The sequence below is a fragment of the Rhodohalobacter sp. 614A genome, assembly GCF_021462415.1.
In the GTDB taxonomy this organism is placed as follows: Bacteria; Bacteroidota; Rhodothermia; order Balneolales; family Balneolaceae; genus Rhodohalobacter.
Genome location: NZ_JAKEDS010000001.1, coordinates 1,200,685 through 1,316,027 on the forward strand (window position 1 = coordinate 1,200,685; position 115,343 = coordinate 1,316,027).

100 protein-coding genes (2 of these 100 only partly in view) are annotated in these 115,343 nt (G+C 43.1%); 54 read left to right on the forward strand and 46 right to left on the reverse strand.

Annotation, left to right across the window (positions count from 1 at the left end; translation table 11 throughout):
• The 4 genes from L0B18_RS04715 to L0B18_RS04730 form a co-directional block, all read right to left on the reverse strand.
• Positions 1-738, reverse strand: the 5' portion of a protein-coding gene (locus L0B18_RS04715; RefSeq protein WP_234568341.1) for an AI-2E family transporter. 300 nt of this gene lie to the left of the window's left edge; only the first 738 of its 1,038 coding nucleotides appear in the window; its start codon is at positions 736-738; its stop codon lies off the left edge, out of view.
• Positions 739-932: 194 nt separating this feature from the next.
• A complete protein-coding gene (locus L0B18_RS04720) occupies positions 933-2,543 on the reverse strand; it encodes a hypothetical protein (protein WP_234568343.1) in 1,611 nt (536 codons plus the stop codon).
• A 386-nt stretch (positions 2,544-2,929) separates the two neighbouring features.
• A complete protein-coding gene (locus tag L0B18_RS04725) occupies positions 2,930-3,304 on the reverse strand; it encodes a DUF423 domain-containing protein (protein ID WP_234568345.1) in 375 nt (124 codons plus the stop codon).
• A 129-nt stretch (positions 3,305-3,433) separates the two neighbouring features.
• Entirely contained in the window at positions 3,434-4,090 is a 657-nt protein-coding gene (locus L0B18_RS04730; protein ID WP_234568347.1) for a CDGSH iron-sulfur domain-containing protein, read from the reverse strand.
• A 493-nt stretch (positions 4,091-4,583) separates the two neighbouring features.
• Between L0B18_RS04730 and L0B18_RS04735 the strand changes: the two genes are divergently transcribed.
• The 6 genes from L0B18_RS04735 (at position 4,584) to L0B18_RS04760 (ending at position 11,975) form a co-directional block, all read left to right on the forward strand.
• A complete protein-coding gene (locus L0B18_RS04735; RefSeq protein ID WP_234568349.1) occupies positions 4,584-4,850 on the forward strand; it encodes a hypothetical protein in 267 nt (88 codons plus the stop codon).
• Positions 4,847-5,014 carry a hypothetical protein gene (locus tag L0B18_RS04740; RefSeq protein ID WP_234568351.1) on the forward strand — a complete coding sequence of 56 codons (168 nt, stop codon included), beginning with the start codon at positions 4,847-4,849 and terminating at the stop codon, positions 5,012-5,014. The genes L0B18_RS04735 and L0B18_RS04740 overlap by 4 nt, the downstream gene beginning before the upstream one ends.
• A gap of 123 nt (positions 5,015-5,137) precedes the next feature.
• Positions 5,138-6,511 carry a TolC family protein gene (locus L0B18_RS04745; RefSeq protein WP_234568352.1) on the forward strand — a complete coding sequence of 458 codons (1,374 nt, stop codon included), beginning with the start codon at positions 5,138-5,140 and terminating at the stop codon, positions 6,509-6,511.
• A gap of 26 nt (positions 6,512-6,537) precedes the next feature.
• A complete protein-coding gene (locus L0B18_RS04750; RefSeq protein ID WP_234568356.1) occupies positions 6,538-7,779 on the forward strand; it encodes an efflux RND transporter periplasmic adaptor subunit in 1,242 nt (413 codons plus the stop codon).
• A 118-nt stretch (positions 7,780-7,897) separates the two neighbouring features.
• Positions 7,898-11,008, forward strand: a complete 3,111-nt coding sequence (locus L0B18_RS04755) for an efflux RND transporter permease subunit (protein ID WP_234568358.1) — start codon at positions 7,898-7,900, stop codon at positions 11,006-11,008.
• 67 nt (positions 11,009-11,075) lie between these two features.
• Positions 11,076-11,975, forward strand: a complete 900-nt coding sequence (locus L0B18_RS04760) for a cation diffusion facilitator family transporter (protein ID WP_234568360.1) — start codon at positions 11,076-11,078, stop codon at positions 11,973-11,975.
• Positions 11,976-12,115: 140 nt separating this feature from the next.
• Here L0B18_RS04760 and L0B18_RS04765 read toward each other — a convergent pair whose 3' ends face one another.
• Positions 12,116-12,502, reverse strand: a complete 387-nt coding sequence (locus L0B18_RS04765; protein ID WP_234568362.1) for a DUF302 domain-containing protein — start codon at positions 12,500-12,502, stop codon at positions 12,116-12,118.
• Positions 12,503-12,660: 158 nt separating this feature from the next.
• On the opposite strand from L0B18_RS04765, the gene L0B18_RS04770 reads away from it, so the two are divergent.
• Complete coding sequence (locus tag L0B18_RS04770) at positions 12,661-13,323, forward strand: hypothetical protein (RefSeq protein ID WP_234568364.1); 663 nt, start codon at positions 12,661-12,663, stop codon at positions 13,321-13,323.
• A 55-nt stretch (positions 13,324-13,378) separates the two neighbouring features.
• On the opposite strand, the gene L0B18_RS04775 is transcribed toward L0B18_RS04770, so the two are convergent.
• From L0B18_RS04775 to L0B18_RS04820, 10 genes are all read right to left on the reverse strand, one after another.
• Positions 13,379-13,912 (reverse strand): DUF305 domain-containing protein, encoded by a 534-nt coding sequence (locus L0B18_RS04775; protein WP_234568366.1) that lies wholly within the window; start codon positions 13,910-13,912, stop codon positions 13,379-13,381.
• A 96-nt stretch (positions 13,913-14,008) separates the two neighbouring features.
• Complete coding sequence (locus tag L0B18_RS04780) at positions 14,009-14,512, reverse strand: DUF411 domain-containing protein (RefSeq protein WP_234568369.1); 504 nt, start codon at positions 14,510-14,512, stop codon at positions 14,009-14,011.
• Between the two features lie 72 nt (positions 14,513-14,584).
• On the reverse strand, positions 14,585-16,633 hold the full coding sequence (locus L0B18_RS04785) for a copper-translocating P-type ATPase (protein WP_234568371.1): 2,049 nt from the start codon (positions 16,631-16,633) through the stop codon (positions 14,585-14,587).
• Between the two features lie 34 nt (positions 16,634-16,667).
• On the reverse strand, positions 16,668-18,386 hold the full coding sequence (locus L0B18_RS04790; protein ID WP_234568373.1) for an efflux RND transporter periplasmic adaptor subunit: 1,719 nt from the start codon (positions 18,384-18,386) through the stop codon (positions 16,668-16,670).
• A gap of 90 nt (positions 18,387-18,476) precedes the next feature.
• Positions 18,477-19,706: a TolC family protein gene (locus L0B18_RS04795; protein WP_234568375.1), complete on the reverse strand. Its 1,230-nt coding sequence runs from the start codon at positions 19,704-19,706 to the stop codon at positions 18,477-18,479.
• 167 nt (positions 19,707-19,873) lie between these two features.
• Positions 19,874-23,632, reverse strand: coding sequence for an efflux RND transporter permease subunit (locus L0B18_RS04800; protein ID WP_234568377.1), 3,759 nt, complete (start codon positions 23,630-23,632; stop codon positions 19,874-19,876).
• A gap of 285 nt (positions 23,633-23,917) precedes the next feature.
• Positions 23,918-24,346 (reverse strand): hypothetical protein, encoded by a 429-nt coding sequence (locus L0B18_RS04805; RefSeq protein ID WP_234568379.1) that lies wholly within the window; start codon positions 24,344-24,346, stop codon positions 23,918-23,920.
• Between the two features lie 57 nt (positions 24,347-24,403).
• Complete coding sequence (locus tag L0B18_RS04810) at positions 24,404-24,583, reverse strand: hypothetical protein (RefSeq protein ID WP_234568382.1); 180 nt, start codon at positions 24,581-24,583, stop codon at positions 24,404-24,406.
• A gap of 184 nt (positions 24,584-24,767) precedes the next feature.
• Positions 24,768-25,535 carry a GDSL-type esterase/lipase family protein gene (locus L0B18_RS04815; RefSeq protein WP_234568384.1) on the reverse strand — a complete coding sequence of 256 codons (768 nt, stop codon included), beginning with the start codon at positions 25,533-25,535 and terminating at the stop codon, positions 24,768-24,770.
• 229 nt (positions 25,536-25,764) lie between these two features.
• A complete protein-coding gene (locus L0B18_RS04820) occupies positions 25,765-26,439 on the reverse strand; it encodes an OmpA family protein (RefSeq protein ID WP_234568386.1) in 675 nt (224 codons plus the stop codon).
• Between the two features lie 187 nt (positions 26,440-26,626).
• Between L0B18_RS04820 and L0B18_RS04825 the strand changes: the two genes are divergently transcribed.
• Positions 26,627-26,944, forward strand: coding sequence for a hypothetical protein (locus tag L0B18_RS04825; protein WP_234568387.1), 318 nt, complete (start codon positions 26,627-26,629; stop codon positions 26,942-26,944).
• A 16-nt stretch (positions 26,945-26,960) separates the two neighbouring features.
• Here the strand turns inward: L0B18_RS04825 and L0B18_RS04830 are convergent, their stop codons facing one another.
• On the reverse strand, positions 26,961-27,341 hold the full coding sequence (locus L0B18_RS04830; RefSeq protein ID WP_234568398.1) for a fluoride efflux transporter FluC: 381 nt from the start codon (positions 27,339-27,341) through the stop codon (positions 26,961-26,963).
• Between the two features lie 364 nt (positions 27,342-27,705).
• Here L0B18_RS04830 and L0B18_RS04835 point away from each other — a divergent pair, with 364 nt between their 5' ends.
• The 3 genes from L0B18_RS04835 (at position 27,706) to L0B18_RS04845 (ending at position 31,110) form a co-directional block, all read left to right on the forward strand.
• Complete coding sequence (locus L0B18_RS04835; RefSeq protein WP_234568400.1) at positions 27,706-28,887, forward strand: DUF3095 family protein; 1,182 nt, start codon at positions 27,706-27,708, stop codon at positions 28,885-28,887.
• Between the two features lie 79 nt (positions 28,888-28,966).
• Positions 28,967-30,139 carry a histidine kinase dimerization/phosphoacceptor domain -containing protein gene (locus tag L0B18_RS04840; RefSeq protein ID WP_234568402.1) on the forward strand — a complete coding sequence of 391 codons (1,173 nt, stop codon included), beginning with the start codon at positions 28,967-28,969 and terminating at the stop codon, positions 30,137-30,139.
• 359 nt (positions 30,140-30,498) lie between these two features.
• The gene (locus L0B18_RS04845) at positions 30,499-31,110 is read left to right on the forward strand and encodes a DUF4159 domain-containing protein (RefSeq protein WP_234568404.1); all 612 of its coding nucleotides are present in this window, start codon (positions 30,499-30,501) and stop codon (positions 31,108-31,110) included.
• A gap of 102 nt (positions 31,111-31,212) precedes the next feature.
• Here the strand turns inward: L0B18_RS04845 and L0B18_RS04850 are convergent, their stop codons facing one another.
• The gene (locus tag L0B18_RS04850) at positions 31,213-32,778 is read right to left on the reverse strand and encodes a Na+/H+ antiporter NhaC family protein (RefSeq protein ID WP_234568406.1); all 1,566 of its coding nucleotides are present in this window, start codon (positions 32,776-32,778) and stop codon (positions 31,213-31,215) included.
• Positions 32,779-33,036: 258 nt separating this feature from the next.
• Between L0B18_RS04850 and L0B18_RS04855 the strand changes: the two genes are divergently transcribed.
• From L0B18_RS04855 to L0B18_RS04865, 3 genes are all read left to right on the forward strand, one after another.
• Positions 33,037-35,385 (forward strand): amino acid permease, encoded by a 2,349-nt coding sequence (locus L0B18_RS04855; RefSeq protein ID WP_234568472.1) that lies wholly within the window; start codon positions 33,037-33,039, stop codon positions 35,383-35,385.
• A 208-nt stretch (positions 35,386-35,593) separates the two neighbouring features.
• A complete protein-coding gene (locus L0B18_RS04860) occupies positions 35,594-36,322 on the forward strand; it encodes a hypothetical protein (RefSeq protein ID WP_234568478.1) in 729 nt (242 codons plus the stop codon).
• 222 nt (positions 36,323-36,544) lie between these two features.
• Positions 36,545-37,999: an HTTM domain-containing protein gene (locus L0B18_RS04865; protein WP_234568487.1), complete on the forward strand. Its 1,455-nt coding sequence runs from the start codon at positions 36,545-36,547 to the stop codon at positions 37,997-37,999.
• Here L0B18_RS04865 and L0B18_RS04870 read toward each other — a convergent pair.
• From L0B18_RS04870 to meaB, 3 genes are all read right to left on the reverse strand, one after another.
• Positions 37,996-38,811: a DUF1206 domain-containing protein gene (locus L0B18_RS04870; RefSeq protein ID WP_234568489.1), complete on the reverse strand. Its 816-nt coding sequence runs from the start codon at positions 38,809-38,811 to the stop codon at positions 37,996-37,998. The genes L0B18_RS04865 and L0B18_RS04870 overlap by 4 nt on opposite strands.
• Positions 38,812-38,915: 104 nt before the next feature.
• A complete protein-coding gene (locus L0B18_RS04875) occupies positions 38,916-39,542 on the reverse strand; it encodes a class I SAM-dependent methyltransferase (protein ID WP_370647528.1) in 627 nt (208 codons plus the stop codon).
• A gap of 74 nt (positions 39,543-39,616) precedes the next feature.
• Complete coding sequence (meaB, locus tag L0B18_RS04880; RefSeq protein ID WP_234568498.1) at positions 39,617-40,669, reverse strand: methylmalonyl Co-A mutase-associated GTPase MeaB; 1,053 nt, start codon at positions 40,667-40,669, stop codon at positions 39,617-39,619.
• Positions 40,670-40,808: 139 nt separating this feature from the next.
• On the opposite strand from meaB, the gene L0B18_RS04885 reads away from it, so the two are divergent.
• The 3 genes from L0B18_RS04885 to L0B18_RS04895 are packed head-to-tail and all read left to right on the forward strand — an operon-like array spanning position 40,809 to position 42,952.
• On the forward strand, positions 40,809-41,282 hold the full coding sequence (locus tag L0B18_RS04885; RefSeq protein WP_234568507.1) for an SRPBCC family protein: 474 nt from the start codon (positions 40,809-40,811) through the stop codon (positions 41,280-41,282).
• Entirely contained in the window at positions 41,279-41,884 is a 606-nt protein-coding gene (locus L0B18_RS04890; protein ID WP_234568509.1) for a hypothetical protein, read from the forward strand. Before L0B18_RS04885 ends, L0B18_RS04890 begins: the two co-directional genes overlap by 4 nt.
• An 18-nt stretch (positions 41,885-41,902) precedes the next feature.
• Positions 41,903-42,952: a phosphatase domain-containing protein gene (locus L0B18_RS04895; protein WP_234568511.1), complete on the forward strand. Its 1,050-nt coding sequence runs from the start codon at positions 41,903-41,905 to the stop codon at positions 42,950-42,952.
• Positions 42,953-43,087: 135 nt separating this feature from the next.
• Here the strand turns inward: L0B18_RS04895 and L0B18_RS04900 are convergent, their stop codons facing one another.
• From L0B18_RS04900 to L0B18_RS04910, 3 genes are all read right to left on the reverse strand, one after another.
• Positions 43,088-43,846, reverse strand: a complete 759-nt coding sequence (locus L0B18_RS04900; RefSeq protein ID WP_234568513.1) for a TerC family protein — start codon at positions 43,844-43,846, stop codon at positions 43,088-43,090.
• Positions 43,847-44,046: 200 nt separating this feature from the next.
• On the reverse strand, positions 44,047-46,191 hold the full coding sequence (gene scpA, locus L0B18_RS04905) for a methylmalonyl-CoA mutase (protein WP_234568522.1): 2,145 nt from the start codon (positions 46,189-46,191) through the stop codon (positions 44,047-44,049).
• Positions 46,178-48,166 carry a methylmalonyl-CoA mutase family protein gene (locus tag L0B18_RS04910; protein ID WP_234568524.1) on the reverse strand — a complete coding sequence of 663 codons (1,989 nt, stop codon included), beginning with the start codon at positions 48,164-48,166 and terminating at the stop codon, positions 46,178-46,180. Before L0B18_RS04910 ends, scpA begins: the two co-directional genes overlap by 14 nt.
• Positions 48,167-48,524: 358 nt before the next feature.
• Here L0B18_RS04910 and L0B18_RS04915 point away from each other — a divergent pair, with 358 nt between their 5' ends.
• The 7 genes from L0B18_RS04915 (at position 48,525) to L0B18_RS04945 (ending at position 55,035) form a co-directional block, all read left to right on the forward strand.
• A complete protein-coding gene (locus L0B18_RS04915; RefSeq protein WP_234568526.1) occupies positions 48,525-49,691 on the forward strand; it encodes an acyl-CoA dehydrogenase in 1,167 nt (388 codons plus the stop codon).
• Between the two features lie 136 nt (positions 49,692-49,827).
• Entirely contained in the window at positions 49,828-51,093 is a 1,266-nt protein-coding gene (locus L0B18_RS04920; protein ID WP_234568537.1) for a PAS domain-containing protein, read from the forward strand.
• Positions 51,094-51,144: 51 nt separating this feature from the next.
• Positions 51,145-51,579, forward strand: coding sequence for a SufE family protein (locus tag L0B18_RS04925; protein WP_234568547.1), 435 nt, complete (start codon positions 51,145-51,147; stop codon positions 51,577-51,579).
• A gap of 92 nt (positions 51,580-51,671) precedes the next feature.
• Positions 51,672-52,295, forward strand: a complete 624-nt coding sequence (locus L0B18_RS04930; protein ID WP_234568549.1) for a DsbA family protein — start codon at positions 51,672-51,674, stop codon at positions 52,293-52,295.
• A gap of 121 nt (positions 52,296-52,416) precedes the next feature.
• Positions 52,417-52,965, forward strand: a complete 549-nt coding sequence (locus L0B18_RS04935; protein ID WP_234568551.1) for a gamma carbonic anhydrase family protein — start codon at positions 52,417-52,419, stop codon at positions 52,963-52,965.
• A 154-nt stretch (positions 52,966-53,119) separates the two neighbouring features.
• Positions 53,120-54,262 (forward strand): radical SAM family heme chaperone HemW, encoded by a 1,143-nt coding sequence (gene hemW / locus L0B18_RS04940; RefSeq protein ID WP_370647499.1) that lies wholly within the window; start codon positions 53,120-53,122, stop codon positions 54,260-54,262.
• A gap of 137 nt (positions 54,263-54,399) precedes the next feature.
• The gene (locus L0B18_RS04945) at positions 54,400-55,035 is read left to right on the forward strand and encodes a hypothetical protein (protein ID WP_234568572.1); all 636 of its coding nucleotides are present in this window, start codon (positions 54,400-54,402) and stop codon (positions 55,033-55,035) included.
• Here the strand turns inward: L0B18_RS04945 and L0B18_RS04950 are convergent, their stop codons facing one another.
• Positions 55,036-56,853 (reverse strand): T9SS type A sorting domain-containing protein, encoded by a 1,818-nt coding sequence (locus tag L0B18_RS04950; RefSeq protein ID WP_234568574.1) that lies wholly within the window; start codon positions 56,851-56,853, stop codon positions 55,036-55,038.
• 104 nt (positions 56,854-56,957) lie between these two features.
• On the opposite strand from L0B18_RS04950, the gene trhO reads away from it, so the two are divergent.
• Both trhO and L0B18_RS04960 read left to right on the forward strand, forming a co-directional pair.
• Positions 56,958-57,920, forward strand: a complete 963-nt coding sequence (gene trhO / locus L0B18_RS04955; RefSeq protein WP_234568577.1) for an oxygen-dependent tRNA uridine(34) hydroxylase TrhO — start codon at positions 56,958-56,960, stop codon at positions 57,918-57,920.
• A gap of 21 nt (positions 57,921-57,941) precedes the next feature.
• Entirely contained in the window at positions 57,942-58,601 is a 660-nt protein-coding gene (locus L0B18_RS04960) for a hypothetical protein (RefSeq protein WP_234568578.1), read from the forward strand.
• A 138-nt stretch (positions 58,602-58,739) separates the two neighbouring features.
• On the opposite strand, the gene mdh is transcribed toward L0B18_RS04960, so the two are convergent.
• The 7 genes from mdh to L0B18_RS04995 form a co-directional block, all read right to left on the reverse strand.
• Positions 58,740-59,699 carry a malate dehydrogenase gene (gene mdh / locus L0B18_RS04965; RefSeq protein WP_234568580.1) on the reverse strand — a complete coding sequence of 320 codons (960 nt, stop codon included), beginning with the start codon at positions 59,697-59,699 and terminating at the stop codon, positions 58,740-58,742.
• Between the two features lie 99 nt (positions 59,700-59,798).
• Positions 59,799-60,668 (reverse strand): NAD(+)/NADH kinase, encoded by an 870-nt coding sequence (locus L0B18_RS04970; protein WP_234568597.1) that lies wholly within the window; start codon positions 60,666-60,668, stop codon positions 59,799-59,801.
• Positions 60,665-62,155 (reverse strand): ABC transporter substrate-binding protein, encoded by a 1,491-nt coding sequence (locus L0B18_RS04975; RefSeq protein WP_234568599.1) that lies wholly within the window; start codon positions 62,153-62,155, stop codon positions 60,665-60,667. Before L0B18_RS04975 ends, L0B18_RS04970 begins: the two co-directional genes overlap by 4 nt.
• On the reverse strand, positions 62,156-63,340 hold the full coding sequence (locus L0B18_RS04980) for a D-alanine--D-alanine ligase family protein (protein WP_234568601.1): 1,185 nt from the start codon (positions 63,338-63,340) through the stop codon (positions 62,156-62,158).
• Positions 63,341-63,527: 187 nt separating this feature from the next.
• On the reverse strand, positions 63,528-64,676 hold the full coding sequence (locus tag L0B18_RS04985) for a DmpA family aminopeptidase (protein ID WP_234568609.1): 1,149 nt from the start codon (positions 64,674-64,676) through the stop codon (positions 63,528-63,530).
• Between the two features lie 321 nt (positions 64,677-64,997).
• The gene (locus tag L0B18_RS04990; RefSeq protein WP_234568611.1) at positions 64,998-65,891 is read right to left on the reverse strand and encodes an MBL fold metallo-hydrolase; all 894 of its coding nucleotides are present in this window, start codon (positions 65,889-65,891) and stop codon (positions 64,998-65,000) included.
• Between the two features lie 13 nt (positions 65,892-65,904).
• Positions 65,905-66,282, reverse strand: coding sequence for a co-chaperone GroES (locus tag L0B18_RS04995; protein WP_234568617.1), 378 nt, complete (start codon positions 66,280-66,282; stop codon positions 65,905-65,907).
• A gap of 154 nt (positions 66,283-66,436) precedes the next feature.
• On the opposite strand from L0B18_RS04995, the gene ggt reads away from it, so the two are divergent.
• Complete coding sequence (gene ggt / locus L0B18_RS05000; protein ID WP_234568619.1) at positions 66,437-68,176, forward strand: gamma-glutamyltransferase; 1,740 nt, start codon at positions 66,437-66,439, stop codon at positions 68,174-68,176.
• Positions 68,177-68,326: 150 nt separating this feature from the next.
• On the opposite strand, the gene L0B18_RS05005 is transcribed toward ggt, so the two are convergent.
• Positions 68,327-68,725: a DUF4405 domain-containing protein gene (locus L0B18_RS05005; protein WP_234568629.1), complete on the reverse strand. Its 399-nt coding sequence runs from the start codon at positions 68,723-68,725 to the stop codon at positions 68,327-68,329.
• A 106-nt stretch (positions 68,726-68,831) separates the two neighbouring features.
• A complete protein-coding gene (gene bshA, locus L0B18_RS05010) occupies positions 68,832-69,962 on the reverse strand; it encodes an N-acetyl-alpha-D-glucosaminyl L-malate synthase BshA (protein ID WP_234568631.1) in 1,131 nt (376 codons plus the stop codon).
• A gap of 290 nt (positions 69,963-70,252) precedes the next feature.
• On the opposite strand from bshA, the gene L0B18_RS05015 reads away from it, so the two are divergent.
• The 4 genes from L0B18_RS05015 to L0B18_RS05030 are packed head-to-tail and all read left to right on the forward strand — an operon-like array spanning position 70,253 to position 74,332.
• The gene (locus L0B18_RS05015) at positions 70,253-71,011 is read left to right on the forward strand and encodes a YebC/PmpR family DNA-binding transcriptional regulator (protein WP_234568641.1); all 759 of its coding nucleotides are present in this window, start codon (positions 70,253-70,255) and stop codon (positions 71,009-71,011) included.
• 60 nt (positions 71,012-71,071) lie between these two features.
• A complete protein-coding gene (locus L0B18_RS05020; RefSeq protein ID WP_234568643.1) occupies positions 71,072-71,800 on the forward strand; it encodes a tetratricopeptide repeat protein in 729 nt (242 codons plus the stop codon).
• Positions 71,784-73,571, forward strand: a complete 1,788-nt coding sequence (locus L0B18_RS05025) for a BatD family protein (RefSeq protein ID WP_234568654.1) — start codon at positions 71,784-71,786, stop codon at positions 73,569-73,571. The genes L0B18_RS05020 and L0B18_RS05025 overlap by 17 nt, the downstream gene beginning before the upstream one ends.
• A complete protein-coding gene (locus L0B18_RS05030) occupies positions 73,568-74,332 on the forward strand; it encodes an SH3 domain-containing protein (protein WP_234568656.1) in 765 nt (254 codons plus the stop codon). Before L0B18_RS05025 ends, L0B18_RS05030 begins: the two co-directional genes overlap by 4 nt.
• Positions 74,333-74,388: 56 nt before the next feature.
• On the opposite strand, the gene L0B18_RS05035 is transcribed toward L0B18_RS05030, so the two are convergent.
• A complete protein-coding gene (locus L0B18_RS05035) occupies positions 74,389-76,437 on the reverse strand; it encodes a GWxTD domain-containing protein (RefSeq protein WP_234568658.1) in 2,049 nt (682 codons plus the stop codon).
• Between the two features lie 169 nt (positions 76,438-76,606).
• Between L0B18_RS05035 and dnaX the strand changes: the two genes are divergently transcribed.
• The 4 genes from dnaX to L0B18_RS05055 all read left to right on the forward strand — a co-directional run bounded on the left by dnaX (position 76,607) and on the right by L0B18_RS05055 (position 81,473).
• Complete coding sequence (gene dnaX, locus L0B18_RS05040; RefSeq protein ID WP_234568660.1) at positions 76,607-78,442, forward strand: DNA polymerase III subunit gamma/tau; 1,836 nt, start codon at positions 76,607-76,609, stop codon at positions 78,440-78,442.
• Between the two features lie 77 nt (positions 78,443-78,519).
• Positions 78,520-78,867: a YbaB/EbfC family nucleoid-associated protein gene (locus L0B18_RS05045; RefSeq protein WP_234568678.1), complete on the forward strand. Its 348-nt coding sequence runs from the start codon at positions 78,520-78,522 to the stop codon at positions 78,865-78,867.
• A gap of 48 nt (positions 78,868-78,915) precedes the next feature.
• Positions 78,916-79,521: a recombination mediator RecR gene (gene recR, locus L0B18_RS05050; protein ID WP_234568680.1), complete on the forward strand. Its 606-nt coding sequence runs from the start codon at positions 78,916-78,918 to the stop codon at positions 79,519-79,521.
• A gap of 23 nt (positions 79,522-79,544) precedes the next feature.
• The gene (locus tag L0B18_RS05055; protein WP_234568682.1) at positions 79,545-81,473 is read left to right on the forward strand and encodes a M1 family metallopeptidase; all 1,929 of its coding nucleotides are present in this window, start codon (positions 79,545-79,547) and stop codon (positions 81,471-81,473) included.
• A gap of 77 nt (positions 81,474-81,550) precedes the next feature.
• Here L0B18_RS05055 and L0B18_RS05060 read toward each other — a convergent pair whose 3' ends face one another.
• Positions 81,551-82,402, reverse strand: coding sequence for a proline dehydrogenase family protein (locus L0B18_RS05060; RefSeq protein ID WP_234568691.1), 852 nt, complete (start codon positions 82,400-82,402; stop codon positions 81,551-81,553).
• Positions 82,403-82,615: 213 nt separating this feature from the next.
• Between L0B18_RS05060 and L0B18_RS05065 the strand changes: the two genes are divergently transcribed.
• Both L0B18_RS05065 and L0B18_RS05070 read left to right on the forward strand, forming a co-directional pair.
• Complete coding sequence (locus L0B18_RS05065) at positions 82,616-83,548, forward strand: DUF4097 family beta strand repeat-containing protein (RefSeq protein WP_234568693.1); 933 nt, start codon at positions 82,616-82,618, stop codon at positions 83,546-83,548.
• 555 nt (positions 83,549-84,103) lie between these two features.
• Positions 84,104-84,688: a plastocyanin/azurin family copper-binding protein gene (locus tag L0B18_RS05070; RefSeq protein WP_234568695.1), complete on the forward strand. Its 585-nt coding sequence runs from the start codon at positions 84,104-84,106 to the stop codon at positions 84,686-84,688.
• Between the two features lie 75 nt (positions 84,689-84,763).
• Here L0B18_RS05070 and L0B18_RS05075 read toward each other — a convergent pair whose 3' ends face one another.
• Positions 84,764-85,189 carry a Bor family protein gene (locus L0B18_RS05075; RefSeq protein WP_234568696.1) on the reverse strand — a complete coding sequence of 142 codons (426 nt, stop codon included), beginning with the start codon at positions 85,187-85,189 and terminating at the stop codon, positions 84,764-84,766.
• A 219-nt stretch (positions 85,190-85,408) separates the two neighbouring features.
• Here L0B18_RS05075 and L0B18_RS05080 point away from each other — a divergent pair, with 219 nt between their 5' ends.
• The gene (locus L0B18_RS05080; RefSeq protein ID WP_234568705.1) at positions 85,409-85,876 is read left to right on the forward strand and encodes a GNAT family N-acetyltransferase; all 468 of its coding nucleotides are present in this window, start codon (positions 85,409-85,411) and stop codon (positions 85,874-85,876) included.
• 133 nt (positions 85,877-86,009) lie between these two features.
• Complete coding sequence (locus L0B18_RS05085; RefSeq protein WP_234568722.1) at positions 86,010-86,705, forward strand: hypothetical protein; 696 nt, start codon at positions 86,010-86,012, stop codon at positions 86,703-86,705.
• Positions 86,706-86,771: 66 nt separating this feature from the next.
• Here L0B18_RS05085 and ppdK read toward each other — a convergent pair whose 3' ends face one another.
• On the reverse strand, positions 86,772-89,423 hold the full coding sequence (gene ppdK, locus L0B18_RS05090) for a pyruvate, phosphate dikinase (protein ID WP_234568724.1): 2,652 nt from the start codon (positions 89,421-89,423) through the stop codon (positions 86,772-86,774).
• Between the two features lie 357 nt (positions 89,424-89,780).
• On the opposite strand from ppdK, the gene L0B18_RS05095 reads away from it, so the two are divergent.
• Positions 89,781-90,254, forward strand: coding sequence for a DUF456 domain-containing protein (locus L0B18_RS05095; RefSeq protein WP_234568745.1), 474 nt, complete (start codon positions 89,781-89,783; stop codon positions 90,252-90,254).
• A gap of 77 nt (positions 90,255-90,331) precedes the next feature.
• Here L0B18_RS05095 and L0B18_RS05100 read toward each other — a convergent pair whose 3' ends face one another.
• The gene (locus L0B18_RS05100; protein WP_234568748.1) at positions 90,332-91,543 is read right to left on the reverse strand and encodes a 6-phosphofructokinase; all 1,212 of its coding nucleotides are present in this window, start codon (positions 91,541-91,543) and stop codon (positions 90,332-90,334) included.
• Positions 91,544-91,726: 183 nt separating this feature from the next.
• Here L0B18_RS05100 and hutH point away from each other — a divergent pair, with 183 nt between their 5' ends.
• From hutH to lptB, 7 genes are all read left to right on the forward strand, one after another.
• Positions 91,727-93,241, forward strand: a complete 1,515-nt coding sequence (hutH, locus tag L0B18_RS05105; protein ID WP_234568751.1) for a histidine ammonia-lyase — start codon at positions 91,727-91,729, stop codon at positions 93,239-93,241.
• Between the two features lie 69 nt (positions 93,242-93,310).
• Entirely contained in the window at positions 93,311-94,237 is a 927-nt protein-coding gene (gene miaA / locus L0B18_RS05110; RefSeq protein WP_234568754.1) for a tRNA (adenosine(37)-N6)-dimethylallyltransferase MiaA, read from the forward strand.
• 103 nt (positions 94,238-94,340) lie between these two features.
• A complete protein-coding gene (locus L0B18_RS05115; RefSeq protein WP_234568758.1) occupies positions 94,341-94,829 on the forward strand; it encodes a hypothetical protein in 489 nt (162 codons plus the stop codon).
• Positions 94,830-94,912: 83 nt separating this feature from the next.
• The gene (gene purS, locus L0B18_RS05120) at positions 94,913-95,158 is read left to right on the forward strand and encodes a phosphoribosylformylglycinamidine synthase subunit PurS (RefSeq protein ID WP_234568787.1); all 246 of its coding nucleotides are present in this window, start codon (positions 94,913-94,915) and stop codon (positions 95,156-95,158) included.
• Between the two features lie 13 nt (positions 95,159-95,171).
• A complete protein-coding gene (locus L0B18_RS05125) occupies positions 95,172-95,516 on the forward strand; it encodes an ATP-dependent Clp protease adaptor ClpS (protein WP_234568790.1) in 345 nt (114 codons plus the stop codon).
• Between the two features lie 5 nt (positions 95,517-95,521).
• Positions 95,522-96,223 (forward strand): phosphoribosylformylglycinamidine synthase subunit PurQ, encoded by a 702-nt coding sequence (gene purQ, locus L0B18_RS05130; RefSeq protein WP_370647500.1) that lies wholly within the window; start codon positions 95,522-95,524, stop codon positions 96,221-96,223.
• A 28-nt stretch (positions 96,224-96,251) separates the two neighbouring features.
• Positions 96,252-97,007, forward strand: coding sequence for an LPS export ABC transporter ATP-binding protein (gene lptB, locus L0B18_RS05135; protein WP_234568796.1), 756 nt, complete (start codon positions 96,252-96,254; stop codon positions 97,005-97,007).
• A gap of 12 nt (positions 97,008-97,019) precedes the next feature.
• On the opposite strand, the gene rho is transcribed toward lptB, so the two are convergent.
• The 8 genes from rho to glgB form a co-directional block, all read right to left on the reverse strand.
• Positions 97,020-98,228, reverse strand: a complete 1,209-nt coding sequence (gene rho, locus L0B18_RS05140; protein ID WP_234568799.1) for a transcription termination factor Rho — start codon at positions 98,226-98,228, stop codon at positions 97,020-97,022.
• 177 nt (positions 98,229-98,405) lie between these two features.
• Positions 98,406-99,722: a tetratricopeptide repeat protein gene (locus tag L0B18_RS05145; RefSeq protein WP_234568815.1), complete on the reverse strand. Its 1,317-nt coding sequence runs from the start codon at positions 99,720-99,722 to the stop codon at positions 98,406-98,408.
• 50 nt (positions 99,723-99,772) lie between these two features.
• Positions 99,773-101,089, reverse strand: a complete 1,317-nt coding sequence (locus tag L0B18_RS05150) for a hypothetical protein (RefSeq protein WP_234568819.1) — start codon at positions 101,087-101,089, stop codon at positions 99,773-99,775.
• 1 nt (position 101,090) lies between these two features.
• The gene (locus tag L0B18_RS05155) at positions 101,091-102,299 is read right to left on the reverse strand and encodes a DUF4270 family protein (protein WP_234568834.1); all 1,209 of its coding nucleotides are present in this window, start codon (positions 102,297-102,299) and stop codon (positions 101,091-101,093) included.
• A gap of 94 nt (positions 102,300-102,393) precedes the next feature.
• Complete coding sequence (locus L0B18_RS05160) at positions 102,394-103,200, reverse strand: glycogen/starch synthase (protein ID WP_234568837.1); 807 nt, start codon at positions 103,198-103,200, stop codon at positions 102,394-102,396.
• Positions 103,201-103,222: 22 nt separating this feature from the next.
• Complete coding sequence (locus L0B18_RS05165) at positions 103,223-104,050, reverse strand: phosphosulfolactate synthase (RefSeq protein WP_234568849.1); 828 nt, start codon at positions 104,048-104,050, stop codon at positions 103,223-103,225.
• A 76-nt stretch (positions 104,051-104,126) separates the two neighbouring features.
• Positions 104,127-105,635, reverse strand: coding sequence for a 4-alpha-glucanotransferase (malQ, locus tag L0B18_RS05170; RefSeq protein ID WP_234568852.1), 1,509 nt, complete (start codon positions 105,633-105,635; stop codon positions 104,127-104,129).
• 27 nt (positions 105,636-105,662) lie between these two features.
• Entirely contained in the window at positions 105,663-107,858 is a 2,196-nt protein-coding gene (gene glgB, locus L0B18_RS05175) for a 1,4-alpha-glucan branching protein GlgB (RefSeq protein WP_234568855.1), read from the reverse strand.
• 107 nt (positions 107,859-107,965) lie between these two features.
• On the opposite strand from glgB, the gene L0B18_RS05180 reads away from it, so the two are divergent.
• From L0B18_RS05180 to L0B18_RS05210, 7 genes are all read left to right on the forward strand, one after another.
• Entirely contained in the window at positions 107,966-109,192 is a 1,227-nt protein-coding gene (locus tag L0B18_RS05180; protein WP_234568871.1) for an ABC transporter permease, read from the forward strand.
• Between the two features lie 298 nt (positions 109,193-109,490).
• Positions 109,491-110,063, forward strand: coding sequence for an RNA polymerase sigma factor (locus L0B18_RS05185; protein ID WP_234568887.1), 573 nt, complete (start codon positions 109,491-109,493; stop codon positions 110,061-110,063).
• Entirely contained in the window at positions 110,056-110,766 is a 711-nt protein-coding gene (locus tag L0B18_RS05190; RefSeq protein ID WP_234568890.1) for an anti-sigma factor family protein, read from the forward strand. Before L0B18_RS05185 ends, L0B18_RS05190 begins: the two co-directional genes overlap by 8 nt.
• On the forward strand, positions 110,763-112,052 hold the full coding sequence (locus L0B18_RS05195; protein WP_234568893.1) for a hypothetical protein: 1,290 nt from the start codon (positions 110,763-110,765) through the stop codon (positions 112,050-112,052). The genes L0B18_RS05190 and L0B18_RS05195 overlap by 4 nt, the downstream gene beginning before the upstream one ends.
• A gap of 371 nt (positions 112,053-112,423) precedes the next feature.
• Positions 112,424-113,758 carry an efflux RND transporter periplasmic adaptor subunit gene (locus L0B18_RS05200; RefSeq protein ID WP_234568897.1) on the forward strand — a complete coding sequence of 445 codons (1,335 nt, stop codon included), beginning with the start codon at positions 112,424-112,426 and terminating at the stop codon, positions 113,756-113,758.
• A gap of 176 nt (positions 113,759-113,934) precedes the next feature.
• Positions 113,935-115,284: an ABC transporter permease gene (locus tag L0B18_RS05205; RefSeq protein ID WP_234568900.1), complete on the forward strand. Its 1,350-nt coding sequence runs from the start codon at positions 113,935-113,937 to the stop codon at positions 115,282-115,284.
• 52 nt (positions 115,285-115,336) lie between these two features.
• On the forward strand, positions 115,337-115,343 hold the 5' end (the start) of the coding sequence (locus L0B18_RS05210; RefSeq protein WP_234568903.1) for a TolC family protein. 1,487 nt of this gene lie beyond the right edge of the window; 7 of the gene's 1,494 nt are visible here — the first part of the coding sequence; the start codon lies at positions 115,337-115,339; its stop codon lies beyond the right edge, outside the window.

Genomic DNA, 115,343 nt, shown 5'->3' on the forward strand with positions numbered 1-115,343 from the left:
AGTACTTGGGGATTGAGTGGCCAGCACAAAAATAAACGCCAGTCCGTAGCCAAGTACAGTTCCCAGGTATGGAATCAAATTGAAAATGGCGGCAAGAATTCCAAAAAGAATGGCATATTTCACCCCGATCAAATAAAACCCAAGAGAGTTAAGAGCCATCAATATGAAACAAACCACAAAAAGCCCCTTCATATATTTTGGAACAACTTCCGATGCCTGGGTAATAATATTTTCTGCAATGCTCTCTTCATCAGCCGGTACCAAAAGCCGTAGAAATTTTTTGAACTTATCTCTGTAGAAAAGCAGTAGAAATGTGTAAACCGGGATGAGGCCGATTGCTAAAATTGAGTTTGCCGTAGCCGTAAAAAGGGTTTTGAAAAATTGCCCGGTATTCCCCAGGGCACTGTTGATCATGCTATCCTGCTGACTCTCCGGCACTCCAATCCAACTGCTTATTGTTCCTTGAACCCGGTCTATATTTCGTCGGAATTGTTCATGTATTTCAGGAAGATCACCCGTGAAGGTGGTTATTAAAACAGCCATTCCATATACCGTTCCGGCCACAAAAGCTGCCGTGCCGAGTATGATGATAAAATTCGTTGCTATCCGTGGCACTCCTTTATCTTCAAGCTTGTCTGCTGCAGGATACAGGAGATAAGCTAAAAGCACGGCGAATCCCAGTGGAACGAGCAGGGTTTTGGTGAAAATGAGGGCAGCTATAATCAGAAAAGTGAGCATTAACCGAATTAAAACTCTTACTACAAGAGGATAATCATCTGTGGTGTGTGGCGTCGTGATAGTGTTCTCCTTTTTAGAATGTATTGGCAACTATATTTATATGATTTTTATAGAGTTATGTTCCTGTATAATTCCTGTTTCGCGGACCTGTAATATGCAAAACAAGCTGTTTTACAGGCTGTCGATTACTCTCGTTAGATCCCCACACTCTCTTTTAATCCGGTTGAAAGGGATTTCCACCAATAACTGAATATGGATTTTTGTTCATCTCGTTCAAAAGAAACTTCCCCTCTGCGGTAGGGCACTTCGTTATTACTTCCTTTGATTTTTAAAATGTTGGCGAGAAAGGTTTTTAGCCGGTTTCTTCCTCCGTCATCTACATCGTCAGAATTAAGAACCTGTATTCTCAAATCACTGTAAATAAGTTGCACCCAACCTGTGGCTTCGTCATCCCCCAAATCCATCAGGAATTGAAGAGAATGGAGGGTTCCCCTGCTTGCACGGACTAATCCAACCGGTTCAAGGATAGGATTGAGATCCTCTGCCTGCATACTTTGTAATGTTCCCCGAGTCATGTGGCTTCCATCAAGGTGCATGGGAAATTCAAAATGGGCATCCAGCGTTGCTTCGCCCATCACTTCGGATGTTACATCCAGAACAATGGTGTGCTCCCGGCTGATGACGGTTGAATCGTTGGTTACATCGGTAAAGGTTGCATTGGTATTTAAAAATGAAACGGTGCCCGGTCGGGATACTTCTGCGAGGTGTTCTGTATAACGAATATCCGCCTGATGAATGGCAAGTGTATCTATCGTTATGGGAAACGGCAGATTTTTGAAAGCTATATGAGGGTATGTCTTGTTACTTTTCGGCCCCGGAGGCATCATTTTTGCGTGAAATACTTCAAGATCAGCATTTTGAATCGTAAATTTTTTAGCGTCAATTTCCCCGAAATTGAGTTTCTCAATATCAGTATTCTCAAGCAGAAGTCGTTCAACCGTTAAAGTGATTCGGTCTAATTGATGGCCTTTGTGTTGGGCAAACTCATACTTTGGATACTGTGGAAGCAACTTTAGCGAGTCGACGGAGAAGGCCCCTTCGGATGTTGAAAAATCAATTCCGTTGCTTTCCATGGCATAAAAATCACTCATTTCATATCGAATCTTACCAGATCGGGTTTGGATCGCACTAAAGTTGAAAAAGGGTGGTTTGGCCAGGGTGGTGGAATCCACACGAATGTTCAGGATTTCAAGATTAAAATCGTGAAGTTCGCCGAGGCTGTCGCTTTGTTCCTGATTCAGAAGAGCAAAAACCCCTTCATTGATTTCAAACCGATCCACTTCAATATCCGGCGGATTTTTATTGGATGAGGATGACGATCTGTCTGAGGATTGAAGAAAATTCAGGGAATCCGGACTATTTTTTGTGAGGGTAACCACAGGTTTGGAAAACCGAACCTGGCCTGTATAAATATTTCCCCCAAAGAGGTATGGCAGAAACTGTATGCCGGAAATGGAAAGTTGATCCATCTGGATACGCGGAGCTGTAGATGCTGTGTCTGTCGGACTCAGCCGAAGGCTGTCAATCTGAAACTCTTTTCCCCAAACTCTCAGATCAAGAGCGCTCATCTCAAGTTGGTATTGTCCAAGGGTTTGCTCAGAAACGGCAGTTTTGAGTCGTTTCTCAACATAACTGTCCAGGTAGAAGCTCAAGAAAAGCTGGATCCCTGTAAGCACCACAAAAATGATTACAAGGACAATCAGGCCGATCCTTAAAATTTTTCGTTTTGAATTCTCTTTGTTCATCAATGCTTATTCACTAATTGAATATCATTCTTTGCAACAGGTCTGAAAAATCGGTTCTTAAAATGCCGCAAAGACAAACCGGGATCGGTTGATTGTAACTTCCATAGTAATAAAAAATTTGGAAGAAGTGCTTTATTTCTTCTGATGATTTTTCTGAGTCTTGATTTTCGTTCTATTCATTTATATACACATGGAAAGGCGGGAAAACGTTCCAATCTTATCTATCTGTAATAGCAAGTCTCCCAAAAATCTGCCGTAGTTTTACGGGGAAAAATCTGGACACCGGCTCCTGACTGATGCCCGATTTTAAGGCGTCAGGATGCGAACAATTTCAGAAGTAGAAATCAGATCACATATCGAAACTCACACACGTTAACCGTATCTCTCTAATTTTTTGTCACACCAACAAAAAGAAAAATCCAACCAAGAATAAAAGCCACACCGCCAATCGGAGTAATAGCGCCCAGCCATCCAATATCCAATAGGGTTAGCAGATAAAGGCTGCCGGAAAAAATGAGCGTACCTGCGATGAGCGAGTAGCCGCTCCATTTCATCCATTTGTTCTGGATATGAAAACCGGCTGCTCCAATAATCAATAGTCCAAGAGCGTGATAAAAATGGTATTGAACGGCAGTTCGGTAAACGTCAAAACGGTCCGGAGTGAGAAAGCCCTCGACAATGTGAGCGCCAAATGCGCCGAAAGCTACAGCGAGAGCCATTAATAATGCACCGATTTTCAGGAAGTTTTTTGGGGAAAACATGGTAGTTCTAATTGTGTCGGAAGTATGAATTGTCAAACGAGGTTAAGATCATCATAATTTATGAAAGACAGGAAAAGAAAACACAGCAAAGCCTGGCAAGGTTCTATAAATCAGAGTTTTGGAATAAATTTAGTCAGCAGTAAAACCGATGTTCTTATGTGTTCCATCACAAAAGGGTTTATTCGATGAACCTCCGCATCTGCAAAGTGCAATTCCTTTTGAAGATGTTATCTCTCCAATTTTGGAGGATTCCAACGTATAGGTTCCTTCCAATAGAACCGGACCATTTTTCATTAGTTTGATTAAAAGTTTGTCTTGGTTCTCTTCAAGTGCTTCATCCATATCTGAAGTGTCGGCATCAACATTTGCCTTCCATTCCAGCTTTTTATGAGAGTTATCGCAGGCCGGTTTATTATCTGATCCTCCACAACGGCACATTGCGAAACGGGTATCCTGAAGAACCGTATTTCCCTCAGCATCCTGAACTTCCAGATCTCCAAAGAAATAAACCGGACCATTTTCCTGGAGTTTAATTCGATTTTTTGATGAAGCGGATTCCGACCGATCTCCTTTTTTAATTTCATAATGCAGGGCACCGGTCGGGCATCGTTCAATTACATCGGCAATTTCGTTAGCCGTTCTCTTTTCAGGTTGAATCCATGGCTTCTGATTGGGATTAAACACATCACTCAAACCGTGAACACACTCCTCTGCATGGATGCATCTTTTGAGGTTCCAGGTAATTTTAATGTCGTCATTTTCATAGGAATAAATTCGATCCTTCATAACAGAAGAGATTTAAGTTTTATAGTTGTGATTCTTTTGAAGGTCAATCAGAACTTTCCAGTAAACATTCCTGAATTAGTTTTTCTGGTTGCAACTACATTTTACAAATCAACGCAAAATAAATCATGTAAATATCTGTGTACATGATTGATGAGGCTATGGAGCAGGTAAAAAACCATAATCCGGGAGAAAAGAAGGTTAAAAACATCGATTATGTGAAAGGAGCGAACATAGCCGGTTCAAAAAAGTAGCGGATGCAATGCTGGCATTTGGTCCGGTTTAGAAAAGGTTTGTCACTCAGAGGGAGCGAAGCGACCGAGGAATCTCATTGTTAAAGAGAATCTCTGAGAATGAGATTCTTCACAATAAACAGGTATAAAAATCCATTCATAATGTGCGGAGTAGCATCCGTTCAACCAACATTTGCATCCCGCATTCCTGAATGCTTACCTTATAAATCTTGATTCGAAAGAAAAATATATCAACATTTCTGATGAAACCGATCGCATACCTTTTGCTGATCGTGCTCAATCTGCATGCACTCAGTATTCATACTTTTGCAGAAAATTTGGTGTATTGTTTTGAAGAAAATGGAGATGTGAATGTGGAGTCAACCGTTGATTTAGGAATCGGGATGAGCTCTGCTAATGAGGTTCATGAACAAGAGAGTCATGAACACAAAGATTCCGTTTTTCATCAGGAGGAAGATTCACACAAAGATGTGCCCGTTACGCTTTTATGCTCCAAAGATGACCTGTGAATCGGTTTAATCAGAAAAGAGTTGTTACAGATCTTCACCAAGCTATTTATCTGAGAAGTGAAATCACTGCAACCTCACGGTTTATACAAAAACACACCTTTATTCCACCTGATATAGAAGATCAGGAGACTGCTAATCGGCAAACCGTTGTACTTCTGAATTAGGTCGTTCCAGCCACTCTTTTCCTAATTCACTCTGAGTAAAAACGTGCGATCTCTGCGGAAAGAATGTGCAGATCGTGTATTGCTCAGCCAATCAAAACCGCCTAAAACGGCTGAAATACCTATATGTCAACATCTATAAAACTGATGCTGGCTGCCGGTTTACTTTTTTTAGCGTCCGGATGTGCCAGCGAACAGAGGGTGATTGAACCGCCATCTGCAAGCAACGAACGTATTGAAACTGTCGGGAAGAATCCGGCGATATTGAATCTAAACTCTGTACCTCAGATCGAAACCATTCAGGTTGGAGATACACTGAGTTATGAAGAAGCCCTTGCCAAGGCTCTTCTTGAAAATCCACAATTGGAAAGTTTTGCCTGGCAAATTCGGGTGAAAGAAGCGGAGCGAATTCAGTCTTCACTGTTACCCAATCCGGAAGTTGAAGCCGAAATGGAAAATTTTGGCGGAACGGGTCCTTTTGAAGGAATGAAGTCGAGGGAAACCACCATCCGTCTGAGCCAGAAAATACTGTTGGGTGCCGACCGGATGAAACGTAAGCGCGTGGCCGGACTCAATCAGAAATTGGCTGGATGGGACTATGAAATCCAACGCCTGAATGTGCTTTTTGAAGTGACCAAAGCGTACATCACAGCACTGGAAGCGATGCAGCAATTTCAACAACAGCAGGATTTGCTGGAAGTTTCGCAGCAGTTTGCAGAGACGGTTTCGTCGCAAGTAGAAGCTGGAAAAGTCTCAGGCTTGGAGCAAACGAAGGCAGAAGTTGAATTGTCTCAGGCTCGTATCCAAACTGAAAAAATGCGAACCAGGATGGAAGCTGCATTTGGCAATTTGGCATCCTTCTGGAATAGTCAGTCGCCGGCATTTAAAACTCTGGACGGGATTTTAAACGAACCGGATCAGGAGATTCCGGGGTATGAATTTCTGCTCGGGTTGATCAACCAGAACCCGGACGTTGCAAGATGGGCAACGGAAATTCAGCAACGGGAAGCATCTCTTTCTTTGGAGCGGGCAAAAGGTTTACCTGACCTGAAGATTAGTGGAGGTTACAAACGGGTTGAAGATGTAAATGCCGGAGCCGCGATTGTAGGTATATCGATTCCGCTTCCATTTTTTGATCGCAACCAAGGGAATGTAAAAGCAGCCCGATATAATCTGAACAAGGCGGAAGCTCAGCGCGAATCGAAAGAAACGGAAGTGGTCCGGGCGCTTCAGGAAAGTTACCAGACATTAGAGGCCGCGTGGTACGAAGTAAATCAATTGAAAAAGAATGTCCTCCCCGGCGCGGAAAAAGCTTATGAAGCCGCGCAAACAGGCTATCGCGAGGGGAAATTTGATTTGTTGGATGTATTGGATGCCCAACGAACTCTCTTTTCAAGCCGCACCAGTTATATCGAAGCTCTTGCGGATTACCACCGGGCTGTAGCGGATGTCGAACGGCTAATCGGCCAACCTCTCAATGAAATTTCTCCCACCGAATGATTTTTATGAAACGAATAATCAACACTATGAAAACGATAAAATTACTCACAATCTGGATCGCTCTTTGCACCGGGATTTTCCTTGGCGGATGCGGCTCAGAAAGTGAGCCAAATCAGATAGAGAATCAGGATGGAAGGGCAATTCATGAATTGCCCCAACAAGATATCGAAGAACATTCTGAAGCAGATGAAGAACACACTCAGGAAGTGCATCTCACAAATCAGCAACTTGCAGGATTAAATATAGTGGTTGATACACTTCGTTCAGGAAGTACCCGATCTGTGATTGAACGACCCGCGACTGTAACGTATGATCTCGACCGAATTGCCAAAGTAGGTCCGCGAATTGAGGCAAAAGTGGTCTGCGTTCTGAAAGATCTGGGCGAGTATGTTGAGGAAGGCGAGCCCATTGTGCAAATGAGTAGCGTAGAGCTGGGGAAAATCAAAGCCGATTATATTCGGCTGAAAGCGGCTTTGAAAAAAGAAGAAGCTCATTACGGCCGGGAACAAAATCTGTATAATCAGGAGATTTCGAGTCAGGCCGAGTTGCTTCAGGCTGAGCTGGAATATGAACAGGCCCAGGCCGACCTCAATGCCATTTCTGAAGCGTTGCGATTGTATGGTCTCTCTGAACAATCGATCGAAAATATTAAAGCCGGAAACGAAACACCGCTTTCTTATTTCTATCTGAGCAGCCCTTTAAGCGGGACCATTCAACATCGTGAACTCTCTCCCGGCCAAACCGTTACGCCAGATGAAACGCCCATTCATGTAGCTGATCTGTCAGAAGTGTGGGTGATGATTGACGCGTATGAGCAAGACATTTCATTCCTGGAAACCGATCAGTCCATCGAACTGACGGTACGAAGTATTCCCAAAAAATCATTTGAAGGAACTCTTAACTGGATCTCCTATGGTCTCGAAGAAGAAACCCGAACCATGCCGGCGAGAGCAAAAGTCAACAATTCGAATGGAGAGTTAAGAGCAGGCATGTTTGGCACAGTACGAATTCATACGAATCGTGAACAAAAAACCACCATCATTCCGGTGGATGCCATTCAGCAGATGAATGGCGAGAATCACGTCTTTGTGCCCGGAGATGAAGAGGGAAGTTTTCGTTCGGTACAGGTAACGCTTGGCAATGAAAATGCAGGGTATGTGGAAGTTCTGGCCGGCCTCGCACCGGGAAGTGAAGTTGTGGTAGCCGGTGCATTCGATCTTAAATCAGCTTTAACGGCGGGTAGCCGAAGTGCTTCACATAGCCATTGATATAAAAACGTCATTGCAGATGGGGCTTTAGTAAACCAAGCAATCTCTTCTTTTGGAATATCAGATTGCTTCGCTCTGCTCGCAATGATCCATTTTTAATTGATAAAAATTTTAAACGATGCTTGAACAAATTATTGAACGGGTTTTAAAAAACCGTATTACGATTTTGGTTTTGGTCGCAGCCATTGCGCTGTATGGATATTTTTCGTTTCGGGATGTTCCTGTTGATTCATTTCCGGACGTATCACCCCCAATGGTACAGGTTTTTACATCCAGTCCGGGACTTTCTCCGGTTGATGTAGAGACACAAATTAGTTATCCCATTGAGATTTCGATGTACGGATTACCACAACTCGACCGGGTTCAAAGTACGTCGATTTTCGGCCTGTCGAGAGTAAATATTTATTTTGAGGAGGGGACGGATATTTACTTCGCCCGCCGATTAGTAAATGAGCGATTATCACAGGTGAGAAGTGAAATTCCCGACGGATTGGGAGATCCGCAACTTGGCCCTATTACCACCGGATTGGGAACAGTCATGATGTACGAACTGAAAAACCGTGAAGGATTCAATCATTCGTTAATGGACCTTCGAACCGCCCAGGACTGGATCGTAAAACCTCAACTGCGAACCGTTCCGGGTGTAACCGGAGTGCTTTCCATCGGGGGAGATGTACGCCAGTTCCAGGTCAATGCAGACGTGAATGCACTAGTGTCTCGCGGATTAACGCTCGGTGATCTTCAACGAGCCCTGAATCAAAACAACCGGAATGTTGGAGCTTCATTTCTCGAACGTGGCGGGGAAGAGTATTTGGTTCGCGGCTATGGCTGGATTCAGCCGGATGAACAAGGGATTGCTGACATCGGAAATATCATCGTTGCAAACCGTGAGGGCACACCCGTTTATGTGAAGGATGTGGCTGATATAGAGTTTGGGTCCGAAATTAAACGGGGAACGTTAGTTGCAAATCAACAGGAGGGAGTCGGGGGATTTGTACTCAAACTGATTGGCGAAAATACGCAGGATCTGTTGGCAGAGGTGGATCAAAAAGTTGACGCCATCAATAAGTCACTGCCGGAGGGAATGATCATGGAAACATTCTACTCGCAGGCAGAATTGGTTGAAAAAGCGGTCGGAACGGTGACAAATGCTTTGATCATCGGAGCTATACTGGTTCTGGTTGTGCTTTACTTTTTTATGGGTGATATCCGGTCCACATTGATCATCATTTCTACTGTTCCCATTGCATTTTTGATCGCATTCATCGGAATGAAATTTCTCGGAATTTCGGCAAACCTGATGAGCCTCGGAGGATTGGCCATCAGCATCGGGATGATTGGCGATAGTGCCACTGTCATTGTAGAGAATACCTACAGATTATTGGAAAAACGAAAAGAAAGAAATGTACCTCTGACCAGAATTGTAAGTGAAGCAGCACGCGAGGTGATTCGTCCGGTTTTTTTCGCTACAAGTATTATCATCATCGTATTTCTGCCGTTGTTTTCTTTGGAGGGAGTGGAGGGCAAAATGTTCAAACCGCTGGCCTACACTATTACGTTTGCGTTGATCGGTGCGATCTTTCTGGCAGTCACATATATCCCAATTATTTCCAGTTATATTTTGCCGCAACAAGAGATGGATAAAGAGCCTTGGTTGGTACGAAATATAAAAGCCCACACCGAGCCATGGATCGAGAAACTGTCTCATTATCCCAAAATGGTTTTTGGTGCTGCATTGTTTTTGTTCGCTGTAAGTATGGCTGTTTTTCCTTTTTTGGGAACCGAATTTCAGCCGACACTTCGTGAAGGGACGTTTGCTGTTCGGTCGGTGCTTCCGCCCGGTGCCAATTTGCCCACGACAACGGAATATGCCAATCGCATACAGAAGGCGATGCGAACTTTTCCTGAGGTTGAAGGTGTTTATTCGCGAGTAGGGCGGGCAGAAGTTGGCGGTGATCCCGAGCCGGTAAATGTCGTTTTTAATGTAGTCAATTTAAAACCGCTCGATGAATGGAAGTGGGGCCGTGATTATGAAGAACTTCAAACCGCAATGGCGGAAAAACTGTCAGAAGATCTGCCCGGCGTTTCATCGAACTTTTCCCAGCCTATTCAGTTGCGGACCGATGAATTGCTGAGTGGCGTTCGGGCCCAGGTGGTGGTCAGTTTATATGGTGATGACCTGGACGTCTTATCTGAAAAAGCTAGAGAAATTCAGGAGATAGCCCAGAAAGTGGAAGGAGCGGTAGATGTCAGAGCTCAACAACAGGGAGGAAAGCCGCAGATTTTGGTCCGACCCGATCGAGGGCAATTAGCGCGTCTTGGGATCAGCATGGATGATTTTCTAAGCACCGTAGAAACAGGAATTGGCGGTTCTGAAGAAGGACAAGTATTCGAGGGAATCCGTCGGTTTGATATTTTTCTTCGCCTGCATCAAGATCAGCGGAAGCAGATTAATCAGATCGAAGAGTTGCCGATTCGTACGGCTGACGGAGCGTTGGTTCCGTTGTCTCAAATTGCAGATGTGGACGTGTTTATCGGGCCAAAACAAATTTCCCGGAATAAAGCCCATCGCAGAACCTATGTTCAGCTGAATGTTCGGGGACGAGATATGGGAAGTGTCGTTAATGAAATTCAGCAAAAAGTGGCTGATCAGGTGGAGCTGCCACCGGGTTATTTTACCGAATATGGCGGGCAGTTTGAAAATCAACAGCGGGCGATGAGTCGTCTTTATCTCGTGGTTCCGATTACACTCGGACTCATTTTCTTTATGCTTTTTTCCACTTTTGGAAGCTGGAGATATGCGGTTCTCATCTTTCTGAATATTCCCTTCGCAACGATCGGAGGCATTTTTGCTCTTTGGATATCCGGTCTGTATTTGTCCGTACCGGCAGCCGTTGGGTTTATCGCCATTTTTGGGATTGCCGTTTTAAACGGGGTTGTCTTGGTGTCGTACATCAATCAGCTCAGAGAAGAAGGTTTTGAAACGCATAAAGCGGTGGTTCAGGCCGCTCTGCTACGTCTGCGTCCCGTGTTAATGACGGCCCTGACGACCGGCCTCGGACTCATTCCCCTGCTCCTTGCAAATGATATCGGCTCAAACGTACAGCGACCACTTGCGGCTGTTGTTGTGGGAGGATTGGTGACATCAACGCTGTTAACGCTGGTAGTTTTGCCAACTATTTATACATGGTTTGCTGAGCCGGTTGAGCATGTCGAGACAATCAAATAATCATTGAAATCTGTCAGATCATTCAAAAAGACATATATTTAAATGATACATAAAATCATGAGGTGCTATGGCACATAATCATTCCCATTCACACGATCATTCTCATGCGCAAACGTACGGAAAAGCATTTGCGATTGGGATTGGCCTGAATGTAGCCTATGTAATTGTTGAGGTTGCGTACGGATTGATGATCGATTCGTCAGCACTTTTAGCTGATGCCGGTCACAATATAAGTGATGTATTCAGCCTGATTTTTGCCTGGTTTGCGATGGCGGTTGCACAAAAACGTCCTGCAAAGAAGTTTACCTATGGGCTGAGAAGAAGTACCATTTTAGTGTCTATCCTAAATGCGCTGCTTCTGTTTGGAGCTGCCGGAGTGATTGGCTGGGAAGCGTATCAAAAACTATTGGAACCGGTTGAAGTGGCCGGAACCAAGATGATGATCGTAGCCGGAATCGGAATTGTGATTAACACCGCAACGGCTCTTCTCTTTATGAAAGGCCAAAAAGAGGATCTGAATATCAAAGGAGCGTTTCTGCATATGGCAGCAGACGCCGGAGTTTCTTTAGGTGTGGTCGTTTCCGGTTTACTGATTAATATGACCGGCGCCATGTGGATTGATCCCGCAGCCAGTTTTTTGATTTTGATTGTCATTGTTTACGGTACATGGGGATTATTTATCGATTCTATTAATCTTGCGTTGGATGCCGTTCCAAAAGATATTGATTACGAAGAAGTGGAACAGTTTTTCCAAAATCATGAAAAGATCGAATCCATCCATGATCTGCATATCTGGGCGATGAGTACGACCGAGAATGCCCTATCCGTTCACATTATTTTAAATTGTGATAGTTCGGATGATTTCCTGAAAGAACTAAAAGAAGAGCTGAAAGATCATTTCAAGATCCATCATTCTACGATTCAAATAGAGGTTTCGGATTTGAAGGATAGTTTGATGGATGAATGATTTTTATCAAGAGTAAGGGCAATTCATGAATTGCCCTTACAGATCGCAATGAATATTTCGGCAACGGGGTTGAGTCATCGGATGAGTATTCTGTTTTGAACGTAAACACAAGGCGGTTCACTCAGCCGATGACTTTTCGGTCAAATTGCTTGAATAACCTTCTCCAATTTAGACTTCACCTCACCGGCAATGTTTCCCAGGTTTGAGTTCTCTACCGCCTGCATAGACGCAATCGGATTTACTGCAGAAATCTCCACGGTACCATCATCATGCTCTTCCACAATGACGTTGCAGGGTAACATGGTCCCGATTTTATCCTCTGCCTGAAGAGCTTTGTGTGCAAAACCAGGATTGCAGGCACCCAGTATTTTGTACTTTTTGAAATCAACATCCAGCTTCTTCTTGAGTGTTTCTTTCACATCAATTTCTGTCAGCACGCCAAAGCCTTCTTTCTTGAGTTCTTCAGTCGTTTTAGCGATCGCTTCATCAAATGATCCTTTAAATGTTGTGGATACGTAGTAACTCATATATCTCCTGTTTTAATTGAAATAACTTTTTATAAAATAATAACATTTATGATCAGAATATGATTTTAGTAAATCGTTATTTCCAATCTATAGTATTGTTTACGATTATAAATCATCAAGAAATCATTTTACTCAAACCCGTTTTAAATGATTGATATATGCTGAAGAAGATCAAAGCTATTTTGAAAAAAGCCACCCGGAACTCGCCTTCTTTTGATCCGGCAAAATTTAATGACGATGTAGCGATGAAAACGGAATGGAGTCCGTTAAAGGGCGGCGGATCCAATTTTCAAACTCATAAACTTGTCCCTGTTGATTACACACGAATGGAATTCAAAGCAACATGGGGTGCCAAGATTTTTAGCCTGATCTTTTTTATGGCTGGTCTTGCCGTTCCGGTGATATTCCGGATCAATAATAGTCAGGTATTCGGCGGGATTTTCGGATCGGGATTTTTATTCATCGTACTGTTCGGAGCGATTTTTATGGTAGCCGGTGGCTGGATGTTTTACAGTTTTGCAAAACCGGTTGTTTTCGATAAAACGAAAGGCATGTACTGGAAAGATTGGAAAGCGCCAACCCGATACCTAGCTGAAGGTGATGAAGATGACAGCAGCAGAATAAGCAATATCTATGCCCTTCAAATTATACCCGAATTGGTACGGAGTGATAATAAAAGCTACGTGAGTTATGAACTCAACCTGATTCTGCGAGATGGCTCCCGGATGAATGTAGTGGATCACGGAAATCCAGTTCAAATGCAGGAGGACGCCCAAAAACTTTCAGAATTTCTGGGCGTCCCCGTTTGGGATGTAGTCTGAAGCGGGGGCAATTCATGAATTGCCCTTACGAGATGTAGATGAATATTTTCTATACTTATTCCGGTGTTGGAGCAAATTTCGGTACCGGTCTTGACTCTGCTTCTGCCTGCGTCTCAGCAATTCCGTTTTCTCTGATATCCTTAATCAGCCATTCCATCTCTTTGATCTCTTTTCGCTGAGCATCCATAATTTGTTTGGCCAGTTTTTGAACTCTTAGATCTTCAATACCGGCTCGTTCACTGGTCAGAATTGCAATGGAATGATGCGGAATCATGCCCTCCATATAATCCGTGTCATCAATGGTGGCCTGGCTTCGTGATAACCAGATGGAGCCCATCAGAAGCAGTGCTCCGCCAACAAATATGGCGATATTCATTTTACTGCTTTTATACATTTGAAGCATAAATGCCAGCATGATGATCATCATGGATCCGCCCATTACCATCGTCATAAACAGGCGTTCTTCACTGAACCATGCATGGTCTAAGATTTGATAAGAGTTGGTATACATTAAGAGGTACATTGCAATCATCGCCGTAACAATCATTGCAAAAAATTTACCGTAACTGTTTCCCTTGTTATTCTCCATTTTTGATAGTCTTTTTGATTACTGAATTGAAATTATCAGAATTCAATTCTTTAAAGGAGAACAAGACCGCAATGTTCCGATATCAGGTTATAACAGCTAATTATGCGTGTTATAAACCGTTACAGTTTCGCCGTCAAAAAGAACAGATTGATAGGTTTCGTCGGATGGCATATCCATTCCCGGAGAGTTTTGCGGCATGCCGGGAACGGCAATTCCGGTCACATCTGGCCGCTCTGCTAAAAGTCGTTGAATGTCTTCCACAGGCACATGGCCTTCCACAACGTAACCGTCCACCACGGCTGTGTGGCACGAGCTGAGTTGATTGGGTACGCCATGCTCTTCTTTTACGCTGTAAACATTCATGGTTTCCTCTGTGATGACTTCAACTCCATGATCTTCCAGGTATTTTGCCCAGTTTACGCAACAACCGCAGGTGGGACTATGATACATGGTTAGCGTAACGCCTTCCATATCTACATCTGCAGTTTGGCTATTTGGGAATGGAGCGGATGATGAATTATCCTGGAACATGTAGATCCAAAACACGGTACTTGCGATGATAAATACTGCTACCAGGGAATAAAATACTTTATTGCTCATTGATAAAGATGGTTTGATTTATTCAAAATGTAACCAGAAGGTAATGGATAAATAGCTTAAATGGTTACTCCATTATTTTTTCAGTTTAAGGAAACGTGCATTGATCGCAACGATAACGGTACTTAACGACATCAGAACGGCACCAACGGCCGGGCTTAAAATAATCCCCCAGCTGTATAAAACACCTGCTGCAAGCGGAATGGTAATCACATTATAACCCGTGGCCCAGATCAGGTTTTGAATCATCTTGCTGTAGGTAGCTTCCGAAAGTTTGATGAGATTAACGACATCCTCCGGATTATTCTTCACCAACACAATATCACCCGTTTCAACGGCTACGTCAGAACCGGCGCCAATGGCAATTCCAACATCAGCTTGTGCAAGGGCGGGGGCATCATTCACACCGTCACCCGTCATAGCCACTCGTTTTCCCTGACCCTGAACCTCTTTCACTTTATCGGCTTTTTCATCGGGCAAAACTTCTGCGAAAACCTGATCGATATCCAACTCCTTCGCCACATATTCCGCGGTTTGTTTGTTATCGCCGGTCAGCATTACACATTCAAGCCCCATTTCATGCAGTGTTTTGATGGCATTTCGTGAAGATTCCCGGATTTTATCACCCAAAGCGATGGCTCCGCAGAGTTCATCATCCATCAAAATAAATACAACCGTTTTTCCTTGTGATGAAATCTCTTCCACTTCACCTTTTGGGTAATCGATTTCTTGTTCACGAATATATCCGGGACTAACCACCTTCACATTCTTCCCGTCTACAACGCCTTCAATTCCCTTTCCGGTGATGGAATTAAATTTCTCCACATCCAACGTTTTTTCAGCTTTTTCCAGAATGCCTTTGGCGATGGGATGTTCTGAATTGGTTTCAAGGGAAGCGGCGTAGGTTAAAAGTTCATCATCAGAAAATTGATCGTTGAAATTCAGAATATCTGTGACGGAAAAAGTTCCTTCCGTAAGGGTTCCCGTTTTATCAAAAATGACAGCCTGGAGATTTCGTGCTTGTTCAAATGCGGCACGATTTCGAATCAAAAATCCATTGGTTGCGGCCAAACTCGTGGAGACAGAAACAACCAGCGGAATAGCCAGTCCAAGGGCGTGCGGACACGTGATTACCATCACCGTAACCGTTCGGTTCATGATGAAACTGATATCCTGACCGGTAAAAAATGCCCATCCGGAAAAGGTTAATACTCCGGCGGAAATGGCAGTAATGGTTAGCCAAAAAGCGGCTTGATTCGCAAGATCCTGAGTTTTGGATTTACTTTCCTGTGCCTGCCTTACAAGATCTACAACTTGCGAGAGAAACGATTCATCGCCCGTTTTCTTGATCTCGATGGTCAGCGATCCTTTTCCATTCACGGCTCCCCCGATCACCTCATCATCTTTGGATTTATTGACCGGTTTCGATTCGCCGGTTAACATCGCTTCATTCACACTGGATTCGCCTTTCACTACAATGCCATCTGCCGGAACTTTCTCGCCCGGTTTGATGAGAACTTTGTCACCTTTTTGAATCTCTTCCAGCGGCACATCTTCGGTAGATCCGTCCTGATTAACACGGTGTGCTTCTCCCGGTAAAAGTTCTGCCAGTTCTTCAAGGGCAGCTGAGGCGCTCAAAACAGATCGCATCTCCACCCAATGGCCCAGCAGCATAATTCCAACCAAGGTGGAAAGTTCCCAGTAGAGTAAGTGACCATCAAACCCAAAAACCACGGCCGTACTGTATACATAGGCAACGGTGATCGCCAGGCCAATGAGTGTCATCATTCCGGGTTGTTTGTCTTTGATTTCATCCATCAAGCCTTTTAAAAATGGCCAGCCGCCAAAGAAATAGACCACCGTTGAGAAAGCGGCAAGAATCCAGGAATCACCGGTAAACTGCCAGTCCACGCCCAGAAATTCCTGGATCATGGGGGAGAGAGCAAGAATAGGAACGGTAAGTGCCAAAACCCACCAAAACCGGAATTTAAAATCCTCTACCATCATTTTATGGTGCGCCCGGTGGTCATGATGTTTATGCCCCTCGTGTTCTTTATGCTGATGACCGTCATGATTATTATGATTATGCTGATGTTTATCGTGATGATGATCTTCGTGATTCATGGTGTTTATTTATTTGGTATTCGTGATATGGTTTTTAAAATGCTTCGACGGTCTCTCCACAGTTATGCATTTGATTTCCGTAATAGGGGTTTTGAATTCCCTCACTGTCGCTGATCCACAGACTTCCACCTCCATACATCGGGCAGAATTGTTTGTAGAGAGTTCCTTCATATCCAAATTCTTCTACGGCAGCAACCAGTTCTTCAGACACCTGTTTAAATGCGGCCCGAAGCTCCTCGATGTTGTTCGTCCGAATATCTGTAAATGATCGAAGTTGAGTGTTTGCCTCATCGTAATCGTCATTTGCAAGAGCTTCTTTTGTTTCGAGATAAGCCGGCATTACAGATTCGAGGTCCTGTTGTGAATGAATATTTAAACTCTGTTGCTTCTCAGGTTGCTGGTTTGATTGCATATCCATTTGTTGATGTTGGGAATGATCCTCATTGCTGTTCTGATCCATCTGTATACTGCCATGATCATGAGCCGATCGATTTGCACCTGTGCCGGGCTCGCGGTTCATCATGCTCAGTTTATCAGAGAGTTGAGCTGCACTGTCGATTTTAAAGGTTCCGTTTGTTACAACCTGTTCACCTTCCGACAAACCCGATTCAACTACATAGTAGTTTCCAGCCCGGTTTCCGAGCATTACTTCTTTTGCTTGAAAGGAAGGTGTTGAAGTATTTGGAATTTGTACATACACAATTGAACGTTTCCCCGTCCACATGATAGCCGATCGTGGGACCATTAAATGAAATTCACCAGACACATCTGATTCAACCTCCGCCGTGGCCAACATTCCCGGTTTTAACTGGTTATTTGGATTTTGAACGCGTGCACGGATCGTGGCTGTTCGGGATTGATTATCCAGAAATGGATCTACATATATCACCGTGGATTCAAATGAATGGCCGGGCAAGGCTTCAACTGCAAATTGTATTTGATCTCCTTCCTGAATGGAAGAAATATTCGATTCAAATGCCTGGAAATCGACCCAAACCGTAGAGAGATCAACAATTCGATAAAGCATTCCTCCTTCCATGACATGATCTTCCCGGGAAATTGCTAATTCGGAAACGTATCCGCTGACCGGAGAGTAGAAGTCAAGCTCGTTCATGATTTCACCACTCTGCTCTATTTGATTAATCGTGCTTTCCGGAAATTCCCAAAGCATGAGTTTTCGTCGCGCAGCTTCATACAGGCGGGGATTTTGATTTTTATACTTTGCCGTTTCGAGCAATTCCTGTTGTGCCGCAATCAGTTCAGGCGAATAAATCGAGGCCAGACGCTGTCCCTCTCTTACGTATGTGCCGGCATAATCCACATATAGATTCCGGATTCTTCCGGGGAAATGTGCCGTTACATTAGAAACATTATTCTGGTTTTCTGTGACTTTTCCCGGAAGTGTAAATGTACTGACAGGCTGATCTCTTATGACGGGTGTGGTCTGGATTTCTGCCAGTTTCATTGAGGCTTGCGTCATTGTCAGTGTATTAGGATCCGCTGCCGATTGTTCGGATTCATCCTCAGCGGGAATCAGCTCCATTCCGCAAATCGGACAGTTTCCGGGCTCATTTTGGCGAACCTGCGGATGCATACTACATGTATATACAACATTTCCTTGCTCATCTGTATGAGCCTCTTCAATATGTTCATCCATTGGCTGTTCTGTGTCAGTACCTCCAAAAAAGAGGTATCCGAGAAACAAACCGAGAACCAGTAATCCGGCGTAAAGAAGTATGTTTTTTGTATTCATGATTTTTGGTTTTAGTACTAAGTATCAAGTAATAAGTATTGAGAAGTTTCAGACAATCTCGATACTTGCTACTCAATACTGTTTGTCTATTTAAATTTCTTTTGAATTGATATTGTGTTTTCCGGTCAAATAATCGATGTAGGCTACTGACTTATGCATATCTGCGAGGGCCTGAATGCGGTTCAGTTGATAGTCGAGCAGTTTTCGTTGCATGCGCAATATTTCTTCAAAATCAGAGCTATCGGTGGAGTAAGCCTGCATCATAATGGTCAAAGCCTGGTTGACCCGCTGAATTTGTGTTTGATCATACAACTCAAACCGTCGATCTGCATCGTAATAATCTCTTAACGAGGCGTCCAAATCAGTTTCAAGAGAATTTGTTTTCGCTGAGATCTGCATTTGCGCTGACTGAATATTTTGTTCTGCCTGTTGAACCTGCGCGTTATATTTATTTCTGAACAGGGGAATTCTAAAACTTGCACGTGCAATTAATGCGTCTTTTCCATTATCAGTCAGTCCGGCCATATCCGTTCGTTCACCTGTAAAGATGTAATCAGCTCCAATCCCGAAGGAGGGTTTTCCACTTTTGACTGCTAATTCCCTCATCTCTTTGGAGGATTCCTCTTGATATCGAAGTCTGGATAGTGCTGGATTTTCTCGTACTAATTGATTTCTCAAAGATTGAGAATCATCGAATAGAAGGTCGGCCTGTAACGTATCCGGTGCATGGATTTGAGTATTCTCCGGATGATTGAGCAGTTCTCTGATTTTCTGTTCCAGAACAGATCGGTTATCCCGAAGAAGAGCCAGTTGTGTTTTCAGATCCTCCTGCTCAATCTGGGCTCGCAACACATCTACCTGTGTAGCCTGATTGGTTTCATATCGCCGAAGGCTAATTTCAACCAGCGAATTCAGGATTTCAAGATTTTCTTCCGCGATTTCGATACTTCTATCCAACTCATAAAGATCCAGGAATGCTTTCTCAGTCTGATAAAAAATTCGATTCCTGTTTTCCCGGAATGTCTCGAAATAAGCTTTCGATTGGATGGAAGCTATTTCCCGTTTATCCCTCAAAGTTCCAAACCAGGGAAACATTTGGGTGAGAGAGATACGAGCCTGCTGTGGTCCGAGACGAGTTTCAATCGGACTAACGAAATACGCAAAGGCAATTTCCGGATCAGGCAAAGCCCCCATTTGACTCGGTTCTTCCAAACTGGCAAGATATTGATGAAAGGCCGAGCGTACCTCAGGATTATTCTCCGCAGCGATTTGTTGATAATCTTCGATGGATTGGCCAATTAGCGAGACAGGTATTGCCATGAAGAGAGTTAAAAGAACAAACCGCAAAGAATACGGTAAGTTTATTGATAAAAGAACCTTCAAGCGTCCGTGAGGTCCTTGAAGCGTTCTCTTGTGACGCTTGAAGGACTTGCACTCTGCTTCAGACGCTTCAAGGTCACTTTTAATTATTTGATATTCTTTCGTGTTCATTTCACACTCCGTTTTAGTTGAAATTCTTTCCAGATGAAGTAGAGTACAGGCACCACAAACAGGGTAATGATCTGCAGTAACATGCCGCCTACACTTGGTATCGCCATGGGCACCATGATATCGGAACCACGTCCGGTGGATGTTAAAACCGGCAGCAGGGCGAGGATGGTTGTGGCGGTGGTCATAAGCGTCGGGCGGATTCTTCTTGAGCTCGCTTCAACAACTACTTTCCGTAACTCTTTTGTATTTGAAGGACGCTGTCTGTCATACAGTTGATCGAGATAAGTGGCCATTACCACACCGCCGTCTGCCGCAATTCCAAAGAGGGCGATGAATCCGACCCACACAGCCACACTTAGATTTACGGTTCCCATCTGAAAGACATCTCTCAGGTTTTGTCCGAATAATTCGAAGTTTAAAAACCATCCCTGGCTGTAAAGCCAAATCATCAAAAAACCGCCGGCCCAGGCTACAAAAATGCTGGTAAAAATCATGCCTGTTGTAGCAACAGACCGGAATTGGAAGTACATAATCAAGAATATAACGACCAGGGCAATCGGTAAAATAATGCCGAGACGTTTCGCAGCCCGAACCTGATTTTCGTAATTCCCGGCAAACTCAAAACTGATTCCGGCCGGAACAGTGAGATCACCTGAATCGATTCGATCCTGGATAACAGTCCGCGCATTTTCTACAACTTCTACTTCAGCGAAGGAGTCCTGTTTATCAAAAATCACATAGCCAACCAGGAAGGTGTCTTCACTTTTGATGGCCTGAGGTCCCTGGCGGTAATCGATCTTAGCAAGTTGTCCCAATGGGATTTGCGTGCCGGTTTTTGTTGGAACGAGAAGTTCAGAAATCGATTCTGGATCGCCTCTCAACTCGCGGGCAAACCGTACACGGATGGGATATCGCTCGCGTCCTTCAACAGAAGTGGAGACGGGCATTCCACCAATTCCGGCTGTTACAAAATGCTGTACATCCTGCATGGAGAGTCCGTACCGTGCCAGTTCATTTCGGTTCCAGTTTATTTCGAGATAAGGTTTTCCGACAATGCGCTCTGCAAACACAGAAGAAGCATTCACTCCCGGAACCTGCCGAAGGACTTCTTCCAGTTGAAGTCCGAAGGATTCAATCGTTTGTAGATTATCACCTTTCACTTTTACACCCATAGGTGCGCGCATTCCGGATTGAAGCATCACCAGCCGCGTTTGAATGGGTTGAAGTTTTGGCGCAGAAGTAGTCCCCGGAATTCGGGAGGCTTCAACAATTTCATTCCAGATATCGTCGGGTGACTGAATATCATCACGCCATTGGCGATAGTATTCTCCGCCGGAATCCGGAATTAATTCTCCATTTTCATCGCGGACAAATTCATCATTGTCATCCACCCGATAGCGAATTCGCCGGCCGTTTTCGTTTGTTTTATATTCTGATGTATACAAGATTACATTTTCAAACATCGAGATGGGAGCGGGGTCGAGAGCAGAGTTCGTGCGTCCCATTTTGCCCACCACAGTTTCCACTTCTGGAATGGAAGCGACTGACATATCAATTTTTTGCATGACATCCATGGCTTCTTCAACCCCGGCATGAGGCATGGTTGTGGGCATCAGCAGGAAAGCTCCTTCATCCAAAGCGGGCATAAATTCTTCGCCCAAACCCGGGAATGTATTTGTTGCAGAGGACCAGAGGGAGGTCGTTCGAATGTTCACGCCAACCGTATCAAATCCGGTTGCTACAAATCCAAACACGGAGGCAAATCCCAGCCAGATCATCATCCCCAAAACAACAAACGTTGTTGGGATGGCAAGAAAAGCTTTTTTATGATCCAGGCACCAGATAATCAGTTTTTGATAATAGGTGATGATGAGCCAGAAACTGAAGAGAATGGTACCAATTAAGAATATGATAAAAATCATATTTCCGGCAAAAGAAACAGATGGGCCAAATGGAAGCCAGTATTCAGTTAAAAGCCAGGTGACGACCACTACTGCAAGAATGTTATTCAACAGTGGAACTCTATTCTGATAATTCTCATCTAAAAAGAGAGAAGCTCCGTTGATCAAACCAAAACCTAAAATCAGAAATCCAGCCCAGCCCGAAAGGGTAAGCATCAAAAGAAATCCACCCGCTACAAGCAATCCATTCCAGCCTATTTTGATTTTTCGGCTGTTAATTTTAAACCCAAAAAACCAGTGGGCAAAAGGAGGAATGAGGGTAATTGCAATGATGATGGATGAGATCAGGGCAAATGTTTTGGTATAGGCCAGCGGTTTGAAAAGTTTTCCCTCGGCGGCGATCATGGTAAAGACCGGCAGAAAACTGACAATCGTAGTGGTTACGGCTGTAATCACAGCAGACGCAACTTCAACTGTGGCGTTGTAAATCACTTCGAGGAGTGATTCATCCTCATTCATATCCTCCATATGGCGGAGCATATTTTCAGACAGAATTACACCCATATCCACAATGGTACCGATGGCAATCGCAATTCCGGAAAGTGCCACAATATTGGCATCCACTCCGAAATATTTCATGCCGATAAAGCACATCAAAACCGCGAGTGGAAGCATGGTGGAGATCAAAATGGAAGTCCGAAGATTCAGAACCATGATGACAATCACGATAATAGTAATCAAGATTTCGAGAGTGAGGGCTTCCTCCAGGGTTCCGAGCGTTTCGCCAATCAGTTCAGACCGGTCGTAAAAAGGAACAATGGTTACTTTTGAGGTGGTTCCGTCGGACAACGTCTTGGATGGAAGGCCGGATGAAATTTCATCAATTTTGTTTTTTACATTGTCAATTACCTGCTGGGGATTGGCATTTTGGCGTGCAACTACCACGCCACCAACAGCTTCAGCTCCCGCTTTATCCAGAGCACCACGTCGTTGTGCGGGGCCCATCGTGACGAAAGCCACATCCTGGATTCGAATGGGCGTGTTATCCACCACTTTTACAACGGCCGATTCCAGGTCGTCGATATTTTTGATATAACCCAGTCCGCGGACGAGGTATTCGGCGTTGTTCAACTCAAGCGTTCGGGCACCTGTTTCCACATTACTTTTGCGAACGGCTTCAAAAACGTCTGCAAGAGTGACGTTATAAACCTTCATTTTATTGGGATCCACATCCACCTGGTATTCGCGAACGAAACCGCCAATGGATGAGACCTCTGCCACTCCCTGTGCACCAGAAAGTCCATATCCCACATAAAAATCCTGGATGGATCGGAGTTCCTGAGGATCCCAGCCGCCGGTTGGATTTCCGTTTTCGTCACGGCCTTCAAGCGTGTACCAATACACCTGACCGAGAGCAGTAGCATCAGGTCCCAATGCCGGTTGAACATTGCCAGGAAGTGTGCCTGCGGGAAGTGCATTTATTTTTTCGAGGATGCGTGAGCGGCTCCAGTAAAATTCCACATCCTCTTCAAAAATCACATAGATGCTGGAGAGCCCTGTCATAGATGTACTTCGAACCGTTCGAACGCCGGGCACGGTTAAAAGTTGAGTTGTAAGCGGATACGTAATTTGATCTTCCACATCCTGCGGTGATTGTCCCGGCCATTCGGTATAAACAATTTGTTGGTTTTCGCCGAGGTTTGGAATGGCATCCACCGGAACCGGATCGCGCGGGATGGAATTGAGATTCCAGTCAAATGGAGCTGTGGCAATTCCCCATCCGGTTAGTACCAGCAAAAGCAGTACAGCCACAAGTTTATTTTCAAGAAAAAAACGAATGATTGAATTCGTCATGAGAGTTTAAACCCATTCTTTGCCTTCCTTTTCTGCCTGATCACAGACCGAAAAAGAAAGAGTTCATAAAAAATTTGAATTCGGTTTTAAAAATGAGATCGGGAGAGGTTTTGATAAACTCACCGTGAGAAGGAAACAGAACCAATCAATAAAAGAATGTGATAAATATGCCTGGAATGGCTTAACGAGGCTTGTTACACCGTCACACGCATAAAACGCGTATCATTTGGTATCAAAGTCTCAGAGTGTTCTGCAATCAGTCTCTACTCAAAAGAAATAGAAAGGCTATTTCAAAAAAGTATCGTAGAGAAGGTAAAGAGGAGGATCATCCGGATTTGAATGGGCAAAGTAAGCTTTGTGGAGAAATTCATCCGGGGAGATGAGCCTGAAATTGAATCCGGTTGGAGATAAAATAATTCCGGAAGTACTGGACTTGGGTATTCTGAATTGATTATCAGAAGGTGCTTCATTTACCGGACAGGCACAAATTGTACCGTTGTCGCAGTCGTGACTTGTTGAGGCATCGGAATGTGGAATTGTATCAAGCGTGCAGCAGTCATGAGAATCGCCCATCATTTCGTGATGGTGCATATCCGTCATGCAGAAATCCACGAGATGTTTGGCCTGCAATGCAGAAGGAAGCAGTATTGCTACAAGCAGGGCAGCAGTAAGGACTCTTGTTAAAAATCGATATTTGGCAGATTTTATTTCCACAGATTAAAAAACTACGAAAAAAATCAGAACTAAGTTCAAAAGTATGTCAAAACTTTTTTAAAAAGAGGGTGTGGTTTTATGACAAAAGACCCATCCCAAAATAGAAATGATCAAACCCAATGTTGTAGAAATTCCCGCAATTAGTTGACTCCGGCCGGTTTCTGTAAAAAAAGCCATTACAATTCCGACAATTACAAGTATGATACCCAAATATAAAAGCAAGTTTGTATTTTTCATGAATGGTTTATTGAATAAAAAGTTATTTAAAAGAATATATTTTTTTCTAAAAAACAATTTGCCGGATGAAGAGGCTTCTCAATTGCCATCGACCACTTAGTAGACAGCAATAAAATTCTGATCAATTTTTTAGGCGGAGTAACGGTACAATTACTCTGAAAATCATTAGTGATTTTTTCGTAAATCAATGACTCATCGTCTCTTCTTCAAGAAGTTCTTCTAATGTTGGTTGCATGGCGTCTGCCCAAAGCCGGTATCCATATTCGTTGGGATGAAGGAGGTCGGGCATGATTTCTTCTGACAAAACCCCATTCTCATCCAAAAAAGTATCGTTTATATTGAGAAAATGAATATGGTCGCCGTCTGCATAATTTTCAATTTTTTGATTGATTTCATTGTTTAGCTGACGGAGTTCACCATCGGGAGAAGCTTCACGCGGGAAGATGGCCAACAGCAAAATTTTTGTCTCCGGAAGCCGATCCGTTATCTCATCCAAAATCATTTCGATACCTTTAGCCGTACATGCAGCCGGGTCCTGCCGATGGCCGGTGTTGTTCGTTCCAATCATCAAAATTGCCAGCTCGGGATTGATCCCCTCAAGTTCACCGTGTTCAAACCGCCACAACACATTCTCCGTTCGATCGCCACTAAAGCCAATATTATATCCACCATAATCCGCATAATATTCTTCCCAGACTTCTTTGCCGGTGTTCTCCCAACCGTGTGTGATCGAGTTTCCAATAAACAGCAACCGGGCATTTTCCCGTCCTTCTTCGGTCAGTTTGGCTTCGTGCCGGGGCATCCACCACTCCACGGCCCATTCTTCCTGAAGGGTTGCAGGAGTGAGGGCGAGGGCATCATCAGAACAGGTTTGGGCGTCTGATTCCCCGCAAGCAATAAATAGAATTGGTAAAAGAAAAATCGTTAATGATTTCGAAAAAAAGTTCTTCATTTTAAAACCCGCTTATCAACAGAAGTGTAGTTGTTTTAGTGATTATTTGAATCACAAAAGATTCATTTCATTCTATAAATGTATCTAAATAAAGTTGTAAAGTGTAGCGGGATTTTGGGATTGGAAGAGGAGCTTTACAATCACCATCAAATAAAAAAACCGGCAATGAATACCCGAAAGTGAGCATCATTGCCGGTTGCTGGGGTAACAGCGATATATCGACCTGTTCTTACTGTGCTTCTTCGAGTTCTTCGATATAATCGTCACTTGCATAAACAGCTACTTCAATACGCCGGTTTTCCTGGCGCCCGGCTTCCGTGTCGTTATCAGCAATAGGCTCTGTTTCGCCCATTCCTTCAACTTGTATTCTTGATCTGGCGATTCCTTGTGTGCCCATAAACGTAGCAGCCACTGCGGCACGCCGTTCACTTAAATTTTGATTGTAATTTTCATCTCCAACAGAGTCGGTATGCCCAACAATCAGGAGTTCGGTGTTGTCATCTTCTCCCATAATTTCTGCCAGTTGCTTGAGATTTTCCATGGCTTCGGGACGAAGTTTGGCTGAATCAAAATCGAATAAAAGTCCGGAATCGAAACTTACAGCAATACCCTCTTCAACACGTTGAATTTCAGCACCTTCAAGATTCCTCTCAAGCTCGGCAGCTTTCTTGTCCATTTGCCGGCCAATGATGGCACCAACCGTACCACCCACGGCAGCTCCTGCAAGGGCACCGGCGGCTGTATTACCAAGAGTTTTACCAATTACCGCCCCTGCTGCTGCTCCGGCTCCACCGCCAATAACACCGCCTTTAGCAGTTTTACTCCATTCTGTACATCCGGAAAATAAAAGTGATACAGACAGAATGAGCGAAATAATTACCGATGTTTTTGATATTCGATACATAGTTTTCTTTTCATTTTTTGATTGTCTTTCAACCTATAAACTGAAGATTACCAGATTTGTTTCTATTTCTGACAGGGCTGGGCATCACATAAACATGTGATTTTTAAAATTTTGAAAAACAAGTGGCAGCGAAGAGGGTTTTCAATGGTAACTGTATTTGAATCGAAAACTAAAATGAATGGCAGCCATGAGAAAATTTCTACTAAAATTCGCAGTTTTAATCGTATTCGGGTGCAGCTGGACCGGATGCATGGTTTCCGGCGGACTTGTCATTCACCCCGAGCCTGTCGTTATCGGGGATGCCCCACGAAAAGGGAAGTATGAAAAAAAGCGGGGCAGAGAATATAGAAGAGGACATTACAAGATACCTCCAGGCCATATGCCTCCTCCCGGTAAATGCAGAATTTGGTATTATGACAGGCCTCCGGGTCACCAGCCACCGCCGGTTTCCTGCCACCGATTGGGGCGACGAATTCCCCATGGAGCAGTTGTAATTCGCGGATAGTTTAGGAGAAGTTTAACTAAAGAACCCATTTGCTAAAACTGATTCCCGCCCAGACCGCACCCATTCCGGTGATAACCTGGAATCCCAAATAGATCATGCTTTTTTGAATGGAAAGGGTTGCAACCTCGAAACCTTCCAGGCTAAAAGAAGAAAATGTCGTAAATCCCCCAAGAAGGCCTACAATTAAAAAAAGCTTGATTGTATTATCCATCAAACCTTTTTCCTGGAGAATGGTTGCAGTGGCTCCAATCAAAAAGCATCCAATAATATTGGCAGCAGTAGTACCGGTAAAAAACCAGTTTTGGCTGATAAGCTTAAGTGTTAATAGTGAAGTGAGATATCGAAGAACGGATCCAATAGCTCCGCCCAAAGCTATAAAAAGGAGATTGCGAATCATGTTTCTGAATTAATTACCTACGTAATATAGGCTCAATCACAACATAAAAAAAGCTGCCCGGTTTGGGGCATCATATTTATTAAAAACTAAAAAGATTGGTCTGGATTTCTTCTCCAGGCAGTTCTGAAATTCCAGGCAACAGTCTGCCAGTTCCTTTACTAAGTCAGTAATATTAGTGTTGCCAAGGTTTTACGATTTTTGTGCCAAATCTTTTTCGTGTTGTTTTTTTTGTATCAAATGCTTTACGTGTTGTCAGACCTGTCATAACCAATGAGAAATAGATGTGATTCAAACTTTTTGAGAGTGAATATGGTTGGGTATTCATGTACCCGGTGTAATCAAAATGTTATCACTTCTTTATTCAATGACTGTTATAGACGATTTTAATAATCAGGTTCAGGAGATTGCAGATTTCCGCCAAGTTGCAGATTATGAGTTATATACACCGGCGCCTGAGGATTGGTGGATTATAGTCGGAGATATTCGAGGGTCAACAGAAGCGATCAAAAGAGGCAAGTATAAAGAGGTAAATATGGCTGGTGCCACTATCATAGCAGCTATTTCAAATCTGTTTAAAGAAGACGGACATCTTCCATATACGTTTGGAGGTGATGGAGCTTTTTTGGTTGTACCGAATAAAAACCTGTCTGAGGTGAGAAAAGCACTTGGATTTTGCAAAACAGCCATCCGGGAAAGCTTTGGATTAGATATGAGAGCCGGCCTGGTTTCCATAAAAGAAGTGCGCAATGCCGGATTTGATTTAAAAATTGCAAGGCTGAAACTGTCAGATTCGATGAGCCAGGCCCTTTTTTGGGGAGAGGGTCTTTCTTACGCCGAGTCTTTGATTAAAGAAAGGAATTTATCGGGTGATGAAACCGATCCTGTTGATGATGAATATAGAGCCAATCTTGAGGGACTTGAGTGCAGATGGCATGAAATACCTCCAACCAGTGAAGAAATTACTTCATATATCATTAAAGCAGAGGGCGGTACGGATGATGAAAAATCGGAAATATATGCAGATTGTTTAGAGCGAATAGAAGAGGTGTATGGTGCTATAAACGATCGGAATCCGGTGACGATGGGGAAGCTAAACCTTACAAAAAGCTGGAATAAACTTAGTACGGAATGGAAGATCAGGACATGGAAGCCAACAATAAGACGCCAAATGATCTATGCGCTAAAATTAGTGTTTGAAGCATTTGCGGGCACATTTCTTATGGAGAAAAAAATATCAACAAAACATGTACATTGGGGAGAATATAAAGCAGACGCCATCACCCATGTCGATTTTCGGAAGTTTGACGATGGCCTCCGGTTTGTTGCTTCTGGAACAAAAGCCGAAAGAGATGAAGTGGAAACCTATTTAAACCAAATGTTTACGGACGGGAAGTTGAATTTTGGAGTACATAGTTCAAAAAGCCTGATCATTACTTGTTACGTTTCAAATCATGAGAAGGAACATATACACTTTGTTGATGGTATTGATGGGGGTTACGCGATGGCATCAAAAAAAATGAAGCAACAAAAAAAAATTTCTGTATAATTTAATTAAATATACAACGGTGTCTTTTTCACTTACTTTTTTTAAGTGATTATTGCTTTAATCATGACTGCTGAAATCAATGGATCACAATTTACTAAATGATCAGCAATACAGAGAAAAAGTTGATCTGCTTTTAGAATTGATTGGGAATATTAACTCGAACCTCGAGTTAAAAAGTGTGCTGTTACATATCATTGAAGCCGCAATGAAAATAACAGACAGTGAAGCCAGTTCTGTGTATTTATTAGACGAAACCAAGAATGAGTTAATTTTAACTGTGCCCACGGGGCCCATCAGCGAGAAAATACATGGAAGACGATTTCCGGTAACGAATGGAATTGCCGGGTGGGTGGCCAGAAACTCAGAATCCCAGATTGTAAATGATGTCTCGAAAGATGATCGTTTTTATGGAGATTTCGAGCCCGAAATTTTTACTACACGAAATATACTTTGCGTGCCTTTAAAGAATCAGTCGGAGGAGGTAATTGGAGTATTACAGGCATTAAATAAAAAAGAAGACGCCCAGTTTGATGAGAGTGAAATTTCCCTTTTCCAGGTATTGGCCCACCAGGCAGCAATTGCTATTACCAACGCCCGGTTACTTGAAGAACGAAAAACGCTTCTGAGTGAAATTCATCATCGGGTAAAAAACAATATGGCCATTATTTCCGGGATGATTCATATCCAGGCTTATAATGAAAAGGACGAGGCTATACAAAATAAACTCCTCAATAGCGTTACAAGGATTTCAAGTATGGCAACGGTTCATGAGCAATTGTATGAGGCGCATAGTTTTTCCAGCCTGGATTTTGCCGAAAACCTGGAAAAATTGATTGCCAATATTATTGATACGGTAGATTTTCATCGGGATATTTCCACGGTATTTCAGTGTGATAAAGTGATGCTTAACGTCAACCAATCTATTCCCTGTTCATTGATTGTGAGTGAAATCATTTTTCATTTGTTAAAATTTGGTTTTCAGGATACAGAACATCCGGAGATTCAAATTCGCTTATCAGAAAATGCGGATAATGAAACCATCATCCTGGATATTGAAGATAACGGCAGGCAAACCGACCGATACTTTTCTGATGTACATAAAGATGGACACGATTCAGGATTTCAGCTTATCGAGGTTCTGTGCAAACAATTAGAAGCAAAATGTGATTATAGAACCAAATCCGACAAAAATATTCGTACACTGAGGTTTCGGCGATCAGATAAAGCCGGATCGGCAAATAAGTTCCTGTAATAACAACCGGGGCCTACAGTGTGAGCAAAATTCCTGCATTAAACCCCGGATATAGAATCTGCTCATCAAACGCTCATCTGTTATAATTTTCAATGCCAAGAATGCGGTCAGCAATAAATAGGCAGAAAGAGTCCGTTCTTATTTTCATAAATGACGGAAAAATTTCTTTTCTTTGATTTGATCAATCAACCCAGAAAGATTTTAATCTAATTGAATTCTCCGGTTGTATATATGATTCTTGCTGACAACCCGTTTTTTATTTGTAAAAATATTCTATAAGCAGGTTTAACCATGTTATGTTGAAAAAGTTATTCGCAGCCTTCTTGTTCCTCTTGCCGGTTTTTGGACCGGGCTTTCTCATGGCTCAAAATGAAGACGGATTTGCCATTGCCCGTGTGCAATACCGGGGTGGCGGTGATTGGTACAACGTGCCATCTTCACTCACTAATCTTATTGGATATACAAAGCAGCAGGTGCCGATTAATATCCGGTCTACCTACGATGATGTTCAACTCGGCAGCCGCGATATTTTTGATTATCCTTTTTTGTTTATGACGGGCCACGGAAACATCGCTGTGAATGATGCCGAAATGGAAAACCTACGGGAATATCTTGAGAACGGCGGATTTCTTTATGTGGATGACGATTACGGGATGGACCAATACGTTCGCGAAATTCTGCAAAATATTTTCCCCGATGAGCGATTTTTTGAACTTCCGGCGGATCACCCGATCTACAGCAACGTCTTTAATTTTCCAGACGGTCGACCACCCAAAGTTCACGAACACGATGGGAAAACTCCCCAGGCGTTTGCTGTCTACCGAAACGGGCGAATGGTTCTGCTGTATACATACGAATCCAATCCATCGGACGGCTGGGCGTACGACGAATTCGACAATCCCCAGGAAGTAACCGACGCCGCACTTCAGTTTGGTGTGAATTTACTGGTGTATGCGTTTACAAATCCGTGAGGAGAAGCCGGTGAATGATTTCTCACGCTCAAACAAGCTATTGATAAATCGACAGTATAGATCTAGATCTGCCAATCGTATAGAAAATATGGTCTGTCGAGATCAAACAAATAGAATTACCATCAACGCGTAGCTAATGACAGCCAGGATTCCTGCCACAAGCGCGAGCGGGAATTGTGTGGTGACGTGGTCCATCAAATCACATCCGGTGGATAATGAGCTTAGAATGGTCGTATCGGAAATGGGAGAACACTGATCGCCAAATACGGCTCCGCCAATAACGGCAGAAAAGCAGAGAGTGAGAAAAAACGGATCAGGTACAACTGCCCAGGCAAGCGGAACGGCCACCGGAAAAACCACCGCATAAGTTCCCCAGGATGTTCCCGTTGAGAATGCAATGATCATACAGAGCACCATTAAAACCCCGGGCAGGAAAGCGGGCATCACAAGATCACCCAAGATAGAAACCACATAGGGTGCGGTGCCAACGGCGTCTGCCACGGATTTAAGAGTGACTGCCAACGCTAAAATAATAGCCCCGATAGTAACTCCTTTACAGCCGTCGATAAATCCGTCAATGGCTTCTTGCAGTTTCATTCCTTTGGCCATGGCAATGCCCAACCCCACAAGCACGGCCAGTACAAATGCCTCGGCAATGAGAAGGGTCGGGTCTTCTCTGTGGCCCAAGAAAAAGTAGGTAACCGCAAACGGAATAATGGCTACGCCAAGTAAAGCGCCGATTGGGCCAAAAAAATCAATCAAGCCGGGATTATAATCCTCCGGAATTTTCTTTTGGGTGAGCTCTGCAGCGGCCATCGGAGTTGCATTGGAATGATCGAGAGGGCCGCCTTCCCGTGCTCTTTTGATCGCCGCACGCATTTTTTTGCCAGGCACCCATGGGAGCTTGTCCCAGGCAAAAAGGAGAGTGATGAAGATGGCAAATATTGCATAGAAGTTGTATTTAATGGCATCAAAAAAGAAGATGACGCCATCCATGGGGTCAGAAAATATGGGCAAAGTTCCGACTACCAGTCCGCTTACATAAAAAGGCCACACATTAAAGGGAATCAGTGTTGCAGCGGGTGACGCCGTAGAGTCGACCATATAGGCCAGCTCTTCGTGTGAAACTTTGTGTTTGTCTGATACCGGCCGTACGGTAGCTCCCGTCAGAACCGTACTAATCGTTCCGCCCTGGTGGAAAATGAGCCCCATAAACCAGGTAAAAAACTTTGCTGATTTTGGTCCGCGAACCATTTTCTTACTGGCCCAGGTTGCAAATACTTCGGCTCCACCGGTTCGGGTCCAGATACCAATCAATCCTCCAAGCGCCCAAAGATAAACCAGCAAAATCAGGGCGAAACTTTCGGTGCCAATGGACGGAATCAAAAAACCTTGAACAATATTCACTTCCCCCGAAATCACTCCACCCAAACAAATCCCGATAAAAAGAGCACTCACTACTTCGCGTGTCCAGAAAGCCAGAACGATGGCAACAAGTGGAGGCATGATAGACCATAAACCATAATGGCCGTCCTGTTCAGGGAATTTATCATAATAGCCGAGGTAAAATCCGGCAATAATCAGGGCAATGAAAAATCCGGTATAGATCCGGCGCCTGTTCTTGGCGTCTCCAAATCGGCTTTGAATGTAATTTTCGGTTTGAGTCATTGAACGGTCTGTGAGAATTCAGTGAGCGGGAGAATGTACAGGTAGATAGCAAATGTAACGACCTGTTATAAAAGCTGGCAGCTTCATTGATCTCCGCCACAAGAGAAGGGATTCGTTGGACATTGTCAATAGTTTTAAAAGGATTTTCAATATTTGGTCTCACCCCCAATATTTTAATCGTCATTCAAAGCGAAATGATTATTTTGATAGATATGTTAGGTCAACCAATAAATCGGATACAACAGGTAAATTGAGTTTATGAGTGATCTTCGGCGGGAATTGGGATTTTGGGATGCATTGACGATTGGTGCCGGTACCATGATTGGCGCTGGAATATTTCTTTTAGCGGGAATTGCACTGGAGATTTCAGGGCCGGCTGCTGTGTTTGCTTACCTTGTATCCGGCATTGTTTGTATGATTACGGCTTCCAGCGCTGCTGAATTGGCAACCGGAATGCCAACATCCGGCGGCGACTACTTTTTTGTGTCACGGTCTTTAGGCCCGGCTTTTGGAGCAATTTCAGGTGTGGGAATTTGGCTGAGCCTGACATTTGCCATTGCATTTTACCTGTATGGGTTGGGGGAATATCTATCCCAATTTCTGCCTCTCACGGCATTTTGGGGAGCGGCTATCGGCGGCGTGTTGCTGGTGATACTAAACATTGTAGGTGCGAAAGAATCCGGACGCACGCAGGTAGTTGTGGTTTTGCTTTTATTTGTGATTCTTGGCGCCTTCAGCTTTCTCGGCATTTTTTACATCAACCCAAATAACTTTACGCCTTTTATGCCATTTGGCATAGAGTCCATTTCTGCAACTACAGCCCTGGTTTTTGTCTCTTTCCTGGGATTTGTAAAAATTGCGGCCGTTGCCGAAGAGATCAAAGAACCCTCAAAAAATTTACCACGTGCCCTGATTGGGTCCGTAGCGGTGGTCACGGTTCTCTACATGATAATTTTGATCGTAATTGCAGGAATGTTCACGCAGGAAACCATCATCAATGTCCGTGATCCGTTGACCACAGCGGCGAGAACGATTCTGGGTAGTCCCGGTGCTATTGCCATTATTTTTGCAGGACTCCTTGCAACACTTTCATCCGCAAATGCCAGTATTCTAGCATCATCCAGGATTAATCTTGCTATGGCGCGCGACCGTATGATTCCCAACTGGCTGAGCGCCATCCACGAAAAACTTCTCACTCCCTACCGGGCCATTCTTCTCACCGGTGTGTTAGCCCTGGCTTTTCTATTTCTGGAAAGCCTGGAGGATCTTGCTAAAATTGCCAGTGTTCTGCAATTGTATAGTTATGCCGCTTTAAATATAGGCTGCATTGTTTTACGGGCGGCCAACCCGGACTGGTACAAACCGACATATCGAACGCCGGGCACTCCGTGGCTGCAGGTTTTTGCATCGCTGGGCTGTTTAGTGATTATTATTTATTCGGGAACCTTTGCGCAGATTGCCGTTGTCGTGCTGATTGTTGCAAGCCTTGCCTGGTATGTGGTTTGGGGAAGAAACAAAGTTGAATTTGATCATGCCCTGCCGCTATTCAGGGAAAAGTGGAATGAACACGGGATGAAAGTCTTTTCATTGCCTACAGAACGCCATATTAGTGAAGAGGAAGAATGGGCGCCGGCTGTTCGGTCACTTAACTCCACAAAACCACGGCATGTTGTAGCCGCCCTTGCAAATCCCGCTACTGAAGGCGACCTGCTCCGGCTTAGCCAGTTGATCGCCACCGGTACAAAAGAGGGTGGGAAAGTAACCGGGCTTGGTATGATTCGCGTTCCGTTGCAAACACCTATCGCTACGATTCGAAGAAAACTGAATGAAAAGACTACTGTGCGGGAGAGTATCGCTGAAATTGCCGAGCAATCCCGTCAGGAGAAAGAAGTGGGAGACAAAGAATCCGCTACACAATTGGCAAGAACAACGTTTGAATCTGTTTCCGAGGCCGCTCACGATATTTTCCAGGGGCTTGTAAATGAAACCGAACAGCGAAAGGCCGATATGCTTTTGATGGGCTGGCAGGGTGGTTTTAGTGTCGGGAGAATTTATAATACTCCCGTTCAGAAAATCATCAAAACGGCAAGAACAGATGTTGGTGTGTTGAAAGACCGGGGATTAAAAGATATCAAATCGATTGTTCTGCCTTGGGGAGGTGGCTTGCACGCGTGGCTGGGGCTTGAAGTGGGAATCAGAATTGCACGGTTTTTGGATGCAGAATTAAAGGTACTGCGGTTGGTGAAGCCGGGTGTGGATTTAGAAACCGAACGGGAAGAATTGGCCAAGTCTATTGAAGAATTAACAGAAGGATTTGACAGGTTCAGGATTGATGTTCGCGAATCAGAAGAGGTATCGAATGGTATTATTCGTGAATTTGAAGAGAATGAGCATGACCTTGTGATTATCGGTGCATCTCATGAATGGAGAATCAAAAATGTGTTATTTGGAACCATTCCTGATGTTATCGCCGACCGTGCTCCATGCTCTGTTCTGATGGTCCGTCGTTATGTTACCGAAGACTGGAAACTGAAAGCCAGCGAAGGCCTGAAACGAATGAAAGAACAGCTGGGCCTGAGTACCTCGCCCGATACCACCGGAGAGTAGTGAACATTCTTCCTTCAAAGTTGGATGAATCCTCAAAGTTGATGGATGGGGTTGTTCCAAACTGGTGAATGAGTTTTTTTCTTTGCTATCATTATCCATCTTCATCAACACACCTCAAAAAATTCTGGACAGACACATGAATAGGGGTCCGGTCTGATTTGTAATTGCCTTTCTGAAACAGCCTCCTGTAAACGTCGTACCAAACTTTATGGATAACCTATCTCAAAAAGATGTAGACTGGCTGCTGGATCTCCATAAAAAAGACCGGCATAGAAGACGTTCTCAAAAAGGCCATCCCGAACTCAGAAAATTGTTCATTTGGTCGCTCGTCATTTTTTTTGGCATTATCGGGCTGATGATTCTTCCATTCTACCTGCTGGTACGCACCTCCATTTTCCTGAATTTAGAATACGGTTACGGCGGCTGGATTTCATTGGGTGGTGGAATTGTCGTATCTGTTTTGCTTCTGTTAACGTATCTGCTTTTCCTGTTTCAAAAAATTAAAAACCGGAAAAAGAGGTTTCAGTTTAGCCTGGGTGGGGCCGGCGCAATGGTGTTTGGTTTCTGTCTGTTTTCTCTATTCTATCTTTCAAGCGTTAATGCCAAAAGTGACGAAATCAGAAATGTATACCGGTCCATGCATCCCATCTTACGCGTCGCGATATCAATAGTAACACTTGCAGACAGCGATCTTGTAATTACAGATATTGAACGGGTATTGAGCGATTACGGGGCGATGGGGCTTCCTGTAAATCCCCATTCGTTACATTATCGCCAGGACGAAACCGGCTATGTGCATGCGATTGATCTTCGGACCCGCGGACGCACCGAAATACGGAATTTATTGTTGCAAGCTTCTCTTGAAATGATGGGATTTCAAACTCTGCGGCATGTCGGTACGGCGGATCATTTGCATGTGGAGTTAATGGTTCGGTGAGATGTGAAAAATGGAGCAGAAGATTATTATTAGATTTCCATAATCCTTCTCATCTCACTTACAAAATCAGATTTCAAAAACTATCTTTTCAACCCATAAAGGTTGTGTGGTATCCCTGCCTTTCTCATTTGAGTTGAGATGATTCAAGGGCAACCTGTACATCAAACTGATAATTATTGAACCGGAATCTTTTAGCCTGGTTTGGTAAGAGAGCACTATTACATGCGTTTTAGTCGATTATTTCACCCAATAAGGCCGGATAATGTTGTCGCCTTTCGCATTTTGTTTGGCAGTATTATGCTGTGGGAAGTCTATCGTTATTTTTCCTATGGTTGGATTCATGATTACTGGATAGAGCCACTCGTGAATTTTAAATATGGCGGATTCTTCTGGATACAACCACTCGCGGGCGATGGCATGTATTATCTTTTTTTCGTGCTTGGCGCTCTCAGTTTATTCATTATTGCAGGGTTTTTGTACCGAGCAAGTACCGTACTTTTCTTCGTTCTGTTTACCTACACATTTTTACTGGAGCAGGGCCGGTATCTCAATCATTTTTACCTGGTTATACTTCTCAGCTTCCTGATGATGTTTATTCCCGCCCATCGCACGTTTTCGGTGGATGTTTGGCTTTTTCCAAAACTTCGCCGGAAATGGATTCCGGCCTGGACTCTGATGCTGCTTCAGTTCCAGATAGGTGCGGTCTATTTTTTTGGTGGAATTGCAAAGATAAATGCCGATTGGCTTTCCGGTTCTCCGATGGATTTATGGCTTCCGGGGACGGATTTTCCACTGGTTGGGCAATATTTCGATATACCTGCAGTCACTTTATTTATCAGCTATGCGGGCCTTTTACTTGATTTGCTGGCACTGCCATTGTTGATGTTTCGCAAAACTCGTCCGTGGATGGCGCTTGCACTCCTGTTCTTTCATTTGAGTAATGACCGACTTTTTTCAATCGGAATATTTCCCTGGTTTATGATTGGGGTGTTGGTCATCTATTTACCGTCCTCCTGGCCACGGCAATTTTGGGCGTATCTCAAAGAAATGAATTCAGTCCGATTGAAATTAGCGGTCGTTATTACTTCACTTACAGGTGGTTTTTTGGCTCTGTTTTTTCATCAGGCATTTCACTTGGTTCCTTTGCTTTATGGTTTATTAATCACTCCTATCTTGTTTTGGGATTTTCATAAGAATCCTGCTGATGAGAATATGGTTCAACATGAGAACCAGCCTGCCCATTCAAACCTTGTACTTGCGGGTTTAGGGGTTTGGGTTTTCTTACAAATTGTTATTCCTCTCAGGCATTATGTAATTCCCGGAAACCCCAGTTGGACTGAAGAAGGCCATCGGTTTGCCTGGCACATGAAGCTGCGGTCAAAATCATGCGAACAGGATTTTTTTATAGCAGATTCAAAATCGTTTAAAAAAAAGCCATTGGATATTGATGAAGGGCCGCTGCAATCCTGGCAGTATAATGATATGATAGGGAGGCCGCAGCTTATTGCACAATACGCCAAGATGCTAAGCACAGCTTTTGATGGCAAGCCGATATATGCTGAGGTAAGATGTTCTCTTAACGGAGGCCCTTGGCGGCCGTTGATAGATCCTGATGTAGATTTGTCGAATGTCAGCTTTCATGACTGGAAACGCAATGATTGGATTATTGCGTATTAATCGAAGGGTTTCCCATCATACACTTTGTGATAATAAGAGAGGACTAAAAGATAAAGCCCGTAAATAATGAGTCCGCCTGCGGTAATCCCTAAAATCCAGATGCCAAAAGGTTGATCACGCAGGGCATTGAGAGCTTCAGCGAGTCCGCCAGCTTCCTCGGCATCAAAAGTGGAAGCCGCGCGATATAACAGGTAAGCCACCATACAATAAACGATTCCCCAGGAAAAAATGCCGATTCTACCCAGCCAGCGCAAAAGAATTTTCTCGGGATTGCTCATGTTTTTGGAATCGAAGCTGTAGTCAAAACTGGCAACAACTGCGGAATAGAACTGGTAAAAACCTCCAACTAAAACGGACACGGCAATCAAAATAACCAGCCATTTTCCAAAAGGGAGTTCCAAAATGCGGCCAATCCATACTTCCGTGCTTTCATCACTGCTTTGCGCCTGAAGGCCGCGGAGAATTTGCCAGGCTGCATACGAAAGGGATATGTAGAGACATCCAATCGAAAAATCAACGACTCGAAACAACTTGACAAAAAGTGTGTCGTCCCGGTTTTCGGGATCAAAAATAGCCTGAACGATCCGCCAGATTGCATGTGCCAGCAGTCCGATTATGATTGCTATCAGAAGAACCGATCCAAAGGGCCGGTAAATAATTTCCTGAAGGGCCTGGGTTGTTCCGGGCGCTTCTCCTCCCATTCCAATTGCGGTCTGCATGGTTAGAAGGCCGACCAGAAAGTAGACCACTCCCTTGGCTACATAACCGGTGCGGGCAATTGCGGCAATAACCGTTGTTTTTTCTGGCATCATACACGCTATTAATTAGAAGAAATGGGTGAGCGTCAATCCATTCGGAAGGTACAGTAAATAATGGAACAGACAAGAGAATTATTAGAGAAAAGGGAAGAAAAACTCTAACACGGTATACACCTCACGAAGAAGAAATTCCACCACCGATAACCCCACGTTTCTTTTTCAAGGATATTGAAATCATTTTCTTGTAATAAGATCTTCATTTCATCCAGCGAGCGGCTGTTAATATTTTCAGGTGAGAGCCAACTAATGAGCGTGCTGGCAATTTTGAAAGATCCGGTACGGTTCCAGTCCAGTATCCAAAGGTTACCGCCGGGCTTTAACATTCGCCGAAAATGACGGAGTACATCTCCCTGATGAGTATAATAGTGAAAAGAATTCAGGCAGATGATTTGAGAAAATGTGTTGTCATCAAAAGGCAGTTGCTCACAAAACCGCCCATAGAATTCAATATCATCATTATACCGAAGCCGGTACTTTGCCCGCTCCAGCATTTTTGAAGAGGGGTCGTTCAAAACAAGTCTCTTAAATGATGTATGTTTTTTGAGGATTTCCTGAGCCAGTAAGCCGGTTCCGGCGCTGGAATCAAGAATCTCATCTTTTTGCGTAAGCTGAAGCCTGGACAGTAATTTCTCGTGGGTATGCTTCAGGTACGATTGATATTGCTTATCGTACCTTTCGGCCAGCTTGTCGTAGTAATTTACGGTATTTGATGCGGCAGAATTGATGGGTTTTTAAGCTTTAATTCCTGATGATTTAAACCTAAACGAATACAACCCACATTTCTTTTGAAGAATTTCAATCAGCCATTAAACAATTCCAGCAATTCTGTAGCTGCCTTGAACGAACTGATTTTTCCCTCTTCGACCTCTTTCTCTTTTGTGGGTAGTTCTTTTTTAACCGCCGGATGATGAAAAAGTTTCTCTTTTAATTGATATTGGATGGATTCGTACATCCAGTAAACAGCCTGCTCTTTCCGGTTGGCTTCAAAATAACCATTCTCTTTTGTGAGGGTTAGATAGTCCTGAATTTTTTCCCACAGTTCTTTCAGCCCAATTTCTTCAAGAGCTGAACAGGTCAATACGGGCGGTTCCCAGCCGGACTCGGGCGCCGGGAATAGCGAGAGCGCATTTTTATATTCCTGACGCGCCTGATTGGCTTTATTGATATTTTTTTGATCGGCCTTGTTGATGGCAATTAAATCCGCCATTTCCATAATTCCCCGTTTAATACCTTGTAACTCATCTCCGGCGCCGGCCAGCATCAACAGAAGAAAGAAGTCCACCATGGATTGAACCGTTGTTTCAGACTGACCCACGCCGACCGTTTCCACAAAAATGGTGTCAAATCCGGCGGCTTCGCAGAGAAGAATGGTTTCGCGGGTTTTCCTGGCTACACCGCCCAAAGTCCCTCCCGATGGTGAAGGACGAATATAAGCCCGCTCGTGAGCAGAGAGCCAAGGCATCCGGGTTTTGTCTCCCAAAATACTTCCCCTGGAACGGCTGCTGCTGGGATCAATGGTAAGAACTGCAAGCTTTCGTCCATTGTTCAAAAGAAGCTTTCCGAGCGATTCTATAAACGTGCTTTTCCCTACGCCAGGAACACCCGTAATGCCAATACGAACAGAATTTCCGGTATCTGCGAGGCACTCTTCCAGGACTTCTTCGCCCAGTTCCCGATACTCCGCGCGAGTGCTTTCAATCAAGGTAATGGCTTGAGATAAGACCGTACGATTTCCCGCCCTGATCCCATCTATATATTCTTGTTTGCCTCTTATCGAAGAGCTTTTTGATTTAAAATTCGGGTTGATGGAATCGGTAAATACTGGTTTAGATTTTTTGTCAGTTTTTGGCATGAAAAAACAAGTAATTTGGAATCGTCAGATATCTTCAATAATTAAAAATAGTAATACAGCGGGTTGATATGAACTCCCTTTCAGATATGAAAGTTAAAACAATTATGAGAGTTATACTTATAATAACCATCGCTAAAAAATGAAAAGCATTGAAAAATCAGTTGTAGTTTCATCCATAAAATCTGCTGCATTCAATCGATTTGTAAATGAGCTAAACGAGTGGTGGCCGAGGGAGTACACCTGGTCTCAGGATACTCTTAAGGAAATTCGAATGGATGCAAAAAAAGGAGGTCTGTGTACGGAAATAGGTCCATACGGCTTTCGGTGTGATTGGGGACGGATAACCAAATTTAAAGAGAATGAAAGGATTGATTTTAAATGGCAAATTAGTTCAAAGCGCGAACCCGTCCCAAATCCAAATCGTGCAAGTCAGGTAGTTGTTGAATTTGATGAAGTGGAGAATGATTCAACAACAGTAAGACTGGAGCATAAAAATTTTGAAAACCATGGGGATGGGGCAGAAGAGTACATGGCAATGATGGATTCCCCATCCGGATGGGATTATATTTTGAATTGTTATAGAGAATATTGTGAAAGACAGGATAGAAAATGATTTTTAAAAGCTCCGAAATACGATGGTTTACACCACAAAAGGATTTAATCTGGGATTTTTATAAACGTTTGCCCGAATCCGGAGAAGGGACAAGAGAATCGGACCGAACCGATTATTACCTGATGTCCGGCACGATCAATACCGGTATAAAAATCCGGGAAGGAAATCACGAACTGAAAGTGAAATGTGCGGAAGATGAGGAGATGGAGTTCGGAATGATGGAACATTGGATAAAGTGGAGCACATCAGAAGAGAAGAACATCCTCAATACCATTGATAAAAAAATGATGGGAGATTGGATCGCCGTCAAAAAGAAACGGTTTAAAAAAAGTTATGAAATCGCAGATCAGAGTACATTGAGGTCAGTTCAGGGAGAATTTGTAGATGAAGGCTGCGGCGCAGAATTTACGGAAATTCACCTGGAAGAACTGGATCAGACACTCTACACCTTTGGATTTGAGGCATTTAGCTCCGGTAACAAGCAAAAGGAGAATCTGCTGGCTGCACTGAATATTTTGGAAGTTGACTTTCTTGAACTGAAAGAACTGGATTCGTACGGATATCCCCAGTTGCTGCACAAGCTGAACGGAGAACAGGTATAGAAATCCCAAAGTAAGAATATGCTGAAAGATCTGATTATTAAAGCAGAGCTGGGATACGACAAGCTGAAGTACCGGGTAAAAAACAAACTGGATCTTTATAACGATGTTATCATTTTTCCATACCGGGGATTTGGAAATGAAAAGGAGGCGTTTCTGAGAGGCCGCATTCTTGAAAAAGAAGAGATTATTCATGGGGGGAAAGTGGTTCCGAATACGCTTTACTACAACCTGAAAAAAACCTGGAAACGGTATGCCAGTGATGAAATTCCGGGCGTAGGTGTTAAGGGAACTCTAAACGGGGTGGAAGCGAATTCTATCAGTGACGACGAGGGATATTTTGATCTGCATTTCAAGAACCTGCATGCGGCAAATTTGGAAGATGGCTGGTATAATGTGGATCTCGAAATCACACAAATGCCGGTTGATCTAAGCTTTGAATCCAAAACTACCGGCGAGGTACTTATCTCCAAACAATCCCATTCGTTTGGCATTATTTCAGACATTGACGATACGATCATTCATACCGATATCATCAATAAAATCCAGATGGTTTTGAATACCATTCGCTACGATTCAGAAAACCGGGTGGCTTTTGAAGGTGTTCCTGAATTGTATCGCGAGTTGACTCAAACTCATAAAAACCCGCTCCTGTTTGTATCGGGAAGTTCATACAATCTGTATGAAATGCTGGATACGTTTTGCAGGTTGAATAACATTCCGAAAGCGCCGTTTGTGCTGAGGGATTTGGGAATCGGCCCAAGCCAGTGGATCAAAGAGAGTTCGCATTCGTTCAAAACACGAAATATTGAGATGATTTTGGATGTGTACGACAAACTTCCATTCATTTTAATTGGCGACAGTGGAGAGGAAGACCCCGAAATCTATCTCGATATTCACAAAAAATACCCCGGCCGGGTAATGGCCATTTACATACGTCATGTCCATTCTGATGCCCGAAAAAAAGAAATCAGAGAAATGACGAAAGACTTGGATATTCCTTTTCTGTTGATGAAAGACTCTCACGAAGCGCTGGAACACGCGAAGAGTATGGGGTGGATACAGGAATGATAGAAAGTGTAAATTCAGGTCATTGCGAGGGAGCTTGCGACCGTGGCAATCCCCGAGCATGATTACAAGCGACACCCCCTATAAAGGTTTGGAGATCGCCGCGTCCTGAAAAATCAGGACACGCGATGACATTATTTAGTCCGTCGCCCCATCCTCAAATCGTTTCCTCAACTTCACAGGTTCGGTTGCATCTTTTTTCTTGCGGATTTTCATGTTGACAATTTCCACCATCAGCGAGAAGAACACGGCAAAGTAGATGTAGCCTTTGGGTACGTGGATTTCAAACGCTTCAATCATCAACATAAATCCAATCAAAATGAGGAAGGAGAGGGCCAGAACTTCCAGTGTGGGATGTTTTTTGATGAAGCTGCTGATTTTTCCGGCAAATGCAATCATGACCCCGATTGCAATCGTTACGGCAATAATCATCAGCATCAATTCTTCAGTTAAACCGATGGCGGTTAAAATACTGTCGAACGAGAAAATCACATCTAAAGCTACAATCTGGAAAATGACCTGGCCAAATGTAGCGAGTTCTTTTTTGCCTTTTTCGTCATGTTCTCCCTCCATTTTATGGTGAATTTCAACCGTACTTTTAAAAATCAGGAAGACTCCACCAACGAAAAGAATTAAATCGCGAATACTGATTTCTTGTCCAAATACGGAAAAGAGCGGTTCGGTAAATCCAATAATCCAGCTAATGCTAAGCAGCATCAAAATCCGGAATACAAGAGCCAGAACCAATCCTGTCGTTCGTGCTTTTTTCTGCTGATGAACCGGCAATTTGTTCGATACGATAGAGATAAAAATGATGTTGTCGACCCCAAGAACTATCTCAAGAAAGGTGAGGGTGAGAAGGGCAATCCAGCTTTCGGCGCTTAAAAATATTTCCATGTGGGATCTCTATCTTAAATTCTTGTGTCTCTTCAAGTTTGGGCAAGATAGTGATTGAGATCGATTTTTACAGCAAAGTGTTCCCCACCCTTAAAATACTTTTTGAAGTATGCCGGGATTGATGCAGAGTACACGGTGAGAAATAACCAGCAAAGATCGCCAAGAAAATTTAGTGGATCCTGGCGGTCTTTGCGGTTTTACTAAGCGACAATTTCTCTGTTCAACATCAGCTTTAAGATTTTTTTCGCCGCTTCGGGAATGACGGTTCCCGGCCCAAATACTGCAGCTACTCCATTATCATAAAGATATTGGTAATCTTGGTTTGGAATCACACCACCAACTATGACCATGATATCATCACGACCATATTTTTTAAGTTCTGCAAGAACATTTGGTACAAGTGTTTTATGGCCGGCTGCCAGGCTGGATACTCCCAGGATATGCACGTCATTTTCTACAGCTTGTTTGGCGGCTTCCTCTGGAGTTTGGAACAGCGGACCAATGTCCACATCAAAACCCAGATCGGCGAAGCTGGTGGATATGACTTTAGCACCGCGGTCGTGGCCGTCTTGTCCCATTTTGGCAACCATGATTCGCGGTCGCCGTCCTTCTTGTTCTTCAAACTGGTCGGCCAGTTTTCGGGCTTCATCAAATGCTTTATCTTTTTTCATTTCAGATGAATATACTCCGGAGATTGATTTAATGGTTGCCTGGTACCGTCCGAATTCTTTTTCCATCGCCATAGAGATTTCTCCGAGCGAGGCACGTTTTCGGGCAGCATCAACAGCAAGTTCAAGAAGATTGCCATTACCGGTTTTAGAAGATTCAGCAATAGCTTCTAACGCTTGTTGAACGTCATCCTCGTTTCTTTCAGCCCGTAATTTTCGGAGCCGTTCGATCTGAGAATTCCGAACTTTTTCGTTATCCACTTCCAGAATATCAATCGGTTCTTCTTTTTGCAACCGATATTTATTCACGCCAACAATCGTCTCTTTACCACTGTCGATTCGGGCCTGTTTTCTGGCGGATGCTTCTTCAATCCGCATCTTCGGAATTCCGGTTTGAATTGCTTTTGCCATTCCGCCAAGCTTTTCAACCTCTTCAATTAACTCAAGAGCGCGCCGTGCAAGCTGATCGGTTAAATACTCCACATAATAGGAGCCGGCCCAGGGATCAATGGATTTGGTGATTCCGGTTTCTTCCTGTAAAACAAGCTGTGTATTTCTGGCGATTCGGGCTGAGAAATCCGTTGGCAGCGCAATTGCTTCATCCAACGCATTGGTATGGAGGGATTGGGTGTGCCCGAGTGCGGCCGCCATCGCCTCGATGGCGGTTCTGGCCACATTGTTAAACGGATCCTGCTCGGTTAAACTATAACCGGAAGTTTGGCTGTGCGTTCGCAGTGAAAGCGACTTCGGATTTTTCGGGTTGAACTGTTTCATCAGTTTTGCCCAAAGCAATCGGCCGGCGCGCATTTTTGCGATTTCCATAAAATGGTTCATTCCAATAGCCCAGAAGAACGAAATACGCGGTGCAAAGTCATCAATGCTTAAACCGGCTTTGATGCCGCGCCGCACGTATTCCAGGCCATCCGCCAGTGTATAAGCCAATTCAATATCGGCCGTGGCTCCGGCCTCCTGCATGTGATAACCGCTCACACTAATGGAGTTGAAGCGAGGCATTTTTTGGGATGTATATTCAAAAATATCTCCAATAATTCGCATAGACGGTTCCGGCGGATAGATGTACGTATTCCGCACCATGAACTCTTTCAGGATATCATTCTGAATGGTACCACTCAGTTTTTCGGTCGGCACACCCTGTTCTTCGGCCGCAACGATATAAAATGCCATGATTGGAATCACGGCTCCATTCATCGTCATGGAAACCGACATCTCATCCAGCGGAATCTGGTCAAACAGGATTTTCATATCCAGAATAGAATCGATGGCCACACCGGCTTTACCTACATCGCCGGTTACACGCGGGTGATCGGAATCATATCCACGATGAGTGGCCAAATCAAACGCAACGGAAAGGCCTTTTTGGCCGGCAGCCAAATTTCTTCGATAAAAAGCGTTGGACTCCTCAGCCGTTGAAAATCCGGCGTACTGACGAATCGTCCACGGACGCATGGTGTACATCGTGGAGTATGGTCCGCGCAAATAAGGCGGAATGCCGGCGGCGAAATCCAAATGCTGAATCGATTCAATATCATCTGCAGTGAACCGATGTTTTACCGGGATGTGTTCCGGTGTTTCCCAAGCCTTCTGTTTCGTAGTTGAAGTACTCTCCTGTGTTCCGTTCGGTTTATACGGGATTTTTGAAAAATCAGGTCGTCTCATGTTTTTCCTCCATTTCAAACAGGTTGTTTTGGATATCCAGCAGCATGGCTGGGATGTTCATGCCTTTATAAATAAAGATATCCATACCTGCTTTGCGGTATTTCTCTTCGTTGTCGCCCGGATGCCCGGCCAGGATACAAATTCCTTTTTTGGAAAATGCATTGCAGAATGGTTCAATCAGCTCTTCATACTCTTTGTCTGAACTACAGAGTACAAAGATGTCTGCATTTCCGGTTTCAATTTTTTCAGCGGCTTCATCAACCGAATCATAACCATTGGGGTGGTCCATTTTAAAACCGCCACAGCCCAGGGTGTTGTGCGAGAAGGTGGCACGGGCGTTTCGCCATCTTACATCGCCAACAGGAACCAGGTGAACCACAGGCTCAATTCCGGTTTCTTTAGTGAGTGATTTTGTTCGGAGCCGGATTTCACCAAAGACAGACCCAAGGTTTGTCTCCTCAACCGTTTGATAAAGAACTTTTTTCGGTTTCAGCATCGTTTGGATTACATCGCCAACTGTGGCTCCTTTTTTGAAGGATTTTTGCAATGCCTTGATGAGGCTTCCGTTTGTTTGTTTAAACTCAAAATCGGTCAGTTCAAGCGAGTCTGCAAATGACGGCGGATTCAACGTCACCGGCAGATCTTCTTCTGCATTCGCATAGTAATTGGTTCCAACCAGAACTTTTTTTCCTCGATTTACAGCATCTTCGCGTTCTTTTTTAGATCGGTTGATCACTTCCTGGATGGATCCGTTTTTAAGACTCTGTATCAAGCCGCCTTCTTTCTCAATGGTTTGAAAATACTCCCACGCTTCTTTGGCGATGGAGGAAGTCAGGTTTTCGATGTAGTACGAACCGGCAGATGGATCAGCCACTTTACCAAGATGAGATTCATCCCTCAAAATGTATTGCACATTTCGGGCAATGCGTCTGGAGAAATCGCCGGGGGTAGATTCGAGAACATCATAAGGATGAACCATCAGTTGATCCACACCTCCCAAAACAGCCGACATCGATTCGGTAATGGTTCGAATCAGATTATTATGCCGATCGGTAAGGGTCTTGTTTATTTTTGATGTTTCTGCAATCACCGTTAGTTGCGGCAGATTCTCAAATCCATATGCCTTTATCAATTGATCCCAAAGTATTCGAACAGCCCGGAATTTGGCAATTTCGGGGAAATAAAGCGGTCCGGCAGCGAGGCGTACAAAAATAGCATTCGCCGCGTTTTGCCTGTTTTCCTTGTCAATCAATGACAAGAATTCGCTGACCGTTGCAAGAGCCAGTCCCAACTCCTGTACAATGGTTGCGCCAGAGCGGTGATAAAAAAGTCCGTCGGCACAAAGTGTTTTATAATTTTTCTGAGCAGCGAGTTCGTTTACAATCCCTTTCAGTTTCTTTTTGCCAAGTGGCATACGTCCGCGTTCGGCGACATATGTAAATGGATCGAAAATAAACTTGGGATTTGTAAACTCATTCGGATGATTTTTCAACATTGCTACAAGTGCGGGAGTAGTCATTCCCGAGTCAAATGTAAATTCAACGCTGTCCACATCAAATCCATCTACAAGCTGATCAAGATCAACCTCTTTTTGGATTTGTGTTCCGTGCATATCTCCACCGAGATTTCCCGATTTCCAGGACGATTTCGATTGAATAAAGAAAGCCCCACAACCCTTGTGGATTGCTTTTTTAATAAATTTGTTTGCCTCTTCAGGAGATGTTTCATAAATGGGAGCACAGCATGTCCATCCGGTTTTGCTGAGGATGGTGTCTTTAGCATTATGCTCCAGGTTTTGCAGGTCTTCTCTCATGTAGAAAGGAGCAGTAGTGAAACCTTCGCGGGAGTCCCAAAATAATCTGGCCTTATAGTCGGCCCCTTTCAGATCTTTTGTGATCTGTTCTTCCCACTCGATTTTACGTACAGGCTCAAAATCCCACAACCTCTTTTTTTGTCCGTTTTTATTGGTTGTCATGGTATTTCTGTCTTAAATGAACCTTATTATTAAAAATAATCAGACCCGGCTTTATTCCCTAACAAATTGAGTGATTCATTTGGGTAAAAGCGCTTTCAAATACATATATTTTAGAGATAATTCTCAATTAAAGTTGACGTGCCAATCATTCCCAAAACAATTCTGCATAAGATGCCTTTTTGAAGAATTCTTATGTTGAAGGGATTGTTAAAAAATGGTTCAGATATTAAATAACGCAAGTTCGATAGAAATTCATTGAGCATTGTCGATGCGAAGGATTTCATTACTTTATTCTTTTTTAAATCGAACTTATGTTAAATAGAAAGGCAGGATTTCGGATTTAAAATGTAAAGAGATTATGACGGAGAATAGAACAACTTCAAATCCATTGACACAACTAACCGAAGACGAGCAGATGCTGAAAGATGCGGCTGCGGAATTTGCGGATACGGTGATTCATCCAAAAGTTCAGGAGATGGATGAGAAAGCAAAGCTCGATCCCGAACTTATCCGGCTCTTTTTTGAAATGGGATTTATGGGAATAGAAATTCCTGAGAAGTACGAAGGTGGTGGCGGTACATTTTTTATGAGTATTGTAGCCATCGAGCAAATTTCCAGGGTAGACGCCTCCGTTGGCGTTTTTATGGATGTACAAAATACACTGGTAAACAATGCCATTCTGAGATGGGGCTCGGATGAAATCAAAGAACGTTTTTTGCCACAATTAGCCACCGAAAAAGTAGGGGCGTACTGCCTTTCGGAAGCGGGTTCGGGCAGTGATGCTTTCGCGCTGAAATGCTCTGCAAAAGAAGACGGCGATTCATACATCCTGAACGGCACCAAGCTTTGGATTACCAATGCCAATGAAGCCGATATTTTCCTGGTATTCGCGAATATCAATCCGGAGGTGGGATACAAAGGAATTACCTGTTTTATTGTTGAAAGGGGAATGGCCGGATTTTCCATATCAAAAAAAGAGGATAAACTTGGAATTCGGGCCAGCTCAACTTGCGGACTGACATTTGAAGACGTGAGAGTTCCGAAAGAAAATATTCTCGGGGAAGTTGGAAAAGGATACAAAGTGGCTATCGAAACCCTGAATGAGGGACGAATTGGAATTGGGGCACAAATGATTGGAATTGCCCAGGCTGCATACGATGCGGCGATCAGTTATACCAAAGAACGTCAACAGTTTGGGCAATCCATTTCTGAATTCCAGGGCGTTCAGTTTCAGCTTGCAAAGATGGCAACCGAATTGGAGATGGCCCGCCTGCTGGTATATAACGCTGCAAGGCTCAAAGAAGCAGGAAAACCTTTTCTGAAAGAGGCGGCCATGGCAAAATATTACAGTTCCGAAGTGGCAGAGAAAGTCAGTTCTATGGCTATAGATCTTTATGGCGGCTATGGATATGTGAGGGAATATCCCGTGGAAAAATATTACAGAGATTCGAAAATCGGGAAGATCTACGAAGGTACGTCGAATATGCAACTTCAGACGATATCCAAAATTATTTTGAAGGAATGAATTTTTTTGGAATGATTTGCAATCATATCGATGTTCGTAACATGTTTACGTTTCAATATGCCTTATTAAGATGGGAAAACGGGCTTTTACGATACGTTTCAAGGCATTTTTAAGTATAAAAACCACAACCAAGACAATGAGAAATTTTCAGGAATTTTTGAAATCAAACAGTAAAGACGAAGAATCGTACAAAAAACTCATCGAATTTGTACAGGGCCTCGTTGAGGAGAGAGATAACGCAAAAGAACAACTGGATTTATTAGAGAGTGCGGTTCGCAGTGATTACGATTCGGTTTTGATTACCACTCTCGAACTTGATAAACCCGGTCCTAAAATTGTATATGTGAATGACGGTTTTACCCGAATGACCGGTTACACAAAAGAAGAAGTGATTGGCAAAACCCCGCGAATTCTTCAGGGGCCAAAAACCGATCGTAAAGTTTTAGATACGCTTAAGAAGCGTCTCAGGGAAGGGCAATCATTTTTTGGCCACACCGTGAATTACCGAAAAGACGGGACAGAATTTATTATTCAATGGGACATCCATCCGCTTACGAACGAAGAGGGAGAAGTTACACATTGGGTGTCGTATCAGCATGATATTACCGAGCGTAAACGGTCGGAAAGAAAAGTGATGGACTCTCAGATAGAGTTCGACAGCCTTGACGAGGAGTCGAAGAAGACACTGATTGATATTGATGAGCAGGGCAATATTATCACATCCAACAAAGCCTTCCGGGATCTGATTGGGTATGACGACGAAGAACTTAAAAAGAGTAAAATCTGGGATCTTTTGGCGGATGAGCAGGTCGAAACTTTCAAGCATAAATTTGACCAATTTAAGCCGAGTGATTTTGAAGGGGCTGTGTATGAACTGAATATCGTAAATAAGAAAGGCAATTCTGTGGAGGTTCAGGTAAGAACACGCCTTCTCGAAATTGATGACCAGAAAGTGGTACGGACTTCATTCGAGAATAAATCACTCCAGAAGCGAATTATGGCCATGTTGAATAAACGGAATGAATCGTATCGAAAAATGTATGATTCAACAAAAGATTTCCGATACAAACTGGTACAGACCAGTGGTGGCGATTTTGTTTTTGATTATGTATCGGACTCTTTTATAAAGATTACCGGCGTTTCTGCCAAGCAGGCCGAAGGTACACCGATTGGTGATTTTGTTCACAAAGATGATATTGAAAAAGTGGAAGCACATCTTAAAAACATTCTGCAGGGAAAGCCGAATACAGAGCAATACCGCATCAAGAGAAAAGATGGCAGCTATTCAGAAGTGATTGATTATGCCAAACCGGTTTGGGACGTTGAGAATGCGAATGTTGAAGCCGTGAAGGGATCAATCTCTACTCAGATTTCTTCGGCAAAAAAAACGACTAAAAACTGATCTTTTTCGTTAACGGTTCGAAACCTGTCGAAAGAATTCTTACTTTAAGGCATGACTATACAAGAAAAACAGGATCGGATTGTAAGACAATTTGAATTATTGGGTGATTGGCCCGAGCGATACAAGTACATCATCAAGCTTGGGCAAAAGCTCGACCCACTGGATGACAAGCATAAAGTGGAGGAAAATCTTGTGCGGGGATGTCAGTCCCAGGTATGGCTTGTTACCGAGCTGGATCATGATAAGATAATTTTTAAAGCCGACAGCGATGCAGCCATTACCAAAGGCTTGGTGGCGATGCTTGTGAATTTCTATTCCGGCGAAACTCCGGATGCGATTCTTCAAACGGACCCTGAATTTATCGAAAAGATCGGTATGCAGCAGCATCTTTCGCCAACTCGTTCAAACGGTTTGGCTTCGATGGTAAAGCAGATGAAGATCTATGCGATGGCTTATAAAAGCAAGATTAGTCAATCTGTACAGTAATTCACTTTGAATTTGTGTAAACTCTACACGTTTCAATTTGTTAATATTAAGGTGAAAGGGGCTTCCCAAACAAAAATCAGATAAGTTCCATTATGAATAAAAAAGTTATACAAACAGTAGCATTCGTTGCCTTTATCGGGGTGGCTATCACGGCACTTTATTATGGTGGCGTTTTCGGTAATTCCAATGGCCAGTCTGAGGCGAGTAATGCTCAGCGCGTAGCTCAAAAAGTAGAAATTCTGAAGTATAGTGATTACCAGTGTCCGGCATGCAAGGCGTATGTTCCTATTGAGAATCAACTGAAAGCCGAGTATGGTGATATGGTTGAATTGGAGTATCGTTATTTCCCACTTCAGGGACATCAGTTTTCCGATCTTGCAGCACGTTCAGCTGAAGCAGCTAATCAACAAGGTAAGTTCCAGGAGATGCACAATCTGATTTTTCAATACCAAGAGCAATGGTCGCAAGGCGGGGCAGAGGAATACTTTTTTGATTTTGCCGAGCAGATTGGCCTCGATATGGAACAATTTGAAGAAGATCTCGAATCGGATGAAGTGGCTGAGACAGTGAATAGGCAGCGCCAGGAAGGAATACGGCGAACGGTCAACTCTACGCCTACATATTTCCTGAACGGACAGAAATTGCGGCAGAATCCACGTTCGTACGACCAGTTCAAAGCAATTGTAGAACTGTATATGTACCGGTCGGAAGGCTAATATTTATTGAATATCGAACAAGGAATGTTGAATTCAGAAATGGTTCATCATTCATAATTCTTTATACTCAATCCGAAGCTCTGCTTCGGATTGTCTTTTTTAGAGACATAATCTCCTCTATATGATTTACGAATTTCTAAAAAAATCTCCCCAATTTGATGATTCTGTTTTTGTGGCTCCAAGTGCCGATATCATCGGGGATGTGACTATTGGCCGCGAAAGTTCCATCTGGTTTAATGTTACCATTCGGGGGGATGTTAACTGGATTGAGATTGGAGAAAAAAGCAATGTTCAGGATAACACCTGCATTCACGTCACAAATCAAACCGGCCCTACAAAATTGGGCGATTTGGTTACCATTGGCCATAATGCGATGATTCACGCCTGTACCATTCATGATCGGGTTTTGGTTGGAATTCAGTCTACTATTCTGGATGATGTGATTGTGGAATCGGATGTGATGATTGCGGCCGGAAGCCTTGTGCCGCCCGGCAAGCGGTTAGAATCCGGCTTTTTATATATGGGAACGCCGGCAAGGAAAGCAAGAGAACTTACGGATGAGGAACTCAGGCACATCGTTAAAAATGCTGAGAATTACGTGAAGTACCAGCGAACCTATCGGCAGGTGGACAAGTACGACGAAAATCCTTTCTATAAAGCCAAAGGCTAATTTTAATTATAGATTTTGAATGTTGAATTAGGAATCGTCATTGCGATAATATTGCAGAAACTTGTAAAGTAAATTGTGCTTTGCATTAGTCGTACAGACACTTCATTGCACATTCAATATTCAACACTCAACATTCTTCATTCAAAATTCCAAAGTGTCCGGAATTTACATTCACATACCGTTTTGCAAACAAGCTTGTAGCTATTGTGATTTTTATTTTTTGACCCGCGGCGAACTCCGACAGCCTTTTGTTGATGCGCTTGTCTCGGAAATTCAGTCTTACAAGGACTCCAAATTTGCCAAAGAATCCGTTCAAACGATTTATTTGGGCGGCGGCACTCCATCACTCCTGAATGAAAAACAACTGGAGAGTATTTTTGAATCGCTTCACGAAGTATTTCTGGTTGATCCTGTTGAAGTAACAATGGAACTCAATCCGGATGATGTGACTCCGGAGTATCTCTCCATGATCCGGGATTTGGGAGTGAACCGTGCCAGTATGGGGGTTCAGTCTTTTGATAAAAAAATACTGGAATTTATGCACCGGGCACACAATCCCGGGGAAGCCATTCATGCCCTGGAAGCTCTTCAGAAAACAGGTTTCCCGTCATTTACGGCTGATTTGATTTACGGAAATCCGGGACAATCGGCGGCAAAACTGAAGCGTGATATTGATCAACTGCTATCTTTTGATCCCCCGCATATTTCTGCTTATTCATTAACCATTGAACCAAAAACTCGGCTGGGCAAACAAGTTGAACTTGGACGGATCAACCCGCCGGATGATGATCGTGTTTCGGAGCATTTCGACCTGGTGCGAAGTGAACTCCAAAAAGCGGGACTTGAGCAATATGAAGTCAGTAACTTTGCAAAGCCGGGGAAGGAAGCGGTTCATAACAGTAATTACTGGAATCATGAAAATTATATAGGACTGGGCCCATCCGCTCATTCTTTTTGGCGGGATAAAGAAGGCGCAAAACGATGGCTGAATCAGGCGAATCTGAAAAACTATTTGAATAATCCGTCGGGAAGTTATCGTGAAGAGGAAGAAAATTTATCCCCAAAAACACTTGGTGAAGAAAGAATTATGCTGGGACTGCGAACCAAATGGGGAGTATCAGAGAAGAATTTAGAAGAAATGTATGACTATCGCTTTTCTGATAAGCAACGAAAATGGATCGAAAAGCAGATCAAAAAAAGTTTTTTTGAACGAGAAAATGATGTCTTCAGAATGACGGCCGAAGGGTTAAAAATTTCCGATCATTTGGTTGTTGATTTACTTGCTTTGGGTGAATAAAAGTTGATTTCAATCGAATCAATTTATTGCCGGACTTGAATACTATTAAAATTTTTTAAATATATAAGGGATTCCGCTGCACCAAAGAATCAAAAGAGAAGTGAGAGAATCCCAACCCCAAACAAGTTTCCTTAGCCATGACTCCACCCAACGACCAAGCCATTTCGCAACCGCAAAAAGAATTCTTTGACGATGCATCTTTTAGAACGCTGTACGGAGGAGTGGTGGTAACCTGGGTAGCAACCAGTGCCATTTCCGATGTCTGGGGCGATATAGATCTGAAAGTCCTGGGGTTTACAATTGCCATCCTTGTAGCACTAATCGGTTTTTTTCTGAGTGATCAAAGAACTTTAAAAAAACTGGTGATAGCACCTTTTAACGGGCTCCTGATTTATTTGACCATTATGGGCGGTACTTCTTTTCTTCCCGCTGATATTGATGATCGTGATCCCGCAACGGCAACCGATACAACCCAAACGGCAATCGTTGAGGATGTCGAAACGGAATCTGGAAGCAGATCCGCATTTCTTAAAGCGTGGAATCCGAATGCGAACCTTGTACAGGAAGCGACCCAGTTAAAACAAGAAAATACAAAGCTCCAGGTTGAGACGAGAGAGCTGGCCGAAGTAAATCAGGTTTATGAACAGAAACTGGATTCCACTCGTCAGGTCATTCAAACCATTCAACTATCACCGGCGGTCAGAGAAAGTTTACTGAGAAATCTGGACGTAAACAGAAACGCCACACTGATGAGGCCTGCCTTCAATCAGTAACTATTTAATAAGAACCATTTTTTTGGTTGAGACGGTTTGATCTGTAATAATCCTGTAAAAATACACGCCGGATGCAAGATCAGACGCGTCGAACTGAATGGTGTGGAATCCGCGATTTAAACGGTCGTCGATCAGCGTAGAAATTTGTCTGCCGATCCGGTCATACACTTCTACTTTCACTCGTTTGGCTTCACTCAAAGAAAACCGGATGTTTGTAACCGGGTTAAATGGATTTGGATAATTTTGGGTAATAGTATCCTCATCCGGAATAGTCGATGTAACCGTAAGATTATACGTTCCGCTACTGTCTCTGTGGGTATTTACAACTGCAATTCGAATATCCGTGAGATTGTCCCAGCTCCACGTCGTTTGAAGGGCCTGGGATTTTGAATTGGGATTTGCGATAAACTGGGTATCAATTTCCCCATTCCTGAAAAACCCAATCACACCTAAACCAACACCGTTTACGGTAGCATCGAGGAGAAAAGTGGGTTGTCCGGGAATAATGTTGGACGGTATCACGTGAATGTAGTTTGCCGCTTTTGCAAGAATCAGTTGATTGGTGAGACTGTCTGGCGGCTGAAAAAGTGTTTCTATAAATCTTGAGGAGGGATAATTTTCTTTTTCCTGGAAACCAAATTTGGGGATCATGAAATCAGGTCCGGCCGTCATATGCCAGAGGTGATTATTAATATGTTCCTGAGGGAATGTTTGATTATTTGCAATTAAAACCCGCTCTATGGCATCTAAATAGGAGATGAAATCTTCGTTGTCCTGTTTATTCAAATAATCGGCCCGAATCTCTTTCCAAACATCAACCCAAAACTGCATGCCATACGATTCGGCAAAATAAAGTGCCCAGGTTATATGATTATAAGAACCGGGAATGGGGCTATTGGGACTGCCAAATATGGATGAGCTGTGGGGAGAGTTTTGATCCCAGTCATCATCCGCGCTATTAAAGTTCATGATGTAATTGTAGTAGTCATTTACATCGTCAAAAACCACTTCCTCCATTAATGTAGCATCCATCTCAATCCATACAGCGTTTCCGGAATCTCCCTTCCAACGGTTGTTTGTGTATTGAATAGCGTGTTTCACTTCATGAGCAATCGTTGCATAAAGAGCCCCGGTTTGATCTCCTTCGGGATGTGTATTTCCCGGGAAACCTCCGAAATCATTATGGATGTTAATAGTTGTGGTTGAACCGGAAGCCCGTGTGGTGCCATAAAATTGAAAATTTTGGAAGTAAATCACATACGGTTCGTCCTTAAGAAAATCCATAAAACCGAGTTCGAGCACTTCATAACGGTAGGAAGAATCAGCCGCAAATGCAGCTTTTTCAATATAATCGGGGACGCCGCTGTTATCCAGATCCTCAAGCGGCACTGCATCCAGTCCGGTGGTTTCGTAATAAAGAATAAAATTTCCTGAAGGAGAAGTATGACTACGGGTTTCGGCGGAGGTTTCAACAGAAAGAAGAGTTTCAATTTCTGAAACCGTGGCCGGATTCATTTGATCTTTCATTTGCTCGTACTCTGCAAGAACAGGCGTCAAACATTTAATAAGTTGATCGGAAGATGTACGAAAGCGCGTATCCAGCCGTTCGGGTTTAAAACCGGCATAAATGGATTGAAGCAGTGCCTCTTCTTTTGAAATATTACCGATGGCAACTTCTTTTTGTATAGCTGAAAGTACCGGGTGGTGAGCGGTGGGAAGTATGGGATCGATATGATTTTGTGCAAATAAATTTGGTCCTCCAAGCGCAAAAGCCAAACATAAAAAAGTCAATAAAATCTGCCGGATGCGGTTGATCATGAATCCCGTTCAGAGAGGGTTTAAAAATTATTTGAAATCGTCGTAAATTATGAATTCGTGACAGGTTTAACGAATTCTATTTATAAATCGTCTGAATATACAATATGAAATACGAAGTAATACTTTACTATAATTTTAGTCCGATTGCTGATCCCGAAATATTTTGTGGAGATCATAAAAAAGAATTAAAGAGACTTGGTCTGAAAGGGCGCGTATATATCGGCAAAGAGGGAATTAACGGAACTCTTGGCGGAACTCCCGAGCAAATTGAAAATTACCGGCAATATTTGCGGAAGATCGAGGGATTCGAGAATACCGAATTTAAAACCGACCAACATGATGAGATTCCTTTCGCAAAACTGATTTGTAAAGTTCGCGATGAATTGGTGGCCATTCACATGGATGGTCTGAATCCTCAGAATGGAGGAAATTACCTTGAGCCGGAAGAGTGGCGAAACGTAATGGAAAACGAAGACGATTTTGTAATAATTGACGTTCGGAATAATTACGAATCAAAAGTAGGTCATTTTGAAGGGGCTATGACCCCGGATGTGGACAATTTTTATGATTTCCCGCAATGGCTGGATGAAGCCGAAAAAAAGATCCCCAAAGACAAGAAAGTATTGATGTACTGCACGGGCGGAATTCGTTGCGAAAAATTCTCTGTTTTGATGAAGCAGAAAGGCTGGGATGATGTCAATCAGCTTCACGGCGGAATTCTGCGGTATGCCAAAGAAGAGGGTGGCGAACATTTTAAAGGCAAATGTTTTGTGTTTGATGACCGGTTAGTCGTTCCGGTGAACAAAGGAGATTTGCAACCCATTGCCCGTTGCGAAATTACCGGCAAGCCTGCTGACAGCTATATCAACTGCGCCAATATGGAATGCAATAAGTTGTTTGTATGCTCGGAAGAGGGCGCCAAAATCATGGATGGCTGTTGTAGCGAAGAGTGCAAACAAAGTGAATACAAACGTCCCTTTGATGCAGAAAATGCCTTCCGTCCATTCCGCAAATGGTATAATTATTTTGATGATGAGTTTAAAGAGCGGGAATTGCAGAAGGAGTAGTTTTTAATTGAATAAAAGTGGATGAATGACAAAAAAGAGTATAGTTTTCCAGAGTTATCTCAAATAAAGAAAGAGTTAAGTTCGAATGTTTATGATTTGTTTTTTAGATGTTTTTTGACGGCTAAATTCGATTTTATCTACGATCAGTTTGAGATTGACTTGTTCTCCAAAAATCCTTTTAAGGATATTAGATTTAACTTTCCCTATAAAATTTCTATTGAAACTTTTAAAGAAGTCTTAGATGATTATTTAAGAATTAAAAAAAGATTCCTCTTTCTAAAAATTTCAGATACTTATCCTATTCATTTAGTTCCACTTGAGAAACTCTCACCGCCACAAAAAACCTTTAAAAACAAAATAAGATCTATCTATATTTATAATTCATTAGGTGGAGACGATTTTTACTATTGGTTAAGAGGAGCGAAGCCAGATTTTTATGAGAATAAAAAAGAAATATCTCAGTCAATTTTAAATGGTTTTAGGAATGCCAAACAAATATATAATAATTTGCTTGCTCAGAATTTTGAGTTCACTTACACAGGAGTTCTGACAAACCCTGTAAGTGATTTTTCAAAAAAGAATCACAATAAGAATTTTCATCTGAATGACATTTTAGAATTAAAGAATTATTCTCTTGAGCCAGTAATCTTTTTTGGAGGGGGGTTTGGGCGATCATTTTAGCTTTGAAATGTATATACCTGAATAATCTTTAAATCGTTCAATCAATCTTTTCCATAATAAAAAAAGCCTCAACCCGGAAACCGGATTGAGGCATAAGTGCAAGTAGTGAAGAGCCTTATGTCTTCGTTTATTTGCGGTTTATTTATCTTCCATCAGTTTTTTGAATTCGTCCAAAGTGGAACGAACTGCTTTTTCTGATGAAGTTAAAAGATCCTGTTCTTCATCGTTTAAATCAACCTCAATGATTTCCTTGATTCCGCCATGTCCCAACTTCACAGGCACGCCAAGAAAGAGATCGTTGATTCCATACTCACCATTTAAACGCACAGCGCACGGAAATATTCGATTTTGATCGAGCATAATGGCTTCAACCATTTGTGCGGCTGCAGCTCCGGGAGCATACCAGGCTGATGTTCCCATCAGGCCGACAATTTCACCGCCGCCTTTTTTGGTGCGATCTACAATAGCATCGAGTTTCTCTTTATCAATGAGTTGGGTAACGGGAATTCCGGCTACTGTGGTGTATCGGGGTAGCGGAACCATTGTATCACCATGGCCGCCCATGAGCAATGCCTGAATATCTTTCGGGGAGATGTCTAACTCCTGGGCAATGAATGCACGATATCGCGCCGTATCAAGAATACCTGCCATTCCCATCACTTTGGTAGAAGGCAGTCCGCTGGTTTCGTGTGCAACATAAGCCATCACATCAAGCGGATTGGATACCACAATGATAATGGTATCTGGTGAGTATTTAACCAACTCTTTGGTTACGCTTTCAACAATATTGCTATTGATTTCCAACAGGTCGTCCCGGCTCATGCCGGGTTTTCTTGGAATACCGGCGGTAATCACACAGACGTCAGAATCTTTCGTGTCTTCATAATCAACGGTTCCGGTTAACCGGGTATCAAAACCGGAAATGGGAGCAGTTTCCCACTGGTCGAGCGCTCGTCCCTTGGATGGATAGAAGGTTTTTTCTCCATCTTTTCTTTCGATATCAACCATTACAACTTCTTTCGCAAAATCGCGTTCGGCAATAGCAAATGCCACCGTTGAGCCTACATTTCCTCCGGCTCCTACAACAGTTACTTTCATGATTTTATTTCTGATTTAATGAGTGTTTCTATTAAAAATAGTTGGAATCCAAAAATTACAGAATCTCTGTGTTTGTTGAATGAATTCCGGATTTATGGGTTAGTCTTTTCGTTTGTCGTATCCCCACATCAATTTATTTCGCAGTGTTTCAAAATAGTTTTGATCGGGCAATTGTATAAGGTCTACTGAAAAATCGCTCTGAATAATTTCGATGTCAAGTTTGCTGTTGTGCGGCTGAACAATTCCATCATAAGAAAAAAGAATGTGGTCGAAAGGACCCAAACTTCGCACGGTCAGCGGACGGATGCTTGGCAGCACAAGCGGGCGTGTAGTTAACGTATGCGGGTTGATGGGGGTCACCACCATTACCGGTGTGTTTGGCTGAATAATGGGCCCGCCGGCAGAAAGATTATACGCCGTTGATCCGGTAGGAGAAGAGATGATCAATCCATCTGCCCAATACCGGTTGATGAGTGAGCCATCATATTCAACTTCAAGCGTAATCATGGAAGATGTATCCTTTCTCGAAAAGAGAAATTCATTCAGCGCATAATACCGGCTTTCATCTTCTGTGGTGGCCATGAGCATCTGGCGTTTGTCGAGGAGATATTTTCCATCCACCACGCTTTGCAGCGCATCTTCAATTTGTGAAGGTTGAATATTGGCCATAAAGCCAAGTTTGCCGGTGTTGATTCCCAACAGCGGTTTATCAATTTCTTTTACCAAATGAGCGGTATGCAACATCGTGCCATCGCCACCCATAGCAATAATGATGTCGGCGTCTTTTACCGCTTCCGCTTCATCGGGGGTGATGGAGATAGTTTTACCAACTACAATTTCCGGGAAATGTTGTTTTAGCTTTTGGCTGGCAAAGACTTGAATGTCATTGGCACGGCACCATTTGATCACTCTTTCGAGCGGATCCTGGATGGAATACTTTTCAGGATTTGCTATGATGCAAAAAGTCATTGCACGGTTGATTGAGAATTTTGAACCTCGATTTCATCAATATGCAGAAGCCAGGGCACGGTGGTAGATTCAATTCCGGTAACATAATCCTGGTAGAGGCCAAGGATTTTTGTGTCCACCCGTAAGAAATAAGAGTCGTCTAACGGCTCCAGCATTTCATTCCACGAACTGCTGTTTTCAGAATAAATAGACGTTTGGTTGGTTGGAACACGAATATCAAAAAGAACAAGGGATGATTGTGGAATAAAGATAATGTTGTGAAGCTCCGTGAGTAGTTGCCGGGCGTACGAATCTTCCGTAAATGTTGTGTAATACTGTTCCTGCGGTTCAGCTTCTTCGATAATTTCAAAATCATCTACATTCAGTGTCACCGCACCGCGTATTCCAAAATCTTCATCTGTTAAATAGGCCAGCCTGTTGATGAGCCAATCCTGGTTGACCGTAGCCCGTTCGTTAAGATAAAATGCAACAACTCGATTTGCATTATTTTCTGCAAGGCTAAAGTAACTTTCCTGGTTTCCTTCGTAAGCTGCTTGCAGTTCGCCATCGTCATCTAAAACCTGTTCAGAAATTGCCGGACCGATTTCAGGAATCCAGTCAATTTGACCGGCGGTAAACTGTTCAAAAAGTTGTGTCTCATCCGCAAAATGAACCAGGTTAATTCTGTTTATGAGAGTAAGCTCAGGCTCTCCATTGGTTCTCCGTTCATCCCTTGAAAGGACAATCTGGCCATTATTTTGCACACGATTTAGAAAATACGGTCCGGTGCCGACGGGATTATTTACCAACGGCCGATTGCTGTTATTGATGGCTTCCTGCGGATAAACAAAGAGATAAGGTGATGCGAGCTTTTTCAGAAAATCCGGATCTTTTTCTGTAAGGATGATCGCGACGGTCTGCCGGTTCAGAACCTGAATGCCACCGACGCCATCCAACACGCGTTTACCTGCATCATAAACAGACCGTTGTTCCAGGAAGAAATTCTCATATCCGTTGATACCCATTAACAACTGTGCGGCATTTCCCGGGACGTTATTTTTTGCCGTTCGTTCAAAAGCCTGTTTTACATCAGACGCCAACACTCTTCTCCCAACACCAGCGGTAAAAACAGAACTGTTGTGAAAGTATTTATTCTCATCCAGGGTAAAAACATACTGCAGGCTGTCGTCAGAAATTTCTACTTCACTGGCAATTGCCGGAACTGGATTTCCCTGCCGGTCCAGCGTATATAATCCCTCATAAATCAAAGACAAGGTTCGCTGAGTGCTGAGATTTTCTGCAAAAAGCGGATCAAAATTAGAAACAGAGTCGATCAGGCCAATTGTAATTTCTGTGAATTGTTCATCGACTGAATCCGGTTGAGGGGTTTGCTCGGTAGCAGGCGTTTCTTCAACTACAACGACGGTACTTTTGGAACTGCTGCAAGCATAGACTACTGTCATCAACGACAGCAAAAGGGCGAGGTTTCTTACATGTTTGATGTTCATCTATTTTTTGCTTTTTAGTCCTTTGATACCTTTAACAGCTTTCTGGCTTAATAAGTTTGTATCGTAACTTTGAATACGTCTTGCCTTTTGGTTCTGATCTTCCACGGCAATGTCGATAAGTTCTAACAACAAATCCGTAAATGAAATACCAGATTCTTTCCATAAATAAAACGAAAATGAGCCGGGTATGGTGTTGATTTCATTGAAGTAAAATTGGTGTGTCTCTTCATTCACAAGAAAATCAAGCCGGGCCAGTCCGCTGCAAGAAAGCAGTTTAAAAACTTTGACAGAGGTTTCTTGTATCGCCTTTGTGAGTTCATCCGGAATTTTGGCGGGAATTTCCCGGTCGGCCGAAGCCATGCCCTTTGCTTCAGCGTCATTCAAATATTTATCCTGGAAAGAGAGAAGTTCTTCTTTGCCAATCGGACGCTCACAAACGCTGGTTCTTTGAGCCCGGGAGGACCCTAATACCGAGCAATTAATTTCCATTAGGGGTGTGATCACCGTTTCAACAAGCAAGTGGTCATCATATTTAAAAGCGGCTTCTACAGCACGAATCAATGATTCCTGATTCATCACAACCTCAACCCCGATACTGCTTCCCAGGTGAACAGGTTTTACAATGACCGGGTATTCAAGCGATTCAATTTTGGTTATCAGGGTTGATTGATGATCTACCCAGTCTGGTTCAAAGAAGTCCACACTTTCAGCAACCGGGATTTCATTGGCACGGCAGATGGTTTTTGCCATCACTTTGTCCATACCGATAGCAGAACCCATAACGCCGCTTCCGGTACATGGGATGTTAAACATTTCACAAGCGCCCTGGAATGCGCCATTTTCTCCTTTGGATCCGTGGAATCCATCAATCACGGCGAAAATAGGGGTGGTTTTAGGTTTTGAGAAAAATCCGGTTTTTTGCTCAAGAAGAACCGGCTGACCAAATTCATTTTGGCCGAATGTACAGGGAGTACAACTGTCTTCGAGTTTTTTTAAATCTTCAAAATTTTTCAGATCGAGTAATGTTTCGCCCGTCAGCCACCGGCCGTTTTTTGTAAGGTAAAGAGGGGTGATGGAATAGTTCGATTCCTGCAATGCTGCAATGGCTTGATGTGATGTAATGACAGAAACCTCATGCTCTGGAGACGCACCTCCAAATGCCACTAAAATTGTTTTTTGATCCATAAAGAAAAAAGCTTGTATAACTATTTATGATACGAAGTTAGCCCGTCAATTGACAACGGCAGTAGATAGTTTTAGGTAGATGGTTATAAGTGGTTTGTAGTTAGTTGCCGGTTGTTTGTTGCAGTTGAAGAAGCCGTGAGAAGACTAAATCTTAGTTTAATTCTATCTACTTAAAACCATCGACTATTTACTGCTTCTCCACAGCGTTATACTTTTTCAGAATTTCCATCACTTCGTCAACCGGAAGAGCTTCTTGTGTGTGGCCATTCCAGCCGGTTATTGTTTCGGCTGCAAAGAGAGAGTTCAGAATGGCTTCTTCTGTTGCTTCTACTGCGGCGAGAAAAAGGGGAGTCATGGCATCATTTTTTAATTCGGTAATAGAATTTGTGGATTCTCCATTCTGATGAATTCGAACATCTTCGCTGGTTGAAAACGCAATCACATAATCGCCGCTGCCGTTGGAAGCAAATCCGCCGACTCTCGCTACTCCAAGAAATGCGCGTTTCGCCAGACGCTCAAGATTGCGGGATGTGATGGGCGCATCCGTCGCAACGATGATCATAATGGAGCCATCCACATCATAAGGCACTTCATTTGCCATGTAATGATTGTTCAGCTCTTTACCGACCGGCGCTCCGTTGATTGTAAGAATTCCGCCAAAATTGGATTGCACCAAAACGCCAACCGTATATCCGCCTTTATCGCGGGGCAGAACTCTTGATGATGTGCCAATTCCTCCCTTAAATCCCAGAGCTCTTGTTCCGGTTCCCGCACCAACATTTCCTTCATTCACAGAGCCACTTTTGGCGTTTTCAATGGCGGCATACGCATCATCAATACCCACATTTCTTTCGCGGATGTTATTCAGCCAGCCGTCATTGGTTTCTCCCACAACCGGATTTACGGATCGCACATTTTCATTTTCAGGTTGATTGAGAACGTAGTCGGCCACACCGTTTGCCACCGTATGAATACTAAGAGTGTTGGTGAGAGCGATTGGCGTTTCAATTTCACCAAGTTCCCGAACTTGTGTAAATCCAAGTGCCTTTCCGAATCCGTTTCCTACAAATACTGCTGCCGGAACCCGTTCCCGAAAAATATTTCCATCATGTGGAAGAATGGCTGTCACACCTGTTCGTATATCATCACCTTCAATAATGGTTTGATGGCCAACTTTCACACCGGCTACATCTGTGATGGCATTCCACTTACCCGGGGTCAGAATTCCGGTTTCAATACCGAGTTCGCGTGCTCTCTGTTGATTTTGTGTTTGGGCTGAAGCTGAAATTGTTAGAAAGATCAGAATCAGAAATGTGGAAAAATGTTGATGCTTCATTCTTTAAGTAGATGGTTTTAGGTAGATAGAAAGGAACTGTAATTGTGTATAATATTCAACAACGCACTCCACACTCCCCCATCCTCAATCCCAAATCATGCAAGTTTCTCGTTCGTACTTTTATGGACGAAAAACTCTCTACTTAAAACCATCTACCGCTCATAATCACAACTCTCTCCCCGGCAGCACTCATCTACATTAATTCCACAAGATGAACACTGGCCATGACCATGAACCCAAACAATCGGCGCATTACTTCCGCAATAGATACATCTTCGCTGATCGGAAGAACTCATTTTGCTGACTGAAGAAGCCGTGTTTTTATTCTGCTTCTGTAAGTTCACGATAGGCAACATCTACATTTGCTGAGAGGGAGAGAAAGTCACTCGGACTTACAAAATCAGGAAATTCTTCAAAAGACTGAATATTTGTGATTTCATCTTTGCTCTTTCCAGCAGTAATTCCTTTTCGGGTGTACTCCATCAGGTGAGAGAAGAAATCGCGTAAATGCAGAAGGTCTTCACTGCTTCCGGTGACACCGAATTCAGGATTGCCATGTCCAAATATGAAAAGGGTATCTGAATCTGCTTCATCGGCAACTTGTTCAAGAAGTGGAATCCAGTTGGCAATCATTGCGCCGCCGCCACGGTCGATGTAGGGATAAAGCCGGTTGAACACCAAGTCTCCCATATGGGCGATATTGGCATGTTCAAACCAGATTACGGAATCTCCTTTTGTATGGCCAGGACCGTAATATTTGGCGTGAATGGTTTCATTTCCTACAGAAAGGTCAAAATCTTCCTCAAAAGTTGTGTCGGGAACGGTGGGTTGATTCTCTTGACCTTCGGCCGCGATTCGTTGCAAATCCGGTACATTTGCATGGCCGATAATTCGGTATCCATTTTCTGCAAAGACCGGATTCCCACCGGTATGATCCCCATGATGATGCGTGTTAAACAACACTTTTTCAGGTCCGCCCCCATAACTTGAAATGCCGGAAACAAATTTTTCCGCAGGATCGGGATATTGGGAATCGATGGCAACAATGGCATCGTCCGTTGTGAGCCAGCCAATGGTCCCGCCCTGCATCGTGAAGATTCCAACGCCGTTTCTCAGTTCAGTAAACGGAGAATCCTTCGGAAATTTAAGTTTTGGCAGCAATGCCGATCCAGCCGATAGAAATGCAAGTTGTTTGAGAAAATCAGCGCGTTTCATAAGATGTAGGTTTTTATTCGAGGTGGTGTTCGTCGCGAATCAACAAAAGGATGGCAGCATGCGGAACAATGAGAAACTTTTCATTCTCAAATTCAATTTCGTGTGAACGGCTTTTCAGAAAAATGGCCAAATCGCCTTCTTTTGCCTGCATGCCGATATATTTTGGATCGGATGTCTGATCTTTCCACGGTTCATCAATTTCCTGCGATGGAATCGGGTAACCGGGGCCGGTTTTAATAATGTACCCGCTCTGGATTTCTTCCTTTTCTTTTACCGTGGCTGGGAGAACAAGTCCGCTTTTGGTTCGGGTTTCCATATCTCGCGGTTTGATGAGTACCCGATCGCCAATAATGATAAATTTATCAACCGAATTTAAATATTCCTGGATCATTCAATTGTTGATTGATTTCATGTTAAAACAATTTTCTAAACAGAAAGTTCGCAAAAAGTGCAGTGAATACAAATTTTATGAAATCCATAACCGTATTGAAAACACGCGAATCCGGTTGTATACTGTATAGATCCTAACCAAACCAGACTTTCTTATGATTTTTCGAAAACAGCTTCTCTCATTCCTCTTTATTGTCTCAAGTTTTTCCCTTTTCAATCTCACAGCATTTGCTCAAATCGATCGTGAAGCCGGTCCCCTGAATGTGACGCGTTCGGAAGTAATTGCTGCAAATGGAATGGTGGCGACAAGCCATCCTCTGGCAACACAAATTGGCCTCGACATCTTGAAGCAGGGAGGCAACGCTATTGACGCCGCCATTGCCGCAAATGCCGCAACGGGTTTAATGGAACCAACTGGCAACGGAATTGGAGGAGATCTTTTTGCCATTATCTGGCATGAAGAAAGCGGTCAGTTATATGCTTTAAACGCCAGCGGGCGCTCTCCCATGGGGCTTTCGTATGATGAACTTATGGCTGAGCTGGATGAGGTGGGGGCAGAATCGATCCCGTCATACAGTTTACTGTCAGTTTCTGTGCCCGGCGCTGTAGATGGCTGGTTTGAGCTTCATGAGCGGTTTGGTTCCATTCCGATGAGCGATATTCTGGCGGGAGCCACTCATTACGCTGAAGAGGGTTTTCCCGTAACGGAAGCCATTTCTGCCGGCTGGCGCAGAAGTGCTCCGTTTTTAAAAGAGCAGCCGGGTGCATTCGAAGAAACATTTACGATTGATGGGGAAGGGCCGGGAAAAGGTGAAATTTTCAAAAATCCGGATTTGGGAAATACCTTTCGGTTGTTGGCTGAACAGGGCCGCGATGCTTTTTACCGTGGAGAAATTGCCGAAAAAATTGATGCTTATATGCGCGAGCATGGAGGATACCTGCGGTATGAAGATTTTGATAAACACCATTCGGACTGGGTAGAACCTGTGACCACAAATTATCGCGGGTATGATGTGTACCAGGTTGGCGGCAATGTTCAGGGCACGGCTGTTTTGCAGATGCTTAATATCCTGGAAGGATTCGATTTGGCTTCCAAAGGATTTGCCAGTGCCGAAACTTTGCACCTTCTGATTGAAGCGAAAAAGCTCGCGTTTGAAGACCGGGCAAAACTCTATGCCGATGCCGATTTTCATGAGGTTCCGTATGATGTACTTCTTTCCAAAGAATATGCAGCGGAACGCCGGAAATTAATTGGCGAGAGAGCTTTGGCAGATCTTAGTTCCGGCGTAGAGGCACTTGAGGATGGAGATACCATTTTCTTAACCACAGCCGATAAAGACGGAAATATGGTTTCCCTGATCCAGAGTAATTTTCGGGGAATGGGGACAGGATTTGTAGTTCCTGGAACGGGTTTTAGTTTTCAGAATCGGGGAGAGTTATTTTCGCTGGACCCAAATCATCCCAATGTTTATGAGCCGGGCAAACGACCGTTTCACACCATTATTCCAGGGTTTGTGATGAAAGATGGGAAACCGTTTTTTGCCTACGGAAACATGGGAGGGGCGTATCAGCCAATCGGGCATGTAAGTCTTCTGACCAACATCATCGACTTTGGGATGAACATTCAACAGGCTGGAGACGCTCTTCGTTGGGATCATTCTGGTTCAACCGAACCTACCGATAACGTTACTGATAACCTGACTGGTCCGGGACAAGTCAGTATTGAATCTTCGATAGATTATCAGGTAGTAAAGGATCTCAGGGCCCGGGGACACAGAGTGCAAATTGGCGACAGCTTTTTCGGGCGTTACCAGGGTATCATGAGAGATCATGAAAAAGGAGTCTATTTTGGTGCGTCAGAATCGCGGGTTGATGGCCAGGCAGCAGGTTATTGAGTCATTGCGAGGAGGAATGGAGTGACGACGCGGCAATCCCCAGCTACTTTGGGGATTGTGTCTAAGGTATGCCTATTCGAGGCTTCTTTACGACATCCGTCGAGATCGCAATGACACTGTTCATGTAATCCCGAAATTGCAGTGAAATTTTTACCGCATGGCCTCAACATGTTCGCCATGATGTCCGTGGCCTTCACTGCTTTTTTCTATTGGGCTGAAGAACGGAGTCAGCAACAAAAAAAGAACAAACAGAATAACCAAAACCGCGATAATACTTCGCGTCTTTGAAATGTGACCACTTCTCGACCTTCCTTTTACTTTTGTTGTTATCCAGGTCCAGTGCAAAATGAAGTGAATGGCCATCAAAACAAGAAAAGTGAGTGCAATCCAAAAATGAATTTCTCCCCATCCGTGGCGGTCCATTCCCCAAACTGCAAGTCCTGATGCCGGCGGCATAATCAAATAAATTAAAAATCCTGTAGAAATGAGGCATAAAAACAGGAAAAAGGCGACTGTATCAACAACAAAGTTGAGTTCAGGTTTTTTCATATCTCTTCATATAAAATTGGTGAACAAGAAAATGATCTCTCTATTTACAGGGTATAAAACGCCCGTTAATTTTATATGAAGCTTTTTTACAAAGGAAAGATTGGAGCTATAAAGAAGATTTCACTTCATCGTAATAGTCTTCATAAACCGAAACAATTTTATCCATTTCAAACATCTCGGCACGCTGCCGTGCAGCTTTCGACATTCTTTCCTGCAGCTTTTCATCCGTCAGGATCTCGGTAGCGTGGTTGGCCATGCACTCAATATCAGCCAGTTCGCAAAGGTAACCGGTTTCGCCATGAATGTTTACTTCCGGCAAACCACCGATATTTGAGCTGATTACCGGTACACTGCAACTCATGGCTTCGAGAGCGGCCAGACCAAATGTTTCGCTTCCGGAGGGAATCATAAATAAATCAGAGATGGACAACACTTCCTCAACCTGGTCCTGTTTTCCAAGAAACCGAACATGATCGCACATGCCAAGTTCGCGGCATTTATTTTCGGCTTTGGGGCGTTCAGGTCCATCACCTACCATAAGCAGTTTTGCTCTTACCCCGTTTTCCAGCATTTTTCCAAATGCTGCTACCACATCCGTTACTCTTTTCACTTCCCGGAAATTGGATACATGGGTCACAATTTTCTCACCATCCGGGCAAATAGCTTTCTTGAAATGTTCTTTTTTTGATTTTTGAAAGCGTTCCAGGTCAATAAAGTTTGGAATGACCTTGATGTCTTTCGTGATATCAAAAAGACGATAGGTTTCTTCTTTCAGATATTGTGAAACGGCCGTTACCCCATCACTCTGATTGATGGAGAAATCAACAACCTGTTTATAAGTAGGGTCGCTGCCGATCAACGTGATATCGGTTCCGTGAAGAGTTGTTATAACCGGTACGTCTTTCGCTTTGCTGTTTAAAATCTGTTTGGCCAAATAGGCGCTTGTTGCATGAGGAATGGCGTAATGGACGTGAAGTACATCCAGATTTTCATACTGAATAAGGTGTACCATCATGTTGGCGAGTGCCAGATCATATGGTGGATATTCAAAAAGCGGATACGAACTCAAATCCACTTCGTGGTAAGCAATATCGGTTCGAAAGGAATCCAGCCGGGCCGGTTTGGCATAGCTGAGAATGTGAAGTTTATGTCCGCGATTAGCCAAACCTTTGGCAAGCTCTGTGGCTACAACACCGCTACCGCCAAATGTAGGATAACAAACAATTCCAATGTTCATGCGAGAAAAAATTAATGGATCATTTCATCTGTGATTTCAGATGCCTCATGGTTCGAATCAAAGCAGGTAAAATCAAATAATAGAATCTTTCAAAAATAAGGTATAAACAATTGTAGTGATATACAGGCGATTAAACATATTTTTAAATTTATATGATAAATTGCCGGTAGTTTCGTTAGTAACCCCGATATAGGATATTACGTTTCTCTGTTTGTAACATTAGGTGAAAATTCTCAATTCCTTTATATTTAGAACCGTTTTCAATTAACACGTTATTGCTTTAAAAAATTATGGCTGGACATTCTAAATGGGCGAATATTAAACACCGGAAGGCTCGCGAAGATGCCAAACGCGCCAAGGCATTCACTAAACACATTCGCGAAATAACGGTTGCTGCACGCGAAGGCGGCGGCGACCCGGATATGAATCCGCGTCTTTCCCTGGCAATTGAAAATGCCAAGACAGTGAATCTTCCGAAAGACAATATCGAACGTGCCATTAAGAAAGGTACGGGCGAACTGGACGACGGTACCGGAAATTACGAGGAAGTTACGTACGAAGGTTATGGTCCGGGCGGAATTGCCTACTTTGTGGAAGCCACCAGCAATAACCTGAATCGAACCGTAGGCGAGATTCGCCATCTTTTTACAAAGCACGGCGGTAACCTGGGGACAGATGGCTCCGTTGGTTATATGTTTGATCAGAAAGGCTGCATAAAAGTAAAAAGTGAAGGTTTGGATGAAGAAGAGTTTATGCTGATAGCAATTGACGCCGGCGCCGATGAAATGGAACTTGAAGATGAATTTTTTGAGCTCATCACATCCAGAGAAACTCTTTTTGATGTTCGGCAAAAGCTGGAAGATGAAGGGTTTGAAATTGAATCGGCCGAACTGATTCGAATTCCTGCAACCGAAGTAAAAGCTGATCCGGATACTGCCCGGAAAAATTTGAAGTTGATGGAGAAATTTGAAGAGAATGACGACGTTTCCAATATTTTCACCAATTTGAAATTGGACGAAGAAACATTGGCACTTGCTGAAGAAGAATGATAAGTACAATATAATACTCGGATCATTTCCGAGTCGTTATAGTATCTGACAAAAAACTGTATGATGAGATATCTAAGTTTATTGGTACTGGCACTTTTTCTGACGGGCGCTTCCGTTAATGATGCGCGAAAGGCGAATGAAGCATTCGAGAACGGCAATTACGAGCAGGCCGCAGAACTGTATCAACGGGCCATAGAAGAAGACCCGGACAATGCCAGGCTGCATTTTAACCTGGCCTCGACATTGCACAAACTAGGCCGAACCGAAGAAGCCATGCAGGCTTATGATCGGTTTGAGAATCTTACGGAATCGTCCGAAGAACAATCGTACGCCAGCTATAACCAGGGAAATATTCTAACCGAAGAGGATAAGTACAAAGAGGCTGCCGAATATTACAGGGAAGCACTCAAGAAAAATCCCAATGATCCGGATGCACGCCATAATTATGAATTGGCCCTGCAGCGTCAGCAACAGCAAGAACAACAGCAGCAAAACCAGGATTCGAATCAGGACCAGGATCAGGAAAACCAGGATCAACAGGAACAACAGCAGGGAAATGACGATCAGAATCAAGACCAGAACCAGGATCAACAACCTCCAAATAATGGACAGCAGCAAGATCAGCAGGAGCAGGAAGAACAGCGTCAGCCTCAGCCACAACCAACGGAAATGACCCCCGAAGAAGCGCAAAATATCCTGGACGCTTTAGAACAGCTGGAACGTGAACTGCTCGAAAACATGAAAAAGGAATCGAGTGAAACGCAATCTACAAATGACAAAGATTGGTAATTCGGCTCTGGGCAAGTTCGGCTTTCTCAGCTTTATTTTACTGTTGATACCGCTCGCAAATACTGCAATTGCACAGCAGGATTTTCAGCTTCAGGCCACCGTTTCAGAAAACAAGATTTTTATTGGCGAGCAATTTAATCTTCATGTGGAAGTTATTGGCACTTCCATGCGGGATGTTTCTCTTCCTCAACTTCAGGAAATCGATGGAATTGGAATCCTTTCAAGTACACCTTCGAGAAGTTCCAGTATTTCGATTGTAAACGGCCACACCACCACTTCTACAACCTACACCTTCGGGTTAATCGCAAGGACTACCGGTTTTTTTACCATTCCTCCCGTGACTATTCAAATTGACGGAGAAGAGTATCGAACGGAGTCTATTGATGTGGAAGTGATTGAGAAGGGCCAGCTTTCTGAAGATGGCCGTCGCCAACTGCCTGATATCTTTCTGGAAGTGGAAATTGATCAGCAGAATCCGGTTCCAGGTCAACAGATTATTGCCAGTATAGAGCTTTATTTCAAACAGGGAATTGAAGTGACTTCCTTTCAGCCAAATGCCGGCTGGCGAACGGACGGATTCTGGAAAGAGGAACTTCAGAACATCCGGCAACCACAGGCCGAATCTGTTATTCTGGAAGGAGTTCGATATCGTACGGCAACCCTGATGCGCTACGCTCTTTTTCCAACCCGAAGCGGCGAACTGACTCTTTCCGAGTTTCCGTTGAATGTAGGCATTCGTACACAATCATCCCGAAATGATCCGTTTGGAAGTTTCTTTGGATCTGCAGGCAGCCAGAGGCGGGTTACGCTCGAATCCGAACCTTTGGCAGTAAATGTTCGAAATTTACCGAATGCGCCTTCCGGGCTCCCCATTAATGCCGTGGGTAATATGTCGGTAGAAAGAATATTGACGGATGATCATGCAGCTGTTGGAGAAACCCTTGAACTTACAACCCGAATCAGTGGCGAAGGAAATATTCCATTGGTGAGAAAACCCGAGTACAATTTTCCGGATAATCTGGAACAATATACTCCCCAGGAAAGCAGCAATATTGAGCGGCGCGGTTTAACCATCAGCGGAGAAAAAACATTTACAGAGTTACTTTCACCCAGGGCACCGGGAACCTATGAAATTCCGGCCGAGCGTGTGGCCATTTACGATCCTGAAAACAGAAACTATCAATATGTGGACCTTCCGGCGTTAAAATTTACTGTAGATCCGGGAAATATGGCACAGAATCAATCATCATTTGCCAATGGAATGCGCTTGCAACCTGTTACAGGATTGGCAGTTTGGCATCAGCCAGCCTCTTCAGCCATCTTCACTAAGGTTTGGTTTTGGCTTTTATTGGTGATTCCATTTGCAGCATTGATCGCAGCGGCACGCAAGAAACGCCTGTTAATGAAACTCACGACCGATAAGAAGTTTGCAAGGGCACACCGGGCTGAAGAAGTTGCCCGTGAACGGCTCGATTATGCACGCTCGATCGTAGATAACGGAGATGCCAAGGAAATTTACAATACGTTACACAAAGCATTGTTTGGATATCTGACCGATAAGTTCGGGCTGCCTGAAGCGGGATTGTCCGATGCGGAATTGATGAACCACGTGAAGGAAAGTAAAATTCATGAATCGCAGCAAACACAGATCAAGAAAATTCTTGAGAAATGCGCAACTATCAGTTTTGCACCTTCCGGCGACCGAACCGATTTTAGAAGTGATATCCTCAAAACAGAAAAACTGATTACCGAATTAAATAACCAGCTTTGAAGAAGTACATTTATTTTACTGTTATTATCGGTTTTTCGCTTTTTGGTAGTCAGGTATATGCTCAGCAGTCTTCTTTTGATCAGGCCAATTCTTTTCTTGAAGAAGGGGAATACCAAAGCGCAATTGAGATTTACCAGTCCATTGAAGAAGGTGGATATCAATCCGGATCTTTGTGGCAAAATATGGGAGTGGCTTATACCCGTCTCGATTCACTTGGGAAAGCCAAATATTATTTTCTGCGGGCAGCCGAGTACAGCGAAACCGAAGACCAGGCAGAGCAAGCTCTTGCATATGTAAACAATCGGTTTCCGCGACAATCTGCGGTTTTACCAACGTTGCCGTGGATTCGTTTTTTCAATTTCCTGTCTGCCAATATTGGCCTCAGGAATCTTGTGTATATCTCGCTTTTCTTTCTTTATTTGGGAGTTGCGCTAAAAATCGGTTCATGGTTCAGGCTTGATTTGAAAAAAGCGCTCAACTACTCCGGGTATGGAGCAATTGCTATTTCTGCCGTTCTCTTTGTTTTTTCGGTCATCATTCAGTACCAGGAAAATCGCTACTCAACCGGTGTGATGGTAGACAATGAAAGTTCCGTTTATGAGCAACCCGATGAAAATGCCAGCATCATCAGTACGGCTTACGAAGGATATACAATGCAGATTGATGAAGACGAAAGTGAAGGAGAGTCTGGCTGGAAATACATCCGGCTTGAAAATGGAATGTATGGCTGGATTCAGGACAACCACATCATGATTTTTTAAGAGAATAGATCTATTACTATTCAAACGTAAGAAAAAGTTTTTGTCCCGATCTCAAATTATTCCACTACTTCAAACCGTATTTTTCTCTCCCTGGTTTGATCAGATTCCGTGTCTAAAATAGATACCACCAATTCGTATAGGCCGGGATTTAAATCTGTGGTCTCAATTTCAAGATCTTCATCCACGACCGACTCTTCATTTGTAAAATTCAGAGTGAGAATAAATTCGGTTTGATCGGTATTAACATTTCCCTGTTCATCAACCGGCAGTATCCTGTAAGTCATTTCGAAGCGGCTGAAACCATCGGCCTGTATGGCTAAATTATACACTTCAAAGTGCAGAAGAAGGGTTTCGCCGAATGGAATGAGCCTGTTGTTGGCCACTTTAAAATCAAATGGTTCGGTGATTTCGTTGGTGTGATTGTACCCCAAAATCAGATCCGAAACCTCCATCGAGTCAGGATGACTGACGAGCGGCTCCGGCTGGCGATATTGTTCTTTATTCCACCCCCGCAATGCTGGTGGAAAGGGTGTGTGATAAATGGATTTGGAATCGGGATCATAATTCATCAATTCAACCGAAACCGCCTGGAATGTTTTTCCTGTATGAGGCTGACGGAATAACGTCGTAGACATTCTTTTCGCTGAGGGGCGTGTAATGTAGAGAGGCGGCTGATCGCTTCGGCTTAAGGTTTTTTCCCAGGATTCGTCATAGGAGAGGAGAGTGTGAGTCAGTTCATAAAAGGTGTACTCATCAAGCACATCATATTCTTCATCAATCTCTTCTTTTAGCAGCAGGTTGGTGCCTTGGTTCCGATTGTAATCAATTAAAAAAGCTTCGTGAGCAGAACTTTCTACATAGGTTAAAATTTCCGGCTGCAAAGAATCGCCCAGAAGACGGTAATGATAAACCTCCAGTGGAATTTTTGGAATTAGTTCGGCGTAAGTAGATTCCTGTTGCGGTGCCTGCATGACCTGTTCGTGGATGATCTCTTTGCTTTCGGACTGAAATGCAAGATCCATTCCTTGGAAAGCCTGGATGCCCTGGTCCAGAATTCTTGTCTGGAGTTCATTCAGCCGGCTGCCAAAAAACGGGTCTACCTGGGCAAGTTGTTCGTAATAAAGAAGTTGCAGAATCAGTGCCGGAGTAATACCCACTCTTGTGAACTCAAGTGATTCATCATCTTGATTTTCTTCAGCATAAAAGGCCCTTTCGGGAATAAAATCTTCGAGACTGGTTTGAAGGGTAAACTGATCATTTCGAACATCCGTACCGAAAACAAAAATAATGGGCGCTTCCTGAGGCTCTACAATCTGATCGTAAAACCAAATTTCATACTCGGGATACCGGTGATATTCATAAATAGCATTCTCCAGGCGATTCATAAACTCACGCTCGTTGGAGCGGACAGTTTCCGGCATGGGGTCGTCGCCTTCATTGAATTCCGGCAATAATTGGTTTTCCAGCCACTGGCGGATATTAAAACTTTGAAGGGTTAAAATGCCGCTTTTTACCCGGTCGGCTTCGCCATAGCGAACATAAATGAGCGAGCGTGCATCCGTTCCATAGACCGTGCTTTCATTCTTGGTAAATTGCTCTTTTGCGGTAGCAATTCGCTGCCAGTGTTCAATTAGGCGTTCGTTCGTGGCATTGGCGGGAGTAGGATCATTTTGAACCCAAAATCCTTTCATGTCGCTGGGCAGAGACGAATCTCTTTCATCCCACCAGTTCATCCATTGCCGAAAAATTCCGTCTCCGATAATTGGTTTTAATCGCTCAATTTCCTGGCGAATGGCTATGCGGCTGTTCATGCCAACACCATTTGTCAATGCCTGGTAATAAAGATTGGTGGCAGGATCGTAATAACTGCGCATCTGGTTTTCGGCAACAACACGGATAAATTCAAACCCGATCCGGGAATCAACTCTATCAGATTGCTTATAAGAGTTGTACCAAATATCGAGCGCCTGGCTAATATTGCCACGGGATATTTCTTCCATACCACGTTCGTACGCCTGCTGAGCCTGCCCGAATACGGTGAGCGTATTCAGAAGAAAACAGAATAGAAAAAACTGAGCTGCTATAAAATTTTTGTATCTCGACATCTGGTTATACAAATTAACGGTTTCCCGAAAAAATACAACGGACTAATTTGAGTTATCTTTCCCTTTTTGCAAACCAAAAAATCGAGGAAATGTTCAAAAAGAAATCTCGTTTTTTGTACCTTACTTCTGCATATTCCAAACGCGATTCTTTTTAGCAGTCTAACGTCACATGGCAGATAATTACAGGGTTTTAACACGGACATACCGGCCACAGTCTTTTGATGATATCGTATCACAGGAGCATGTGAGCAGTACCCTGAAAAACGCTATCAAACAAAATCGAATCTCTCATGCGTATATGTTTTGCGGACCGCGTGGAGTTGGAAAGACCACAATGGCGCGCGTGCTTGCGCGAACTCTAAATGAAATTGATTCTTCTGTTGATGGAGAATCCCTCAGCCAAACCCTGAATGTGGTTGAGATTGACGCCGCTTCCAATAACAAGGTAGAAGATGTGCATCACCTGCGCGAAGTTGTTCGGGTTCCTCCCCAAAGCGGCAAATACAAGGTTTTTATTATTGATGAGGTTCACATGCTCAGTAAGTCGGCGTTTAATGCCCTGCTGAAAACGCTTGAAGAACCGCCGCCACACGCTATTTTTATTTTTGCTACCACGGAACCCCACAAAGTTCTGCCAACGATTTTGTCCCGTGTTCAACGGTTTGATTTCAAGCGAATCAGCGTAGATGAAATTGTTAGGCAGTTGAGTAAGGTCTGCGAGAGAGAAGGAATTTCTATTGATGACGAATCTCTGCACGTAATCGCCAAAAAAGCAGATGGTGCACTTCGCGATGCTCTTGGGTTAATGGATCAGGCCATAGCATTTTGCGGAAATACAATCACCTATTCTCAGATCACACAGGCCCTGAATATTGTTGGGAATGATGAGTTGTTTGAGTTTACGGATGCAATCAGCGATCAAAATGCAGAACAGGGATTGTTACTCATCGACCGATTGCTAAAAGACGGTGTGGATATTGTTGAGTTTCTGGTTTCTTTGACATCACATTTCAGAAACTTATATGTGGCTCACCAGGATAAACAGATGCATCTTGTGGAAGCTACGCCGGAAACCAAGCAGAGATATCAAAAAACGGCACAACTTTTTTCTGAGGATGATTTGTTACGGATGCTTCACATCGCGAGTGATGCTCAAACAAAAATCCGGGACGTTCAACAACCGCGTGTTCATTTCGAGATCCTGATGCTGAAACTGGTTCACATGAGCCGGGTCAAAAATATTCAAACCCTTCTGAATGAAGCGGCTCAGTTAAAAAAAAAGAGCAGTAACCGGGTAGAGTCTCAAAAATCTTCATCCCCGCAAAACCCGGAGGAGAAATCTGCACGAAACGGACAATCAGTACAGAAAAATGGAGTTGAAGAGACATCTCAAACGAATCAACCCGAAGAACGTTCAGGGCTAGCCCTGGATACGCCCGAAGAGAACAACGAGCTAAAAAAATCACCAGAAATACCTCAAACCAAAGCTGCCGAGACTGAAGTAACCGAGGAAGAAGATGAGGGTATCAATGAACTTCTGATGGGTAAACCCAGCCTTGGGTATGCCAAAGGGATCAGCACGGCCAATGGTGTTAAAAAGAAGGAAAGGGTTGAACCGAAACAGGTTGAGAAGCGAACGCTCAAGGGAATTGAGGATATCGAAAATTGCTGGCAGGAATATCTTGATCATCTGAGCAGGGAAGTGCCTTTATTACTGTATGAACAGGTAAATCGTGTTCAACTCAAGAATCTGAAAGGTTCGGAAGTAACAGTTTCGGCAAGTGATGAATTTGCTCGAAATTTAATTGAAGAGAATCAAAAGACGCTTTCTTCGTTGTTTAAAGAAAAAAATGGCGTTCATGTACGATTTCGGTGTGTGGTTGAACGCACGAAAAAGAAAGAATCTGCACAGTTAAATCCCTATGAGCGTTTTCGCGAATTGCAGAAAAAAGACTCTCAACTTCGCTCCATTGTCGAAATTTTCGGAGCTGAATTTGAATATTAATCGTCATGAAAACGAATCATCTGTTTAGAGATTCCGTTTTATTCATTCCAACAGAAAATTAAAAAAAGGATAGTACTATGAGTCAACCGAATATGGCCGATATGTTTGGCAAAATTTCCAACATGCAGGCAAAAATGAAAGAAGTTCAGGACAAACTTGGAGAACTTACCGTTGAAGCTGAAGCCGGCGGAGGAATGGTAAAAGTAACCGCCAATGGAAATCGCAAAGTCGTAAGTATTGCGCTCGACAAGGATGTTATTGATCCGGAAGACCAGGAAATGTTAGAGGATCTTATTGTTGCAGGCGTAAATAAAGCGTTGGATAAGGCCGAAGATGCTGCAAAAGAAAAAATGCAGGAAGTGTACAAAGACATTCTTCCGGGCGGCGGTATTCCGGGCATGGATATGAGTAAGCTCGGACTGTAATTTTCGCAAGATCAACCAAAATCAATTCTCCTTCTTATAGAATTTTAAATGCAAATCACCTCTGAAGCTCTTGAACGGGCGATTGAAGAACTGGCAAAACTTCCCGGAACGGGACGTAAATCAGCACAGCGAATTGCCATACATCTTTTAAAACAATCGGACGAGCACGTATCCAAACTGGCTGATGCTCTTATTCAACTCAAAAAATCCGTAACCCGTTGTTCGGTTTGCGGAACCATTACGGATACTGATCCCTGCTCAATCTGCAGCAACCCGAAGCGAAAAACCGGGGTGGTTTGCGTGGTAGAGGAATTTCAGGATGTGTACATCATTGAGAAGACGAATGAATTTCGTGGCCGCTATCACGTGTTGGGCGGAACGATTTCTCCGCTGGAAAATATTGGTCCCGATAATATTCGCATCAAAGAATTGCTGGACCGTATTGCCAATGAAGAGGAACCGGTTGATGAAGTAATTCTGGCCTTAAACCCCGATGCCGAGGGAGAGGCTACATCGTACTACATCAATAAACTTCTCAAAAATTATGATATTCAGGTCACGCGCATTGCATATGGAATTCCGATGGGCACTGAACTCGAATTTATTGACGAGGCCACGTTAAGCCGTGCTTTCGCCAGCCGAACATCTTTTTGATCTATTCTCAAATTTAAAAAATCATGCATCTTTCTTTCAATCATTTACTTGTAGCCCTGATCTCAGCTCTGTTTACACTGGGATTTTCTATTTCTGAATCCGTGGCCCAAAGAGCCGGTTATTGGCAACAGGAAGTCCATTACGAAATGGACGTTGATATGCATGTTGAGGCTAATCAGTTTGATGGGAAACAGAAACTTGTCTACACAAATAATTCTCCCGACACACTGAACCGTGTTTTCTATCATCTCTTTTTCAATGCGTTTCAGCCCAACAGTATGATGGACAAACGGTCCAGAACCATTGCGGATCCCAGCAGTAAGATTGCCGATAAAATTACCGGGTATGACAGCACAGAAATCGGGTATCAAAAAATCTCCTCATTAAAACAAAATGGGGAAGAGGTAGAATTTTTGGTGGAAGGAACCATTCTGGAAGTACAACTGAAGGAGCCGATTCTTCCGGGCGGGGAAACTGTATTTGAGATGGAATTCAATGCACAGGTTCCGCTTCAAACCCGAAGGTCGGGCCGGGATAACGAAGAAGGCGTTCGATTCTCGATGTCGCAATGGTATCCAAAAATTGCTGCTTATGATGAAGACGGCTGGCATCCCAATCCATATATCGGAAGAGAGTTTTACGCGCCTTTTGGGGTGTTTGATGTTACCATTCATATCGACAGCAGTTATGTTGTGGCGGCAGGATCTGTTCTTCAAAATCCTGAGGAAGTGGGTTTTGGATATGAAACTGAAGGGATGGAAGTAAATCGACCGGATGGAGAGAAGTTAACCTGGCATTTTCGGTCCGAAAATGTGCATGATTTTATGTGGGCTGCTGATCCTGATTTTACCCAAATCACAAACCAGGTTCAGGACGGTCCGCTTCTGCGATTTTTCCATCAAACCGGGCCGGTGGCTGAAAATGCATCCGAAGAAAGAGCGAAAGAATTGCCCGAAAGCTGGGCAAATCTTCCCGCCTTTACTGCAAAAGCAGTTGAGTATATGAACAAAAATGTTGGGAAATATCCCTACAAGGAGTATTCCGTAATTCAGGGCGGTGACGGAGGTATGGAATACATCATGGGAACGCTGATTACCGGCAACAGGAGTTTCAGAAGTTTGGTTGGGGTAACGGTTCATGAGTTAATTCATTCCTGGTTTCACGGAGTGTTGGCCAATAATGAAGTTTATGAGGCATGGATTGACGAAGGATTTACGAGCTATTTTTCCAGTCTTACAATGAACGAGATTTTTGATGAAGACGAAGAATTTCCCATGGCGTCACAGTATAGAGGATACAAGCAAATTGCTGTTTCACCCGGACTGGAAGAGCCGATGAGTATTCATTCTGATCACTACAACACAAATGTGGCTTATTCCCGGGCTTCATACACCAAAGGAGCACTTTTTTTGCACCAGCTTGGCTATATAATCGGTGAAGATGTTTTGGTTCAAAGTCTCAAAGATTTTTATGAGATATGGAGGTTTAAACATCCCACGGGTAAAGATTTTATCAGAATTGCAGAAGAAGAAAGCGGGATGGTTCTGGATTGGTACTACGAATATTGGATTAACACCACAAAAACGATTGATTATTCCATAGAATTAGTGGAAGCTGCCGGCGACGGTACAAATATTTCATTGAAGCGAATGGGCCTCATGCCAATGCCGATTGAGGTAGAAGTTACGCGGACAGATAGTTCCTCAACGGTTTACTATATGCCGTTGCAAATTATGTGGGGTGAAAAACAAGATGAATATTCCGGAAAAGAGTGGATTCAAAAAGAGGATTGGCAATGGGTATCTCCAGAGTATACTCTCATGATTGATGAACCCATGGAATTCATTCAAAAGATTGAAATCGATCCGACCCAGCGCATGATGGACATAAACAGAGAAAATAATATCTGGGAACCTTCTGAAGAGGAATTCGAAGAGATAGAATCAGATTAATTTCCAGTCTGGTTTACTCCTTTTTCAGAAGTGTGCCGTTCATCGGAGTGTTCAGAATTCAAAATGTGGAAATAAACTTACTTCTTGAACATTGTTTTTAGAACAAAAAAGATATTCTCTTTTCTTTCCATTAAGCGCCGTTTAAAATAAGGAAACCACATCGTACCGTAGGGTACATAGATTCTGGCATTGTACCCATCTTTTACAAGCTGTTCCATCGTCTCTTCTCTTAAACCGTAGAGCATTTGGAACTCAAATCGGTCTTTGGAGATATTTTCCGTTTTGGTATAGTTTTTAACAAAATTGATGAGTTCATCATCGTGTGTGGCTATTCGGGGATAATCAGTTTTTTCGAGCAGAATTTTGGCATACTGCTTGAATGCTTTTCGAATATCTTCCATATCCTGCAAAGCAACGGATTCAGGTTCTTTATATGCCCCTTTACACAGCCGGATATCTGCGCCAAGTTCAGCAAGTTCAGGAATATCTTTTTTTGTTCTGTGAAGATAGGCCTGAATAACAATTCCCACATGTTTGCCATATTTTTCAAAAGCCTCTTTGAAAATGTCGATGGTTTGCTGGGTGTAATCAGATGCTTCCATATCAATCCGAACGAACGAATTCAGCTTTTCAGCAAGTTCCAGCAGATCAAAGAGATTCTTTTTACAATATTCCTGGTCAATGTCCATTCCCAGCATGGTTAGCTTTATGGAGATGGTGCTTTTAAGTCCCGCTTCATGAATCTTGTTAAGAAGTTGTTTATAGATCTGTACGGTGTCGTCGGCTGTGGTTTTTTCTTTAACGTTTTCACCGAGCAAGTCCAGGGTTACTTTTATTCCGCTCTCATTAATAGTTTTGATTTTTGGTATCGTCTCTTCAAAAGTTTCAGCGGCAACAAATCGTCTCGCAAGAGCAAATGGTAATTTCATAAATCAATAAATCAAAGGTAATGTTAACTCCGAAAACTAAAGTATAGCAATTTCTTTAGAATGAACCGTCATCTTTAAAACAGAAAAAAATTGCTCTTTCATTCAAAAAGCCGAAACCCTGATTTTTATCTTCCGTAAGATTTTTTGTACACGGGATGAATCACTTTTTTACTCCCCTAATCGGATCAACAAAAATATTAAATCTATAAAATTATGATCGAGAAAACCTACAAGGCAGTCATAGCATTTTTGGTTTTGGTCCTAACCTTTATTTGCTCTGCCGATGCACAGGACAGCGATCGGGCTTATCGAATTGAAACGTTTAATACGTCGTCATCACCTTCGGTGAATGTATCTACATCCGGGGGATCTATTAATGTGATAGGACAAAATTCGAGCGAAGTACGCGTGGAAATGTATGTTCGAAGAAATGGCCGCTACCTGGATCCCTCCGATACAGATCTTTCTGATTATGATATCGAGATCGATTCCAACGGAAGCACGGTATATGCAGAAGCAAAAAGAAAAGGCTCTGGCTGGAATTTGTTTGGGTCTAACCGGAATTTGTCGATTTCGTTTGTGGTTTATGCTCCGGAAAATTCAACCGTATCCGGGAATACCAGTGGAGGCAGTGTTTCTGCTGAACATATTGTGAACAACCTGAGTTTGCGTACCAGTGGCGGTAGTGTAAACGTGCATGATGTGGCCGGTGAAATCGATTTGCGGACATCTGGTGGAAGTATCAATATTGAAAATGCTGACGGTAGAATTGACGGGCGAACCAGCGGCGGATCGGTTTCGGCCAGGAACGTGAGTGGTTCAGCTGATTTGAGAACATCCGGAGGCAGTATTCGCCTGGAAAATATTTCAGCAAAAATGTCAGCCAGAACCAGCGGTGGCAGTATTCGTGGCGAATTTCTGACCTTTGACAATGACATTGACCTTCAAACCAGCGGCGGAAATATTGAAATTAACCTTCCAGAAGTATCCGATTTTAACATTGATCTTAAAGGCCAGCGGGTAAATACACAACTCCGCAATTTTACCGGCGAGTTTGAACGAGATCATGTTGAGGGAAGAATTGGAAGAGGCGGGCCGATGTTAACAGCCCGAACCTCAGGCGGTTCGGTGAGTTTACGTTACTAATCTTCTCTGCATTATCATCATTACACTGTCTAAAAAGTGCATGCCTCCCCGGTAATGCACTTTTTTTGTGAGGGCCACACGGTTTTGCTTTTATAATTTCCTTAAGTTTAATCAGATGAAGCTTTTTAAGCTATTTCAGAGATTTCAATGATCATCTCACACAAAAACTTCAAACCGTTTATTATTACAATTATCTTAATCATGTTTTCATATATACCTTTTATATATGATGGATTTCCGACTACATAAGAGGATTCTCTGGCTGTATGAATAAGATGGTTTGGTGCCTTTACCCGAACATGGATTGGAATACTCCAATTTTGCACATGATCACACACCGATTTATTTTGTAAATCTTAAGCAGGTTTTCCCTGATTGATAATGAAGGGTAAATCAGGCGATCTTTTTGGGCAGTGAACTTATTTCTGAAAACGTGATAGAAGAAATTCAAAGTTTGTTAAACGAAACATAAAAATACCATTCTCACTTTGAATGTTATAATTTTGCAAGATGTTCAAAGAATAGAGAAATCAAATCAAAAACATAGACAAAACAATGAATAAACTACTCTTTAATTCTTTAATCGTAGCACTGTTTTTTGCATTTTCGGCTTGCGGGGGCGGTGGTGATACTGCTCAGGAAACTACAGAAGCTACAGGCAGTCAGGAGACCGAATCCGCCGAAAGTATGGACGATGGTGTACGAACCATTCATATAATCGGAACGGATAATATGAAATTTGCTGTGGAAGAAGCAGGTGAAGGAATTGTAACCGGTGATGCATCCGGAGAATACATTCTTCTCGAATCTATTGAAGTAGCTCCTGGAGAAGAAATCAGAATTACTTTAACAACAGTAAGTAATCTTCCTGCTACGGCAATGTCTCATAACTGGACTTTAATTGATATGGGAACGGACTTAGAAGCATTCTGGCGAGCCGCAATCTCAGCCCGGGATAATGACTATATCTCTCCTGACTTTGAAGATCAGGTAATTGTCCATACAAGAATGCTCGGTAATGGAGAAACAGATTCAGTAACATTTACAGCTCCTGAGGAAACCGGAGAATATGATTACTTGTGTACATTCCCCGGCCACTTTAGCGGCGGTATGTATGGCAAACTGATTGTTCAGGAATAAAAATTCCGATTTACAGAACGTAAAAGAAAAGGCCATGTATTTAGCATGGCCTTTTTTGTTTATCGAAAGTTTAGGCTATTTAATATTTATATAAACCGGCTGATGGGTTTTGGCTGAAATTTCCACAGCCTGGGAATAAGTATTTTGTTTGATCTCGTCAGATGAGTTGGCTGCCAGATCCAATGATTTTTCACCTACAGAAATACCGGCACTTGAAGTGGCACAGGTTACGGTAATTTCCATCGGGGAAAAGATGCTGAAGGTAACAGCCTGAGCCACAAGATTGAGAAAGCTGTGCCGGGTCTCAACTTTGGCCACGCCATTGCTGCAATGTTCCGTTGCATCTATCATATCCGGAGGTATCAGCCCGGCTATAAAACTTGTTGCCCAGGCTTTCTTGTAAACTTCATTTGAAGCCTCAAGTCCCGTTGTGATTTGTGCATGATAACAGCCGGTCATCATCAAAACGAGTGCAATTAACAAAATAGACTTTCTTAACATAGTAATTGGTTTAAATGGTTATTTAATGAAAGGTTCAGTGTAGAATTGACATATTGTTCTAATCAGAAATAATATCCTGAGGTATGATCATAGAAATCTTCGGAAGTTGATTTGGTCATCTTTCTCAGTTTTTTTGCTTTCTGATTGAAGAGTGTATCTTCATTATTAAATGCGTGATACAGATCAAAAAAGTCTCAAATAAATTCTTACCTGTAAAAGATGAAGGAACTTGAAATAATAGAAGCAGATTTTTCGATAAAGAAACATGCTGACGCGGTGCTGTTTGTAACAGATCAGTATGCCCGCGATCCAATGGGGTTGGGAGGGGCGTTACCGGATAATATTCGTGATAAATTGATTGACGAGCTCGAAAAATTTCCGGGAACTTTCAGTTATATTGCTTTTTTTGACGGAGAGCCAGCGGGCATTGCTAATTGTGTGTACAGTTTTTCGACGTTTAATGCCGCAAAAGTTATTAATATTCACGATTTGGCTGTGATTAAAAGTTTCAGAAGTAAAGGCATTGGAGAAGCACTCATAAGCGCCGTTGAAAAAAAGGCCGCTGAAACGAATTGCTGTAAAGTAACCCTGGAAGTAAGGGAAGATAACAGGGCACGAAATCTGTACGAAAGAATGGGATTTTCTTACGGTGAGCCGCTTATGTATTTTATGAGCAAATATTTATAGCAGCACGGGTTGCTTGATACATTTTTCCTGGATAAAATGAATGGCTGCGTGAATAGAAATAAAGCTTTTAATGTAACCATAGCTATTCCCATCCGTACCAATAACATCGGGCAAAAATCGAACGCAGAACACGATGAAACAGAAAGACAGAAATTTAAAAAATAATTTAAGAGATACGGGAAGAACGGATTCCCTTGCAGACTTTTTAGCTAAGACGGACAGCTCATCGTCAATGGATTCTTCTTCGGGAGGTAACTTTACTCGTAATTTTCTGCTGATATCCATATTCGTGGTATTAGGGCTTTATGTGATCCAGGATATCAGCAAAATATCTTTGAATCCGGTCACCTCCATTGTTAATTCCATTAATTTCGACGGCTATAGTGAAGATCTTCTAAACAGCATGAATGAACTAATGGTTGAAATGGGATATGCCGATCTTACCCATGAAGAACTGACCGAATTGAGAAATGAAGGAGTAACGGCTACTTATATATCAAACATCCGTTCTTTAGGGTTTACAGATTTAACCCTGGATGATGCTGTACGTTTGGCAAATGCCGGTGTTTCTTCCACTTTTATGGCCATGATGATTGAACTGGGCTACGATCTCACCATCGACGAATTTATTGAACTGGAGCGAGCGGATGTAACGGCTTATTATACCAGCAATATTCACGATTTGGGTTATACCGATGTTACAACAGATCAGCTTATCCGGATGCAAAGAATTGGAGTTACTACCGGCCTCATTCAATCTCTGCAGGAAGAGAGGGGCGAAGATATCCCCCTGGAAGAAATTATTCGTTATAGGATAAGTAACCAGTAAGTCACCCTGGAAATTTCAGGATGACTTACCAGTTTTAATGAGTCGAGTCACTCTCACTTAACAAATCTATCGTGTTGAATTCAACGCAGCTTGTGCAGCGGCCAATCTTGCAACCGGTACACGGAATGGCGAACAAGATACATAGTTCAACCCCTGCTGATAACAGAACGTAACACTATGCGGTTCGCCGCCATGTTCTCCGCAGATTCCAACTTTTAAGCCCGCTTTCTGTTCGCGTCCTTTTCGGGTTGCCATTTCTACCAATTGGCCAACTCCTTCAATATCCAAAACCTGGAATGGATCTTCCTGCAGGATGCCTTCTTTCAGATATTCACCCAGGAATTTACCGGCATCATCGCGGCTGTAACCGAAGGTCATTTGAGTTAAATCATTGGTTCCGAAGGAGAAGAACTCGGCATCTTTGGCAATTTGCCCTGCTACAAGTGCAGCTCTCGGAATTTCAATCATTGTTCCAACGCGATACTCTATAGTATCCTCCAGGTCATCAAAAACAGATTTGGCTGTATTATCAATAACCAGTTTCTGGCTTCTGAATTCCTGCGGTGTTCCTACGAGCGGAATCATGATTTCCGGTGTCACATTATGGCCTTCCTGTTTTAATTCAACAGCAGCTTCAAGGATGGCGCGTGTTTGCATTTCGGTAATTTCCGGGTAGGTAATTCCAAGGCGGCATCCCCTGTGACCAAGCATTGGGTTGAATTCCCGAAGCGAACGAACTTTATGAGCAAACTCTGAAGCTTTGATGCCAAGATCTTTAGCGACAGCTTCAATATCGTTTTTGTCTTCAGGAAGGAATTCATGAAGCGGTGGATCCAGCAGCCGAACCGTTACCGGCAGATTGTCCATGGCTTTAAAAATTTCCTTGAAATCATCTTTTTGATAAGGCAGGAGTGCGGCAAGCGCATCTTTCCGTTCTTCAAAACTGTCAGAAATAATCATTCTTCGGATGGCCCGAATTCTCTCTTCACCAAAGAACATGTGTTCCGTTCGGCATAGGCCAATTCCCTCGGCGCCAAAATCCCGGGCACGTGTGGCATCTTCTTTATTGTCGGCGTTGGTTCGAACATTCATGTCTCTGAACTGATCCACCCAGGTCATAAATGTTTTGTAATTGTCATCCAATTCGGGTTCGATAACCTCTTTTTTGCCTTCAATTACAGTTCCGCGAGCCCCGTCAATTGAAATCCAGTCGCCTTCATGAACGGTTATTTTTCCGTTGGTGAAGGACTTATCTTCATAATCGATGATGATATCGCTGCAACCGGCAACGCAGGGTTTGCCCCATCCACGGGCAACTACGGCAGCGTGGCTCGTCATTCCTCCTCTTGAAGTCAGAATTCCCTCTGCGGCAGACATTCCTCCAACGTCTTCCGGACTGGTTTCAATTCGAACCAGGATAACGGAATCGCCATTTTCTGCGGCTTCTTCAGCGGTTTCGGAATTAAACACAACTTTCCCCACTGCGGCTCCGGGAGATGCAGCCAGACCAACACCAATAATCGATTTTTCATCGACAGAATCAGAATCGATTTGCGGGTGGAGCAATTGGTCGAGATGGTTGGGTTCAACAAGATTTTTTACAGCGTGTTTTTCGTCAATTAAGCCTTCGTGAACCATGTCGGTTGCAATCTTGATAGCCGAATGCCCGGTGCGTTTGCCATTTCGGGTTTGAAGTATGTAGAGAGTTCCTTTCTGAATGGTAAACTCAATATCCTGCATGTTACCGTAATGGCTTTCCAGTTTTTTACCCCAGTTCAAAAGTTCCTCATAAACTTCCGGCATAACATTTTTCAGTTCATTGATGTCATTTGGAGTACGAATGCCGGCTACAACGTCTTCACCCTGAGCATTTACTAAAAATTCTCCGTAAAGTTCATTTTCTCCGGTTGATGGATTTCGCGTAAAACATACGCCGGTAGCACAGTCATCACCCATATTTCCGTAAACCATCGCCTGCACGTTTACGCCAGTTCCAAGAAGGCCAGTGATGTGATTGATGCGTCTGTATTTGATAGCACGCTCACTGTTCCAGGATTCGAAAACGGCGTTAATGGCCCATTCCAACTGTTCAAACGGATCAGAAGGAAACATATAACCGGTGGCTTTTCTGTAAACCGCTTTGTACCGGTTTACGAGTTCTTTCAGGTCTTTTGTGTCCAGCTCGGTATCCAGTTCTACTCCTTTTGAATCCTTAAGTGATTCAATGGCATTTTCGAACTCTTCGTGGGGAATCCCCATTACCACATTTCCGAACATATCGATAAAGCGGCGGTAGCTGTCGTAAGCAAATCGTTCGTTATTGGTGTGATTGGCCAGCGCTTCAACCGTTTTGTCATTCAAACCAAGATTTAATACTGTATCCATCATTCCGGGCATGGATACGGCTGCACCGGATCGAACGGAAAGAAGGAGGGGGTGTTCGGAATCGCCGAAGATGGTCCCCATAATTTCTTCGATGAAATGAACCCCGTTTTTCATCTGTTCTTTCAGTCCTTTCGGCCATTCTGAACGGTTTGTAGTATAGTAATCGCAGGCTTCGGTTGTGATGGTGAATCCGGCGGGAACAGGCAAACCGATTGAAGACATTTCAGCAAGATTGGCGCCTTTTCCGCCAAGCAACTGTTTCATGCTTTTATCGCCATCTGCCGAGCCAACACCAAATGTAAAGACATGCTTTCCTTGTTTTACTTTCTCCATGATTATCACCTTAATATTATTGTAGTTGATGGTCTCTGATTTTTTTTCTCTCAATAAGTAACATAACTCCGAATTGTTATGATTGTATGAAGAGATGTATTAGAAAAGCGGTTTTTTCAGGCTGATCAACTTTTAAAAGAGGAGAGGCGGAATCTCTATTTTATTAAAGAATATACCTTGAAAAGTTAATTCTGAGGTGTGACAGGAGAACAATTTCCTTCGGGGATAAAAATATCCGGGTCTAAAAATCAGGTATTTTTTAAACTAATATTTCAGAATGCATCAAATTAAAAGGATATCCGTATTTTAAACAGACTACTATTTTTAGCTTAGAATTAACGTCCGAAGTTTTACATCATGGAAATTGTCTGGATTATCATTGGTTCAATTCTCATCGTAGCGGGCATCGTTGGCGCATTTTTGCCCGTCCTTCCCGGAACACCACTTAGTTTTGCAGCCTTGCTTCTTATGCAGTTTACATTAGGCGCTCCATTTTCCTGGACATTTTTGTTGTTATGGGGATTGGTTGTGGCTGTAGTTGCCACCATCGACGGCCTGATTCCCGCAGAAGGCGCACGAAGAATGGGAGGCAGTAAATACGGGATTTGGGGATGCCTGATTGGCGGATTGCTTGGTGTCCTAATGTTTCCGCCTTTTGGGCTTCTTTTCGGACCCATTGCAGGAGCGTTTATCGGGGAACTGATGTACGGCAGGAAAACCGATTCTGCATTTAAGGCCGCTATGGGATCGTTTGTAGGATTCCTCGTGGCAATGTTTCTGAAAATAAGTGTGTCGTTAATTCTGGCATACTACTTCTTTTCGAATATTTGAGGGAATACCTCAAAAAGAAAAAGCCGGCAGGAACCAAATCCTGACCGGCTTTTTTTAGATTCATGAAGTTCAACCTATCATTTAGCAAGCTGGCTTGCCATGATAAAAAGCGGCTGATCTTCAAAAATATTGTAGTAAGGTCTGTAGCGTTCTGTGTTGTAATACTTCTCAACATCTACAGTTTTACTTCCGCTTTCAATAACATCGATGGATCTGTTTCCATACTTACCGTTGTTAAGAACAACCAAACGGCCGAACTCTTTCCTGAGAACAAGATCAAGCGCAATGTTACCAAATGCCATTGGAGCAATACTGTCAATCGCATCTGGATTTCCACAACGTGTGGTGTATCCAAGTTTTTGATTGATGACGCCAATAGAACGGCCATTGTTATATTTTTTGGAGAGAGTTTTGAGTCTGTCTGAAACAATATCTCCGATTCCTCCAAGTTTTTTATGACCGAAAGCATCTGCTTCACTTCCTTCAAAAACCATGTCTTCACCTTCAATCATGGCTCCTTCGGAGATCATAACCATCGAGTAGTTGCTTGGGTTTTTCTTGCGGTCTTCAACCAATAGCTCTGTAAGCTGTTCTACATTGAATTTGTGTTCTGGTATGATACATCGGTGTGAGGCGCCTGCAAGTGTAGGAAGCATGGCGGTGAATCCTGCATATCGTCCAAAAACTTCCATCACACAGAATCGCTCATGAGAACCGGTAGGCGTTCTCAGTTCATTTGCGAGCTGAATGGTTCGGGAAATACAGGTACTAAACCCGATGCAGTAGTCGGTTCCGGGAACGTCGTTATCCATTGTTTTTGGAATAGCTACAACGTTAAACCCTTCTTGATGGAGACGTAGTCCATAACTCAGAGTGTCGTCTCCACCGATTGGGATCATGGTATCAATACCGAGCCAGTCGAGGTTTTTCAGAGCCTCTTCTGTGATGTCATTAATGTCATCCGTGTACTTGTCTTTATACTGCGGAGGCATATCTTCCTTACTAACTTTACTTGGATTGGTTCTGGAAGAGTGTAGAAATGTACCGCCGGTTCTGGCAGCTTTGGTTACAACTTCTTCAGTAAGCTCGAAGAAATTTTTACTGTTGTCTGCATTTTCATCTCGAACGATATCAATCAATCCGCCCCAGCCACGACGAATACCAATCACTTTATAGCCTTCTCGAATAGCCCGAATTGCTACACCCCTGATTGCAGGGTTCAGGCCTGGGACATCGCCCCCTCCGGTTAGAATTCCAATAACACCTTTTATTTTATTTATGTTGGCCATAGTGTGGGTTAAATCTGTTTGATTACGATTATATTTCACTGTATAAGTTTATAATATAAAACTATATGATGAATGATTAGTAGTAACAAAACCGAAATTTACAATGAGATAACGAAAGCGGTTTCATACCAGTTCTCTACCAAGCATATTTTTTAAATCATAAACTCTATTCAATTAAATAACATGAGTCTTCCTCAGGTACGTGTAAAAATATCATCACTTTACGAAGATTTAAAGAAAAGCCGGCAAGAATTTGAAAAAGATTCATCAGCGGTGCTCAATTCCCGTAAAATTGTTGAAAATGCCCTGCAAGATGGAAATACTTACTACGGGATAAATACGGGTTTTGGAGCACTGGCCAATCAGCGGATTTTGGGAGAACAGTTAACACAATTACAACGGAATCTAATCTTATCACACTCCGTTGGAGTCGGCAATCTTGTTCCCAAAGATATTTCCAGATTAATACTTCAACTCAAGATTCATGCTCTGTGTATTGGCTGCTCAGGTATTTCGATGGAAACCCTGCAGCGATTACTCTATTTCCTGGATCATGATTTGATTCCGGTCATTCCTGAAAAAGGATCGGTAGGAGCTTCCGGAGATTTGGCTCCGCTCGCGCACATGTCATTACCATTGCTTGGTTTCGGCCAGTTCTGGAATGAGGAGGGAACCGATACAATTGAGGCTTCCACGATTTTGAGCGCTCACAACTTGGAACCGGTTGAGCTTCAGGCAAAAGACGGATTATCTCTTATAAACGGAACCCAGCTCATGAGTGCGTATGGAGCGTATATTTTGGAAAAGGCTTTATACCTTCTTAAAGTTTCTGATGTCGCCTCAGCAATGAGTCTGGAAGCTTTGCAGGGAAGTATCAAACCGTTTGATGAGCGGATTCATCAAGTCAGACCGCACAAGGGTCAGTTGGAAGTCGCTGAAAATATCCGGTTTTTACTCCGCAATAGTGAAATTTTGGAATCGCACCGGCATTGTGGAAAAGTTCAGGATCCGTACTGTCTCCGTTGTGTTCCACAAGTACACGGTGCCAGCCGCGATGCTCTTCGCCATTCCATTGAGACCCTTCAAACGGAAATTAACTCGGTAACGGATAATCCCCTGGTCTTCGAAAATGGAGATATTATAAGCGGCGGCAATTTTCACGGTCAGCCGCTGGCTTTAGCCCTCGATTATGCAAAAATTGCACTCGCGGAATTGGCAAGTATTTCTGAGCGGCGAACGTATCTGCTGCTTGAAGGGCACGACGGTTTACCCAAATTGTTGATGCAGAAAACGGGGATTAACTCCGGGTTCATGATTCCTCAGTACACTTCGGCCGCACTGGTTTCCGAGAATAAAGTGCTTTGCCATCCATCCTCGGTCGATTCAATTCCCACAAGTCTCGGACAGGAAGATCATGTGAGTATGGGAAGTATCAGTGCGCTTCATCTGTTGAAAGTGTATGAAAATGTAGAAACGGTTTTGGCTATTGAACTGTTTACTGCCGCACAAGCCCTGGATTTCAGAAAACCCTTGAAACCGGGTGAAGGCGTAGAGAAAGCCCATAAGGCAATTCGGGAAGCCATACCCCATGCAACCGAAGACCATTATTTTAAAGATGATATTAACATTGCACAGAGATTAATCCGCGAGCGAAAATTGATTCAGAATCTGGACGGAGAAGAGTATCATTTACATTAGCAACTAAAATCTGCGAAGCTTAACCTGTTATCTTTATTAGTTATTACCGAATTTTCAAATCAATTTTTTTTGCAAAATAAAGAACAACATCAGCCAAGAATAATTATAGCGGGCCCAACGGCGTCTGGCAAAAGTTCACTGGCTGTCGAACTGGCCCAAAAAACAGATGGCGAAATCATTTCTGTTGATTCCCGCCAATGTTTTAAACAAATAGACATCGGCACAGCCAAGCCAACAAGAGACCAATTAGCGCTCGTGCCTCATCACAATATTTCTGTTCTCGAACTGACTGAAGAGGATTCGGTAGCTGATTTTAAAAAAAGGAGTGATCAGTATACAGCCGATATAGAAGAGAGAGGGAAGGCCGTGATTTATTGTGGCGGCAGTACTCTGCATTTGCAATCGCTCATTCAGCCGCTGGATGATATTCCCGAAGCCGATCCAGCTAATATTGAAATGCTCAATCAAACCGCAGAAGAAAAAGGCCTTGATTTTTTGTTTGATCAGCTCAAGAACGTGGACGCGGAATATGCTCAAAAAATGGATGGACTGAATCGCCAGCGCATTATTCGCGCTCTTGACGTGTGGCATCAAACCGGGAACCCATTCAGCAGTTTTCACAGTGATGATCCCATAACTCTGCCAGAAGGATATCGTTTTTTTGCGCTTCACCATCCCAGGAAAGTTCTTCATGAACGAATAGCCCAACGCACTGAAAAAATGATTGAAGAGGGATTAGTGGACGAAACCAAGAAGCTGTTAGAAGAAGGATATAGGCGGGATTTGCAGGCATTTAATACGGTTGGTTACAAACAAGCCATTCAATTCTTAGATGGAGAACTGGCCAAAGAACAGATGATTAAAGACATAAAAACCGCAACGCGCCGCTATGCAAAAAGGCAAATTACGTGGCTTCGAAGATGGCCGTTTGTGGAATGGATTGATATGAATGAGATATCGGAAAAAGAAGCAATCAAAAAAATTCTTGTTGCTTGAAATCGGCTTTTTGTTAAATATTGAGGAGATCTTTTGGGAACTATCTGTTAAGTATTTTATTCAATAAAACAGTGATTCACTAAAACCAAATTCAAAACTAGTTATGAAAGCACTGTTAAAGATTTCAGTATTATTAATCGCAATCATCGTACTGAGTTCACAACAATCACAAGCACAGGTAAAAGCAGGTTTGGGGGCGGCCTTCGCCAGTGAGGTTGAACAGGTGGGGATACAGGGAGATCTGCATTACCGGCTGCCAAACACTCCGGCGATTCAGTTTGGCGGCGGATTGGCTTATTATTTTCCGAAAGAAGACCGGGAATTCATGGAGGCAAACCTTAACGGAGCGTATATTTTTTACGATAAATATATGTTCAAATCATACCTTTACACCGGGTTGCATCTCGCAAGGTTAGAACAAAACCATTCGAATGGTTCATCGATAGACAGAACCATTGGTTTAAATATAGGTTTGGGAGCGGAATACGATTTCGGTTCACTTCTAGCTTTTGGCGACCTGAAATATGTTGTCAGTGAGATTGATCAGCCGGTCTTTTCAATTGGATTAAGGGTGCCTTTTGGCGGAAATTAAGGTTCTTGCTTTTTACATATCACTGGTAGCGGCTAAGCTCCATAACCGTTAACTTATGGTTTTTCAATAACCCGAACATTCGTATGTATAAAGCCAAAGTCAACATTACACTCAGAAAATCAATTCTCGATCCGAAGGGAAAAGCTGCCCATCATGCACTTCAGAACTTGGGATTAAAAAATGTACAAGACGTTAGGATTGGAAAATTTATTGAGATGAATATTGATGCCGAATCACAAAATGAAGCACAAAAGCTGGCTGAAACCGCCTGCCAGCAACTGCTAGCAAACGAAGTGATGGAGGATTTCCATATAGAAATTGAGGAGTGAAATCGGTCCATATATGGGTATAGACCTCATTCGTAAATATCAGTATGTACTAAACCAGGTGAAGCCGGAGAAGCAGGAGCCGGATACCGAAGTCCTCGAGAAAGAAGTAGAGGAAGAGGATGAAGCACTGGACAAACCCTGGAGATTGATTTTATACGATGATGATATTCACACATTTGATGAGGTGATTCATCAATTGATTAAGGCATTGGGTTGCAGTATGAGCAAAGCAGAAGAGCTTACATACAAAGTTCATAACGAAGGCAAGGCAACAGTCTTTGAGGGCAGTTTTGAGGAGTGTTTAAAACGAAACTCCGTGTTGCAGGAAATACAACTGGTTACAGAAATCAAAGGATAAAAATTGTGTCGAAAAAAATAGGAGTAATCATTTTCCCGGGGTCCAATTGCGATCATGATGCTTATCATGCCATGAAGCACGTGATGAATGCAGAAACCACTTTTTTGTGGCATAAAGACAAAGAAATAGGAGAGCAGGATTTGGTAATTGTACCCGGTGGATTTTCCTATGGCGATTATCTGCGATCCGGCGCTATTGCGAGATTTTCACCCATCATGGAAGCTGTTCAGGATTATGTGAAGAAAGGGAATCCGGTTCTTGGTATCTGTAACGGATTCCAAATTTTGCTCGAAGCAGGCTTACTTCCCGGGGCAATGCTTCACAATGAAAAACTCAGATTTGTATGCAAGAGCATAAACATCCGGGTCGAAAACAGCCAGACGCTCTTTACATCAGGAATGGAGAAGGGAGACGTTTTAAATGTACCGGTTTCTCATGGGGAGGGAAATTATTTTATTGATGGTGAAGGTTTGCAAAAACTCCAGGAAAATGAACAAATTGTATTCCGCTATTGTGATGCAGAGGGAAAAGTGACGAAAGAATCCAATTTCAACGGCTCGGTAGATTCGATAGCGGGCATCGTTAACCAACAGGGAAATGTACTTGGAATGATGCCGCACCCTGAGCGAGCAATGGAGCCATTGTTAGGATCGGCGGATGGAATTACTTTTTTTGAATCTGTTTTTAATGCCCTGGAACTTGCGTAGTACTTAAGGTAAACGAAGACAATCCATAGTGGAAACTCATCCCAATCATTTCTTAAAACTGCACAGCAAGAACTTAGTAAAGAAGTATCGGAAACGGTTGGTGGTGGATCAGGTTTCAATTGATGTAAACCAGGGACAAATCGTGGGTCTTTTAGGACCGAACGGAGCCGGAAAAACGACTACTTTTTACATGTTTACCGGTGTTATCAGGCCAACTGCAGGGCGGGTATACCTCAATGATGAAGATATTACTACCATGCCAATGTACAAACGTGCGCGTTTGGGGATTGGTTATCTTTCGCAAGAGGCCAGTGTTTTTCGAAATTTGACAGTGCGCCAAAACCTTGAATCGATCCTTGAGTTTTTGTCTATTCCCAAAAAGGAGAAAAAAAGAAGAACCGATCAGTTAATTGAGGAGTTTGGCCTTGAAAGAGTGGTGAACAGTAAAGGATATAGTTTGTCAGGCGGTGAGCGAAGACGTACTGAAATTGCAAGAGCTCTTGTTACCAATCCAAAGTTTATACTTCTTGATGAGCCTTTTGCCGGAATTGATCCAATTGCCGTGGAAGATATCCAGGAAATTGTTGCAGGACTGAAAAAAAGGAATATCGGAATATTTATTACCGATCATAACGTCCATGAAACACTTGCCATTACAGACAGGGCTTACCTCATGTTTGAGGGGAAAATTATACGAGAGGGTACAGCCCAAGCTCTTGCGACCGATGAGGAAGCCAGGAAGGTATACCTTGGGCGACAGTTTAAGCTCGACCGCTATCAGTAGCAGTTAGATTTCCTATGTTGTTGCAGCTATCTGGGCAAAAAGTTCTTCATTGCTGTCGGTTCTGCGAATAACCTGAAGAAGCATTGATAAAGATTCTTTTGGATTTTTCTTGAGCAGAAATCGCCGAACCATATTCCTTTCTTCGAGAGAATCGGTAATAAATTTATCTTCGTTTCGTGTTCCGGAAGCTGCAATATTAATTGCCGGATAGATACGGTCATTGGCAATATCCCGATCCAGAACCAACTCCATGTTCCCGGTTCCTTTGAACTCCTCAAAAATCAAATCGTCCATTCGGGAGTTGGTTTCAATCAGACATGTAGCAATGATGGTGAGCGAACCGCCGCCTTCAATTTTCCGGGCTGATCCAAAAATTTTCTTGGGAATTTCTAGTGCCCGAATATCCAAACCTCCAGATAATGTTCGGCCGCTATTCGCTTGTGCTGCGTTGTAGGCCCTCCCCAAACGGGTGAGGGAGTCAATCAGCAGAACAGCATGTTCGCCATATTCGGCCTTTCGTTTCACATAGCCCAGCGCCATTTCAGAGATACGAATGTGGCTTTCTGTTGGTTTATCATTCGAAGAGGCAAACACTTCGGCATTGGTTGATCGGAGAAAATCAGTTACTTCCTCAGGGCGCTCATCAACTAGGAGAATACCAGTACTAATATCCGGATAGTTTTCTGTTAAACTTTTTGCAATTTTCTTCAGTAAAACGGTTTTGCCGGTTCTTGGAGGAGCTACAATGAGCGCACGTTGGCCTCTACCAATTGGAGAAATGAGATCAATGACACGAAGCTCGGTATCATCAGGATTGTGGCCCAGTTTGATGTACTCATTCGGCATGATAGGAGTTTGAAGCTCAAACCGATTGATTTTTTGCCATTCTTCAGATGGTTTTCCGTTTATCTGTTCAATGGAATAAACATGCCGGTTACCGCTTTGATCCTGTTCAAATTCACCTTCAATCAAAAGCCCGCTTCTTAAATCGTGTAGTTTTACTTCGTCCGGTTTAAGAAATGGATCTTTGGGATGATAACTGAATTCGAAATCGATGCGGCGGACAAATCCATATCCTTTCTCATTAATTTCAAGAATACCGTTATACCGGCCTCCAATTTTAGTCTCTTGGTTATTATGAAACTGGGGTACAAATATGTTTTTCCCCTTTTTTTTGCCAGACGATTTATTACGCCCTTTGTTTTTGCGTGAACGAGCCATGCATTCGTAATTAGTTTGAATTTATAAAAGTTTTAGTGCTCCAATCGAGTGTATCGGAAGGAAGAGAATTCTTTGATTCCAAAGATGAGTAGAGTTGAATGAAAGACTGAGTGATGCTTTATTGGATGCATCACTCAATCAGGTAAAAAGATAAGGAAGGAATTTGTAGATCAAAAATTATCGGACTGTTGTTGATTCACCAATCCAGCTGTAGCATTCGCCAATGTCGGAACCAACCTGGAATGAATCTCCGGTTTCCCAGCCGCGGAAGAACTTCATTTCGGCGGTAGGCATAACGGGTTCGTAGGTTCTGTAAAGGCGGTTTACAGTTGAAGATGTTGAAGAATCGACAGATCTTGCCCGGTCCAGATAATCTAATACCAACCAGTATACGGTTCTATCATCTCGTTCAATTTGTCTTCCCGATGTACAATTTGAAACAGCAGTTGCATAGATTTGTGCAATTCTGATGAAGGGTTGTCCCCAGCTATTATCCAGGCTGCTTGCCTGCCGTGCATATCTTCTTGCAGACTGCAGATTTCCTTCGTTTTGATAGATTTCTGCTATTTCAAGTGTAATATTCTTTTTCTCTGTTGTATTGTCAGTCAGTTCAAGAGACTCGGTCAAGTATTTAATTGCTTGCTGGTTTTGACCGTCGGCCTTGGCGAAATCGGCCAGGCGTCTTGCATTTTCAAAGCTTTTCTGCATTCCGTAAAGCTCTTCGGCCAGAGAAATTGCTTCCTGTCGTTTCCCTGTTTCTTCGTAGAGGGATACGAGTTCGGCCATAATTTCGGCATCTTCAGGGTTCGCTTCCAATCGTGATTCGAGGAAACCAACTCGTTCTTCCGGATCGGAAAAGAGTTCATCCCGAACATTATTAATACTTTCTATTAAAGCGGGGCTGGCCGAAGGTTCTACAGCATCAATCATGGCAAGAGCTTTATCTCTTTCATCATTATTCACATAATTACTCAACAATATCTGCACGTAATATCCATCAGCTGCTTGCGCCAGTTTTTCAGCATTCAGTTCATAAGCTTGCTCATAATCTTCATACGCTTTTTGTAAACCACCGGTAATATTATCCTGGTTTTCCTGGTAAAAGCGGCCACGTTCCAAATGCCACTCATAGAAGTCAATTTCTTCTTCATCAAACGTTTCAAACGCATCCGCATAAATAGTCAGAGCCGTATCAAGATATGCAGCACTTATGGATGGGTCGGTTGCCTGGTTGGCAAGTTCCTTGTATACAGTAATCATTCGATCATATTGAGTTGGGAGGCTAAATCGATTTGCTCCTTCAATAGTTCGGGGCTTGTTTTCCAGCATCCATCTACCAAATTGCCTCGCCATATCGTAATTACCGGTGCGGTAATTTTCATAAAAAATGGAGTAAGCCTGAATTTCACTCATTCCATATGGAGGTTCACTTTGCGCGAACGCCTGCGATGAGAGTGTAAATAAGAGCGCTATTACAAGAATGTACTTTTTCATGATTCTGCTTTGGTTTCTATAGTATAATAACTGAAATGGTTACTGACTTATTATTGAAATTTTTGTTGAACGAACATAAACTCGGCTAAATTCAAAGATAATTTAAAACCCCATATAGTTTCTTTAACTAAATTTGAGGAATCTGTTCCCCGTATTCCATAGTGAAAGCTTAAGTCTATGGAAGATGCCGATCTTCTGGACACTAACCCGATTCCACCATGTAACAAAAGTGTTTCAATATCATGATCATTTATGGAAAGATGGCCATTATCGTAAGTAGTGCCGAGGCTGTACTTGAAGTTAGAGAAAAAACCATCTCTCTGATCTGCCCTATAGGGGTGATATTGATAACCAAAACCTACCTTCATCCGGTCTTTAAAGTATGCTTGTTGAGTCTGGTTGAAAGTAAATTTCGCATCGTCCCATTTTTGTAGTTGAAGCTCAGCTACAAAATTTGAAAGACGATTTAGATTATACGTAAGTCCAGTATTAAATTCCAATGGCAACTTTACAGTTCCGTCGCGATCCGGATCATTTTCGTTCAGTTCTACAAGCTGTCTCTGATTATTTACGCTGCGGAATGAAGAGATCGTTCGTTGAGCGTCAATGGTTACCGGTAATGATACAGATGCACCGAAGGCCAACTGATCAGTGTCTCCAAAAATTTGTCCCTTGTATGCATAGATTCCAAACCGATGGCCAAAATCATATCCTTCAACATCTACATCATACGTTGCAGGGTCATATAGTAAATTGGAAAATATTGGTGTTATTTCATTGTTAAGGGCTAAAAGATTCGCGGAAAAAGCATATCCGATGGAAATATTATCTAAAGGCTTAAATCCTAAACCGGCTTCAAAGCGGTTTATTCCTCCTGATCCCAAACGGGAAATGATGTATTCCACTCCTTGCTGATTCATTCCGGGAAGAGGATCAATAAATCCCGTTTCTCTTCTCTTATAATCGGCCCTTACAACCGGCATAAATGAGAGTGAGGCCCCAAGTTTATCCCGTAATAATGGAAATGCAAACTGAAATGACTCGATACTGAGCAGGGTATTTCTGCTGGAAGCGTTGCTGTCAACAGATTCAAAAGAGTCGAGCCCAACGCCAATATTCCCTTGGGTAAAACGGAGTAGCCCCCAATGTGCCGGGTTAGCGTTGTTGGCTGAAAAACCAGAATAGGTAGACACGCCGGGGAGTCCGAGCCCCATGGTTTCGGGTGAATAGATATTGGCTGGGAATCCAAAACCAATTGCAGAATAAAAAGAACCGGATCGGGCTTTGGAATTGTCCTGTGCAAAAACTTCAGCAGATGTGCCCGCTAAAATTGTAATTGCTAAAAGTAATATTGAGCGTCTAAACATCCTATTCTTCCACATATGTAATTACAACTCTTGGTTTTTTGACGTCGGCCGAATTTGGATCAAAAAAATGAGATGAATAGAAAAGGCCATTCACCGACTGTATGGAAACATACATTATTCTGTCTTCTGCATCTCCATACACCTTGTTTAATACGTGCTGCGTAATGTCCATTAAAAATGCATTTGAAGTATCATTGAGCGCTGCAATGTAATTTGGTTCTGATATGAAGATCTCAGCCATTACATCATTCGGCTCTTCGTTAAAAACGTGCCCTCTTATAAAATTCGTATTTGGGCGCTTAATCTGCGGTGTGCCTTCTACTGGTGAGCTGTCTTTGCTAAATACAAGTTGAGCAAAGACAATATTTTTTGTTTGAAGCTCTTCTTTGGGCAGATCCAGCTGGAATTTTAAAATTCGTTCGGTATTATGAAGTACAATATTATTTGGATAGGTCGGCTCCGTTTGCCGTGTGAATAATACGCCCCAATCTCTCGCGAAAAGAGTTACCGGTCCATCATCCTCTTCATCGTCCTGATCAGGCGATGTTAAAAAGAAACTTGTAATGGCTTCTTCATCATTTGAGTTGTCGGTATTGCTGGGTAAAGTTTTGAGAAACCGGATATTCTGGTTGCTTTCCGAGGGCACGATGGCTAAACCCGGAAAATTATAGATGTAGATGGAATCTCTTTCTGCAGTTGTTAGCGAGGTATCGGCATTAAAATACTCGGCATATTTGGTCACAAATTCTCTGCTTAAATCTATCACCAGGCTGTCCTCATCTGCGTCGACCTGAAATTCGGCAATTTTGTGGCTCATATCTATCGGGATTTCCTGGTTGTACCGAAGTTCGGCGCCCCTCCAGATCTCTGCAGCTTCGTAGATTTCGTAGGTTGATGTGGCAAGGCTGTCACCGTATACCGAGTCGCTGAAAATAAGCTGAAGCGAAAGGGCATCCTGCGAACCTACCGTATCTACATCCGAAGTAGAGATAGATGGTTTTAGAAGAGCCACAGATTTCATGGTTCCGTACACGGGATCGTCAAAATATCCGACGGCCGTATTGGCAAGCCTTCCTGAGAAGGCGTTTTCTTCCACGAGTGTATAATCCTGTAGATAAACAGTTTGAGACTGCACAGGCTCTTCTCCGGTAATAATATCCTCGCCAACGGGCCCGGGTTCTTCACAGGCGGATGTAAGAAAAGCTGTCATCAGAAGAAGAAAGGCAGCGATTGGAAATCGACTGCCTTTTTTAGACTTGTGTATTCCGTAAGAGAATATGGAATTGTTTTTAGAACAATTAAAACTATTGATCTTCGCCGGCAATTTCCCGGTAGTAATTGGCAAATTTTTTCGATACATCTTCGGGCGAACCCTGAATTTTTGTTGGTTTTATTTTTAATTGCTCAAAAAGGTCGTCAAACTGGTCTTTCAAATGATTTCCTGTTACAACGTGATCGCTGTATTTTAAACCCAATTTGAGCATGTCTACGGCACCATCCTCAGTGAGTGAGTCGATATCTACATCATCCGGCAGGCCGAGTAATTTTAAAACACTTGGATCTTCAAAATGCCCCTTGTTTTCGGGATGATGCAAATTGTAAACAATCTGAGTGTTTTTAAATATGTCTTCATCCTTATACTTGGTTCGTACAAGCAAAGGAATCAAACCGGCCGGCCAATCATGACAATGGATGATATCTGGCTCCCACCCAAGGCTTATAACAGTTTCCAGCACACCTTTATTGTAGAAGGCCAGACGTTCGTCATTATCATCGTAAAAAGATTCGGTTTTCGGATTGTCGAACATCGCCTTTCTCTTGAAGTATTTGTCATTATCAAGGAAATAGACCTGCAATTTTGCATTGGGGATGCTGGCAACCTTAATTTTCATACTTTCAACATTTTCTCCCACTTCCACTTCAATGCCGGAAAGTCTTATTACTTCGTGCAGGCGATTTCTTCGGTCATTAATGGTGCCGTATTTGGGTAATAAAATCCTGATTTCAAATCCTGCGTCTTGCAGAGATGCCGGCAGAAAACGGAGCATATCGGCAGTATAGGTCATTCGGGCAAAAGGGGCGATTTCAGCAGCGGCGTAAAGTATTTTCATAATGAGTTAATCGGTTCGATTCTTATGAGGAAGATTCTTGTGAAAAGTCTGATTTATTATCTGAGTATAAATCCCGAATTTCTTTATCGTCGATGGAGTAGAAGTCGAAAAGTGTATCGCTTCGTAATCCAAGTCGGAGAGTTTCAACAGAAATAACCTCGGCCGGTTGAATATTACCCAGGTTTACGTTACTTCCGAATTTTCGGATAAACCAAACCTGCTGATCTTTATTTGGAGCTTCGAACAGAAGGTGTTCAAAGGAAATCTGGTCAGCTATTTCATCTATCAATCCGGATCGTATCTCTCCGTTCGGCCGGAAAACTCCAACAGTTCCGGATTCCCGCGCTTCGCAAATCACTTTCCAGGCACCGGATTCTAGTTCAGATTCAATCATTTTCACCCATTTGTAAGGAGGAATAATATCATCGGGATTTTTACTGCCAACTTCCGATAAGACCGTAAAATCTTTACTCAGGTCTTTTATAATCTCATTCTTTCTTTTTTCGGAAAGCCAAATCGTCCCGTTGGATACCTCAAGGTAGTCAATATGATAATCCTGAAGTAGTTGAACATATTTTTCGAGTTCATTCCTCAAAACATATGCTTCAAACAGGGTTCCCCCAAAATAGACGGGAATATCATAACTCTTATAAACATCCAGTTTCTGCTTCAGATTCTGAGTAACGAGCGATGTACCCCATCCCAGTTTTACAATATCTGTATAATTTGATGTGGCTTCGCAAAAATCTTCAGCTTGTCTTACACTAAAACCTTTATCAAGCGCGAGTGTTATTCCTTTGTTTCTTGGCTTTTCAGTGCGCTTTGGAAGATTGCTTATTGGGTGTGACATTCATCAATTTGTGTGATTGTGAAACGGCTTAAGATACAAAACGATGCTTTTATTAGAAAGCTTGAATCTCATTGGGCTACGAATGAGCCGTGACGCCAACTCTATTGCTCAGTTTTATAAGATATTTGATACGTTCGCGGTATACATTTTCCAGCATTTGGTGAGTAAAACGCCACTCCCAATTATTTTGAACTGTACCGGGAATATTCATCCGATGTCCAGCATCCAGATTCATAAAATCCTGTAAAGGAAATATCGCCTGGTCAGCCACGGACATCATTCCATACCGGATCAGTTCCCACTGTATTTCCGCCCCATCTGATCGTGTATATTCCCGGGCCTGGTGTTTTTCAAATTCAGGAGCGGAATGATACCATCCGATGGTTGTATCATTATCATGAGTACCTGTATAAACTACGCAGTTTTGATTAAAGTTGTGCGGTAAATAACTGTTCTCTTCGCCTGAACCAAATGCAAATTGCAGAATTCTCATACCGGGAAACTGAAAATCGTCGCGAAGTTTTTCCACTCCGGGTGTCATTACTCCCAAATCTTCCGCAATAATGGGCAAATCTCCCAGTTTTTCCCGGATGGTATGAAAGAGTTTGTGGCCGGGTCCTTTTTTCCAGTCTCCTTTTTGAGCGGTTTTTTCTTTAGCAGAAACCGCCCAGTATTCGTCAAAGCCACGGAAATGATCCACCCGTATTGCATCAAACAGGTCAAACATTTGTTTGAAGCGATCTACCCACCACGAGTATTCATCTTTTTCGAGAACATCCCATTTGTAAAGCGGATTTCCCCAAAGCTGGCCGGTTTCGCTAAAATAATCGGGCGGCACGCCGGCTACAAGCTGCCGATTGCCTTGTTTGTCGACTTCAAAATATTTTGGATTGGCCCACACGTCTGCACTATTATGATCCACAAAAATCGGGATATCTCCAACCACTCGAATATTTTTACTGTTGGCGTAATCCTTCAGATCATACCATTGGTTAAAAAACTCGAATTGCAGCCAGGTTTGGTATTCTATTTCATCCTGATATTTTTTAGCAAACTTTTTGATTACGCTGGATTTTCTTTGCGCAAGGCCGGGTTCCCATAAATTCCAGGGCTCCCGATTATTTGCTTTTGAGCATGCCATGAAAAGACAATAATCAGGAAGCCACTCTGCATTGGCTTTTTTGAATTGTGAAAGCTTCTCTTCGTCTTCAGGGGATTTGGTCTCGTAAAATTTTTCTGAAGCCAATTTGAAGAGCCGGTCTTTATTCAAAAAAGCCTGATCATAATCAGCGGTGGTTGTTTGTGGCAGGATCGCTTTGCCGGCCTCTGCACGGCTAATCAATTCTTTTTCAACCAAAATATCAGGGCTGATGAGATAGTGATTTCCGGCGAATGCCGAATAACTTGCGTAGGGAGAATTCCCGTAACCCGTTGGAGTGAGAGGTAAAACCTGCCAGATGGTTTGGTCGGTTTCCTGTAAAAAATCGATGAACTTTTTGGCTTCATGCCCAAAATCACCCATTCCGTATTGTGAAGGAAACGAAGTGGGATGGACGAGCGTACCGGTGGATCTCGGGAAACGCATAAATTATTTTAAATTCAAATTTGAGCTTTACGATTTAGGTTTCAAAACGACACCTGCCAAAGGAGGTACGGGTATGTTGATATGAGCGGGTTGGTTGTGCCAGTTCCCGTTTTGAGCGACCACCGCCGTTGGTCCCTGATTGCTACCACCGTAATAACCAGAATCGCTGTTAAAAATCACCTCGTATTCTCCTGTTTTTGGAACGCCGAATTTGTATTGATCGTGAGTAGTTGGCGTAAAGTTAAGAATAAAGACAAGAAAATCGTTAGGGTCTTTTCCTCGCCGAATAAATGAAAGCATGCTATTGTCTGCATCACTTAAATCGATCCATTCGAACCCTTCCCAGCGTGAATCCACTTCATGGAACGCAGTTTCGGTTTTGTAAACATTGTTGAGGTCTTTCACCAATCGCTGAATACCTTTGTGGTTATCCCACTGCAGCAAGTGCCAGTCGATGGATTGCGCTTCGGTCCACTCGTTCCATTGGCCAAATTCTCCTCCCATAAACAGAAGCTTTTTACCCGGGTGGCCAAACATATAAGTGTACAGCAATCTCAAGTTTGCAAATTTTTGCCAGTCATCTCCCGGCATTTTTGAGAGCAGAGATTGTTTCATATGCACGACCTCATCGTGTGAAAGCGGCAACACAAACTGCTCAGAAAAAGCATAAATCAGGGAGAACGAGAGCTGATCCTGATGATATTTTCTAAAAATGGGGTCTTTTTCAATATAGGTGAGGGTATCGTTCATCCAGCCCATATTCCATTTGAAATCAAACCCGAGTCCGCCGGATGATGTTGGTTGGGAAACGCCTTGCCAGGAAGTGGATTCTTCGGCAAAATTCAGAATCCCCGGAAAGTATTCATGAGTTACTTCATTAAACCGTTGCAAAAAGTGGATGGCTTCCAAATTTTCACGTCCGCCATATTGATTGGGAACCCATTCTCCTTCTTCCCTCGAATAATCAAGATAGAGCATAGAAGCCACGGCATCCACCCGCAGGCCATCAATATGAAATTCTTCAAGCCAGTAGATAGCATTTGAAATGAGGAAATTCAGTACCTCACTTCTCCCAAAATTAAAAATGTTGGTTCCCCAGTCTTTGTGTTCACCCTGGCGGGGATCTTCGTGTTCATAAAGAGCCGTGCCGTCAAATCGGCGCAGGCCGTGTTCATCTTTTGTGAAGTGAGCCGGAACCCAATCAACAATAATACCAATTCCTTCCTGGTGGCATTTGTCAATGAAATAGCGAAGATCGTCAGGATTGCCAAACCGGCTTGTTGGAGCAAAATATCCGCTAATCTGGTATCCCCACGAAGGATCGTAAGGATGTTCGGCAATAGGCATTAACTCGATATGAGTAAAACCCATTTCTTTTGTATAAGGCACCAAATCATCGGCTAAATCCCGATAGCTTAAAAACCCGGGATCTTCATCCACTTTTCGTTTCCATGAACCGGCATGAACCTCGTAAATTGAGATTGCTTCATTATGATCCTGGATTTTCCGGCGATTTTTCATCCATTCCTGATCGGTCCATTTATAGGAACTGTTCCAGACTTTCGACGCCGTTCCCGGCCGCATCTCCATAAACCGGCCGTAAGGATCGGACTTTTTCAGTGGGGCATCCGTTGTGTGAGACTTAATTTCATACTTGTACAGGTCTCCATCCGTAACATGCGGGATGAAAATTTCCCAAATTCCCTGGTCGTGATATTTTCGCATTCCGTGCGTGCGTCCATCCCAGTTATTGAACGATCCGATTACGCTCACCCGGCTTGCACTCGGTGCGGCAACAACAAAATGAGTGCCGTCTACACCGTCTACTGTTTTGGTGTGAGATCCCATCCATTGATAGGCGTGATGGTGATTTCCTTCTCCCCAAAGTTGTAAATCAAAATCCGAAATTTGCTTGCCGAACCGATAGGCATCTTCAATGGTGTAAGGTTCGCCCACGTATGGAATAATTTTCAACTGGTAAGAAAACCGATTCTTCCGTCGCGAGAAAATGTGCTCAAAAAATCCTTCATCCGAAAGGCGGGACAATGTTACTTCTTTTCCTGAATCGGGGATGACAACAATAGATTTGGCATCGGGACGAAAACTGCGAAGCACCAATTTTTCATTGCCGTCCGCCATTATAGTGTGAAGTCCTAAAACTGAAAACAAATCGCCATGTTCGCCGTTGGAAATGGCTCGTATTTCTTCGATTTTTAAAGTCAAGATTTACTCACGGTTTAAATTTAAGTAGACTATTAAAAATAAAAATATTCGTGGATTTTGGTCTATCAAAAAGAACCACATGATTGGGATAAATACAAATTCGCAGGATGAATATTATTCGGTTTATATCGCGGCGCTACCTCTTTTCTAAAAAGCATATTTCGTTGATTTCGATTCTTACCGGCATCAGCATTGGTGGAATCACCATTGGTACGGCGTTACTGATTGTTATTCTTTCTGTATTTAATGGTTTTTTTGATGTGATTCGCGGTTACCTTCTGTCATTCGATCCCGATATCCGTGTTGAGAGAACATCGGAATCTACAATGCTCTACAATCAGGACTTGATGGATGATGTTCGTGCACATAAAGAGGTAGTCAGCTTAACGCCATTTGTTTCCGGCAAAGTGATGCTTGCATTCCAGAACGGAAGAAATGAAGTGATCAGCGTTCGCGGAGTAGACGCAGAAAACGACCAGATTTTTCGCGATCTGGAAGACAGCCGCGAGGAGGCCGAATATGATATTTCCGTTCAAAATGGCAAACCGGGAACCGTTATCAGCGAAGCACTTGTAAATCGGTACCGGCTGGAGCCGGGGGATGAAATTGCGATGTTGAGTCCCTCCGGAATGCGCCGGGCTCTGACCCAGTTTTCCGCCCCGCGAGTCAGCCGTTTTGAAGTGAGAAATAGCTATGATACCCATCAGATTATCGCGGGAGATGTAGCCTATATCGGCATTGTGGCTGCTCAGCGGTTGTTTAACATGCGAAACGAGATAACCGGTTTTGATATTCAGCTCACGGATACGGATCATGCCGAAACGGTAAAAGCAGATCTTCAGGAAATTCTCGGGCCGGAATATACCATCGAAACCTGGTACGATCTTCAAAAACCCCTTTACGATGTAATGTATCTCGAAAAATGGGGTTCCTATTTTATTTTGATGATTATTGTACTGGTAGCCGTTTTGAATATTGTCGGTTCACTGACCATGATCGTTATCCAGAAAAAAAGAGATATCGGCGTGCTGATTTCGATGGGAATGACACCCAAGAAAATCAAGAAAATTTTCCAAAGCCAGGGACTTCAAATTGGCCTCATCGGATGCGTGATTGGCGGAGTTATCGGGATTTTGCTCACACTTGCCCAGCAGGAATTTGGCTTGGTCAAACTCTCTTCGTCGTTTATTATTGACGCCTATCCGGTAGCTATTCAAATGTCAGACATTGTCATTGTTTTAATCGGGACGATGCTTCTGTGTCTGCTTGCGAGTTGGTATCCTGCTGCCCGAGCCGCGGCCGTGGAACCTGCCGATGCCGTGAGGGATGAGTAACGTAAAAGTGTTATTGCGAGCAAAGCGAAGCAATCCCCGGCCGTTAAAATATTTGGAGATTGCCACACTTCATTCTCTTCGTTCATTTCGTTCGCAATGACACAGTTACCTTAATTTTTGTTATTGCAAACGAATTCAGTGAGCGTGGCAATCCCCGGATTGGAATAACGATAGGAGATTGCCGCGGCGTCTTTCCACCCCTCCTCACAATGGCAGGAAAATAATTTTCCACTCCATAAAACTATTTTCCAATCTCGCTCGTCATACCTCTGAAACCAACAACACGAGGCTTTGGATATTGGAACAAACAGACGATACAGCTTTAATTGAGCAGGTTCAGCGGGGTGATCACAGCGCATTCAATGTGCTGGTTGAGCGCTGGCAGTCGCGCATCCACAGATTCGCATTCCGTTTTTTTGCGGATGGAGATGATGCCAGCGAGATCACTCAGAAAACCTTCATCAAAGTATATCAGAAGCTGGATACGCTGGATGAACCGTGTAAATTTTCGTCGTGGATTTATCGTGTTGCCAATAACCTGTGCCTTGATGAACTGAAACGTGCCGGACGGCGAAAATCCTCTCCGCTGGAAGTTTGGGTGGAACAGGTTGAGGGAAGCCAGACCCCGGCCAAAAAACTGGAAACGAAAGAGCTTGGTGAGGTTCTCGAAAAAGCACTACAGACATTACCCGATGAGCAGCGGGTCGTCATCATTTTAAAGGAATACGAGGGAATGAAATTCAGGGAGATTGCAGAAATCCTGGAAGAATCAGAAAACACGATAAAGTCCCGAATGTATTATGGGTTAAAATCACTCAGGAGAGTTTTAAAAAAATGGAATATCCAAAACGAATATTTGAACCATGGATGATCAAAACATAAAAAATCTGTTTATGGATTATCTCTACGATGAGATGACAGATGAACAGAAAGCCGAATTTGAAAAAAAACTGGATAAAAATCCTGATCTCAAAAAAGAGTTTGAGGAGTTAAAATCCACGAACCAATTGCTGCAGAAGGTTCCGATGGAAACGCCATCTCTTAAGTTGGTGATGATGGCGCCGGAGCACGATCAAAAAGAAAAAATAAAAGAATCATCAAACAAAAACTTTTTGAAGAAGTATCCCGGCTTAACTACCGTTTTGGCCGCCGCTGCCTGTCTGCTGATCATCCTGATGGGAGCGGCATTTACCGGTTTAAATGTCGGGCAGACGGATCAGGGTTTTTACATGACCTTTGGTGAAGCTCAGAATCTCCAACCCGAGATTATTCAGCAGGGGTTGAGTGAGCAGGAAGTCCGCGATATGATTAACCAGATCCGGCAGGAGAACTCTTTGTTGCTGGCATCCATGATCGAGAAGGTTCAGGAGCAACAAAACGACCAACTGGAAGAAGCGATCAACGTGCTGACGGATTATTACGATCAGCGCCGACAACAGGATTTGAGGCTGATTTCCCAGGGAATTGCACAGCTTGAAGAAGACACATATCACCGTTTGAGGCAAACAGACGAAGCATTGGGCGATCTCATCTACGCACTGAGTTATCAATCAACCCAATCCACAGAAGAATGAAAACCATGAAAAAATCCATAGTATTACTTATTGCCGTTTTTTTGAGCGTCCTTTCGATGGCAAGCGCTCAGACGAATGAAAACCAACAGCGCCAGCGGGATATTAAAATTGCCGAGGGAATCATCGCCGAAATTTTTGGTGATCAAAGCTCGGAGAATTTGTCTTTTCCCGGATTGCGGGAAAGAAACGTTCTGAGTGAATATATTCCAGGTTATGGGGTACATTTTACAATTTCACCCGGCCTCTCAAATATTGTTCATGTTCGAAGTCTTCGATCGAATGAAGAAGAAATCCGAGTTGAACTTCAGCAGAATGGAAATTCATCAGGATCTGATTTTGATCAGGAAGAAGAGATCAAAGAAAAAATCTTTGAGTATATGACTAAATACGCCTCGTTGATAAGTGGCTTGTCTGACAACGAGACCATTCGCGTGACATACGCTCCCAATCAAAGCCGTTCTGCTACTTGGGTATTTTTTGAGAACGGAGATCAAAAAAGAAGGTCTCAAAATGGTGTGTCTGTCTGGGCAAAAGTGTTTGATTTGAAGCAATACCGAAACGGGAATATTTCGGAGCAACAACTTATGAACAGAATTAGTACTCATTCGCTGGATGGCGAAGAAACCTATACCGATTTCAATATATTTGCATCCGTTTTAGAAACAGCGTTGAATAGTGCGGATGTCGAACATTTGCGGGTTTCGGGAAAACCACGGATGGAATACCTGCCGGGACTTGGAGTTCGATATCGGGTTCAGGTGTCTGCAAGACCGAGCGTTATTCTAAATGAGCTTCAATTTCTTGAGGGAAATATTGAGTTCGAAATGGACAGCCTCCGAATGAATTTGGATGAATCGCTGAAAATGGTGGAAGAGTCGCTGGCGCCGTTGGTTATTAAACTCGACAGTATGCAGGAAATAGATGAACTGTCGAAAGAAGAAAGGGAAAGATTTCAACAAGAACTGCAAGAGCAAAGGCAAGAGATCCAGGCTCACCAAAATTCGCTTCGAAGTGTAAATCGTCCCGCTGTTTACGGCTTGCGATCAACCTCAAACGACAGTCTGGACCTAAGTGGTGAAGCAGAAGCCATTATGGATGAACTTTTGAATGTGATCGAAAATTACGGCTCCACGCTTACTTCTTTGAATGATGATGAAATGTTGATGATTTCCGTGAGTTGGAGCGGGCGAAGCGATGACCTGCCCGAACGAACGGAAGTACGTATTAAAAAATCAGATCTGCTAAACGGTGAAGACCCCGATGTCGAAGAGATAAAACGTAGATGATCGCAAAGATCATATAAGATGCCTCAAGAGCCGTATCCGGAAGATATCCGGATGCGGCTTTTTTAAATCATTCCTTAGCTGAAAAACTCACTTTCACTTGCTATTATTTCCTGAATTATTGGGCAACTATGCCAATTGAAAATAAATACACCTGCCAGATTCAAACAGCAACACAATGACTTGAAAACTGAAATTGGTTTTTTAACTGCTAATAAATACTTTTCTAAAAGTATTACGATAATAATAGTTTGTTATCTGTTACGTTTCCCGAGAGACGTTTTGATTCCTTGATTAACAAGTAAGCTCTATGGCTTTTACACATATTCATTCATAACCGAAGAAAACTTCTGTGCTCTTCTCAATTATCTATCATGACTAAAAAGATTATTTATTCAATTCTGGCTGTTGGGGTTTTAATTGTATTATGGTTTGTTTTCGGGAGCGATAGCAGCGAAGAAACTGACCTGTTTATAGATGTTGGAAAAGGAGATTTCGAAGTTATAGTAACTACCACCGGCGAACTTCAAGCAAAAAACTCAATTCGAATTCGGGGGCCACGCGGCGCCCAAACGATCCAGGTCTGGAATATGAATATTCAAAGCCTTGTTCCTGAAGGAACAATGGTAGAGAAAGGGGATTTGGTTGCAGAGCTGGATCGGTCTGACGTGATGACCCGTATGCAGAATGCCCAGTTGGAAGTACAACAAGCAGAATCTCAACTCGAAAAAGCCCAACTGGACAGTTCGCTCACACTCAGCCAGGCACGTGATGAACTGGAAAATTTGCGGTTTCAGCTCGAGGAAAACAGAATTGCTGTTGAGCAATCGGTGTATGAGTCACCTGCTGTTCAGCGTCAAAATCAAATTGAGCTTGAACGAACCGAACGAAGGCTTGCCCAGGAAGAGAAGAATTATCAAACCAGAATTCTACAGGAAGAAGCAAAAATTCGGGAAATTGAAGTTACTCTTGAGCAGGAGAGAAATACCCTTTCACGCATTATGGAGGTGATGAACGGATTTACCATCCTTGCGCCTGAAAACGGAATGGTGGTGTATACCAGAAACTGGCGGGGACAAAAAACAACAACCGGAAGTACAATTAATGCATTTGATCCTGTTGTAGCTGAGCTACCTGATTTTAGTTCCATGGAATCCATTACTTATGTAAATGAGGTAGACATCCAGAAAATAAAAACCGGTCAAACCGTAGATATTGGGTTGGATGCCGTCCCCGAGAAGGAACTGACAGGTGTTGTAACATTGGTTGCCAATATTGGAGAACAGCGGCCTGACACGCACTCAAAGGTTTTTGAGGTGAAAATTGAGGTCAATGAATCAGACACCACTCTGCGGCCGGCTATGACAACCAGCAACGATATTTTGGTGGAAAATATAGAAGATGCCCTTTTTATCCCCCTTGAATCAGTCCATACATTCGACTCAACGGATGTGGTTTTTAAGCGCGACGGAATTCAAATGGTGATGCAACAGATTGTGATGGGAGCCAAAAATGAGAATGATGTGGTTATCCTTGAAGGATTACATGAAGATGACCAGGTATTGATTTCAATGCCTTCTGATATTTCCGGAATGGAAAAAGTTCTCTTGCCCGATGAGGTTCTTGAGAAATACAGGCAAGCGGAAGATCCGGAAGGAGATAGACCTCAAACCCGGGAAGTTGAGATGGCGGGTGCACCCGGCAGGTAAGTTAAATTTAGTTCGGGGTAAAATGATTAAAAAGTTAGATCACGTCACATTGAGCGCGCCAAAGGCATCCCTTCGGGGCAATTTTGAGAGTGCATTTTCGACTTCGTTCCAACCCAAAAAGCAGGCGAAACTGTGCTCAAATTATCGAATCCACATTGAAATAATATTCAGCCAATATGTTACAAATCATCCTATATAACCTGGATATTGCCATTGAAGCTATCAAGCGGAATAAACTTCGTTCGCTACTAACTTCATTGGGGATCGTTTTTGGAGTGGCGTCGGTCATTGCTATGCTGGCGATTGGAAATGGTGCGCAGCAGGAAATTTTGGCAAATATGCAACTTCTGGGAACCAATAATGTCATCATTCAACCGGTGGTGGAACAGCGTGAAGGAGAGGTGAATGAAGATGCTGAAAATGTTGCCTCACAAAGAAGGTTTACACCGGGTCTGACGATCGATGACATTTATAGCATCAAAGAACAGATTCCACATGTAGCAGCGGTTTCTCCTGAAATTATTTTTGATACCCAGTTTATACGAGCCGGGCAAATGAGAACCGGAAAGCTCGTGGGAATCAACGGTGAATATTTTGGCATCAATAATTTCAACATTATTTCCGGGGCAGATTTTACAGCCTCGCATTTTCGGGAAGCCATGCCGGTAGCTATTATCGGCTATGGAGTGAGAACACGTTTTTTTGCCGGTGAAGATCCCATCGGAAAAACCATAAAAGCGGGGAATGTGTGGTTTACAGTGGTTGGAGTTTTGGAGGAAAGAAAACTGACATCCAACCAGATTGAAAACCTGGGTATTCGGGATTATAACATGGATATTTACGTTCCCGCGGAAAGTGTTTTGCTGAGATATCGAAATCGTGCATTGGTCACAAACCGGGATGTGCAGCAGGCAGAAGCCGAATCCAATAACAACAATGCAAGTGGTGACCAACAAAATCAGAATGGAATCAATTATCACCAGCTGGACCGGGCTATTGTTCAGGTAACCGATAATATGTTTAGTGTAACCATAGCCGAGATAATTTCAAGGATGTTGAAACGCCGCCATAATGAAGTGGTTGATTTTGAAATCATCGTACCTGAACTGTTGCTGCAACAAGAACAAAGAACCAAGCGAATTTTTAATGTAGTTCTCGCCTCCATTGCTTCTATTTCGTTGATTGTTGGAGGAATAGGAATTATGAATATTATGCTGGCTTCTGTAGTCGAGCGTTACAGAGAAATCGGGGTTCGAAGAGCGGTTGGAGCCAAACGCCACGATATCCAGTTGCAATTTCTGACGGAAGCTTTAACCATCAGCGTAGCCGGCGGATTTGTGGGTGTTATCCTCGGCATGTCACTCAGTCATTTGATTCAGGTCACGGCGGATATCACTTCGATTGTAACTCTGAGTTCAATTGCCATTTCGTTTGGAGTGGCAACAGGTATTGGAATCATTTTTGGATACTATCCGGCCAAAAGAGCGGCCCGGCAGGAACCGGTAACTGCTTTGCGGCACGAATAAAAGAAAATATCACAACACGTAAATAAGACAACTAACGGAAAGCTTTTTCATCATGTGCA

Bases quoted from the DNA above. Each gene is read 5' to 3' on its own strand.
- L0B18_RS04720 (WP_234568343.1), bottom strand. From the start codon at position 2,543: ATGAACAAAGAGAATTCAAAACGAAAAATTTTAAGGATCGGCCTGATT.
- L0B18_RS05025 (WP_234568654.1), top strand. From the start codon at position 71,784: ATGACAAAGATTGGTAATTCGGCTCTGGGCAAGTTCGGCTTTCTCAGC.
- L0B18_RS04845 (WP_234568404.1), top strand. From the start codon at position 30,499: ATGGCTCAAAATGAAGACGGATTTGCCATTGCCCGTGTGCAATACCGG.
- rho (WP_234568799.1), bottom strand. From the start codon at position 98,228: ATGGCTCGTTCACGCAAAAACAAAGGGCGTAATAAATCGTCTGGCAAA.
- L0B18_RS04960 (WP_234568578.1), top strand. From the start codon at position 57,942: ATGAATGACAAAAAAGAGTATAGTTTTCCAGAGTTATCTCAAATAAAG.
- L0B18_RS05180 (WP_234568871.1), top strand. From the start codon at position 107,966: ATGAATATTATTCGGTTTATATCGCGGCGCTACCTCTTTTCTAAAAAG.
- L0B18_RS04765 (WP_234568362.1), bottom strand. From the start codon at position 12,502: ATGAGTTACTACGTATCCACAACATTTAAAGGATCATTTGATGAAGCG.
- scpA (WP_234568522.1), bottom strand. From the start codon at position 46,191: ATGAGACGACCTGATTTTTCAAAAATCCCGTATAAACCGAACGGAACA.
- L0B18_RS05080 (WP_234568705.1), top strand. From the start codon at position 85,409: ATGAAGGAACTTGAAATAATAGAAGCAGATTTTTCGATAAAGAAACAT.
- L0B18_RS04770 (WP_234568364.1), top strand. From the start codon at position 12,661: ATGCTGAAGAAGATCAAAGCTATTTTGAAAAAAGCCACCCGGAACTCG.
- L0B18_RS05205 (WP_234568900.1), top strand. From the start codon at position 113,935: ATGTTACAAATCATCCTATATAACCTGGATATTGCCATTGAAGCTATC.
- L0B18_RS05100 (WP_234568748.1), bottom strand. From the start codon at position 91,543: ATGGCCAACATAAATAAAATAAAAGGTGTTATTGGAATTCTAACCGGA.
- L0B18_RS04970 (WP_234568597.1), bottom strand. From the start codon at position 60,668: ATGACTTTTTGCATCATAGCAAATCCTGAAAAGTATTCCATCCAGGAT.
- malQ (WP_234568852.1), bottom strand. From the start codon at position 105,635: ATGCGTTTCCCGAGATCCACCGGTACGCTCGTCCATCCCACTTCGTTT.
- L0B18_RS04885 (WP_234568507.1), top strand. From the start codon at position 40,809: ATGAAAAGCATTGAAAAATCAGTTGTAGTTTCATCCATAAAATCTGCT.
- L0B18_RS04855 (WP_234568472.1), top strand. From the start codon at position 33,037: ATGAGTGATCTTCGGCGGGAATTGGGATTTTGGGATGCATTGACGATT.
- L0B18_RS04800 (WP_234568377.1), bottom strand. From the start codon at position 23,632: ATGACGAATTCAATCATTCGTTTTTTTCTTGAAAATAAACTTGTGGCT.
- L0B18_RS04895 (WP_234568511.1), top strand. From the start codon at position 41,903: ATGCTGAAAGATCTGATTATTAAAGCAGAGCTGGGATACGACAAGCTG.
- L0B18_RS04870 (WP_234568489.1), bottom strand. From the start codon at position 38,811: ATGATGCCAGAAAAAACAACGGTTATTGCCGCAATTGCCCGCACCGGT.
- L0B18_RS05125 (WP_234568790.1), top strand. From the start codon at position 95,172: ATGGGTATAGACCTCATTCGTAAATATCAGTATGTACTAAACCAGGTG.
- L0B18_RS05115 (WP_234568758.1), top strand. From the start codon at position 94,341: ATGAAAGCACTGTTAAAGATTTCAGTATTATTAATCGCAATCATCGTA.
- L0B18_RS04825 (WP_234568387.1), top strand. From the start codon at position 26,627: ATGAGAAAATTTCTACTAAAATTCGCAGTTTTAATCGTATTCGGGTGC.
- L0B18_RS05200 (WP_234568897.1), top strand. From the start codon at position 112,424: ATGACTAAAAAGATTATTTATTCAATTCTGGCTGTTGGGGTTTTAATT.
- L0B18_RS04745 (WP_234568352.1), top strand. From the start codon at position 5,138: ATGTCAACATCTATAAAACTGATGCTGGCTGCCGGTTTACTTTTTTTA.
- L0B18_RS05045 (WP_234568678.1), top strand. From the start codon at position 78,520: ATGAGTCAACCGAATATGGCCGATATGTTTGGCAAAATTTCCAACATG.
- L0B18_RS04820 (WP_234568386.1), bottom strand. From the start codon at position 26,439: ATGTATCGAATATCAAAAACATCGGTAATTATTTCGCTCATTCTGTCT.
- L0B18_RS04950 (WP_234568574.1), bottom strand. From the start codon at position 56,853: ATGATCAACCGCATCCGGCAGATTTTATTGACTTTTTTATGTTTGGCT.
- L0B18_RS04990 (WP_234568611.1), bottom strand. From the start codon at position 65,891: ATGAAACGCGCTGATTTTCTCAAACAACTTGCATTTCTATCGGCTGGA.
- L0B18_RS05005 (WP_234568629.1), bottom strand. From the start codon at position 68,725: ATGAAAAAACCTGAACTCAACTTTGTTGTTGATACAGTCGCCTTTTTC.
- purS (WP_234568787.1), top strand. From the start codon at position 94,913: ATGTATAAAGCCAAAGTCAACATTACACTCAGAAAATCAATTCTCGAT.
- L0B18_RS05055 (WP_234568682.1), top strand. From the start codon at position 79,545: ATGCATCTTTCTTTCAATCATTTACTTGTAGCCCTGATCTCAGCTCTG.
- L0B18_RS04840 (WP_234568402.1), top strand. From the start codon at position 28,967: ATGGATCACAATTTACTAAATGATCAGCAATACAGAGAAAAAGTTGAT.
- L0B18_RS05015 (WP_234568641.1), top strand. From the start codon at position 70,253: ATGGCTGGACATTCTAAATGGGCGAATATTAAACACCGGAAGGCTCGC.
- L0B18_RS04785 (WP_234568371.1), bottom strand. From the start codon at position 16,633: ATGAATCACGAAGATCATCATCACGATAAACATCAGCATAATCATAAT.
- L0B18_RS04910 (WP_234568524.1), bottom strand. From the start codon at position 48,166: ATGACAACCAATAAAAACGGACAAAAAAAGAGGTTGTGGGATTTTGAG.
- L0B18_RS04760 (WP_234568360.1), top strand. From the start codon at position 11,076: ATGGCACATAATCATTCCCATTCACACGATCATTCTCATGCGCAAACG.
- L0B18_RS04925 (WP_234568547.1), top strand. From the start codon at position 51,145: ATGACTATACAAGAAAAACAGGATCGGATTGTAAGACAATTTGAATTA.
- L0B18_RS04900 (WP_234568513.1), bottom strand. From the start codon at position 43,846: ATGGAAATATTTTTAAGCGCCGAAAGCTGGATTGCCCTTCTCACCCTC.
- L0B18_RS04930 (WP_234568549.1), top strand. From the start codon at position 51,672: ATGAATAAAAAAGTTATACAAACAGTAGCATTCGTTGCCTTTATCGGG.
- L0B18_RS04725 (WP_234568345.1), bottom strand. From the start codon at position 3,304: ATGTTTTCCCCAAAAAACTTCCTGAAAATCGGTGCATTATTAATGGCT.
- L0B18_RS04890 (WP_234568509.1), top strand. From the start codon at position 41,279: ATGATTTTTAAAAGCTCCGAAATACGATGGTTTACACCACAAAAGGAT.
- L0B18_RS04985 (WP_234568609.1), bottom strand. From the start codon at position 64,676: ATGAAGCATCAACATTTTTCCACATTTCTGATTCTGATCTTTCTAACA.
- L0B18_RS04775 (WP_234568366.1), bottom strand. From the start codon at position 13,912: ATGGAGAATAACAAGGGAAACAGTTACGGTAAATTTTTTGCAATGATT.
- L0B18_RS04735 (WP_234568349.1), top strand. From the start codon at position 4,584: ATGAAACCGATCGCATACCTTTTGCTGATCGTGCTCAATCTGCATGCA.
- L0B18_RS04830 (WP_234568398.1), bottom strand. From the start codon at position 27,341: ATGATTCGCAATCTCCTTTTTATAGCTTTGGGCGGAGCTATTGGATCC.
- ggt (WP_234568619.1), top strand. From the start codon at position 66,437: ATGATTTTTCGAAAACAGCTTCTCTCATTCCTCTTTATTGTCTCAAGT.
- L0B18_RS04730 (WP_234568347.1), bottom strand. From the start codon at position 4,090: ATGAAGGATCGAATTTATTCCTATGAAAATGACGACATTAAAATTACC.
- L0B18_RS05155 (WP_234568834.1), bottom strand. From the start codon at position 102,299: ATGACAGCTTTTCTTACATCCGCCTGTGAAGAACCCGGGCCCGTTGGC.
- L0B18_RS04795 (WP_234568375.1), bottom strand. From the start codon at position 19,706: ATGGCAATACCTGTCTCGCTAATTGGCCAATCCATCGAAGATTATCAA.
- L0B18_RS05070 (WP_234568695.1), top strand. From the start codon at position 84,104: ATGAATAAACTACTCTTTAATTCTTTAATCGTAGCACTGTTTTTTGCA.
- meaB (WP_234568498.1), bottom strand. From the start codon at position 40,669: ATGCCAAAAACTGACAAAAAATCTAAACCAGTATTTACCGATTCCATC.
- L0B18_RS04835 (WP_234568400.1), top strand. From the start codon at position 27,706: ATGACTGTTATAGACGATTTTAATAATCAGGTTCAGGAGATTGCAGAT.
- L0B18_RS04975 (WP_234568599.1), bottom strand. From the start codon at position 62,155: ATGAACATCAAACATGTAAGAAACCTCGCCCTTTTGCTGTCGTTGATG.
- L0B18_RS05065 (WP_234568693.1), top strand. From the start codon at position 82,616: ATGATCGAGAAAACCTACAAGGCAGTCATAGCATTTTTGGTTTTGGTC.
- L0B18_RS05190 (WP_234568890.1), top strand. From the start codon at position 110,056: ATGGATGATCAAAACATAAAAAATCTGTTTATGGATTATCTCTACGAT.
- L0B18_RS04935 (WP_234568551.1), top strand. From the start codon at position 52,417: ATGATTTACGAATTTCTAAAAAAATCTCCCCAATTTGATGATTCTGTT.
- L0B18_RS05195 (WP_234568893.1), top strand. From the start codon at position 110,763: ATGAAAACCATGAAAAAATCCATAGTATTACTTATTGCCGTTTTTTTG.
- hutH (WP_234568751.1), top strand. From the start codon at position 91,727: ATGAGTCTTCCTCAGGTACGTGTAAAAATATCATCACTTTACGAAGAT.
- recR (WP_234568680.1), top strand. From the start codon at position 78,916: ATGCAAATCACCTCTGAAGCTCTTGAACGGGCGATTGAAGAACTGGCA.
- L0B18_RS05145 (WP_234568815.1), bottom strand. From the start codon at position 99,722: ATGAAAAAGTACATTCTTGTAATAGCGCTCTTATTTACACTCTCATCG.
- L0B18_RS05160 (WP_234568837.1), bottom strand. From the start codon at position 103,200: ATGAAAATACTTTACGCCGCTGCTGAAATCGCCCCTTTTGCCCGAATG.
- L0B18_RS04915 (WP_234568526.1), top strand. From the start codon at position 48,525: ATGACGGAGAATAGAACAACTTCAAATCCATTGACACAACTAACCGAA.
- dnaX (WP_234568660.1), top strand. From the start codon at position 76,607: ATGGCAGATAATTACAGGGTTTTAACACGGACATACCGGCCACAGTCT.
- mdh (WP_234568580.1), bottom strand. From the start codon at position 59,699: ATGAAAGTAACTGTTGTAGGAGCCGGAGGAAATGTAGGCTCAACGGTG.
- L0B18_RS04945 (WP_234568572.1), top strand. From the start codon at position 54,400: ATGACTCCACCCAACGACCAAGCCATTTCGCAACCGCAAAAAGAATTC.
- L0B18_RS05085 (WP_234568722.1), top strand. From the start codon at position 86,010: ATGAAACAGAAAGACAGAAATTTAAAAAATAATTTAAGAGATACGGGA.
- L0B18_RS05165 (WP_234568849.1), bottom strand. From the start codon at position 104,050: ATGTCACACCCAATAAGCAATCTTCCAAAGCGCACTGAAAAGCCAAGA.
- L0B18_RS05060 (WP_234568691.1), bottom strand. From the start codon at position 82,402: ATGAAATTACCATTTGCTCTTGCGAGACGATTTGTTGCCGCTGAAACT.
- bshA (WP_234568631.1), bottom strand. From the start codon at position 69,962: ATGAACATTGGAATTGTTTGTTATCCTACATTTGGCGGTAGCGGTGTT.
- L0B18_RS04815 (WP_234568384.1), bottom strand. From the start codon at position 25,535: ATGAAGAACTTTTTTTCGAAATCATTAACGATTTTTCTTTTACCAATT.
- L0B18_RS04980 (WP_234568601.1), bottom strand. From the start codon at position 63,340: ATGGATCAAAAAACAATTTTAGTGGCATTTGGAGGTGCGTCTCCAGAG.
- L0B18_RS04750 (WP_234568356.1), top strand. From the start codon at position 6,538: ATGAAAACGATAAAATTACTCACAATCTGGATCGCTCTTTGCACCGGG.
- L0B18_RS04810 (WP_234568382.1), bottom strand. From the start codon at position 24,583: ATGAAAAATACAAACTTGCTTTTATATTTGGGTATCATACTTGTAATT.
- L0B18_RS04850 (WP_234568406.1), bottom strand. From the start codon at position 32,778: ATGACTCAAACCGAAAATTACATTCAAAGCCGATTTGGAGACGCCAAG.
- ppdK (WP_234568724.1), bottom strand. From the start codon at position 89,423: ATGGAGAAAGTAAAACAAGGAAAGCATGTCTTTACATTTGGTGTTGGC.
- L0B18_RS04865 (WP_234568487.1), top strand. From the start codon at position 36,545: ATGCGTTTTAGTCGATTATTTCACCCAATAAGGCCGGATAATGTTGTC.
- L0B18_RS04920 (WP_234568537.1), top strand. From the start codon at position 49,828: ATGAGAAATTTTCAGGAATTTTTGAAATCAAACAGTAAAGACGAAGAA.
- L0B18_RS04995 (WP_234568617.1), bottom strand. From the start codon at position 66,282: ATGATCCAGGAATATTTAAATTCGGTTGATAAATTTATCATTATTGGC.
- trhO (WP_234568577.1), top strand. From the start codon at position 56,958: ATGAAATACGAAGTAATACTTTACTATAATTTTAGTCCGATTGCTGAT.
- L0B18_RS04860 (WP_234568478.1), top strand. From the start codon at position 35,594: ATGGATAACCTATCTCAAAAAGATGTAGACTGGCTGCTGGATCTCCAT.
- L0B18_RS05075 (WP_234568696.1), bottom strand. From the start codon at position 85,189: ATGTTAAGAAAGTCTATTTTGTTAATTGCACTCGTTTTGATGATGACC.
- L0B18_RS05150 (WP_234568819.1), bottom strand. From the start codon at position 101,089: ATGTTTAGACGCTCAATATTACTTTTAGCAATTACAATTTTAGCGGGC.
- L0B18_RS05035 (WP_234568658.1), bottom strand. From the start codon at position 76,437: ATGTCGAGATACAAAAATTTTATAGCAGCTCAGTTTTTTCTATTCTGT.
- L0B18_RS04790 (WP_234568373.1), bottom strand. From the start codon at position 18,386: ATGAATACAAAAAACATACTTCTTTACGCCGGATTACTGGTTCTCGGT.
- L0B18_RS05020 (WP_234568643.1), top strand. From the start codon at position 71,072: ATGATGAGATATCTAAGTTTATTGGTACTGGCACTTTTTCTGACGGGC.
- L0B18_RS04780 (WP_234568369.1), bottom strand. From the start codon at position 14,512: ATGAGCAATAAAGTATTTTATTCCCTGGTAGCAGTATTTATCATCGCA.
- L0B18_RS04755 (WP_234568358.1), top strand. From the start codon at position 7,898: ATGCTTGAACAAATTATTGAACGGGTTTTAAAAAACCGTATTACGATT.
- L0B18_RS05095 (WP_234568745.1), top strand. From the start codon at position 89,781: ATGGAAATTGTCTGGATTATCATTGGTTCAATTCTCATCGTAGCGGGC.